The organism is Rheinheimera tilapiae (assembly GCF_042432165.1).
Taxonomy (GTDB): Bacteria; Pseudomonadota; Gammaproteobacteria; order Enterobacterales; family Alteromonadaceae; genus Pararheinheimera; species Pararheinheimera tilapiae.
Window position 1 is genome coordinate 384653 of record NZ_JBHLXP010000003.1, and the last position, 92849, is coordinate 477501.

Sequence of the window (92849 nt, forward strand, 5' to 3'; positions counted from 1 at the left end):
CACAAGCCGATGGTGATCAGCCAGCCAATACCACAAAGCAACAAACCGGCCCACAGCCAAGTGGTGTTGGCGGATCCCGGTTGTTGTGCTGCAACCGGAACCGAGGCGACAAGCAATACAGCGGCAAATCGTCTCATCTGGTGATCACCTGCAAAGACTGTTTTTTGCTGAGCTTACGCTTTTTTGACTGCTTGTAAAGTCACGCAGTAACGCGGATTTATCCGGGATTAACGACCTTGCCGCCAATCACCAGTTGCCGCAGCTGACTGACGCCAAACTGATAGCACAGCTCCGCCGGCTGGCTCACCTGATACAAGGCAAAATCAGCGCGAAGACCGGTACGCAGCATGCCACGATCAGTCAGTCCTAAGGCCTGCGCCGCGTGTCGGGTAACCCCTGCCAATGCCTCTGCCGGCGTCAAACGGAACAGCGTGCAGGCCATATTCAGCATCAAAGGCAGGTTGCACAACGGCGAAGTGCCCGGATTCAGATCTGTCGACACCGCCATCGGCACCTGATACTGACGCAATAAGTCAATCGGCGGCATTTTAGTCTCACGCAGGAAATAATAGGCGCCTGGCAACAGCACCGCGACAGTGCCGGCACTGGCCATATTGGCAACATCCGCCTCGGTCAGGTATTCAATGTGATCGGCGGAAAGACCACCGAATTCGGCCACCAGACTGGCACCACCCAGGCTCGACAGCTGCTCAGCATGTGCTTTCACTGGCAGGCCAAGCGTGCGGGCTTTGTCAAACAAACGCCGGCTTTGCGCTACTGAAAAGCCGATGCCTTCACAAAACACATCCACCGCATCGACGAGGCCAGCGCTATGCAGTTCAGGTAACATGCTGTCGACGACTAAATCCACGTAACCATCACTGTCGCCGCTATATTCCGGCGGTAACGCATGCGCGCCAAGGAAAGTGGTCTGGATCGCGATCGGATGATGCTCGCCGAGCAACCGCGCCACTTCGAGAATTTTGCGTTCACTGGCAAGGTCGAGGCCATAACCGGATTTAATCTCTACACAAGTCACGCCCTGCGCCAGCAATGCGTTCAGCCGGTTTTTCCCCAACACAAACAGCTCTTCATGCGATGCAGCGCGGGTGGCGGCCACAGTAGATTTAATCCCGCCGCCACTTTCTGCGATTTGCTGATAGGTCGCACCGTTTAAACGCAGCTCAAATTCATTGGCCCGATTGCCGGCATACACCAGATGGGTATGACAATCGATAAAACCTGGCAGCAACCAGCCGCCCTGACCATCAAAAGTCGGCGTCGCCAGTGCATCGTAAGGCGGCAGATCCGCGCGAGGACCACAAAACGCAATCAAGCCATCGCGGATGGCCAGTACTGCCTGTTCGACAGCACCATAAGATCCGGGCCGCTGCGGGTCCATACTAGCGATATTGACATTGTGCCAAATGGCATCGAAATGCTGCATATTCTAATCCTGTTGATTTTTAAAGTTTTGTGCTTGCCGGGCTCGAGCTTTGCGTTTTATTGTCTACACTGCGGGCAAGTCAGCGTTGCGCTGATTTACGCAATAATTCTACCGCACTCACTTGTATATACAATCAAGAACCGCTATTTTTTGCGGCAGATTCCGCACATTTTGTCAGGCCAGAGCGCAACCCGATGCAACGCAGTAACGACAGCGGCACCCCCAAGTTTGCCGCCATCAAAGAGTTTATCCTCAGTCAGATTGAAAGCGGTAACTGGCCGGAACATAGCCGGGTACCGTCTGAACACGAGCTGTGTGACCAGTTTGCCGTGAGCCGGATGACGGCCCGGCGCGCTTTACAGGAACTGACCGAGCAGGGAGTGTTATACCGCACCCAGGGCGTCGGTAGTTTTGTCGCATCACCAAAATCACAATCAGCGTTGTTGGAGATCCGCAATATCGCCGATGAAATTCAGGCTCGCGGCCATTTCCATAGCGCGCGGCTGGTTCAGCTGACCAGCCTGCCATGCCCTACCGTGGTCGCCACTGCTTTGGGCTTGGTTCGCAACGAGCCGGTGTTTTTCTCGCTGATTGTGCATTTTGACAACCAGACCCCGCTGCAGCTGGAAGCGCGATATGTTAATCCCAAGATGGTTCCTTTGTACCTGCAACAGGATTTCGCTTTTCAGACACCCCACGAATATCTGAGTGCCGTTGCGCCACTGACCGAAGCCGATCACATTATTGAGGCGGTGTTAGCCGACGAATTTACCTGTAAGCATCTGAAAATCAGCGCACACGAGCCGTGTTTGCGACTGACCCGCCGTACTTTCAGCCGCGAAGGGGCGGTCAGTTTTGCTTTTTTAACTTCCGCTGGCAGCCGTTACCGACTGGGCGGGCATCTCAATATCACCCCAGTGAAATAACCGGAAAAGACCGCAGTAGCCGCTGCTTCAGACTTGGCGCCGGCCTCATCTGACGATGATGTTCCGCTGCCTTTACCGACAATTCGCCGCGTGTTCAGTACCAACTCTGCCATTTTCTGTAATACATTTTTCTGATGTACTGGCTGGACCAGTAGATTTAACTCTGTTAACTTCCTGATCCTCTTTGCATAACCATGAACTTCGTCAATACTAAAATCACTCCAGACGAAGAAGACAAATGAGACAACAGGATCAGACATGAAACTCACCGTGGCTCACAAAGTCATCCTCGGCTTTGGCTTTATTGCACTACTGTTATTATTCGCCAGTTTATCTTCGCTATGGAGCTTTGCCGTAGTGTCTGATTCGGGTAGCCGGGTCAACGACATTGCCGTACCCGTGCAGCAGCAAAGTAATCAGGCCCAGATCCAGCTGTTGAAACTCGGCAAGTTATCTGCGTTAGGTTTTATGGCCGACCAGGCGAAAACCATCAGTCAGTTTCAAACGGACTTTGACAACGCCAATAGTGATTACCGGCAAAAAGTCACCGCACTACGTGCCCTGACCGCATCGGATGCAACGCTGAATAAAGCACTGACTACCGCAGATCAACAACATGACCTGTACAGCGCTGCAGTCAACAATATGTTTAAAGCAAAACTGGCAACGTTGCAGACCGGTGATGCTGCCGCTGCTGAGTTAAAACAACTGGTCCAGCTAATTGACGATGCCGGCGCCACGCTGGTGGATTTGTCTTATCTGGAAACGCCGGGTAAAAAAGCCCAGATTGAACTGTTGGCTGGTGCGGCAGCCCGAGTCGACGGCCAATTACTGTCGCTGATGCAGACTGTACGGGAAACCGCAGCCTATACCGAATTGAGCCAACTGACGGAAAGTCAGCAAAACATTGAATTTGCTTTGAGTGACATGCAGGGCAACCTGGATTACATCGGTAATCTGGTGGACGAAGTGGATGCAACTGACTTGTGGCAAACCTTTAATGAACAACTCAGCGCGGTCAAAGCCAGGGTGGCGACAGAGCAAAATCTGGTCAGCCTGAAACAACAACAGCTAACCGCTTTGCAGGAAGCCCGTACTCAGCTGGCGAATTCAGAGCAGTCGATTGGCCTTGCTATTGCGGCACTTGACCAGCTGTTAAAAGCAGCCGATCAACAATTCACCAGCCTGCAGGCCGAAGTGTCTTCAGCTTTGTCTTTTGGTAAAGCCCGCACCATCGTCATCATGGTGGTGCTGGTGGCACTGGCTGGTGGCGCGGCATTTCTGACCATTAATGCCATGTTAAAACCGCTGGCTGGTATCAACAAGGTGCTGGGGGAAGTCGCAGGTGGTGATTTAACAAGGCGCCTGCACATTGTGCAGGAAGACGAATTTGGCGCATTGTCAGCCAAGGTTAACAGCTTGATCGAAGCGCTCAGTCAGCTGATCCACCGGATTGTCGATAGTTCTGGTGAGCTGCAGCACAATGCCAGTCGCTCCAGAGATGAAGTGCAGGAAATTAACCGCGCGTTGCAAACACAACAGACCCAAATCAATGACGTCAACCAGACCACACAGCAACTGAACAACAATACTCACAACATCGCACAACAGGCAGAACAAGCGGTAGAAGAAATGCGGCATGCACTGGGGCAAAGCCAGCAAATCGATAAAATATCAGGCGAAAACAATACACTGATCAGCGGACTGGCCGGTCAGCTGGCCAGTACCGCGGAAATCATGCTGAAGGTCAACACTCATTCCAATAACATTGGCGGTATCCTTGCCACGATCCGTGGCATTGCGGAACAAACCAATCTGCTGGCACTGAATGCCGCGATTGAAGCAGCCCGTGCCGGTGAGCAGGGCCGTGGTTTTGCCGTGGTTGCCGATGAAGTCCGCTCGCTTGCTGTACGCAGTCAGGCCGCAGTTGATGAAATACGCCAGATGATCCAAACGCTGCAGCAGGAAAGTACGGCAGCGGTCAGCGCGATCAATCGTGGCAAGACTGATGCCGAATACTGTGTGAACCATACGGCGGATTTGGTGCAATCACTTGGTCATGTCAATCAAGCTATTAGTCAGATGCATCACATCAGTACCGCGATTGCCAGTGCAACCCAACAACAGTTGGCGCTTGGTGATTTGATTTCCGACCACATGAGTGCAATGGTCCAACTTTCCGACCAAAGTTCTGAAAAAGCTGACCGTACGCTGGAACATAGCGCAGCAGTCAGTGACAACGCCGGTCAGCTGACGGCCGCCATCAGTACTTTCAAAATTTGAACCCTGCCGGCCCTGTCAGCAGATAGGGCCGCAATACCCACTCTCCCCGCTTGAACCATGCCTGCCGGCACAAGTAGTGCTGGCCGCAGTATTGGGTTTTATCTGACGGCTTTGACGACAGTTGCCATAGCAAATTGCCCGCAGCCGGTAATGCCCTATGTCTCTTTGACTGCAATACAGTGGATCGCGGCATAATGACCCGCGACGCGGGCTGACTGCGTCAAGCCAAGTACAGCCTGGGTTGGTAGCATCAAGTGCATGCGTCAAGCCAGTCTATCGAGTACTGCCGTCACGGATATTTTAACTTTGGTCTGGCGCCGGCTTTGAGCTGCCACCGGGAGCAAAAAATAAAAAAAGGCTGGAGCAAGTCCAGCCAGGCAGGCGGTGTTTCTACCCAATCCCGGGTATTTGTATCGGTCCTTCAGCGTTACACGCCCGATTAATTTGCCAAAACAGAGACAAAAAAACCTTACCAAACTTTGATATTGTGCCTAAAAAGTGATTTTTTTTAAGACTTTATCCAGTTCCGCAGCTGCTGCTTGTCCAGAATGCGAATATTGGCTTCCAATGCAAAAATCTGTGCCGGGCTCTTGATGTTGTGAGGGACCAGCGCCAGAGCACTGTGACACTGATGACGCAACATCAGCTGAAAAATATGACGTAATTGCATAATGTCCAGCGGAAAGTCAGCACTGGTCTGTACGTAATACAGCACACCGTATTCGCGTTGCAGGTAGTAATTGGGTTCGCCTGTTAACGGGCTTGCCGTCTGCTGCTGCAAAAATTGCTGTGCTAAAACAGTAAAATGACTGAGTTCATCGTTGTCGCGTGGTAGCACAAATAAAGGCGCCCGATGAAAATCGACGCCAAAAATCGCCAGCACATTTAATAACAGCGCCAACAGCAGCATCCCGGAGAAAAACAGTAACAAAGGTTGTTGATACCACTGCTGGCTAATCAGCATGGGTTCTGCCGGGCTATCAAACAAATATATGAAGCCGGCAACCACCCCTAACGCTGTGCAACAACCCGACCCGAGCAGCCATTTATTGAGATCCAACCGCAGTATCCTGAATCATGTTCCTATTCTGACCATGCTGCCGTTTTACTGCTGGAAAAAGACGATTAAGCTTTGATAAAAATTTGATATTGCTGCAAATCAATCTGGAGCACTGATTTAGAAACTGCTGAGATCCAGCTGTTGGTAGGTAAATCCGGGCAATTGCAAACTTAGCGCTGCGTTGACCCGACGCGACGGTTCAGTCGCTGCGATAAATTGCGGGACCGTCAGCCCCTGTTGCTGGCAGGCCGCGGTGTAAAACTCGGCTTTACTGCGCATGATCGGCGCACAGAGATTCACCACAGCGCCGGGAAAAGCATCGGTATTAAGCAACAGCAAAGACAACCAACGACAGATATCTGCACTGTGCACCAGATTCACCGGTTGCTCTGGCCCAGCCATCACGCCGCGTCGGGTGAAATTCGCCGGATGCCGGCCAGGTCCAATCAGGCCTGCCAGACGCAGAACATAACGCTGTGGAACACTGTGTGCTGCTTGCAGTATCAGTTGTTCCGCCTGCCAGAGCAGCTGCGCCCGTGGCTCTGGTCCCGGTGCATCGGCTTCGCTGACCTCGCCGCCCAGACCGGCGTACACACCACTGGATGAACAGAGCACCAGTGCCTGCGCAGCTTCGGCTTGAGCCAGCACGATTTGCAGCGACCGCAAATAAGCAGCACCGCCATCCTGGGCGGCTGACGGCGGCATAGCCAGGATCAGCCAGCTATCAGGTAACAGCTGACAAATCTCCGGACTTAGCGGACTGGATCCATCCCACACCAGGGGGAGAATTGCGGCAGGTAAAGTAGCAAGCCGCTCACTGCTACGCCGGCTGCCCCAAACCTGATGGCCTTGTGTACTGAGCTGCAGACCAAGCTGAGTGCCCAGCCAGCCGCAGCCTAGAATAACGACCGCCGCCATTAACCAGCACTCACTGCAACAGTCGCCGGCTTCACGACAAAACGACCATGAAATTCGGCCAGCAGCCGATCTCCCTCAGTTAAGCGCACTGTAAGCAGCTGGCGCACGTGCCGGCCTCGAGTCAGTGCTGTCAGGTCACCGACAGCATCAAGTAATTGCACCTGCGCACGGGCATCTTGCTGTACCGGCGCCAGATAACGAATATCAGCATCGGCCAACACAATGTCGCCCTGTAGACCAAGCGCCTGCAACTGCAGCCAGATCAGACCCCAGCCGGTTAACGTTAGCAAGCTGTAGATGCTGCCGGCAAACATGGTGTGATGCAGATTCTTGTTCGGCGCCAGTGGCGCCTGACAAGCCAATAAGTTGCCATCAAACTGTGTGATCTGTAGCTGCATAAAAGCCGACAACGGGATTGTTTGATGCCAGGTTTGTTGCAAATTGGCACACCAGCGGGTGAATTGTGCGGTATCGCCGCCTAGACGCAGTCGTTTGGTCATTTGCTGATGTGCAATACCGTATAACGGCGCCAGCGGTTTGCCAGCCTTGTAGCCAAGTTTCTGATAAAAGCTGAAGGCGTTTTCGCGGGCATTGAGTGTCAGCTGATCACAGCCCCAGGCCAGACCTTGCTGCTCCAGCGCTCGCAATACCAGCGCGCCCAGACCTTGACCGCGGGCAGACTCTGCCACCGCCATGTAACGCACCTGGCACCAGCCATCGGCTAGTTGATGCAGGCGGCCGACAGCCAACAACTGACCGTCAGCAGCCCGCACCATGCGATGGGCGCTGCTGGCTTCCAATTCATCCTGCTCTGAACCCGGCGGTTGCCCCCAAGGTTCGCGCAACACCTGATAGCGCAGTTGATAATAATCCAGCCAATCCTGCGCACTGTGCGGACTCGTCACCTGATACTGCATCAAACACCTCGTAAAGGATTCAGGCGACCGGAGGCACCTGCAACCAGAATGTGACCGGACCATCATTGACCAGACTCACCTGCATATCCGCACCAAACTGCCCGGTCGCTACCGTCAGCCCCTGCGCGCGGCAATAAGCCACGAACTGCAGATACATCGGCTCCGCCACCTCAGGCCGTGCCGCCGGAGTAAAGCTTGGTCGCAAACCGGAATTGGTGTCCGCAGCCAGCGTAAATTGCGACACCACCAACAGCTGACCGCCGGCTTGCTGCACATTCAGATTCATTTTGCCGGCTTCATCACTGAATAAACGATATTTCAGCACTTTGTCGGCCAGCTTGTGCAGCTCTGCCGGCGTATCACCCGCTTCCACACCGAGCAATACCAACATACCACTGCCAATAGCCCCGACTACATCAGTGCCAACTGTGACATCAGCGCGGCGCACGCGCTGGATCAACGCAATCATGGCGCCTCCCGCAAGCGGATTGCCAGCTGCAATGACGCATCGTACAGCGCACGGCTGATGCCGGTTTCACTGGCGGAATGCCCGGCGTTAGCAACGATAGTAAGCACCGAATCGGGCCAGGCCTGATGTAAAGTCCAGGCATTTTCCAGCTTACAAACAATGTCGTAACGGCCATGCACAATGTAGCAAGGCAAATGCTGTACTCTGCCAAGCTCAGCCATCAGCTGATCCGGACGTAAAAAGCAATGATGCAGGAAATAGTGGTTTTCAATCCGTGCCAATGGCAACGCAGAATCCGGCTCTGTCGCGCCGTCGCGCATGGCGGTATTGGGTAATAAGGTCGCTACACGTGCTTCCCATAAACTCCAGGCCTGTGCGGCATGCAGACAGATACTGGCATCGGCATGCTGCAACAGCAGTTGATAAGCTACCAGAATATCCAGGCCTTTTTTGCCGGCCACTGGCGCAACAAAATCGGCAAAATAATCTGGGAACAATTGACTGGCGCCGCCACCGGGCCGGTACAACCAATCGATATCTTCGGGGCGGCCAAGGAAAATGCCCCGCAGGATCAGGCCAAGGCAATGCTGCGGATATTGCTCGGCATATGCCAGCGCCAGCGTACTGCCCCAACTGCCCCCAGCAACCACCCAGCGGTTAATCCCCAGATGCTGCCGGATCGCCTCAATGTCATCGACCAGATCTTGAGTTGTATTGTGCTCAAGGCTGGCAAAAGGGGTCGACTGACCACAACCACGCTGATCAAACAACACAATCCGGTACTGCTGCGGATCAAACAGCGTGCGCTGAAACGGTGAACAGCCGCCACCAGGGCCGCCGTGGCACATCAGCACCGGGATCCCCTGCGGATTACCACTTTGCTCCAGATACAAGCGATGGCCGTGCGGCCGTGGCAGAAATTCACTGTGATAACAATCAACAGGTTCAGTGCGATACATCAGAAGACTCCGTCAGCACAGCACCAGGCGCCGCAACTACTGGCTGTGCCCGCTGTGTTTTATGCTGCAATAACTGCAGTGCCCGGCAGTGTTGTTCCTGCAAAAGTGCTGTCAGCTCGGCACCAATCAACACCACCAGCCAGGATAAATAAATCCAGACAAATAAAATCGGTACCAGCGCCAGCGCGCCATAAATCGCCTGATAGGACGGGAAATGCTGGATGTAGAGCGCAAAACCGTTTTTCAGCATCTCAAACAAAATACTGGCAAGCAGTGCGCCCCAAAAGGCATAGCCATAGCGAACTTTAATATTGGGGACCAGCTGATAAAGCATAAAAAACGCCAGCAATGACATGCCATACGGCGTAAAAGACAGCAGGAAATTCGATAAACCGGGCGTGTAATCGTCGGCCAGGTGGCTCAGCGACGCCAGATAAGAGGTCAGCGCAATCGAACTGCCGAGCAAAATAGGGCCCAGCGTCAGGATCATCCAATAGATCGACAACGAAATCATCAACCGTGGGCGTTTTTGCACGCGCCAGATCTTATTCAGTGTCTTGTCGATATTGTGAATAAGCATCAGTGCGACCAACACTAAAAACAACACGCCAACGGTGGTCATCTGACCAATGTTTTCGACAAAGCCGTTGATATAATTCTGAATTTCCTGACCACGCGATGGCACTATATTGGCGTAAACAAAGGCCTCTATTTCACTACGCAGTCCAGCAAACATCGGGAACGCATTCAGTACCGAAAATGCCACAGCAACCAGCGGCACCAGCGATAAAATCGAAATATATGCCAGATAACCACCAATCATACCGATTTGGTCGTGCTGACAACGTTGCAGATAAAGGCGGCAAAAACGCACACTGTTCATCCCAAGGGTAACAGTGCGCTGAATCATCGAATCGGGCATCATCCTGTCCTGAGCAGACACCTATCTGGGTGCCGGAACCTGCAGCCTACCACAAAGCGCCCGGGTGCAGACAAGCAGACCCGGCCAGATCGCAGCAAAATGCTGCGTGGCTATTGCAGCGATACATCCTTGCTATTGACCAATGCCTGACTTGGCTTCTCAATTAAAGTTTCGCCCTGTTGGTCAATAAACAACACTTTCAGGCCCAAGTCGTCGGCCACTTTCAGCCCGGCTTCACTGCCGAGACATAAAAACGCGGTCGACCAGGCATCACCAAAAGTGGCATTGTCGATCAGCACTGTGGTGGACACCGTATTGTGCCGCACAGGCGCACCAGCGCGGGCGTCCAGCACATGGCTGAAACGTTGGCCATCGGCATCAAAATAATGCCGGTAGGTGCCGGATGTCATAATGGCCAGAGGGGAATCCTGATTGACCGTGATGATTTTCTGCAAATGTTGCTCGCCGGGTAACGGCTTTTCAATTGCTACCTTCCAAGGTTGCCCTTCCGGTTTTTTGCCCCGGACCTGTAATTCACCACCCACTTCCACCAGATAATTGGTGACACCGGCTTGTTCCAACAAGGCTGACAACTTGCGCACGGTATAACCCTGAGCAATGGATGACACATCAACCCGCATCTGAGCGATGGCTTTACTCATCTCACCGCCCGTCGTCGTGGTGATTTTATCCATGCCGACCCACTGCATGGTCTCGCTGATTTGCGCTGGGGTCGGCTGATTAAACTTATCTGCTTTAAACCCCCAGAGTTCAAACAGCGGTTTGACAGTCAGGTCATAGCAACCATGACTAGCTTCTGTGACACGGCGGGCATCTTCTACCAGAGCAACCAATTCAGCTCCCACCGTTTGCAGATTGGTGTGCTGCGCGGCATTAAACTGTTCAATCACTGAATCTGGCCGGTAATTCGACATTGCCAAATCGATTCGTTCCAGTTCCTTTACAACCTGTTGTTGTAAATCCGCAGCCTTGACCTGCGGTTCGGACCAATAACTGATGTTGTAGGTCGAACCTTGTGCCGGACCGGAAAAGCGTTGGATCGGATCAGCTGGTGTGCAACTCAGCAAAACCAATGAGAGAAAAACAGCGGCACAACGGCCAGTGAAAGAACAGATTTTGACAGACATCAGCGCTTCTCATTGCAGGAAAACCGGCGCAGTGTAATTTATGCGCCACTGAAATGCCAGCCAGGTTCAGAGGTCCAGATGCCCCAATATCACCTGATAGCGTTTTTGTTGATCGGCTGGCAACTGCCCTGCAGTGATCAGGCTGACACAGTGCTGCGCCAGCGCTTTCAGGTCGCCATTCAGTGTCTGACGCATACTCAGCGCTTGCAGCAAATTCAATGCAATATTGACATTCGCCGGCATCGATTCGAGCGCTGTACGAAAATAATCGATGGCCATCGAAAAATCGCCGCTGCCATAGGCCTGCATGCCAGCCGCATTGCTTTCCATTAATTGCTGACGCAATTGCTGATGTTTCTTCTGCTCATGCTGCATCATCAGGTTGATGGCGCTGCAATACAGATTATCGTCTTGTGTTAATGCCGACAGCGCGCCCATATAGTGATCGCACATCGCCAGATTGCCGGCTTCAAAATAGGCACGGGCCCGGTCCAGCATCGACGCCGGTGATAAGTGTTTTTCCAAACTGAGCTGTTCACTGTATTCCAGCAATTGCAGCGCCTCTTTGGTTTTCCCTTCCAACATCGCAATTCGCGCATCGACAACCAGCCGGTCATGTTCATAACTGGCCGGATGAAAGCGTTTTTTGATGGTCGTCAGGAATGTATCCAGCCGGCGCATAGTCTCTGCCCGGCCTTTGGGCTCTTGATCTTTTGCCTGCTCCAGCAAAGCGCGGGCAAAATTGAGCATATTGTCCGCGGTGTCATACATTGAATAACGGGCCGCCGTCAGTAAGCGCTGGTGCACCTGCACCGCCAAATCTTTGCGGTTGTCGATCACTGCCAGCGTGGCCAGCACATGTTGGCGTAAATAGTTGCGCGGAGAAGTTTTAGCGACTTGTTCAACCGCCGCCAGTGCGGCAGCTGGTTTTTGCTGGCTGATGTATAGGCGGGTCAGCCAGTCCAGCGCTTCGATTCTCGTTTCCGCTTGTCCGGACAACAACTGTAACGCGGCTTCCGCCTCGTCACTGCGCCCCTGATAACCATAGATCACCGCTAAACCCAGCCGCGCCCAGGCAAAGTCACGAACGGTCAATGCCCAGTGATATAAATGTTCGGCCTCTGCAAAGCGTTCTAACCGCACCAGCAATTCCGCTTTGAGTCGGGACGCATGCAGCGCATATTTGCTGCGATGAGCGACAACATGATCACAAGCCTGCACAGCATCATTGTATTCACGTTGTTGGATCGCCTGATAAGCCAGTTTCAGCGCTTGTTTAATGTGATAAGCACGGGTAATGCGACGTTCCAGTTCGGCATAACTGAACGGTTTTAGCAGATAATCATCCGGCTGATATTCGACGATGCCGTACACCGCCTGGCGCTGGCGTTCGGCACTGACCACCAGAAAACAGCATTCAGCTTTTAATAGCTGTTCGGTGCGCAGCACTTCGAATAACTGGTAGCCATCCCGCCCGACACCTAAATGGAAGTCGCACAGAATAAAATCAAAAGGAATACGCCGGCAATTGGACAGCGCCATCTCGGCATCTCGCGCCAGCGTCACATCATCAAAACCAATCAGCAGCAACATACTTTTGAAATAGCTGCGGATTTGGTCAGAATCATCCACCACCAGCACAGTTTTGTTTTTATAAAACGACCGGCGCGAGGTCATTGTGGCAAAGCTCCATGCAACAAATAAATGACATTCTCTCTGCGTTGCAAGATACACAGCATTGGCTGGCATCGCCAGCGCTTTGTCCCAAAAACAAAACCCGCGACTAAGCGCGGGTTTTATCATTCACAACCTGAATTAAGCGCGGCTGGCGCGTTTACGGTCGTTTTCAGTCAGGTGACGTTTACGGATCCGAATAGACTGTGGTGTTACTTCAACCAGTTCGTCATCATCGATAAACTCCAGCGCCTGTTCCAGTGTGTAACGGATTGGCGGTACCAGGTTAATCGCTTCGTCAGTACCGGAAGCACGAACGTTAGTCAGCTGTTTGCCTTTTAAGCAGTTAACTGTTAAGTCGTTGCTACGGCTGTGAATACCGATGATTTGGCCTTCGTATACTTCATCAGCATGACCGATAAACATCCGGCCACGTTCCTGCAGAGAGAAAATCGCGTAACCAGCGGCTTTACCCATCGCATTAGAAATCAGCACGCCGTTCATGCGCAGACCGATTGAACCGCCTTTGAATGGACCGTAGTGATCAAAGCTGTTGTACATCAGACCTGTGCCTGACGTCAGCGTCATAAACTCAGTACGGAAACCGATCAGACCACGGCTTGGCATCTGGAAATCCATCCGGATACGGCCTTTGCCATCTGGCTGCATGTTGGTCATTTCAGCTTTACGCTCACCCATTTTTTCCATGATAGAGCCCTGGTGCTGCTCTTCCACGTCAATGGTGACGTTTTCAATTGGTTCCATTTTCGCGCCATCAACCACTTTCATGATTACTTCAGGGCGAGATACGGCCAGTTCAAAACCTTCACGACGCATGTTTTCGATCAGAACACCTAAGTGCAGTTCACCACGGCCTGATACTTTGAACTTATCACCGTCTTCGGTTTCTTCAACACGCAGCGCAACGTTATGTTTCAGTTCATGGGTTAACCGCTCCAGGATCTGACGCGACGTGACGAACTTACCTTCTTTACCAGCAAATGGCGACGTATTGACCTGGAAAGTCATGGTCACTGTTGGCTCATCCACTTGTAACGGTGGTAATGCTTCAAGGCTGGTTGGCGCACAAATAGTGTCAGAAATTTTCAGGTCACCCAAACCGGTGAATGCAATGATGTCACCTGCGTTTGCTTCCTGGGTGTCAATCCGTTCCAAACCTAAGTAAGTGAACACCTGACCAACTTTACCGTTACGCTTAGAACCGTCAGCACCTAATACTGTGACCTGTTGGTTGACTTTTAATGTACCGCGTTTGATCCGGCCAATACCAATAATGCCGAGGTAGCTAGAGTAATCTAACTGAGAAACCTGGATCTGGGTGTCACCATTCAGTTCTACCTGTGGTGGAGCTACGTGCTCAACAATGGCAGCAAACAGATCGTTGATGTCTGTTTTTGGTTCGTTGTAATCCAGAGTTGCCCAGCCATTGATGGCAGATGCATAGACGATTGGGAAATCTAATTGCTCGTCAGTAGCGCCTAAGTTGTCGAACAGGTCGAATACCTGGTCGATAACCCAATCCGGACGTGCACCCGGACGGTCAATTTTGTTCACAACAACAATTGGTTTTAAACCGTGGGCGAAGGCTTTTTGTGTAACGAAGCGGGTTTGTGGCATTGGGCCTTCAACCGCATCGACTAATAATAAAACTGAGTCAGCCATCGACAGAACGCGCTCAACTTCACCACCGAAGTCAGCGTGGCCTGGTGTGTCCAGGATGTTGATCTGATAGCCGTTCCAGCGTACTGAAGTGTTTTTAGCCAGGATGGTAATACCGCGCTCGGATTCCTGCGCGTTTGAATCCATCATCCGTTCCTGCAATTTAGCGCGAGCATCGAAAGTGCCGGACTGTTGCAGTAATTTGTCAACAAGTGTAGTTTTACCGTGGTCAACGTGCGCGATAATGGCGATATTACGCAACTTGCTGATATCATAAGACATTTATTTGGTACTCGCTTAGTGAAGTGTAAATGTGTACCCGCCTGTAGTATCCCACCGCAAGTACCCGAAAAATTTGTGCGCGCATTTTACCTGCTTTAGCACTGGCTGGGAAATTTATCTGGCAGCAACCTGCTGATTTTTTCACCAACACCAGCACGAATGCAGGTTTGCGGGCAGCGCCACAATATGCAAATCAAGCAAAACTCCTGCCAGTATGACAGTCATCTGACTACTCTGCGGTAAAAGCCGGCACATTCAGGATGCCGCGGGATATCTCCCAACCGGGTCGCAGATTATTTTTTGTTGTGACGCAGATCTGTGCTGAATTCTTGCTATCGTTAGCGCTGCCGTCACCACTGCACAGAAGCGGGGCATTTTCGGCGGCAATGCACCAATTAAGTGCATTAGCGCATTATTTTGGTGCGTTTTATAACGATTCCGTCAGGGTTGTGCCATGTATGTTTTTAAAAATCATACACTTAATAATCTGGCATAGCTTTGGCATTACAAGCGCAACCCGGCGGCAAGCCGCACCTGAACCTTAGTTTGAGTTGAATCCGGAGGAATGCATGTCTGCATCGAACGTTCTGAGTTTTATGAAAGAAAACGACGTGAAGTTTGTTGATTTACGTTTTACTGACACCAAAGGTAAAGAGCAGCACGTCACAATCCCTGCCAGCCAAATTGACGAAGATTTCTTCGAAAACGGCAAAATGTTTGACGGCTCTTCAATCGCCGGCTGGAAAGGCATCAACGATTCAGACATGATCCTGATGCCAGATGCCAGCACCATGTTGCTGGATCCATTCTTCGAAGAAACCACAATTCTGATCAGCTGTGACGTCATCGAACCAAGCACAATGCAAGGTTACGATCGTTGCCCACGTTCTATCGCTAAACGCGCTGAAGAATATTTAAAATCGACTGGCATCGCCGACACCGTGCTGTTTGGCCCAGAGCCAGAGTGGTTCATGTTTGATGATGTGCGTTTCAAAAACGACATGTCAGGTTCTTTCTTCAAAGTGGACTCTTCAGAAGCAGCCTGGAACTCAGACGCTGAATATGAAGATGGTAACAAAGCCCACCGTCCAGGTGTTAAAGGCGGTTACTTCCCGGTTCCACCAGTAGATCAACATCACGACATCCGTAGCGCTATGTGTATGGTGCTGGAAGAGATGGGTCAGGTTGTTGAAGCGCATCACCATGAAGTGGCGACTGCCGGCCAGAACGAAATTGCGACCCGTTTCAACACGCTGACGAAAAAAGCCGACGAAATTCAGCAGCTGAAATACGTTGTTCATAACGTTGCTCATATGTATGGCAAAACTGTGACTTTCATGCCAAAACCAATCGTTGGTGACAACGGTTCAGGCATGCACTGCCACCAGTCACTGGCAAAAGACGGTGTGAACCTGTTTGCCGGTGATAAATATGCCGGTCTGTCAGAAACTGCGCTGTATTACATTGGCGGTATCATCAAGCACGCGAAGGCAATCAACGCCTTCACCAACCCGTCTACCAACTCGTATAAGCGTCTGGTTCCACACTATGAAGCGCCGGTAATGCTGGCTTATTCTGCCCGTAACCGTTCTGCTTCTGTGCGTATCCCACTGGTACCAAGCGCGAAAGCACGTCGCATTGAAGTTCGTTTCCCGGATCCGGCTGCAAACCCGTACCTGGCATTCGTTGCTCAATTGATGGCTGGTCTGGATGGTATCCAGAACAAGATCCACCCAGGCGATGCAATGGACAAAGACCTGTATGACCTGCCACCAGAAGAAGAAGCACTGATCCCACAAGTTTGTGGTTCACTGGACGAAGCGCTGGATGCACTGGAAGCAAACCGTGCAATCTTCACCAAAGGCGGCGTCATGTCAGACGAAATGATCGATGCTTATATCTCTCTGAAACGTGCAGAAGCCAAACGCGTCTCTATGGCTGTGCACCCACTGGAATACGAACTGTATTACAGCGTGTAATTTCACGAGCTAACACACTGATTTATAAAGTGTGAACTGCATAATCTCAAAGCCCGCTTTTGCGGGCTTTTTGTACTGGTCAAAGCCAGAAAAGCCAGTTAGAGTAATTCTATCAGCCACTTGATCAGATTGGACTCTGTGATGAATATTACCGGTTGGCCGCTATTTATACTGATCGTGCTGACAATGTTGGCGCAGCCTGTGCTGGCACAAGCAAAAAAGGACGACAAACCGGTGTTTGTCACGGTAGACAAAAATAACGTTCCGGTGTTTTCTGACAATCCGGTACCGGGCGCATCTCAGCTACAGCTGAAAGAAGGTAACCGGATGCCCGCGGTCACCCCAACCGAAATCAGCCAGCGCAGTATTGATCACACACCAAAGTTCGATGTAGTCATCACCAAACCAGAACCTGAAGGAACGGTGCGTGAAAACAACGGCACTGTCTACGTATCCGGCCAGGTAAAGCCGCTGTTCGCTCAGGGCCTGCGGGTTCGCCTATATCTGGACGGCCAAGCGGTTGCAGGCCCCAGCAGCAATGCCAATTTTATCCTGCATAACATTGACCGGGGCGAACATCAGCTGATGCTGGAGTTAAGCGACCAAAACGGCAAGGTTATTGCTACCAGTTCCGTAACGACGTTTTTTCTGCACCGAGCATCATCAATTACCCCAAAATAGTGCAACAAGGCACAGCTTAGTCGCTAGACTAAGCGCCATGAGCACCATTTTGGTGCAATAAGGGATTTGCCGTGACACACGCACATATCGCTCTTGAATTGCCGGGTATTAATCTGGCCGAACAACTGACCACAGCCGTGCTGGTGTTGGATGCACAGTTACAGGTGTCCTGCTTTAACACCGCCTGTTGCGCTTTGCTTGGTATTGGTGAAAAACGGCTGCAACATCAATATTTTCCCGGACTGTTTCAATACAGCGATCTCAGTGCTGCGCAGCTGGTCAGCACCTTAAATACCAAACAGGGTTTTGGCATTAGTGATGTGCACTGCGTCATGCCCGATGGCCGGCATCTATTGCTGGATATGACGGCGACCTGGCTGGAGACAGAACAGCCCAGTCTGGTGATGGAATTGCGCCAGGTCGATCAGCAGCGCAAGATCAGCATGGAAAGTTTGCAACAACACCAGCATCTGGCAGCGCGCGAACTGATCCGGGGTCTGGCCCATGAAATCAAAAACCCGCTTGGCGGATTGCGCGGTGCGGCGCAGTTGTTGGAAGAGTCGCTCAATGAAGAACAAAAAGAATATACCCAGCTGATCATTGCCCAGGCCGACCGGCTGCGAAACCTGGTGGATCGTTTACTTGGTCCCTACAAGCCGCCACATAAAGTTGTGTCTAATCTGCACGAAATTATTGAACGCGTCAGCCAGCTGGCTCAAATGGATAATCCCAATGCCGTACAGTTTATCCGCGATTATGATCCGAGCATTCCAGACTTTTCGTTAGATCCGGAGTTACTGGAACAGGCCCTGCTGAATATTGTCCGCAATGCGCAGCAAGTGCTGATCCAAGGCGGCCAGATTGTGATGCAAAGCCGGATTTTACATCAACATACTATTCATGGCCGCCGGCATAAGCTGGTCGCCGTGATCCGCGTCATCGATAACGGCCCCGGTATTCCGCCGGCGATTAAAGATACGCTGTTTTATCCAATGGTCAGCGGCAAACCAGGCGGCACCGGCCTTGGTTTGTCGATTTCACAAACGCTGATCCATCAGCATGGCGGCTGGATTGATTGTGACAGCTGGCCAGGACGCACCGAATTTACCCTGTATTTACCGATAAGCGCAGAAGGAGCTTAACCCATGACGCAGAATGTCTGGATCATTGACGACGACAATTCCATCCGTTGGGTGTTGGAAAAAGCCCTGTCACGCGCTGGTATCGTCTGCGAGAGTTATGCCTCGGCAGATTTGATGCTGCAACGGCTGGAATTTGATCAACCTGCAGTTGTGGTGTCCGATATCCGGATGCCTGGCACCGATGGCATGCAATTGCTGAGCAAGCTGCAGGAGCTGGCGCCGGAACTGCCGGTGATTATCATGACGGCACACTCCGATCTCGACAGCGCCGTCAACGCGTTTAAACGCGGCGCTTTTGAATATCTGCCCAAACCATTTGATGTGAATGAAGCGGTGGCCCTGATCAGCCGCGCGCTGGAACATGCCCACGCGAAAAAACCTCGTGCCAGCACCAGCACACCTTCACACGTACCCGAAATCATCGGTGAAGCGCCGGCGATGCAGGAAGTGTTTCGGGCGATTGGCCGCTTGTCCCGCTCCAGCATCAGTGTGCTGATCAATGGCCAAAGTGGTACCGGTAAAGAACTGGTGGCGCACGCGCTACACAAACACAGCCCTAGAGCCGAATCGCCGTTTATCGCGCTGAATATGGCGGCTATTCCAAAAGATCTGATTGAATCCGAATTATTTGGCCACGAAAAAGGCGCCTTTACCGGCGCGGCAACTTTACGCAAAGGCCGGTTCGAACAAGCCGACGGAGGCACTTTATTTCTTGATGAAATCGGCGATATGCCACTCGACGTGCAAACCCGTCTGCTACGCGTGCTGGCAGATGGGCAATTTTATCGCGTTGGTGGTCATCAGGAAGTCAGTGTGGACGTACGGATCATCGCAGCAACCCACCAAAATCTGGAGCAACTGGTTGCTGAAGGGAAGTTCCGCGAAGACTTGTTCCACCGGCTCAATGTGATCCGGATCCATATTCCGTCGCTGCGAGACCGCAAACAAGATATTCCAAAGCTGACCCGGCATTTCCTGGCACAAGCCGCACGCGAAATGAATGTGGAAGCAAAAGATCTGGCGTTGGAAACCGAAAAGTTTCTGGCGCAGCTGGATTGGCCGGGCAATGTGCGGCAACTGGAAAACACCTGCCGCTGGCTGACCGTGATGGCTTCCGGCAAACAAATCCTGTTATCTGATTTACCGCCGGAGCTGACCAGCGCGCCAAAACCGGTGACCACCAGCAGCGATGGCCAACACAGCTGGCAGGATTTACTGGCGCAATGGGTCACACAGAAACTGGCAACCGGCGCAGAAGACATTCTGGCTGAAGCCGGCCCGGAGTTTGAACGAATTGTGTTGAAGCAAGCTTTACAGTTTACCCATGGCCACAAACAAGATGCCGCCAAACGGCTCGGCTGGGGCCGCAATACGTTGACACGCAAGCTCAAAGAACTTGATATGGAATAGCGACACCGCTGCGCCTTCACATGTAAAAAACCGGGCTCAGGCCCGGTTCTTTTCATCATTGCGCAGACAACTCAGGCGCGCCGGCACCTGAACTGCGACATGACCTCGGGCTTAGTCGTCTTTCCCTGTATGCTCGGCCATCCGTTCACGCATTTTCGCCATCCGCTCGTCCAGCTTCGTTTTCTGCTCTTCAGTTAACAAAGCGCGGATCTGGTGCTGCAATTTTAGCCGTTCCAATTGATGCTCCAACATACTGGCCTGCTGCTTCTCCAGCAGTATACGCGCAGCCGCTTCATCAAATTGATCTGCTTTAACCAGCGCCTGCATGGCTTCATGTTGTTTCATCGCTGCCGTATCTGGCTTTTCGGCTTTGCTGGCAGCGACCAAGGTCCGGATTTGCTCCCGTTGTGCATCCGTCAGGTCAAGGCCTTTGAGCATCCGCACCGCCGGGTCACCACCATGCTGACCGTGACCGGCGAAAGCAGGTTGAGACAGCAACAAGGCGGCGCCGAATAACGCAGGAATTAATTTTGATACTATTTTCAATGTGTTCATTTTTATCTCTCCAGTAGGTTCGGGCATTACAAACAGCGGTCTGTTTTGTATGATGCAAGCATAAGCGACTGGCTGCAAAGCAACGCAAAGCCGCCGTAAAGGTTTGGTAAAGACACTTGTCCGGGCATGTCTGCTGCTTACACTAAGCGCACCACCCACAGTGATGGCCCTATAGCAGTAGCTAAGAAGGTTTCCGATGCAACACCCGAATATCCTGCTGATTGATGATGATGCGGAGTTAAGCCAGCTGGTCACCGACTATTTGACGCTGGATGGTTTTAGTCTCGATCATGCCGCAGATGGCATCAAAGGCTTGCAGAAGGCGCAGACCGGCGCCTATCAGCTGATCTTGCTGGATGTGATGCTGCCTGGCCTTGATGGACTGTCTTTACTGCGGCAACTGCGTCAGACCAGTTATTGCCCGGTACTGATGCTGACTGCCCGCGGCGATGACATCGACCGCATTCTCGGTCTGGAACTGGGTGCCGACGATTATCTGGCTAAGCCGTTTAACCCACGCGAACTCAGTGCCCGGGTAAGGGCTATTCTGCGCCGCGTCGAACTGGCGCAGCAACCGCAACAACATCAGGCCCCATTGTTAGAACTGAATCAGGTCACGCTGAACCGGCAAAATCGCCAGGTTCACTGTCAGGGCTTGGCCATTGTCCTGACCGCGACAGAGTTTCAGCTGCTGGAATATCTGATGCACCATGCGGGTCGTGTGGTTAGCAAAGAAGAGCTCAGCAAAGAAGTGATGGGCCGGGTGCTGCAACAATATGACCGCAGTCTGGATATGCATGTCAGTAATATCCGGAAAAAACTGGCACAGGGCAGCGACCATGAAAAAATCCAGACGCTGCGCGGCAGCGGCTATTTGTTTCTGGAGTCCTGATGCAACTGAAATGGGTCAATCCATGGCGTTTTCTGGCGTTCCGGCTATTCAGCTGGTTCTGGCTGGTGCTGCTGCTGACAATTGCTGCCGCCTGGCTTTTGGCCAAAGCTTTTCTCGATGACACGGTGATCCGTCGCCTGCCACCCGGTGTGCATGAACATGCTGATCGGATGCTACACAGTTTGCAACATTTTGACAGCGTTGAAGATTTATTGAAGCGGCTGAACCGGCGCGAGAACAATCGCTGGTTACTGGTCGACCCGGTCAGCCAACAAATTCTGAACGCACACATTCTGCCGCGCGGTTTTGACCAAAGCTGGTTAACCGAATTATCGCAGTTTGAAAAACCACGTTTGTTTTTGCATCGTCATATCAGTCTGGCCGGCCCGTTTTTTGTCCGTCTGAATGGCCAGCCGCTGGTGTTATATCAACAACAACCCCGCCCTGACCGGCCCGGCATGTTGGGCCTTGCTCAGTTACCGGAATTGACGATACCGCTGCTGTTTTTATTGGTGTCAGCCCTTGCCAGTATTGGCCTGGCCCTGACGATCACCCGACCGCTGCGTCAGTTACAACAGCAGAGTCTGCAATTCGCCAGCGGTGACTTAACCAGCCGGGTGCAACAAGCTGCGGCGCGCAATGACGAGATCGGTGAGTTGGCGCGAGGCTTTAACACCATGGCCAGTCAAATCGGCGCTTTATTGCAAAATCAGCAGCGCCTGCTGCGTGATATTTCGCATGAGCTGCGCTCACCGCTGACCCGTGCGCAGCTGGCTATCGCACTGGAACAACGGCAAGGCGGTGGTAGTCAGCTGCCACGTCTATCGCAAGAGCTGGATAAAATTGACAGTATGCTCGATGAGCTGCTGACATTCAGCCGGCTCGATGCCGGACAATATCAACTGCAATTGCAGGACCTTGATTTGACCGAGCTGCTGGAAGAAATTATCCAGGTCAATCAACTGGAAGCCAGTCAGAAACAGCAACAAATACAGCTAGAAGCACCGCCACAGTGCTGGTTACAGGCCGACAGCCGGCTGCTGGCGCGAGCCGTCGAGAACGTACTGCGCAATGCGATTAAATACAGCCCCACCGGTTCAGTGATCAGGCTGCAGTTGCAGATTGATGCCGGGCAACTCCAGCTCTGTGTCTGGGATCAAGGCCCAGGTATCCCAGAAAGTGCCCTACAGGCGATTTTTGAGCCATTTTACCGGGTATCCGATGCGCGCACAGCTGGCGCGGGAGGTACCGGGCTGGGTCTGGCGATCGCGGCGCAGGCGATGAAACAGCATCAGGGTCAGATCACCGCACAAAATATCTATCAGGCGGAGCAGGTGCATGGTTTGCAAATTTGTCTGCAAATGCCGGCACAGCAGGAGCTGAATCTTTGAAGTATTTTCCGCCGCTTCAGGCGCAGCTGCAGGCTGACGCGCTGAATGACAACAACGTCAGGCAGCAACTGCAGCAATGCTGGCAGCAATTTGTTAAAACCGAGCTTTATAGTCGCGACGGTACCCGATTTTGTCTGTACAGCCGTACCAGTTTGCCTGGCTGGCGTAAACCGCATGCGGCCTTGCTGATAGTGCCGGGGCGCATCGAAGCCGCGCATAAATATGCCGAACTGGCGCAGGATGCACTTTGTAGTGGTTATCAGGTATTTGTCATCGACCACCGCGGCCAAGGTCTGGCACAGCGGCCTGAACCCGACCCGCAACTGGGTGATGTGACAGATTTTCGCCGCTACAGTGACGATCTGATGCAGGCGGTCAGCACTGTCCGCAGTCAAACCGACTTACCGCTACTGGCGTTGGCGCATTCGATGGGCAGCGCCATCTTGTATCGCTATCTACAAATGACGGCTCTGCCGCTGTTGGATGCAGCCATTTTCTGTGCACCGATGTTTGGTATTCCGACAGGCCCGCTGCCACGCTTGAGCCGCTTTGTGGCCATGCTGATGCAGCAGCTGAACCAGCGCTTCAGTCGGGCTGGCTGGTATGTGCCGGGACAGGGCCCCTATCAAAACCTACCATTTGCCGACAATGCGCTGACACTCAGTGAAGAGCGTTATCAGTGGTTTCGGGATTTATATCAGCAATATCCGGCCTATCAGCTCGGTGGTGTCAGCTGGCGTTGGCTGCATCATGCACTAGAGGCCTGTACGCAGATCCAGCAAGGCGTGGTACCGGCTGTGCCGATGCTGATCCTGCAAGCGGGTGCCGATACGGTGGTGGACAATCAGGCGCAAAACAAGCTGGCCGCGCGTTGCGCCATCGAACTACATCAGATCGCCGACGCCCGGCATGAATTACTCGCAGGCACCGATGCGCAGCGCCAACAGGTGTTTAGTCTGATCAATCTTTGGTTGCAGCGTGTGGCAACGGGTCCGGGTGAATAATCACTTCCGCATCGCGGTAAAACGCCGCGATTTGCTGCTCCGCCAAATCGGTCACCTGATGCGCTTTTTGTAGACTCCAGTCCTGCGGCAACAACAGCCGCAGCTGGATAAAAATACGCGGCCCGGCCCGACGGGTGCGCAGCTGCTCAACGCCGAGGACTCCGGGCATTTGCAGCAGATGCTGCAAAATTTGCTGCCGTTCGGCTTCCGGCAATTCTTCATCCAGCAGATGCACCATACTTTCCCGCAACAACTGCGCGGCATTAAACAACAAATAAAGGGCGATCAGAATGGCGATGGCTGCGTCAGCCCAGAGCAGACTGTTTTGTACCAAATACAACGCCAATAACACTGCGGCATTCATCAGCAGGTCACTGCGGTAGTGAGCTTGATCTGCTGCTACAGCCAACGAGCCGGTTTTTTTGATAATCCAACGCTGCAGCAATACCAGCGTCAGCGTCAGGGCACTGCACAGCAGCATGGCCCAGATGCCATTATTGATAGCGCCAATTGGCGCCGGCAGATAAATCCGGTTTACGCCCTGATATAACAGTACAAATGCGGCGCCGGCCAGAAAAGCTGCCTGAAATAACGCCATCACCGCTTCAGCTTTGCCATGACCAAACCGGTGATCGTCATCCGCTGGTTTTAATGCATAACGCAACGCGACAAAGTTCAGCAACGACACAGCGACATCCATCGTCGCATCCATCAACGACGCCAATATCGAAGCGGCATTGGTATCGATAGCGGCAAACAACTTGATGATGACGATGATCAGCGCAATGCCAATCGTCAGTTTGCCCGAACGGCGTACCCAAAGATTGTATTCATGGCTGGTCATCGCTGGTCCTTGTCAGTTCACAGAGTTACAACGCGCCGGCAAACTGCTGCTGACGCCAGGCTTCATAACAAACGATCGCCACAGAGTTGGCTAAATTCAGACTACGCGCATCAGGCATCATCGGGATCCGCAAGCGCAGCTCTGGCGGAATAGCATTGCGGATCTCATCCGGTAACCCTGAGGTCTCGGAGCCGAATAACAACAAATCACCGGCCTGATACTGTAATTCAGTGTGAGGCCGGCTGCCCTTGGTGGTCAACGCCAGTACCCGCACCGGCTTCACCGCATCCAACATCGCCTGATAACTGGCGTGCCGGCAGACATTCGCCAAATCATGATAATCCAGTCCGGCACGGCGCAGCTTTTTTTCTTCAAAATCAAACCCTAATGGTTCAATCAAATGTAAATGACAGCCGGTATTGGCAGCAAGCCGAATAATATTGCCGCAATTCGGTGCGATTTTGGGTTCAAATAAAGCGATATGAAACACAACAACTCCTGCGCCAAGACAAAGCGCGAGTATACCGCAGTCTGACAACGTAGCGTGACAGCAGAGGTCAGACTGTTACCAATTTTCCCTGCATTTAGTGGCGATTTTTTAGACAGGCATTTATAGTAAACCAGTGTTGCTGTGCAAGGAATGCCAAAATGACTACACCATTATGGATCCAATACCTGCTGGCCATCGTCAGCGGTTTTCTGCTTTGTCTGGTGCTGATGCAGTTACAACGCGCGCGCCGCACGCCATTACATAACACGCCGCTGTTGCAGTTCCTGCAACAACAATCCAATGCCTATTGGCTCACCGACCCACAAGCGATACCGCTGTGGCACAATCACGCTACCCGTCATCCTGCGGCCAATACCCGGCTGGCACAGCAGCTGTTTTTCTCTGCCGAAGGACTGGATCCTGGTCTGCCGGACATCCTGGCGATGCTGCAAATCAGTCCGCATTGGCAAGGCCAGGTCTGGATTGGCAGCAGTGATCGCCAAGCTTATCAGCTGAATGTACGGGTGCTTAGCGGCTATCGTCAGCGCTTTTTGCTTTGGCACTGGAAGCCACTGCAGGCGGCGCTGGAGCAGGCACAGGCACAGATCAGCGCCTATGCTGACCCGGTGACCAAATTGCCATCAGCAACGCTGTGGCACTATTGGTTACAGTCTCAACTGCACCGCCATCAGGCGAAATATCATAGTCTTGCCGTGTTGTTACTGGAAATGAATGACTATCCCGCTATTGTGCGGAACTTCGGTCAGACTGCTGCAGATGGTCTGTTGCAACAATTGGTGAACAACGTGCAGGCAGAGATCCCGGCCAGCGCTTTTATGGCCCGGCTGGCGCCACATCAGCTGGCGTTGCTACTCAGTCTGGACGGACATGCTGAGCAGGCCGAACAACAAGCGATCCAACTCAGCCGCGAAATACTGCAGTTTTGTCAGGGACCATTTTTTATCCCGCAGGCAGAGTTGCGGTTGGACTGTCGGGCCGGGATCGCGATTTTCCCCGAAGCTGGCCATGATGCCGACGAATTGCAGGCGCACGCTGCACACGCGCTGCACATCGCGGCCACGCTGCCGGAACGAATGCATCTGTGGCAGATGCAGGGGAAAAATCCGGCACCGGGCCTGCAATTGCAATATGAGTTGCAACAAGCATTGACGCAATATCAATGTGAGATTTGGTCACAACCAGTGATTGAACTGGCGACCGGCATCGCTACCGCATTCCGGTTGGAACTGTATTGGCGTTCACCACAACGGGGTTTATTAAGTTATGCCGAGTTAAAACCTCTGGCAGAACAGAGCGGTCAGTTGCTGGCGCTGGAGCGCTGGGCGTTTTGTCAGATCTGTCAGTTGGCGGAGTTATGGCAACGTCTGGGCCCGCTGCCACCGCTGCAGGTCGAATTGTCTGCGGCGAACTTTCGTCACTGTGGACTGCTGAATTTTTTGCAAAGTCAGCTGGAGGACCACCAACTTCAGGCCAATCAGTTTGTGTTGTGCTTGCGGGAAGATGGCTGGTTACAGGATCCAGCAGGCTTCAGCAAACAGGCTGAGGAACTGAAAGCGGCCGGATTTGGCTTGATGATTGTCGAGGTTGGCGATGGCTTAAGTTCGCTGCAATTATTGCAGCAACCCTTCTGGCAGGCTGCAGAACTTTCAGCAGCAATGATCAAGCAGCTGGAAGAATCTGAAACACAACGGAATGCCTGTGCCAGTCTGATCCGACTGCTGGTCCATCTGGGACTGAAAGTCTGTACCCAAGGCACTGACAGGGAAATGCAGGCGTATTTACTGCATGTCATGGGCGGTTATGGTTGTCGTGGCGCGCACTTCAGTACGATGCGATTAGTCGATGGCCGGCAACAACCCTATGGCGGGCAACAACAATGGCGGATGGCCGGATAACCTCTGTTGCGGTACTACTCGTCGCGTTTTTCGCGGCCCAACAGATCAAGCGCAGCAGCTCGGGCATCTTTGCCCTGATACAACACCTGATAAATTTGTTCAGTGATCGGCATTTCGACACCGACGCGGGTCGCCAGATTGTAAACTTCGCGGGCATTACGATAGCCTTCGACGACTTGTCCGATCTGCGTGATCGCATCTTCAACGCCAACGCCCTGCCCTAACAGCAAGCCAAAACGGCGGTTGCGGGACTGGTTATCAGTACAGGTCAGGACTAAATCACCTAAACCTGCCATCCCCATAAACGTTTCTTTTTTCGCGCCTAAAGCACAACCTAAACGGCACATTTCGGTCAGGCCGCGCGTAATTAAAGCCGTGCGGGCATTCGCGCCAAAACCAATGCCATCTGCCATGCCGGCACCAATCGCAATGACGTTTTTCACCGCCCCACCGAGCTGCACGCCAATAAAATCAGGGTTGGTATAAACACGGAAGGTTTTGCCGCAATGCAGCAAGTCTGACAACACCGTAATAAACTCGGCGTCGGTCGATGACAATGAAATCGCTGTAGGCAAGCCTTTTGCCAATTCTTTGGCAAAAGTCGGACCGGATAACACAGCCAGCGACACCTCATCACCGAGGATATCGCGCGCGACGTCCTGCAATAACCGACCACTGTCCGGTTCCAGACCTTTCGTGGCCCAGGCTACACGGGCGTGAGGTAATAAAAATGGTTTAATTTGCCGCAAGGTATCGGCAAAAGCATGACTAGGCACCACCACCAGCACATTCTGGCTGGCTTTCACGGCGCCTTCCAGATCAGCGGTCACTTCCAGCTGTTCTGGTAACACAATCTCCGGCAGATAACGGTGATTGATCCGATCCCGCGTCATCGCCGCGATATCATCCGCATTGCGGCCCCATAACAAGGTGTGATGCCCGTTACGTGCCAGACAAATCGCCAGCGCCGTACCATAAGAGCCGGCGCCCAATACCGTAATTGCCGAAGTCATGTTCATGCGGCGGCTGCTTAGTTTGGCAGCTGTGCCTGAGCTTCCGCCTGACGTTGTTGCACATATTGAGCAAACAGCGCGTCAAAGTTAACCGGAGCCAGGTTCAGTTGTGGGAAAGTGCCACGGTTCACCAGATTTGCCACAGTTTCACGGGCATACGGGAACAGAATATTCGGGCAGAAAGATGCCAGCATATGGGCCATTTGTGCGTCCTGCAGTTCAGGCACTGCAAAGATACCGGCTTGTTGCACTTCACACAGGAAAGCTGTTTCGCCGCCAACAGTCGTGGTGACAGTCAGAGACAGGATGACTTCAAACATATTGTCTTCCAGCTTCTCGCTGCGAGTGTCCAGATCCAGCTTTACTTCTGGTTGCCATTCTTTGCGGAAAATTGCTGGTGCATTCGGTGATTCAAACGAAATGTCTTTGACATAGATGCGCTGGATTGCGAATGGGACTTGCTGCTCATCCGCAGCTGGGTTCAGTTGTTCGTCGGCCATGATGGTTCCCTGGAAATACGGTTAAAGTTGCAGCAGTGTGTCTAACCGACCCTGCGCGTCAAGCGCATGCAGGTCGTCACAGCCACCGATATGTTGATCGTTGATGAAGATTTGCGGCACAGTGCTACGCCCGCCTGATCTTGCAATCATTTCTGGTCTGAGCTCAGGTTGTGCGTCGATTTTAATTTCGTTAAACACAACACCTTTGTGGCTGAGCAGAGCCTTTGCGCGCACACAATACGGACAATATTCTTTGGTGTAAATAGTGACGCTGGGACTGCTCATGGACCTGCTCCGGTTATTTTTTTACCACAGGTAAACTGGCTTCAGCCCATTTACCCATACCACCGCCCAGCACAGATACGCGACTGAAACCAGCGGCTGACAGTTGTTTGGCCGCACCTTGCGCGGACATGCCTGCCTGACAGACCACTATAATGGGTGCGTCTTTGGACTTTTCAAGGCCACTGATTTGGCTGGATAACTGCGCCAGAGGAATATTGCGGGCGCCAGTGATGTGACCCCGTTTAAAGTCATCGTTGCTGCGGATGTCCAACACCAGCGCATCTTCACGGTTGACTTGTAAAGTCAGCTCGGTCGGGCTGACAAATTTGATTTTGGAAAAAAATGACTGCACATAACTGACGATAATCGCCAGCAGCAGACCTACCCAGATCACCACGACAATCGGGTGATTTCCGGCAAATTCGACGTATTGTTGCATAACATTCCGTTCAGTTGGTCAAAGCTCAGGCGCCGGAGTATAACGGGTTTCAATGGCAAAAACAGCCCTTCGCCTCCGGCCGAAACACCCATGTAGCAAAGGCTGCGGCTGATTGCGCAGTTTCTGCACAGCATTGATTGGAGTCACCGCTGAATTTCGGTAAGATAAACAGTGAATCGAGATTAAAAAGAATGTTGATCAAGCAACGAGAAAGCGGAGCATGTTATGGCGAAGTCTGGCAAACCCCTGGTACTTTTGATTCTGGATGGATGGGGCTATCGCGAAGACCCGGCTGATAATGCCATCGCGCAGGCCAATACCCCGGTGATGGACCGGTTGTGGCGTGATTGTCCGCATAGCCTGATTTCAGGCTCAGGTCTGGACGTGGGTCTGCCTGATGGTCAGATGGGCAATTCTGAAGTTGGCCATGTAAATTTAGGCTCAGGCCGTGTGGTGTATCAGGAACTGACCCGCATCACCAAAGCCATCAGTGATGGCGATTTCTTCGAAAACCCAGTGTTAACCGGTGCCGTGCAACAAGCAGTGCAAGCAGGTAAAGCTGTGCATTTAATGGGGTTACTATCCCCGGGTGGTGTGCACAGCCACGAAGATCACCTGATAGCGATGATAGAGCTGGCCGCACGCCAGGGCGCTGACAAAATTTATCTGCATGCGTTCCTCGATGGCCGCGACACACCGCCACGCAGTGCAGAAGCATCATTATTACGCGTCGAGCAACGCTGCCGCGAACTGGGCAAAGGCCAGATCGCCAGTGTGATCGGCCGCTATTTTGCGATGGACCGCGACAAACGCTGGGACCGCGTCGAACAAGCCTATGATTTAATTGTTGATGGCGTCGCCGCATACACAGCAACCGACGCAGTATCTGCACTGCAGGCTGCGTATGAGCGTGGTGAAAATGACGAATTCGTCAAAGCCACGGCGATTGTCGGCGACGATGGCAAGCCGGCACAGTTACAGGATGGCGATGCACTTATCTTTATGAATTTCCGTGCCGATCGCGCCCGCCAGTTCAGCCGCACCTTCACTGAACCTGCCTTTGATGATTTTGCCCGCAAACGGGCGGTGCAGCTTGGTGCTTTTGTCCAACTGACCGAATACGCCGCCGATATCAAAGCACCGGTAGCCTATCCGCCAGAAAGCCTGAACAATGTGCTTGGCGAATGGCTGGCAAAACACCAGAAAACCCAGTTGCGCATTTCCGAAACGGAAAAATATGCCCATGTCACTTTCTTTTTCAGTGGCGGCCGTGAAGACGTATTCCCAGGCGAAGAACGGATTTTAGTGCCATCACCGAATGTCGCTACTTATGACCTGCAGCCGGAGATGAACTCCACGCTGCTGACCGACAAACTGGTGGATGCCATTCACTCTGGCAAATTTGACGTCATTATCTGTAATTACCCGAACGGCGATATGGTCGGTCATACCGGTATTCTGTCTGCCGCTATCAAAGCAGTAGAAGCCGTAGATCACTGTATTGGCCGGGTAGTGGCCGCGCTGGAAAGCGTCGGTGGTGAATGTATTATCACCGCAGATCATGGCAATGCTGAGCAGATGGTCGACCACGAATCCGGTCAGGCCCACACCGCTCACACCTCAGATCCGGTGCCACTGATTTATGTCGGCCGGCCGGCGGACGTGGTGGATGGTGGTATTCTCAGTGATATTGCGCCCACAATGCTGACTTTGCTTGGCATGCCGGTACCAGCTGAAATGACCGGTAAAGTGTTGTTCCACGTCCGGTGATGCGACTTCATCGCCTGCGGGCGCGGTCGGTACAATTCAGCATTAGCCTGCTACTGAGCCTGTTGCTGAGCCTATCAGCACAGGCCCAGCAATCCGACACGGCCAAAGTCCGGCAGGAGCTCAAATCGGTGCAGCAGGATATCGCTCACACCGAACAACAGCGCCGGCAACAACAACAAAAGCTGCAGGATACAGAACAGCAGCTGAAACAGGCAGACCTTCGTTTAGCTGAAGCGGCTGCTGCGGTTGCAGTGCAACAACAGCAGTTGCAGGCGCTGGACGAGAAAATGGCGGAACTGGCGAGCCGGCAACAACAGCTCGAGCAACAACGGCAAACCCAGCAGCAGCTGTTGGCCGCGCAAGTCAAAGCAGCTTACCAAGTCGGCGGGCACGACTACACCCAGTTACTGCTGAATCAGCAGGACGCGTTAAAACTAGAGCGTCTGCTGACTTATTATCAGTACTTCAATAACGCCCGCATCAAACAACTCCAGGCCGTGAAACAAACGGTTAGCGAGCTGGAGCAGTTGACGACAGTGCAGCAACAAACCCGGCATGAACAAAGTTTGCGACTGGATGAACTGACGTCACAGCAACAGGATTTAGTCACAGCGAAAAATCAGCAACAACAAAGTGTGCTGAAACTTCGCCAGTTGTTAGATGAACAAAAACAGCAGCTGGCTTACCTCAAGGATAATGAAAAAAGTCTGCAGAGCACTATCACCAAGCTAAAGGCTGAAGCGGCCAATCGCAGACTGGCTTATAAAGGCAAAAAACAAGGACAGCTGCCATGGCCGGTGCAGGGGGCGTTAACGCAGAAGTTTGGCGCGGCACAAGGCGGTCAAACCACGGCCAGCGGTATTTTGATTCAGGCCAGCAATGGCCAGCCGGTGCGCGCAGTCGCAGATGGCCAGGTGATTTATGCTGATTGGTTGCGGGGTTATGGATGGGTCATTGTGCTCGATCACGGCAACGGCTTGATGAGTTTATACGGCCATAACCAGAGTTTGCTGAAATCCCCGGGCGATGTAGTGCGAAGTGGCGACCATGTCGCGCTGGTCGGCCAGAGTGGTGGTCGCGATCGCAGTGGGCTTTATTTCGAAATCAGGCAAAAAGGTGCAGCGGTTGACCCGCTGCGCTGGTTGCGAAATCCGTAACAACAGGCATAATGCCGGCCTGAAATTCAGCCGGCGCTTTGCCAAGATCAGTGAATCAATCCAGCGTGCGTATTTTCCAGTCGTTATGTGTTCTCAGTTGTTTCTGGTTGTCGGTACAGGCGCAATCGCTGCCACCGCAAGTGGCCATTATTATTGATGATATTGGCTACCAGAAAGTCGATCCGGACATTATCCAACTGCCCTATCCGCTGACCGTCGCGGTAATGCCATTCACGCCAAATGGCATTGAAATGACGGCATTGGCCGGTCAGCATGGCAAAGAAATCATGTTACATATGCCAATGGAAGCTGTGGCACAAAACCATTTACTCGGTAAAGGTGCGCTGCGCCGTCCGATGAACAAGCAACAGGTGCAGCAAGCGCTGCGCAAAGCGCTTGATAGCGTGCCACAGGCCATTGGTATTAATAACCATATGGGCAGCCTCTATACGTCACTGCCGGAACAAATGGATTGGGTGATCGAGGTGGTTGCCGAGCGCCGGCTGTACTTTATCGATAGCAAAACCACCGGCAAAAGTGTTGTTCCCGCCATCACGCAAAAACATGGGGTCAAAAGCCGCAGCCGTGACGTGTTCCTCGACAATGATAAGTCTTACAAAGCGCTGGATCGCCAGTTTAATCAACTGATCCAGCTGGCAAAACAACATGGTCATGCCGTCGCAATCGGCCATCCTTATCCGGAAACTTACCGCTATCTGAAGAAAAATTTACCGCGGTTGGCCCAGCAAGGGATTAAAGTGGTGCCGGCATCGGCCTTGCTTGATTTGCCGTCTGCCCCAGCTCAACTGATTGCCAGCACGGCCAAAATTACAGCGCCTGAGCCAGCAAAGCGACAACCGCAGCCAGCTCCTCAACCGGTTGAAACGGCCAATATGCCGGCTGCAACAATAGTGCAGGAGCAGGTCGCAACAGCAGCGCCGACGGTGCTGAGCGACATTAACGAGCCTGTGCCTGAATTGATCCCATGGCACCCACCCTATCTGCCGCAACTACCGGGCTTTGACACACCAGCTGCATTACCAGTACCGGAACCGGTGTGGCGACGCTTCTACCCGCAACCGGCAGAACTGCCGGTTCCAGTGTCGCCAGTGCCATTATTACTGCGCTAAGGCGTTTCATCGCGAAAAAAAAATGCCAGAGCAAGCTCTGGCATTTTTTTGTGATGATGGAAAACTCAGGCAACCATCGCTGCGTGTAATTTCTTCATCGCATTCTTTTCCAGCTGACGTACCCGCTCAGCCGACACCTGATAACGGTCTGCCAGTTCCTGCAGCGTCAGTTTTTCATTATCCAGCCAACGGGCGCGGATAATGTCCTGGCTGCGTTCATCCAGCGTGCGTACCGCAGCCTGTAAGCGTTCCAGTGCAGCACCTTCGCTTTGATCTTCTTCAAAGTTGTTCGCCAGATCGGAGTTTTTATCATCGAGGAAAAACACCGGCGCACTGAAATTGTTGTCATCATCATCGTCCTGCGCATCAAACGCCAGGTCATGGTTGCTCATACGTGCTTCCATTTCCCGCACTTCATATTCAGGCACACCTAAGGATGCAGCGACGTTTTTCACTTCATCGTGGCTGAACCAACCCAGATTTTTCTTTGATTTACGCAGATTAAAAAACAGTTTACGCTGTGCTTTGGTCGTTGCAACTTTGACGATACGCCAGTTTTTCAGCACAAACTCATGAATTTCGGCTTTGATCCAGTGTACGGCAAAAGACACCAGCCGCACACCAACAGAAGGGTCAAACCGCTTCACTGCTTTCATCAGGCCGATATTGCCTTCCTGCACCAGGTCGCCAATCGGCAAACCGTAACCTGAATAGCTGCGGGCGATGTGCACGACAAACCGTAAGTGCGACATAATCAGCTGGCGGGCGGCATCAAGGTCACCGTGCTGCTGCAGACGTTCAGCCAGAGCGCGTTCCTCTTCAGCAGATAGCATCGATATAGTGCTGACAGCGTGAGTATAAGCTTCGAGGCTACCGCTACCGGCGACTGACAATGTCATCAATTGATTCGCTTTGGTCATGAACAAACTCCTGTGGAGACTTGAAAGTGGACTCATGTTAGCACTCTTTGACAGAGAGTGCTAACGGCAGTTCCCGCGTTTTTAAGAACCGAATTGTATTAAAATGTGAATTTGAGAATATAACTTCATAAGACAAACGCCGATTTTCCGATATGCTCAAAGTATCTCATCAGCTGTCTGGTCCACTTTATTACATCGGACGTTGGCCTACGCCAGACCTGAATACCGCTTTGCTTACGGCCGGTTGCGGCCTTTGGTTCAGGAGTTGTAGATGTATTGTTACCTGGCACGCCAGCCGATCTTAGATCAGCACAAAAATTTGTTTGGTTATGAACTGTTGTTCCGCGACGGCGTGCAAAACAGTTTTCCCAATATCAATGCGGATGAAGCCACGTCAAAACTGATCACCGAACATCACTTGTTGATGGGCGTGGAAAAAATTACCGGCGGCCATCAGGCCTTTATCAATTTCTCTGCCGACACCTTAATTCACCATTTCCCGACATCGATCGACCCTAAAAGCATGGTGATTGAAGTACTGGAAACCGTGCCAATCAGTATGGAACTACTGACTGCCTGTCGCGAATTACACCGGATGGGCTATCAGCTGGCGCTGGATGATCACGATTTTGACCCGAAATGGGATATTTTCCTGCCTTATATCAGCTTTATCAAAGTCGACGTGCAACAGTTTAATATCCTGCAGATCAGTAAATATGTGTCGCGGGTGAAACATCATCCGGTCACCTTACTGGCTGAAAAAGTCGAAACTCAGGCTGAATTCGAAAAACTGCTGCAACTTGGTTTTACCCTATTTCAAGGTTACTTCTTTGCCCGGCCAGAAATGCTCAAACATAAGAAAATCGCCAGCAGTAAGTTGAATCTGCTGTTACTGATCGCAGAATCCAGCGCTATCCGGCTAGATTTTGAAAAGTTGACGGCGATTGTTGAGCGCGATCTGGGCTTGTCTTACAAGCTGCTGCGTTTTGTTAACAGCGCTAGCTTTGCCAGAGAACAGCCTATCGGCTCTCTGAAACATGCCATGGTCTACATGGGTGAAGGGGAACTGAAGAAATTTATCGCGCTATTGGCATTGGCCAACCTGAAAGAAGATGGCCCGGATGAACTGTTACATATGTCGATTGTACGGGCGCGGTTTTGCGACCAGTTGGCAGCGATGATGGGCGACGCCGACAACCCGCCGGCCGCATTTTTAACCGGCTTGTTTTCGCTGGTTGATGCCTTGTTAGAACAACCACTGCAACTACTGCTGGATGATTTACCGATCCTGCCTGAGATTAAAGCCGCGCTGCTGGAACATCAAGGGCGGTTGGGCTTATACCTGCTGCTAACCAAAGCTTTTGAGAATGGCGAATGGGAGCAACAGCAGCAACTTACCATGCAGCTGTTTGGTAAAACCGGCGATTTAAGCATGGCTTATCTGGATGCGGTCAGTTGGGCACATGGCCTGATGCAGGAAGCTGCAGGTGGCTGATGCGTCGATCTGGCCTAACAGGGCTCAATCGCTTTAATATGACTCCGGACGGCCAGGTATGAACCAACCAAACCCAGGCCAATGGCGATCAACATCAGGATGCCAAACTCTTGCAGTGTCAGCACATTTAAACTGAAGCCGCTTTGATACAGCTGAGTGACATTCGCAATAGCGCCACGTAACCAGAACAACATCAGTTCAATCACCAGAAACGCCAGAAAACCACCAAATACCCCCAGCCAGATCCCGGTATACAAAAACGGCCGCTGGATAAAACTATCGGTGGCCCCCACCAGTTTCATCACTTCGATTTCGGCTTTTTTATCCATGATGAGCAAACGGATGGTATTGCCAATCACCAGTAAAGCACCGCAGAGCAGCAGCGCAGCTATGGTATAGACCACTTGCTGCACCAGCGACATAATAGCGGCGAGCCGCTCCAGCCAGCTGATATCCAGTTTGGCCAGCTCAACAAAACGCTCTTGTTGCAGTTTATTCAGTAGTGCTTCGGCTGCGGCCGGTTTGCTCTGGCTAGGAGTCACCAGTAACACATCCGGCAACGGATTTTGGTCTAAAAAGGTGATCGCTTCGCCAAAGCCGGACTCCTGCTTAAATTCAGCCATCGCCGCAGTTTTGTCGATCAACCGTACTTTGCCGACATCGCGGTCGCCCTGCAGTAATGTGACCAGGGTCGCGATATCAGTTTCGGTGACATCATTTTTCAGAAACAGGCTAATCTCAAAAGATTGGTCGTAATTGCTGCTGACTTGCTGCAGGTTTTTCACCAATACATGCAATGTCGCCGGCAGCGTCATACTGACGCCGAGTACCGCGATAGTGACCATAGTCCAGACCGGACTGCGCCACAATTCACCGAGGCTCGATACAGCCTGACGCAGATGCGTCACAATCCCCATCATAAACTTCTGCAGTAGACCAGGCGCGCTGTCACTGGCGCCGCTGGCGCGGCCGTTAAATAGGATACTCATAAAGTTTCCTCGTCATGCATCAGGCCATCGTTGATCATTTTGCCGGATTTCAGCGTCATAGTGCGATAGCGCATTCGGGCAATCAGGCTTAAGTCATGACTGGCGACCAGCACTGATACACCGGCCTGATTAAAGGCTTCAAACACCCGCATGATATCTTTGGAGAGATCCGGATCGAGGTTACCGGTCGGTTCATCCGCCAGCAATAATGGTGGTTTATTCACCACAGCACGGGCAATACCAACCCGTTGCGCTTCGCCACCGGATAAAGTCGCCGGTAAACAACGTGCTTTGTCGAGCAAACCGACCTGATCGAGCGCCGCGTGTACCCGACGCGCCATATCCCGACCGGTAAATCCTTCAATCACCAGCGGCAATGCCACATTATCAAACACTGTGTGATTCATCAGCAGGCGGTGGTCCTGGAAAATCATCCCGATATCGCGCCGTACATAAGGAATTTGGCTGGGTTTGATGCCGGACAGGTCGATGCCATTGATGACAACCCGCCCCGTCGATGGCCGTTCGATCAGGCTGATGAGCTTGAGCATAGTACTTTTGCCGGCCCCGGAGTGACCGGTTAAAAAGGCCATTTCGCCTTTTTGCAGTTCAAAACTGACCCGATCCAAAGCGACAAAACCACCCGGATAGCTTTTGCTCACCTGCTCAAATCGAAGCATGCTCAGAATTCCCTGTTAAACAGCGCGCGGATAAAGTCTCTACTCTGGAACACCCGTAAATCGTCAATGCCTTCACCAACGCCGATATAACGGATTGGTAAACTGAACTGGTCTGCAATCGCGAAGATCACGCCACCTTTGGCCGTGCCATCGAGTTTGGTCAGCGTAATACCGGTCAGCTGTACTGCTTCGTGGAATAATTTAGCCTGACTGAGTGCATTTTGACCGGTGCCGGCGTCCAGCGTCAACATCACTTCATGCGGTGCGGCACCGTCGATTTTTTTCATCACCCGGACGATCTTTTTCAGCTCTTCCATCAGATGCGCTTTGTTCTGCAGACGGCCGGCAGTGTCGGCAATCAACACGTCCACTTTGCGCGCTTTGGCGGCCTGATAGGCATCAAAAATCACCGATGCACTGTCGGCGCCACTATGCTGGGCAATCACCGGGATCTCATTGCGTTCGCCCCAGACCTGCAGCTGTTCGACTGCAGCAGCACGGAAAGTGTCGCCCGCCGCCAGCATCACAGATTTACCCTGTTGCTTAAATTGTTGCGCCAGTTTGCCGATGGTGGTGGTTTTACCGACACCGTTCACACCAACCATCAGAATGACATAAGGCCCGGTGCTGCTGTCGATTTGCAGTGGTTGCTCCACTTTATCCAGTAACAAGGCCATCTCGTCCTGCAGTTTTTCGTACAGCACTTCGGCGTCTTTCAGCTGACGACGATTCGCATCCGCGACCAACTGTTTAATCAGTTTTTGTGTGGTTTCTACGCCGACGTCAGCGAGTAACAGCTGAGTTTCCAGCTCTTCGTACAGCTCGTCGTCGATTTTTTTGCCGAGAAATAAACTAGCAAGGCCAGCGCCTAAATTCTGGCTGGTTTTCGCCAGACCTTGTTTCAGCCTTGCAAAAAAGCCAGGTTTTTTCGGGTTGTCAGTGCTGGCTGGTGCAACGGTCGCTGCAGCAATCACTGGCACTGGCTCTGGCTCTGGCTCTGGCTCTGCAATCGCCTGTGGCGTCACTTCGATTTCAATCGCTACCGCAGATTCAGTGGCGGCAACGACCTCAGGCGCAGCGACAGGCGTCAGCAAGATCTCAGCGGGCACAGCATCAGCCTGCGTGGCTTCCACAGCTGGTGTTGCCGGATTGTCTGTCGAAACTGTGGGCTCTGCCGCTACTGCAATCGCCGATTCAGCAGTGGCCGTTTTGGTCTGAATCTCTTCAGAGGCCGGGGTGGCCGGGAAAGTCTCGGGCTTGGTGTCCGCCACAGTCTCAGGCGCGACCGGGGTAGAGTCTTTTTTGCCAAAACCCAGCCAGGAAAATAGTTTATTCGGTTTAGTCATAAGGTTCGCTGTCAGATTGTCGAAACTGCGGTAAAATCGACGCTTATAGTATCACCTTTATTCTAAGTGCATAAACCCTGATGAAAAGCCGTTCCCCCGCCCCGCAGTCCCGTCCGAAGACAACCCCCACCGTATCAGCACAACCGGGGGAAGTCCGTATCATCAGCGGGCAGTGGCGCGGCCGCAAACTGCCGGTGCTGGATGTAATGGGTTTAAGGCCAACCACAGACCGGGTCAAAGAAACCTTGTTTAACTGGCTGATGCAGGATACGCATGGACGGGTGGTCCTGGACTGTTTCAGCGGCAGTGGTAGCCTCGCCTTTGAGGCTTTGTCTCGCCACGCACAAAGTGCGTTATTGCTCGAACGCGACAGTAGAGCCGCCGCCCAGCTGAAACAAAATCTGGCGCGAATACAGTGCAATAATGCAGAAGTCCGGCAGACCGATACGATGCAGTTCCTCGCGGGGCCCGCCTTGCAGCAATTTGATTTGGTATTTATCGACCCGCCATTTCGCCAAGGGCTGGCACTGCCTTGTGCGGCGCTGTTGCAGCAAGGCTGGCTGAAACCCGATGCGCTGATTTATCTGGAAACAGAAAAAGAATTGGATATCAGTGGCTTGCCAGAGAGTTGGCGTTTAATCAAAGATAAAATTGCCGGTCAGCTGGCCTACCGGCTGTTTGTCTATCAACCGGTAGCAGCTTAAGCGGCCTACAGGCTGAACTCAGTTCAGCTCCATGCCCAGATTAGTCACGCCCTGCTCTTTGACCCAGGCTTTGAGTTGCTGGATCTGTTCGCGGTCAAATGATTGAATAGCCCCACAGATCTCAATCAGTTCCGCCAGACAATCCATTTCATAAGCCATTAATTCATGGTCACGCACTACTTTTTTCAGTTCAGCTTCAGTGGTGATATCCAGATCGGCGGATTCGTGTTCAATCAAGCGGGCAACGGACGCCTGCGAAATTTTCGCGACGTTAATAAATTCCATGCTGTCCTGCTCGCGGATACCGTTCAGCATGCTGTCGAGCGCAATCATCGCATCCACGGCCGGATACACACCAAACATGTCAAAGTGCGTCACTTCCGGGGTGATCAGCTCCAGTTCGTCCTGCAACCGCTCAAAGTTAATTTTGGCGCGGCGCACCTGCAACCATTCCCACACCAAATCCAGCGTATGCCGCGGCAATGCCGCATCGCCAAAACTACTGACTTCAGCAAATAACTGATAATTAGGCAGCATCCGCTCTAACAAGACAATGGCAACGGCGGCTTGCTGATAAAAGGTCAGCTCGCGCATCTTCTGGAAATTATTGGCTTTTGACATGAATGTGGTGTCCGTAACAGGCTATGCAGCAATGCCGGTCATCATACACAAAGCACAGCGGCACAGCCAGTTTGACGGGTTTGTCCGGCTAACTGTTTGACTGCTGCACCAGCTGTTTTTGCGCGTAATCAAATTTCAGACGGAATTCGGTCGCCTGCTGTTGTAACAATTGGATCTGTTCCTGCGCTTCCACCTGTTGTGCTTGTAATTGTTGCCGCAGCTGGCGAATCGTCTCGCGCGACTGCTCCGCTTCGGCCTGCTGGCGTTCTTCAATACTTTCAACGCGGGCCTGGGCGCGGAATAACTGACTTTCCAGTTTATGCTGCTGTTGCAGCCACGCCTGTTGTTGCTGTTGTAGTGTGGTTAGTTCACTGACGAGCAGCTGTTGTGCCTGATACTCCGCCTGCTGCGCACTATGCAGCGCAACGGTCTCTTCCTGTTGCTGCTGCAGCGTCGCGTATGCGGTCTGCAGAGCCAGAAACTGCGCCTGCAGTTCACTGGTCTCCTGCTGCTGTTGCTGCAGCTGATGATGTTGCTGTTGCAATTGAGCCAGTTGCTGCTCCAGCGCCGTATGCTCAGTACTGAGTTGTTGCTGACGTTGTTGCAGACCAGCCAATGCTTGCTGATCTTGCCGCGCAGTCGTTAACTCCTGCTGCAGCGCCATAATGTCAGTCTGTTGCTGCGTGGTCAGCACCAGTTGTTGTGCCAGCTGCTGTTCCAGTTTCTGCCGTTGCAAGGCGGCCTGTTCAAGTTGCTGCAGTTGCTGTTCCAACTGCAGCTGTACTTGCTGATCTGCCGACGTCAGCTGTTGCAACTGTTCACGCAATTGGGCGAGTTGCCGCTGGGCCTGCTCTGACTGCTGTATCGACGATTGCCGATCTTCAACCAGCTGTAGCTGAGCATCTTGCAGTTCGGCCTGCATTGTCGCCAGCACGCCACTCTCCTGGCGCTGTTGAGCAAGTTCTGCCCTGAGCTGTTCCAGCTGCTGCTGCAACGCCAGTCCCTGCTGTTTTTCCTGACGAAACTCATCCTGACTCAGCCGCAATTGATCGGCCAACCGGCGCATGGCATCCAATGCTTCGTCGCGTTCTTCCTGCGCTGACTGACTTTGCGCTGTCGCTGCAGTCAACGCCTGTTGCTCGGCCAGCGCTTGTTTCTGTAAGTCGCTCAGTTGTTGCCGGGTTTGCTGCAGGTCGTGTTGTAATGCTGCCAGTTCAGGCGCGGCTGATGTCGCCTCAGTCCGCCGCAGCTCTTCCTGCCACAGCTGTTGTTGCTGCTGTAGCTGCTGCGCCAGTCCCTGCACCTGCGCACGCAGTTGCAGTTCCGTTTGCTCCAGCCATTGCTGGATCACAGGATCCTGTTGCATCACTCAATCCCACTTAAAATAATGACCGATGCCATTTAACAGCATTTGCACCGAAATGATAACCAGAATCATGCCCATCAGCCGTTCCATTGCGGTAAGACCCCGCTCTCCCAGGATCCGGTGCAAGGCCGGCGCAAATAACAAGATGGCCGAACTAATCAGCCAGGCACCTAATAACGCCAAGGTCCAGTCCAGCATTTGGCCAGGTTGCTGGTTCGCCAACAGAATTAATGCTGCGAGAATCGAAGGTCCGGCGATCATCGGCACCGCCAACGGAAACAAAAATGGTTCCTCACCTTCTTTTAAGCCAATGACGCCGCCTTCCTGCGGAAATATCATCCGCAACGCAATCAGGAATAAAATAATACCGCCAGCAATACTAACCGCTTCTTCTTTCACCCCCAAAACGCTGAGGAATGCCTGGCCGCCATACAAAAACAGCAACAAGATCACCAGCGACAGCAGCAATTCGCGCACCAGCACCTTCATCCGGCGCTCCGCTTTGATGTTTTTCAGAATAGCGACCACTATCGGTAAATTGCCGAGGGGGTCCATGATCAGAAATAACGTGAGCATCGCGCTCCACAAATCAACCGCCATGCCGGATTCTCCTGTGCATTTGCTATGAAGATCTGAGTATGATCAAAAACTTGCACTGCTGCAGCAGTTTTCGCACTATGGCAGTTGCCCCCGGTAAAACGCCGTTTAGAGGAAAATGACTATGATGACCATCACCACCCCGGCATTGCTGTTCCCCGCCATCTCATTGTTATTACTGGCGTATACCAATCGTTTTTTGGTGTTGGCGCAACTGATTCGCCAGCTGAATAACCGTGAAGGGAATCAGGTGCGCGACCTGGCCAAACGGCAAATTGAAAATCTGCGCCAGCGCATTGTGTTGATCCGCTCAATGCAGCGTTGGGGGGTGATCAGTTTTATTTTGTGCACTTTGTCGATGTTTACGTTATTTATGCAATGGGATCTGGCAGGTCAGTGGTTTTTTGGCGCCAGTCTGGCCAGTCTGGTGCTGAGTTTGACGGTATCTTTGTACGAAATTCAGATCTCCTGCAATGCCATTAACATTGAACTGGAATCACTGGAAGCTGCTGACCGACAATCATGATGTGGTTCATCACAGAGGATTTTTTTGACAGGCCTGCTACATTCAAAGCAGTAGTTGTATTAACCGGACACTCAGGCCGCCTCTATGTCGAATCAGGATTTTTTGTTTAGTGCTGATCAAGAGTTTCAGTCCCTCCCGGACACTCCATCCGCCGCACCGGCTGCAGAACCATGGCTGGTGCTGATTGTTGATGACGATGAGAGCATTCATCAAATTACCAATCTGGTACTCAAAGGCTTCCAGTTTGAAGGGCGTCCGCTGCACTTACTGCACGCCTACAGCGCCAAAGCCGCCTTGCTGGTATTAGAACAGCACCGGGATATCGCAGTCGCTATTGTCGACGTGGTGATGGAATCCAACCACGCTGGCCTCGATTTAGTCAAAACCATCCGCAGCGATTTAAAAAACCACCAAATCCGCTTAATTCTGCGTACCGGCCAACCGGGCGAGGCGCCGGAAGAGCATGTGATCCGCGATTACGACATTAACGACTACAAAAACAAAACCGAAGTCACGGCGATTAAATTAAAAACGCTGCTGTATTCTGCACTGCGTGCTTATCGCGATATCTGCATTATTGAAAACAACAAAAAGGGCCTGGAGCGGGTAATCGCCTCCACCGTCAGTTTCCTCGAATGTGACAGCCTGCAGGAATTCGCTTCGATCATTCTCGGCCAGGCCGCGAGCTTACTTGGGCTTGAACATTCACAGATTTTTTGTTGTGCAGCGACCGGCGATCCGAAACAACAACAACTGTCGTTGGATATCATCGCTGCCAGTGGCTGTGCGACCGGACCAGAGTTTCAGCTGCCGGCAGAAGTGGAACAAAAACTGGCGCAGGTCCATCAATTAAAACGATCATTTCATGGCGACGATTATTTTGTCGGATACTTCACGACGAATCGCGGGCTGGAAAATTTCCTCTATGTCAGCAAAGACAGTAAATTTGACCAGATTGACCACCACCTGCTGAGTTATTTCGCCAGTAATATCGCCGTGGCTTATGAAAATGTGCGGCTGCGCGAGCTGATTAAAGAAAGCCAGCGTGAACTGTCGTATATCCTTGGCGAAGCCGTCGAAAAACGGTCGAAAGAAACCGGCAGTCATGTTAAACGGGTGGCCAATTTCAGTTATCTGCTGGCGATCAAATACGGTTTGTCAGGTTACGACGCGGAAAAAATCAAACTGGCGTCGCCACTGCACGATGTCGGGAAAATCGCTATCCCGGATTATATTCTGAACAAACCCGGTAAGCACGACGCCGACGAATGGGCCATCATGCGTACGCATGCCGAAGTCGGTCGGCAAATCTTACAAAAATCGCAGAATGAAATTCTGCAATATGGCGCGGTCATCGCGCATGAACATCATGAGCGCTGGGACGGCATGGGCTACCCGCGTGGGCTGAAAGGTGAGGAAATTCATATTGCCGGCCGGATCACGGCGCTGGCCGACGTGTTTGATGCGCTGGCCAGTGAACGCTGTTACAAGCCTGCCTGGCCGATGCCCAAAGTTATGCAATATATGCATGAACAAAAAGGCGCACAGTTTGACCCGGTGCTAACAGACATCCTGCTTAGCCATATCGATGAGTTTCTGGCGATCCGCGACGCGTTCCCGGACGACAGTACTCAAGCCTGAACGCGGGCTCAGGCCTGAACCGATCTCAGGCTTGAGGCGCCGAGCGTTCTGTCTGCTGATACCGCTGAATAAAATCTTTACACGACGCGTTGGCGTCCTGCTGCTGAATCGACAACGTCAGCTCTCCGACCGTCAGCCCGTATTTATGTAACGTCGAGCGATTCACCAGTTGCTGCGGCGTGACCAGATATAACCAGTCTTTGACCGCCACATCGATACTGCCATCGACCTGCGGAATTCGCAGCACATATTCCCAATACAGCGTGTTGCCGGCGATCCGCCCGCTGGCGGTGCCCACCACATCTTCAGCACTGCCACTGATTTGACCATCCGCGCCGACCTGCAACTGCCAGTGTCGTTTATCGGTGCGGCCATCGCTGTATAAAAATATCTCATACAAATCGCCGCGGTTGCCTTGCCACTGGCCACAGAGCTCGGCAGAAAAATGCAAAGTCTGCTGACCACGCCAATTCTGCAGCACGCCAAAGGCCTGACTGCTACCGCTAAAAAATCCGGGTAATGTCAATTTGGGTTGCATCTGCTGGTAGTCATCCAGCGATTGACTACAACCGCTGAGCAAGAGCAGGATAATGGGCGCAGTGACAAATTTCATTTACAGGTCCGGAATTGATTGCAGATACGGTAGCTACGCTGTACATCTCCTGTTGGATCTACCGGAGCCACCGATGCAGCCTGATGTTGAGCGCTTTGCCCGGCATGCCACCCCATTTGCCCGCCCCATGCTGTGGCATGTGTTTAAGCTAGGGCGTGCTGGCGGAGCACAAAACGAGAAACTGGCAGCGCATGAAATAAAATGCTTTTTGGGCATAGTTGAAAAATAATCGAATTTTTTTCGATTTTGCCAAACTATATCCATTCATGGCCCGACCAAGGCATATCAACAACACAACAACAGACAAGACAGTGTTTAAACGCAGCGACGAAACCCTAATAGAAAAAGCCATCCATGGCGACGAGCGGGCCTGGCACCAGCTGGTCGGTCGCTATCAGTCGGCTTTGTACTATTACAGCCTGCGATTGATGGGCAATCCGGATGACGCCCGCGACTTGTTGCAGGACGTATTGTTAGTGTTGTGCCGGAATTTGGCGCAGTTTCGTGGTGACAGCAGTTTTAAAACCTGGTTATTCGGCATTGCAAACTATCGCGCCATGGATATGTTACGAAAACGCAAGCCGACACAGGACCTGGATGATCTACCGGAACTGGAACATGAAGATCAACCCAGCCACGAACAGCAGTTATCAGAACAACAAACACAGCTGCTAGTGCAGCAAAAACTAAAAAACCTGCCGCCGGAGCAAAAACTGGTGGTCGAGCTGCGGTTTTATCAACACTTTACTTTTGACGAAATTGCCGACCAACTGGCGATTTCAAGCAATACAGTGAAATCAAGATTTTACAGCGCCCTGGATAAACTCCGGGTGCAATTGGAGGACCACGATGTCGAACAGTCAGCAAGTTTTTGACGCCTGGCTCGCCGGTGATCTGACCACCGATGCCTGCCGCAACGCCCTCTCGCACGACCCGGTTTGGCGGGCGCGTTTTGAGACGGCCGCCCAGCTGCAACAACTGGCGCGGCAACCGGATTATGCGCCGGTGCCACAAGTAGACACCAGCAGCATGTTCCGCCAGCAGTGGGGCCATAAAACCACCCACACTGCATCCTGGTGGCCGCGCCTCAGTGTCGGGATGTCGGCGCTGGCGCTGGTGATTAGCATGTCGCCGCTCAGTCTGCAGGTGCAAAACGGTGGTATTGCGCTGCGCTGGAGCGAAGTCGACCCACTGGAAATGCAGCAACAGGTGCAGCAACAAGTGGCAGCACAGCTGGCCAGCTATAAAACTGAACAACAACAGTATCTGCAGACCCAAATGCAGACACAACAACAACAACAGGCTTCGCAGTTGATCCTGCTGAAGGATTATCTGACTGAAGCTGAACAGAAAAATCGGCGCGGTGACATGCTGGAACTGGTGGAATACCTGAACCAGCAACGACAGGCCGACTGGCAATACTGGCAGGACAATGTCCAGCCAACCCAGGCGCGACTGAATTACAGCCCGGACAACCGCAGCAATCGCCAAAATTAACACCCCAACTAACGGAGTTGTGTGATGAAACTTATCTCTTCTGTGGCAGCCGCCGTGCTGCTGACTTTATCGACGGGTGGCCATGCGGCGACGCAGGTCAGTGACAAACTGAAGCAAAATCTGGAAATTATGCGGGATATTCTGCAGAAATCGATGGAACACTCAGGCCATTCGTCTGGCGTCGGCCGGATTGAGCTGAGTTATCTGGCCGGTCAGGGCGTGTTATTCCAAACCCGCACATCCGGTGGTTTTGGTCACTTTTTTGCGGTAGCGCCGGTCGCACCGATCCCGCCGGTTGCGCCAATTTCCGCACCGGACCTGCAAGCCATCACTGATCAGGCCAACGCAGTAGCGCAAGCCGCTATCGCTGGCCATGCCGTTGATGAAGACCAGCTACAGGAATTGCAGGAGCAGGCCGAACTCGCCGCTGAACAAATGATGGAACAGCACGAACGGATGCGCGACCAAAGCCGCGAGCTGCGTGAACAAAAACGCGATTTGGAGCGCGATTTACGTGATGTGCAGCGGGAAAAACGTGATGTCGAGTTCTCCGGCAAAGTCGGCAAACTGGATGCAGAGCAGCAAAAACAGTTAACCCAACTGACGGCAAAAGAAGCTGCGCTAGCAAAACAAGTCAAAGAGATGCAGCAAAAATATGATGCGGCCGAACAGGAAATGCTGAAAAAACGGCAGGAACAGGCCAAAATTGCCCAGCAAAAACAAACTGAGCTGATTGCACAGGTCGGTAGCAAATTTGCCGCTACATTATGTGATTACGGAGCCAGTCTGCGTGAATTAAAAGATAGTGAGTTTGTCTCATTGCAACTGTCCACAGATGGTGGCCGCGACAGCAGAGATATCTATTGGGTATTTAAAAAATCTGATATTAATCAATGCATCAGCGGCAAGTTAGGCGCAGAATCTTTACTGAAAAAAGCTGACTATTATCAGTATTAAGCCCAGCAGAGCTAACTAACGCCACGATACCGGGTCTGCCATGCAGACCCGGTTTTTGCCTGTACCAGAGATTGTTCCTCAAATTAATCCACCAGCAGACTTGACAGCTTCGCCGCCGCTGCGTAAAAAGCCCCTCCAGTAAGCGCCATCACTGTGGAGATCTGAGATGACTGTTAGCCAATTGCCTGAGCCTGTCTGGTTAGCCGATGCTGTTGAACAGTTTTATCTGCATGGACTGGTCGTGATCCCCGAAGCATTACCAGCCAGCCTGTGTCAGCAATTGTGCGATGAAGCTCAGCAAGCGCAGTTAAAACCCGCCGGTATCGGCCGCGGTCAGGACTTGCAACTGGACCCAGACATTCGCCGTGATCAAACCTTATGGCTCGATGGCAGCTCTGCTGCGCAACAGCAATATCTGGCGTTGATGTCGTTAATACAGCAGGCTGCCAACCGCCAGTGTTTTCTTGGCCTGACCCATCACGAAGCGCATTTTGCCCGCTATCAGCGCGGTGATTTTTATCAGAAACATCTGGACGCCTTTACCGGCCGTTCCAGTCGGGTGCTGACCACTGTGTGTTATCTCAATGACGTCGCCAGCGGCGGCGCCTTACAGATTTACAGTGAAAACGACACTCCATTGCTGCAAGTCCAGCCACAAGCCAGCACACTGGTGTTGTTTGAAAGTGCGCGCTTTCCGCATGAGGTACTACCGGCGGACTCGACCCGTTTCAGCATCGCGGGCTGGTTTCGCGTAGATTAGAAATAACTGATTTTTACCTGACAAAACATCTGGCTGAGCTATGCTCAGCGATGATTCCCCCTGATTTTCATACATTTACCAAAAGGATTTAACCGGATGCGCCAGAATTTGCCAATAACCACGCGCGAGCGGACCTTTCCTGTCGGTCAGAAATTGATTTCGACCACAGACTTAAAGGGCACTATCACTTACGCCAACGATGCATTTGTCGCCATTAGCGGCTTCTCCCGCAGTGAACTCGTTGGCCAGCATCACAACATTGTCCGCCATCCCGAGATGCCGGCAGCTGCTTTTAAAACCATGTGGCAACATTTACAACAAGGCAAGGCTTGGATGGGTCTGGTGAAAAACCGCTGTAAAAACGGTGATTTTTATTGGGTGCACGCCTATGTCACCCCCATCAGCGAGATGGGCAAAGTGGTTGGTTACGAATCGGTACGGGTGGTGCCGGACCGTCAGTTGATCCAACATGCCAATGAGATGTACGCGCAGATCAATGCCGGCAAAACGCCAAAAGGCCGCAGTTCTGCGCTGGCTTACCAACTCGGTTGGTATGCGTTGCCGGGTTTGTCGCTGGCAGGTGCAGCGGTTTGCTTCGCGGTGGGCAGTGTCGGCTGGACCGCAGGACTCGCTGCAGTCGCGGCAATCGCCGCGATGGCCACCATGCAGCTGCGCAGCAACAGCGAACTCGCCGTATTGCGTCAGGCGATGCAACATCCGTTTACCGATAACCTGGCGGTATTGACCTATGCCCGGCATGGTGGTGCTTTAGGTGAACTGGAAGTCGCGTTGACCGCCAGTAATTCGCATCTGGATACGATGCTGACGCGGATTGAAGATTCCGCCACAGTCGTCGCACAGCGTTCAGTGTCTGCTTATGAATTGTCTAATCAGTCAGTCCAGCATCTGCAACAACAGCAGCAACAGACAGAGCTGGTTGCCACTGCAATGCATCAGATGACCACGACCATCGCCGAAGTCGCCAGTCATGTGCAGGAAACCGCCACCAAAGCCAATGACGCTGATCTGCTGGCACGGCAAGGTTCAGCCATTGCCCGGCAAACCCGCGAAGCTATTTTGCAGTTGCAGCAAACCGTAAACGGGGTGAGCCAGGCAGTCACCACCCTCGCCGGTCAAACCAGCATGATTAATCAGGCGGCACAAATCATTGAACAAATCGCTGATCAAACCAACCTGCTCGCATTAAACGCGGCGATTGAAGCAGCGCGCGCCGGAGAACAAGGCCGTGGTTTTGCTGTAGTTGCTGATGAAGTACGCCATCTGGCCTCCCGCACCACCGAATCCACCCGGCAGATCTATCAGATCATCCGACAGCTGTCTGAGCAGGCGAAAAGCTCAGTCACTGTGGCTGAAAATGGTGTGCAGGATGCAGCCGTCGGGGTGTCCAAAGTGCAGGAAGCCGAGCAAATGCTGAGTGGCATCAGCGATGTGGTGATTGGCATTGCCAGTATGGCCACACAAATGGCCGCGGCGGTAGAACAACAATCTCACGTTGCTGAGGACATTAATCAGCAAGTGGTATCAATCTCCACGCTGGCCAATGACAGTATGCAAAGCGGTAAAGAGGTGTGCCACAGCAGTGAGCAGTTAAACAACACGGCCGAAGAACTGCACGAGCTGGTGCTGCGTTTTCGCCGGGATGTCTGACAGACTTTAAGGCATGACGTTGGCGCCAGCAAAGACGGTTTATCGGCTTTGCTGGCGTAGTTGTTTTTGCTGATACATTTGTTCATCCGCGATGCGGATCAGTTGGTCGGCATCTGATCCGTCATCCGGAAACAGCGCCTGACCAATACTACAGCCAATCTGCACTGTGGCCATGCTCAGCGCAAAAGGTTGAGATAAAGCAGCCGTGATTTTCTCAGCGACCCGGCCCACTTCCAGCGGCGACTCCAGTTGTGGCAGTAAGACGACAAATTCGTCGCCACCAAGCCGGGCCACAGTGTCCGATGCCCGCAATAACTTGCGTAAAGATTCCCCGGTAGCTTTGAGTAACTCATCTCCGGCCGCATGACCGTATTCATCATTGACCGGCTTAAATTTATTCAAATCGAGCAGCAAAACCGCCAGCTGGCGCTGATGCCTGCTGCAATAAGTCAGCGCTTGATGCAATCGATCCATGAACAGTGCCCGGTTAGGTAAACCAGTTAAGCTGTCGTGTTGCGCCATATAACGCATTTGTTGCTCAGTTTTGCGGCGTTCTGTCAGATCCCGTGCGACTCCGACGACACCGATAAATTCGCCGGCTTCATTGTAGATCCCAGCAGTTTTCACTTCGCTCCAGACAGTGCCGCCGTTTTTATGCGGCTGCTCCAGATCAGCGACAAATTCCGGATACGGCTTACCGGCCGCGACCAGTGCAGTAGCCTGTAACATTTGATTCCAAACCAGTTGTGCTGAATCCGCTGTCAGTGCTTCGGAAACGTGTTGCTGCATCACTTCTTCAGCAGTAAAACCGCGCTGGCGTTGTACTGACGGACTGATATAAGTGATATTGCCGACCAGATCCATCGTCCAAATCACGTCACTGGCATGATCCGTCAGCAGCCGGTGGCGGGCTTCACTTTGTTTTAACGCCTCACGGTTACGCTGACGCTCAAGCCCGATGGCCACCATGGAACCGACATCGCTCAGCACGTCATAGTCCTGCGTCTGAAAAGACTGCGCCTGCCAGACCAATAACACGCCGGGAATTTGCCCACAGTCGCCTTGTAATGGAAAAGCGCAAAACTGTAGCTGCCCGACCGCTGCATCGCTAAAAGCCGGGCTAGGGTTACCAAGCTGTGGGATGCGCAACACATTCAGGCCCGGTGTATCACAATCATCGCCAAACACCGCGATGCGGTGCTGCATGTCGGCCCAGCCTGCCGCCGTTAAATCGACATGCACGATCTGCGGCAGCTCTTTATGGCGATCGAGCAATAAAATCGGGTGGTAAGAAGGACGGAACTGCTGCAACAACTGCAGCACTGTGGTCATTAATTCATTGGGGGCGGTTTCGTCCCGCAACAGCTGCTGCAGGATTTGACTGCGCACATGCTGCCAGCTTTGTTGTTGGCGTTTTTGTGCCAACAGTTGATGCAGGCGGCGGTTAACCTGAGTGATATAAGCCAGCAGTGCCAGCGCCAACAGCAACCCCAGCAGCACGAGCAATGCAATCAGCACCCAGGTTAAATCGATAGGCATCGACGCCTGATATAAAAAGCCAGCCAGATCAGGTACTGCGCTGAGTAATCCCTGCTGCTGATAGACCGAAGCAATGTGCTGCCAACGCTCTTGATTGATGTAACCCGGTTCAATCAAATCTGTTTGCAACAGCGACTGCATTGCTGCCGCCTCAGCCAGCAACATGGCGCGGCTGGTATCAGTCGGATAGCGTTGCTGCATATATTCAATCACTTCTGCCGGATGCTGCATCGCATAGGACCAGCCACGCAGACTAGCCGCCCGGAATTTTTCCACCAGCTCCGGTTTTTTTTGCCACAATTTGTTGCTGGTAAATAGATTGTCACCATAAAAATCAATGCCGGCGCTGCGTGGCGTAAACTGATAAAAAGCCACGCCGGCCTGCTGTAAAATCAACGGTTCATTGCTGCTATAGGCAGAGATCGCGGCGACCTGACCGTTAATCAGATCAGGCAATGACGTGCGGTGTGCTATGAGCTGATAGTCCTGTGCGGTCAGGCCTTCGCGACTCAGGTAGGCCTGCAGTTCCTCTGCGCCGCTTTCCAGCATCACTTTCTGACCACGCAGCGCCTGAATATCTGGTTCCGCAGCCGTTGGCCGCGCCAACAGCACCAACGCCGAGTGCTGAAATACATTGGCCAGCAAGCGCACATCCTGGCCTTTGGCATAATCCAGCAACAAGCTGCTGGTGCCGACGCCAAACTGCGCCCGGCCTGCTATCACCTCGTCGAGGACTTTCAGACCCGGAGTTGCGGCAACCAGCTCGACTTTTAACCCGGCCTGCTCGTAATAACCCTGTTGTTCCGCCGCGTAATAACCAGCGAACTGAAAGCCGTGTTGCCACTTTAGCTGCAGGCGGACTTTTTCCGCAGCGAACAACAGCTCGGCCGGCCAACACAGCAACAACAGAGTCCAGAACCAACGGCTATTCACCGATATCCTCGAACCACAAAGCAGGACGTGCCGCAATAAACTGCTGCATCAGAGACTTACAACGTTCATCCTGCAAGTTCACCAGTTCAACACCCCGGCTTTGCAGATAAGCCTCCGGCCCCTGAAATGTCTGGTTCTCGCCGATCACCACTTTCGGGATGCCATACAGCAGTACAGTGCCACTGCACATATCACAGGGCGATAAAGTCGAATACAACACGGCGCGGCGATAATCGGCGGCCTGCAAACGGCCAGCATTTTCCAGACAATCCATTTCGGCATGCAAAGTACAGCTACCTTTTTGCACCCGCTGATTATGGCCCCGTCCGACGATTTTGCCATCAATGACCAACACAGATCCAATCGGAATACCGCCTTCGGCCAGCCCCAGTTCAGCTTGTTCTATCGCCGCCTGCATAAATGGATCAGACATCTCGCGCTCCGCTGCTAAGTTCTGCTTAAGCCTGTGCCGTCAATGGCATGCCGTCAAGGTTGCGGCAACAAAGGCGTGATTAAATTCCTATATCACCAGGCCGGATTGCTCCAGTGTTCGTTCAGGACGACACTGTGTTGCCATCTGACAGCATTCCGGGCCCCCCGGTTGGCTTTGATGAGATAGCCTGAACAATGCACTGCGCTCTTTGTTGATTAATCAGCAACAACAATTCGGCCGTTGCGGCAGCATCGGCGAAAGCACGGTGGTGCTGTGTCAGTTCAATACCAAAATGCGCTGTCAGATTGCCGAGGCTATAGGAGGCTAAACCTGGGAAATAGCGCCGGCTCTCCACCACTGTACAAAGCTGTGGTACAAGCAATGTATAACCACAGCGGGCCAACTCGGCGCGGATAAAACCATAATCAAACCGCACATTGTGCGCGACAAAAATACAGCCCTGTAGCAGCTGCCACAGTTCAGCGGCGATGTCACTGAATGGAGGCGCTGTTGCCACCATGCTATCGGTGATGCCGGTGAGCTTACTGATAAAAGGCGGAATGCGCCGCTGTGGGTTAATCAGCGTCGAATAGCGCGCAATTTCGCGGCCATATTGCAGTTTGACCAGACCAATCTCAGTCACACGGTCGGTCCCGGCGGTGCCGCCGGTGGTTTCGACGTCGATCACCGCATAGATCCGCGCCGGGTCCAGTACCCACTGCACCCGATCTAACCGCAGCTCAAAGCCAAGGTCGCGCAGGCCATAAAGCCGGCTTAACTGATTGCGCCGCACACTGTCGCCCGGTGCTTTGATCTCAATAAACTGCAGCTCCTGCACCGGAGCGCCGCCGTTGCCATCAGCATCGCGCCACAGCATTAGATCCGGATAGCCACTGCTATGCCGGCGAAAATCCATCGCCATTTTGCGCAATACCGCGGCCAGTGCGCCGGGTGGCGCGCCCTGCACCAGCGCCAACAGTGGCCTGGTTAATTCCGGATACCAGCTAAAAATTGCGTTCTGTTTGCCATAGTGGCGGGTACTTTGCGCCAGCAGATAACGGCAAGCCGCTGCTTTGTCATCCAGCAGCGTCAGCTGCGCCTCAATCGCGGCGCCATGACGCTGATAAAACAGCGGTGTGGTTAAATCACGCGGCCGGCGTTCAAATTCGTTGTAAATACTGCTGTCGGGCGCTCCAAACAACTGTGGCCATAACAACAAGCCAAACAAAGCCAGCCACAGGTTGTTTTCCAGGTGTTCAGCCTGATAACCCTGCTGCCGGTAGTAGTGCAGAGCGCCCTGCTCGGGCGCATTGGCCCAGAGTTCGTCCAGCGCTAATACGGCCGCTTGCTGCAGCAGATGCGTGGTTGCGGTGAGGCGGCTTTGTTTAAATATCCGGCGGCTGAAATCCTGCGCCAGATAAAATTCTTCGTCGCAACAAGGTTCGGTTTGCATTTGCGCCAGCAACGCCTCGAGCTCGTCGCGCCGGCCCAGCTTGTGATACAGCCGCATCAGGCGTTCCGACGCCGGATAGCCGCCACCGGCCAGATACCAGTGGATGGCGGTGTCGACCTGGCCCAGCCGCTCCGCCTGACGGCCTAAAGCTTCACAAAGTTTCTCCCGCGCCAGTTCAGTGCGATCATCCAGCGGTTCCGGCCATTGTGCTGACTGCGCCTGCCATTGCTGTAATTGCTCAGGGCTCAGCACACTGTTTTTCCGTGGCAGCGCCTCGCGCAAAGCTGCTTTTAACCGGGCATAGGCATATGCTGCCTGCGCGGTCGGCACATCCAGAAAGCGCGCCTGATACTGTGGTGCGCTGCGATCCGTTGCTCCAGCAGTTGCAGTACGGACCTCTGCTTCAGCGCGCAGGCCGCCGGTCGCCACCACGCCTAAATCCCGCAGCGTAAAGGCGGATAAATCCGTTTCAATCCGGCCAAAAAACAAAAACAACAAATACTGCAACGCATCGGTCCGGCGCAGCACCAGCCAGTCGCCACTTTGTGCCAGTAACGCGGGTTGCAGTAACGCGGCATCTGTCACCGCTTGTTGTAAAGTTGCTTTATCAGCGGATTTTTTCGGCAATTGTTCTAGTTGGCCTTGCAGCAGCCCCAGCTGCAACAAATCCCACAGCTGCTGTTTATTGGCTTTGAGTAACCAGTTGGCAAGATCGGCATCTTGTTCGGGCCGCGCAGCAAAACCACTTTGCATTAACAGCGTGGCGGCCGCCGGCTGGTCGCTGATTTCGGTATACTGCAGGTCCGCCAGCGCAAAAACAGTGCCTTTGCGGCTGAGCATGCGCAGCCATAAGCGCCGGGCGTCCGGCGACAAAGCGCGATAATCGCCAATAAACTGTTGTTCCACCGGCTCCAACAGCCCGGCATATTGCGCTTCAACGCGCGTCAGAAACTCAGCGAAATGCTGCAGATAATAATCCGGGGGTAATACAACTGGCGCAGGCATCAGCAAGTCCGGTCAGAAAAAACTTGTCTTAATGTAGCAAAATAAATACTGGATAAACAAACAGCATTTAGCGGTCATAACCGCCAATCTGACGAGCTGCCAACAAAAGTCAGCGCAACATTTACCCAATCCTGACAATTATCCTCGTTGATTTTTTCACCGGCCTTATTTAGAATGAACGTTCACTCTAATTTGGAGATCATTCTGATGCAGCCTATTCGTCGTCACCAACCTCTGCTGCAAAGCACTTTCACTCTGCTTGCCAGCGCCTTGTTTTTAACAGCCTGTGGCCAGCCAGCCCCAGCCGCACAAGGCGCAGCGCCTGCCGCCCCACAAGTGGGGGTCGTGACCCTGCAACCGCAGGATGTCACCTTAAGCCGTGAATTACCTGGCCGGGTGCAGGCCGCACGGATCGCCGAGATCCGGCCCCAAGTCAGCGGTATTGTGCAGGCGCGCCACTTTACAGAAGGCAGCACCGTGAGTGCCGGCACCGCGTTATATCAAATTGACCCGGCGCCTTTTCAGGCCACGTTACTGAGCGCACAAGCGGCGGAAGCCAGGGCCAAAGCCAATATCGCCAGCACGCAGGCCAAAGCCGAACGTTATCGCGAACTGCTGAAAATCAAAGCGGTCAGCCGGCAGGATTTTGATGAAGCCGAAGCGGCTTTTTTGCAGGCCAAAGCCGATTTGCAAAGCGCCAAGGCGCAAATCAGCACGGCACAAATCAATCTGAATTACAGCAAAGTGCTGGCGCCTATTAGCGGTCAGATCGGTAAATCCTCGGTAACCACCGGCGCTTTGGTCAGCACCGGCCAAAGTCAGGCCTTAGCGACAGTGACGCAATTAGATCCGATTTACATCGACCTGACGCAATCCAGCAGTGAATTGCTGGCACTGAAACAAGCATTGGCGAAAGGCGCTATCGGCACCGCAGCCAGCCAGACAGAAGTTAGCCTGAAACTGGAAGATGGGTCCGTCTATCCCCACAAAGGCACTTTGCAATTCACTGAAGTGACGGTCAATCCGGATACCGGCTCTGTCACGTTGCGCGCCAGTTTCCCGAATCCGGACCAGCTGCTGCTGCCGGGCATGTATGTCCGCGCCACGGTGCAGGAAGGTCAGCAAGCGAACGCAATGCTGGTGCCGCAACGCGGCGTCAGCCGCAATGCCAAAGGTGAAGCCACGGCGCTGGTCGTAAGCAAAGACGGCAAAGTGGAGCCGCGTCTGCTGCAAACCAACCGCACCGTTGGCAGCAATTGGTTAGTCACCGCCGGTTTACAGGCTGGTGACCAACTGATTGTTGAAGGTCTGCAAAAAATCCGGCCCGGCGCTGTGGTACAGGCGGTGCCGGCGACCTCCACTGAAGTCTCTTCTTCTGCAGTCTCGTCTTCTGCAGTCACTGCCAGCAAAGGTTCTGCCCCGGCAGCACCGGCTGCGGCCCGTTAAGCGAGGTTCCCGATGTCGCATTTTTTCATCAACAGACCGATTTTTGCCTGGGCATTGGCGATCATGGTGATGCTGGCCGGTGTGCTGGCGATCCGTGCCCTGCCGGTCGCTCAGTATCCATCGATTGCGCCGCCGGCCATTAGTGTCAGCGCCAGTTATCCCGGAGCTTCCGCCCGCACGCTGGAAGATACTGTCACGCAAGTGATTGAACAGAAAATGAAAGGACTGGACGGCCTGATGTATATGTCGTCTACCTCGGAGTCCAGCGGCCAGGTCACACTGACGCTGACGTTTAACGCCGAAACTGATCCGGATATCGCGCAAGTACAAGTGCAGAACAAACTGGCACTGGCGACGCCATTGTTGCCGCAGGAAGTGCAGCGTCAGGGCGTCACTGTGGCCAAATCAGCCCGTAACTTTCTGATGGTGGTCGGTTTTGTTTCCGAAGACGGCAGCATGACCAACATCGACATCGGCGATTATGTTGCATCGAATGTGCAGGACATTATTTCGCGCGTCGAGGGTGTCGGCGAAGTCCAGCTATTTGGTTCACAATATGCAATGCGCATTTGGCTTGACCCGGCCAAGCTGCAGAATTTCAACCTGACGCCAGCCGATGTTAGCGCAGCTATCGTGGCACAAAACGCTCAGGTGTCGGCAGGCCAGATTGGCGGTTTACCTGCGATGCAGGGCCAGCAACTGAATGCAACCGTGACGGCACAAAGCCGGCTGCAAACGCCGGAACAGTTCCGCAATATTCTGCTGAAAAGCGCCGCGGATGGCAGCGTAGTGCAGCTCAGTGATGTCGCGACAGTCGAGCTTGGCGGTGAAACCTACAACGTCGTCGCCCGCTACAATGGCAAACCAGCCTCAGGCATCGGCATTAAACTGGCGAGCGGTGCCAACGCGCTGAATACCGCCGACGGCGTCAAGCAGGCACTGGCCGATTTAACACCATTTTTCCCGGCCGGCCTCAAAGCGGTGGTGCCCTACGACACCACGCCTTTTGTGTCCTTATCCATCGAAAAAGTCGTACACACGCTGATTGAAGCCATAGTGCTGGTGTTCTTAGTGATGTATCTGTTTTTACAGAACTTCCGCGCCACGCTGATCCCGACTATCGCCGTGCCGGTGGTGTTGCTCGGTACTTTTGCCATCCTGTACGCCTTTGGCTATTCGATTAACACACTGACGATGTTTGCGATGGTGTTGGCGATTGGTTTGCTGGTCGACGATGCCATCGTCGTGGTGGAAAACGTCGAGCGCGTGATGACCGAAGAGAAACTGTCGGCGCTGGAAGCAACCCGCAAGTCGATGGATGAAATCAAAGGCGCGCTGGTCGGCATCGCGATGGTGCTGTCGGCAGTCTTTGTACCAATGGCGTTTTTTGGCGGTTCAACCGGGGTGATTTACCGGCAGTTTTCCATCACGCTGGTGTCCGCCATGGCCTTGTCGGTGCTGGTCGCCCTGGTGTTAACGCCAGCGCTGTGTGCGACGTTGTTAAAACCCAGCCATGTACATCAGCCGGGGTCGCTGGCCGGACGGTTCTTTGGCGGCTTTAACCGTGGTTTTGATAAAACCAATCAGGGCACGCAAAGTTTTGTCGCCAAAATGATTGCGCAAAGCAAAAGATACCTGCTGCTGTATGGCCTGATTTTTGGTGGTCTGATCTACATCTTCAGTCAGTTACCGTCGGCGTTTTTACCGGACGAAGACCAGGGCATTTTGTTTAATCAGGTCGTGTTGCCCGCTGGCAGCACCACAGAGCAAACGCTGGGTGTGGTAGAAAAAATGGAACAACACTTTCTGGTCGATCAACAGGAAGCGGTCAAATCCATTTTCACTGTGGCAGGCTTTAGTTTTGCCGGCTCCGGTCAAAATGCGGCGATTGGCTTTGTGAACCTGAAGCACTGGGATGAGCGGCAGCGGCCGGATCTGAGTGTCGGCGCCGTCGCCGGGAAGGCGATGGGCTATTTCTCCACCATTAAAGAAGCATTTGTGTTTGCCTTCCCGCCGCCAGCGGTGGTGGAACTCGGCACAGCCAATGGCTTTAACATCTATCTGCAGGACCGCGCAGGCCTCGGTCACGACCAGCTGCTGCAGGCACGCAATATGTTGCTTGGCATGGCCGCCAAAAGTCCGGTGCTGGCTGGCGTACGGCCCAATGGCCAGGAAGATACCCCAGAGCTGAAACTCGATATTGATTTAGCCAAAGCAGAAGCCTTGGGGATCAGTCAGGCGGATATCAACAGCACGCTAGCCACCGCTTGGGGCAGCAGCTACGTCAATGATTTTATTGACCGCGGCCGGGTGAAAAAAGTCTTCCTGCAAGGCGCATCGGACAGCCGGATGGCACCGGAAGATCTGAATAAATGGTACGTCCGCAATGCCAAGGGCGACATGGTGCCATTCGCCGCCTTTGCCAGCAGTCACTGGAGCTACGGCTCGCCACGGCTGGAACGCTACAACGGCTTCTCTGCGATGGAAATTCAGGGCGCTGCAGCACCGGGTTACAGCACAGGTCAGGCAATGGAAGAAATGGAACAGCTGGTGAAACAACTGCCACCGGGTGTTGGTTTTGAATGGACCGGCATTTCTTATCAGGAACGGTTAAGTGGTGGCCAGGCGCCGCTGCTGTATGCGCTGTCGTTGCTGGTGGTATTCCTCTGTCTGGCGGCGCTGTATGAGAGCTGGTCAGTCCCTGCAGCCGTGATGATGATTGTGCCGCTTGGCGTATTTGGTGCGGCATTGGCTGCGCTGGTCGGCCAGCTGTCCAACGACATCTATCTGCAGGTCGGGCTATTGACCACTATTGGTCTGGCGTCGAAAAACGCCATCCTGATCGTCGAATTTGCCATCGCCCGGATGGAACAAGGGCTGGGGCTGATCGACGCGGCGATTGAAGCGGTGCGGTTACGACTGCGACCGATCCTGATGACGTCGATGGCCTTTATCTGTGGTGTATTGCCGCTGGCGATTGCATCGAGCGCAGGCTCTGGCGCGCAAAACGCGCTCGGCATCTCGGTAATTGGCGGCACTTTAGCCTCCAGTATTCTGGCTGTGGTGTTTGTTCCGCTGTTTTTTGTGCTGGTGCGCCGGGTATTCCCGGCCAAACCTGCCGCTGATACCCAGGGTTAAGGAGTTTTAGATGTTGATGCAATCAAAACCAACAGGCAGTACCCGCAGGTTCCGCCTGCAGCTACTCAGCGTGCTGACCGCCAGTGCGCTGACCGGCTGTTCTTTAGCACCGGATTTACCGGCAACTCCTGCCGCAGTGCCGACCCAGTATGCTGCAGTGCCACTCGGAACTCAGCACACAGCAGTGCCAACCTGGCAGACATTTTTTCAGGATCCGCGGCTGCAGCAGCTGCTCACGCAGGCGCTGGCGCAAAACCAGGATCTGCGTCTGGCCGTGCTGAATGTCGACCGCGTGCGGTCGTTGTACCAAATCACCGACAGCAACCGGTATCCGGCGCTGGATTTATCCGCCAGTCAAAGCCGGCAACGGCTGCCGGCAGATCTAAGCCAAAACGGGGGCCAAAACGGCAGTGCATCTATTCAGCAGCAAGCCAGTGTCACGGTTGGCAGCAGCTGGGAGCTGGACCTGTTCGGCAAGGTGCGGAATCAATCCGAACAGGCGCAGCAACAACTGTTTGCCAGTGAAGCTGCGCAGCGGGCTGCAACCGTTAGTCTGCTGTCTGAAGTGGCCGGCAGTTGGTACAGCTATGCCAGCAATCTGCAATTGCTGACTCTGGCCCAGCATAGTGCTGCCAGTTATCAGCAGAGCCTGCAGCTGACCGAGCGTAAAGTCGCGCTGGGCGCGGCGTCAGAGCTGACGCTGAGCCAGCAGCAAAGCCTGCTGGCAACCAGCCAGGCCGATATAGCGCGGTATCAGCGTTTGCTGCAGCGCGATCTGAATGCCCTGCAGTTGTTGCTGGGCCAGCCGCAGGCCGATCTCAGCGCTTTATTGCCAACAGCGCAAGACCATCTGACGCTGCCGGAACTCGCGGCAGGCAGCCCGTCGCTGCTGCTGACACAAAGGCCGGATATTCAGCAGGCTGAACATCAGCTCAAAGCGGCCAACGCCAATATCGGTGTGGCGCGGGCGGCGTTTTTCCCGTCGATCAGCCTGACCGCAAATGCCGGGACCGCATCCAATGAACTCAGTGGGTTGTTTGCCGGTGGTAGTGGCAGCTGGAGCTTCGTGCCAAATATCAGCCTGCCGATTTTTAATATGGGCCGCACCCAGGCTAACTTGCAGCTGGCCGAAACAGACCGTACTATCGCGCTCGAAACTTATCAGCAGAAGATCCTGCAGGCATTTCGCGATGTGTCTGACCAGCTGGCCGACAAAGCCGGGTATCAGGCGCAGTTAAGCGCGCTGCAAACGCTGGAACAGAGCAGTTTTCGCAGTAAACAGCTCAGTCAGGCCCGTTTTGATGCCGGTGCCGACAGCTATCTGCAGCTGCTGGATGCCGAGCGCAGCTGGTATAGTGCACGGCAACAGCTGACCAGCGCCCGTCTGAGTTATCAACAAGCCCAACTCGGCTTGTATAAAGCACTCGGCGGTGGCTGGCAAAGCACCACTGCAGCGGCTGTCACGCAGTAAACCTATAAGCGGAGGAAGCAAAATGAATACAAAAACCAGACGGCAAGACCCAATGCTGGCACAAAGCCGGCGTTTGCAGGTGCTGGACGCTGCTTCAGATTGCTTCCGCCGCCGCGGTTATCATGGCGCCGGCATGGCCGAGATCTCCAAAACCGCCGGTATGAGCCCGGGCCATATCTACAACTATTTCGACAGCAAAGACGCCATCATCGACGCCATTATTGAGCGTGATATGGAAGAGATGTTTTCGGTGTTTAACGGCTTTTTACAGGCCGAAGGGCCGCTGCTGGACGTCATGCTCGATGGCTGTGAAGACGGTGTCGACAAACATCTGGACATAGAAAAAGCCGCATTAAAACTAGAAATGATTTCAGAAGCGGCACGTAACGACAAAGTAGCGCTGTCGTTGCAGGCTACAGACGTTGAAGCCCGCCGGCTGATGAAACAACTGCTGCGCCGGGACGGCAGCCTGGTGTGTGACCTGCCGGACGTTGAGCTCGACAGCAGGGTCAGCGTGATGTTTGCACTGTTTGGCGGCCTGATGATCCGCCGGGTGCTGAATCCGCAACTGGACCGCGACACGGTTTTGATTGCGTTAAAACCGGTGATCCGTACTTTATTGACACCGTTTTAAATGAGCGCCGTTTTAAGCGCTAGCCGTTGGCTGATGTGCGGTGAAGTACCAAGTTCCGCCCCAGACTTTTATTGTTCCGCCAGCAACACTTCCTGCTCTAAAAAACGTTTGCGCTGCAAAAACGCCTGCGCCAGACCATACAGTTGATGCTGATCGGCCAGCTCGACCGCGCGCTGTAATTGGGCCTGGTTTTTCGGTTCAGCACGAAATCCATCCAGCCAGGATGTCAAATCCGGCGCGACGACAAATTGCACTTTGCTGCCATAGCGTTTGCGCAAATGGTCAAATACTTCGAGGCCAGCACTGTCAAAATCAAAAGCGCAATAAATCTGCTGATATTGCTCCAGCAAAGGGCTTAACAACGCTGAACCGATACGGGAACCAGCAGCGAGCGCAACATCACAGTTGGTCAGCGCAAAAGACTGCGCCAGCATCCGGCTACACAGCGCCAGCACTTGCGGATAACGGAAGAAGTTTTCTTCGTTTTCAATCAGCAACAAGGTTGGTTTTGGCGCGAAGCCAAGGCTCAGCTGTGCCAACCCATCGCCTGCCGCGCTGCCGGCCGCCAGCACCAGATCCGGCCTTGGACTGGCACAAGCTTCGTGGTACAGCAGCAAATAACAATGTGAGGTTTGCACCCGGTGTGAATCGCCCTGCAAGCTCGCCGTGACCCGATCAGCGGGCGCTCCGGCACTTTGTAGCAGGGCCTGAAACAATGCCGTATCGGCAATACTGACCTGCCATTTGCCGGCGCCGCTGGCTTTAACTTTAAACAGCTCAGTGCGGCGCTGATAATACGCTGGTGGCAATAATGCCAGTAATTTTTGATAATTGACCGCTTTACCCTGCTGCACATTTTGCAGATATTTCAATAACATCAGGGATTCTCCGTTGCCAGCAATTGCGCCACCGCGCGCTGCCAGCCAGCCAGTAGTTCTGCGCGTTGACCGGCGCTTAAATTCGGATAAAACCAGGATTCAGCTCTGACCAAATCCGGCAGTGCGTCCAAATCGGCATACCAGCCAAGCTGGATCCCAGCCAGCAAGGCGACACCAAAGGCTGTCGTTTCGGTCTGCAACGGGCGCATCACATTGATATCTAACACGTTTGCGAGAAACTGACAGAACCAGCTGTTATTCACCATGCCACCATCCACTTGCAGGCTTAACAAAGCAGCACCGTCGGCACGCATTGCCTGTAATAAATCAGCAGTCTGATAGGCAACCGCTTCCAACACCGCACGGGCCAGCTGGGCTTTGCCGGTACCGAGTGTTAAGCCGGACCACTGCGCCTTCAACTCTGGCCGCCAGTACGGCGCGCCAAGGCCAGTAAAAGCCGGCACCAGATAAACACCGCCATTGTCGGTCAGGCTAGCCGCCAGCGTTTCCGTTTCTGCCGCATCCTTGATCAGACCAAGCTGGTCACGCAGCCATTTCACCGCGGCGCCGGCGACAAAAATCGAGCCTTCTAAGGCATATTGCGTCTGCCCCTGCACAGTGCAGGCCACAGTACTGAGCAGCTGATGGTTGGACTGCAGTAAATGTTCACCGGTGTTCAACAGCGCAAAACAGCCCGTGCCATAAGTACTTTTTAGGCCGCCGGCCCGTACACAACCCTGACCGATCGCCGCAGCCTGTTGATCACCAGCCAAGGCCACAATCGGCAATTCACGACCAAACCAGTGTGGGTCAGTGCGGCCATAGTCATCGGCGCTCTGGCGCACCTGTGGCAGAATTTGCGCTGGAATATCAAATAGCTCGAGTAATTCAGCGTCCCATTGCAACTGCTGAATGCCAAACAGCAAGGTACGACTGGCATTGGTGGTATCAGTGGCATGCACAAGGCCACGCGTTAGCCGCCACAGGATAAAACTATCCACGGTGCCAAACGCCAGCTCACCCTGCTCTGCCGCCAGACGCAGCGCCGGATCCTGCAACAGCCAGTTCAGCTTGGAAGCGGAGAAATAAGGGTCCAGGCACAAACCGGTGCGCCGACTCACCCAAGCCTGATGACCGCGTTGCTGCAGCTGCTGACAATAAGCCAGCGTGCGCCGGTCTTGCCAGACGATAGCCGGAGCCACCACATCACCGCTGTCACGGCGCCACAACAAAGTTGTTTCGCGCTGATTGGTGATGCCTATGCCACAGACTTTCAACTGCAAGCTGTCGGCCTGAGCCAGTACTTCGCGACAAACCGTCAATACCGATAGCCACAGCGCCTCGGCATCCTGTTCAACCCAGCCGGTTTGCGGATAAGTGCAGGCCAGTTCTTGCTGGGCTTGCGCCAGCACCACGCCATTGCGGTCAAATAACATGGCGCGACTTGATGAGGTGCCCTGATCTATTGCCAGGATCACGTCCTGCGTTGATGTGCCGTCTGTCACTCTTTTCACTCCTTGGATCAAAAGGTTTGCCCTAATGACAGATAAAACCGATATGGTTGATCTGCTGCTGTAGAGTCAGCCTGACCATAACCCAGATACAGCGGCCCAAATGGGCTGTCCCAGCCGGCAAAAATACTGCCGGCCCAAATCCAGTCATCCACCTGTACATCGCGTACAGCGCTGAACCGCGACTGCCGCACCAGCCCCCGCTCCAGCGACGTGCCCAGATAAAATGGCGCTTTAAACAGACTGAGCCGCGACTCCGGCCACTGGTACTGATACACCAGGCTGGCAAACTGTATCTCGGAACCGAACAAAAAGTTCTTCGGGTAACCCGACAGGTTCAGTAAACCGCCCAGCGAAAACTGATCCAGCTCAACCAGATTATTCGGGCCATCAACGCGGTCAAACCTCAGCCGGCCGCGCAAAATATGCGACTGCCACTGCCGTGCCGCCTGCGCCTGTAAGCCATACGACTGGCTTTGACTACGCACCGACAGGTAATCATCATTCAGCTGCTGCCAGTTGGCGTCAACCCGTACACCACGACTGGGGAAACTACGGCTATCTAGCGTGTCATAACTCATTTGCATATTGGTGCCGCGGCGTAAATACGGCAGGCGGTCGAACGGTAGTTGTTGCGCCAGGATGGCGGGCAGGCGGAAACGCCCGTCCCGACGCTGTAATCCAAATGAGATCTGCAGTGGGTCGACCGGCTCCCAGCCCAAAGCGGCGCGTAAAGCCAGCTCGCGCTGGTTTAATTCGCCGCCGGAGCGCCCGGCATCATCTTCCAGACTAAATACAGTGCGGCTCTGATCTACCTTCAACTCGCCATAAAAACCGGACAATCCAAGCGGCCAATACAAAGTACTGGCCAACTGCTTGTCAGTACCCAGCGCCACAACATTTTCCAGTTCAGCGCCATAGGCCGACAAACCGGTCCACAGATGGGACGCCGCCAGCTGATAGTTGTGGGTATTTTCAAAATCATCTTCCAGCGCAAACCGAAAGTTCAGATAAGCCGGCCCCCAGCTTTTGGCTTCTGCTTTCAAAAGCAGCCGCTGTTTGCCTTCAGCGTCCTGTTGCAAAGTGCTACTGACGCGCTCCAGCATATCCAGACCATAAATACGCCGGACGCCTTGCTGCACCGTCAGTAACGATACCGGTTGCTGCAACGGCAAATTTAAGCGCTGCAACAGCAACTGGTCATCCAGCGACGTGTGGTTTTCCAGCGCGACACCGGTCAGTTCAATTTGCTGTGGCTTGGTCACACGCTGCTGTTGCCAGGCTGCATACAATGCCGGCTGGCTGAGGCGGCCAAGTGCGGTGCGGGCCGCCGTGACCGCAACCTGCCCGGCGGCGATGGCCTGCGGCATTTTATCAAAATCCAGCGTGCCAACAGTTTTCAGCTGCGGCTGGATCAGCACATCAGCGGGCCCCAGTAATGCCAGCTGCCGGCTGACCGCTTCTGCGACCAGAAAGTTGGTCAGTTGCTCAGTGATTGCCATCGCACTGTTTAACTCGTTGCCTGCCAGCAATGGGGAGTCAATCGACACCGCAATGACATGCTCGGCGCCCAATGCTTTAGCCACACTGATCGGTAAATTGTTAGCCACGCCGCCATCGACCAACAGATGGTTTTGCCACATCATCGGCCGCACAACGCCGGGAATGGACATCGATGCCTGGACCGCATGCAACAGATTGCCATGACTCAGCACCACAGCTTCGCGATTGGTTAAATCAGTGGCAACGGCACGAAACGGCACTGCCAACTGATCAAAACTGCTGAGCTCAGGTACCAGGCCGTATGCACGCTGCAACAATCCCGCCATGGCCTGACCATGCAGCACGCCTTTGGGCACACGCAGGCCTTCCGGGCCAACGCCTAAATCTAGGTTGATCGGAAATTGATCGCGTTGGTCTTTGCGCCGAGCGGGCACTTCATCCCGCTCCACCCGATCACGAAAACCATCACTCCACGGCAGTTCTAACAACAGTTTTTCAATCTCGGCCGGTGTTTTACCCTGCGCATACAGACCACCGACAAAAGCGCCGATGCTGGTGCCGACAATTAAATCCACTGGGATTTGCTGCGCTTCCAGCTGGCGTAATACCGCCAAATGGGCGCCGCCCCTTGCACCGCCACCGCCAAGCACCAGGGCCACACAGGGGCGGTGTTGCACCCGGGCACAGGGACTGTCAGCCGGTTGTTTAGCCGCTTGTTCAGCCGAATGTTTAGCCGATTGTTCAGCCACAGCAACCTGGTGCGTCAGCAACATCATCCCTAACATCACCCAGCGGGCTACAATCATCTGTCCTTTCTCCTGTCGCAGTGGCACCAGTACAAGCTCTTGATAAAAACTAAGATTTAAGATAACTGCGTTAAAAAACTGCTCAGCAGTGTAAATAAATTTTCCGCAATTTTCCTGTTCTCAGATCAATAGCTTAGCTGAAATAAGTGTCAGGTTTTTTTACACGCACTGTATTATTTTCTGAAAAACTTAATAAGCCTTTATTGAAATTGTCACAAAGGTCATTTAACGTACAAGCCCCTGGTCGGAGCACATGCAGAAGAATAGCCGTCCAGCCACTCAGACCCTGCGTCAGGGTCCGGGACATTCAACCAAAGCTCTTACAAACGGACGTCATCATGAAACTGAATATGTTGTTGCTGGCAATGCTGCTGGCCCCGGCTGTGCACGCAGAACCCTTTATCTCTGAGTATGTCGAAGGCTCATCTAACAATAAAGCGCTGGAAATTTACAACCCAGCCGATGTCGCACTGGATTTGACTGGTTACTCCATCAAAGTGTTTTCTAACGGCGCCATCACTGCCGGCAAAACTGTCCCGCTGAGCGGCACCCTGGCAGCCAAAAGCACGCTGGTACTGACTGATACCGGGTCTGCTGCTGCGCTGGCGGCCAAAAGCAACATGACGTTCGGCACCAGCAACTTTAACGGGGATGATGCAATTGCCTTATATAAAGGCGCTGATTTAATCGATGTGTTTGGCCAGATTGGTGTAGATCCGGGCACTTCATGGGGTAGTAACAACAATTTCACCCACGACCGTACTTTAGTGCGTAAAAGCAGTGTAGTGCAGGGCGACGTCAATGGCAGTGATGCTTTTGATCCAAGTGTAGAATGGGATTTTTACGCCAAAGACGAATTCGCTAATCTGGGTAGCCATAGCGGCTCAGGCACTGGCGGTGGCGGCGGCGTGGTGGTGCCACCAGTCGGCCCGGTCATTGGTAACTGTGGTGACAGCGCGACGTTAATCAGTGCCGTACAAGGTGCAGGTGCTGCATCACCGGAAGCTGGTAAAACTGTAGTTGTCGAAGCGGTTGTCAGCCGGGTCACAGCATTTGCCACCGGTTTCTATATTCAGGAAGAAGCCAGTGATTCAGACAATAACCCTGCCACTTCTGAAGGTATTTTCGTATACAACGACGCCGCGGTCGATTATCCGTCGGTCGGTGATAAAGTTCGTGTCATCGGTAAAGTCGAAGAGTATTTCACCAAAACCCAAATTCGCCGTACCGGCCTGGCTGCCTGTGGCACTGCCACTCCTGTGCAACCGGTCAGCGTAACACTGCCTATTGGCAACCTGAACGACTGGGAAAGCCTGGAAAGTATGCAGGTGACCTTCCCGCAACAACTGGTCGTTGCCGATCACTATAACCTTGGCACATATGGCGAGCTGACACTGGCACCGCAACGTCTGTTCACACCAACCAACCAGTTCCGTCCGGGCACCCCTGAAGCTGTGGCATTGGCATCGCAAAACAGCCGCAGCAAAATTGTGCTGGATGACCTCGTCAACGGGAAAAACCCGGCCAATATCATCTATCCGGCCCCAGGTCTGAATATGAACAACCCGGTCCGTGTTGGTGATGCCGTCAATACCAACTTAAGCGGGATCCTGGACTATAGCTTCAGCGCCTGGCGTTTACTGCCAGCGGGTACTGTGCAATTCACCGCCAACAATCTGCGCGAAGAACAACCAGTCATGCGTAACCTTGGCAACCTGAAGGTAACCAGCGCTAACGTGTTGAACTACTTCAACGGTGATGGCCTGGGCGGTGGTTTCCCAACTTCACGTGGCGCATCTACAGCGGTTGAATTTGAACGTCAGGCCGACAAAATTGTCGCGGCGTTAAGCGCAATCAACGCCGATGTCGTTGGTTTGATGGAAATTGAAAACGACGGCTACGGCAGCACCAGCGCCATCGTCGATTTAGTCAGCCGGTTGAATCAGCGCCTCGGTGCTGGAACCTATCAATTCGTGCAAGTTCCTGGCAGCACAGCACTTGGCACTGATGCAATCAGCGTTGGTATGCTGTACAAACCAGCCAAAGTGACGCCGCTTGGTAATGCAGTGACCACCAGCGCTGGAGTGTTTGGTTTTGGCAACCGCCAGCCACTGGTCCAAAGTTTCACACAGAAATCCAATAACGAAGTGTTCACTTTTGCCGTCAACCACTTCAAGTCAAAAGGTAGCTGCCCAAGCGGTTCAAGCAACCCAGATCGTGACCTGAAAGACGGCCAGAGCTGCTGGAATGCCACCCGTGTGCAGGCTGCGAATGAACTGACTGCGTGGCTTGCCACTAATCCAACCGGTTCTGCTGATAAAGATGTGCTGATCATGGGCGACTTAAACGCCTATGCGAAAGAAGATCCAATCCATACACTGGTCGGCAAAGGTTTTGTCAATCTGGTGGAGAAATTCCAAGGCAACCGCGGTTACTCGTACCTGTTTGGTGGTGAAAGCGGTTATCTGGACCATGCATTGGCCAGCTCTACATTGTCTTCACAGGTCACTTATGCGATGGAATGGCATATCAATGCCGACGAGACCACGCTGTTTGATTACAACATGGAAGATAAAACGGCACAGCAACAAGCAGACTTCTATCAACCAACTGCGTTCCGTGGCTCTGACCATGATCCGGTTGTGGTTGAACTGGCGCTGAAAGCAGTGAACCCAGCCGACCTGGATAAAGATGGTGACGTCGACAACAACGACATCGCGCTGTTCAACGCACTGTTGAAATCAGGGGTGAAATTGGGTCTGGAATACGACTTTAACAAAGACCGCGTGGTTTCAAGCAGCGACGCCCGCGCCATGGCAACGCTGTGTACTTACGCCCGTTGCGCTATCAAATAATTACGAATAATCCGTAGTAAGGAATTTTATATGAAGAAGTTAATTGCATTATTCGCGCTGTGCCTGACGTTCAGCAGCCAGGCCACCGTGATCAAAGTTGAGCTGGATAAAGCGCAATATCAGAAAAACGATCTGGTGCAAGCGCAAGTCCGGGTACAAGGCTATGAAGATGGTCTGGCCGGTTTTAAACTGGATCTGAGTTACTGGTCAGCCGCTTTGGGTTTTGAGTCTGTGACCTTTGGACCGCACTTTTCACCGGTCGAACCGAACTTTGGTGAATATAGCAAGAATGGCAGCAAACTGACGATCAGCGAAATGAATCTGTTTGACTTAGCTTGGGATCTGGCTGACGTGCAAGGCCCGGATTTCACCTTAGCGACCATCACCTTCAAAGCGTTAAACAGCGGTGTGCATAAACTGTTGCTGAGCAAGATTGAACTGACTGATGGCTTTGGTGACAAAGTGACAGACTTCAGCAGCCAAAACGGCATGGTGAATGTGGCTGGTCCAGCAATTCCAGCGCCTGCGACAGCCCTGCTGCTGTTACCGGCACTGCTGATGTTGGCGCGCCGCCGCGCTTAAGCCAGTCTCTGTTGAAAAAAACCGCTGATCTCAGCGGTTTTTTTTATCCTGGTAAGTCTCACCGCCACTCGTCTGTTTACAGCGCCAATCCATCACAGATCTTTGAGTCAGACTTAATTAACTGCTATGGTTGTTGCTTTCGCCCTTCTGGGTAAAATCAGGTTAATCTGTTGTATCAATTGAATAATCAGTAGACGCACTCCGAGTGCTTACTGCTGAACACCGGCTAGAGGTGGCATGTTAGATTCATTGCGTAGTCGTCTGATCCTGTTATTACTGGGCATGCTGACCTTTATGACGGTTGCCATGGGCTTTGCAGCGCTTGGCGCAATGCAACGCGACAGTGCCGCACAGGCCCGCCAGGCGCTGGATGTTGCCAGCCGGGTATTTCAGGAGGCTCTCAGCAACAGAGCCACGCAGTTGGGCAATTCAGTGCGGCTGGTCGCCAGCGATTTTGGCTTTCGCCAAGCCGTCGCGTTACGTGAACAGGACACTATTTCGTCGGTACTGGAAAATCATGGCAGCCGCATCGACGCCACACTGACCGTGTTACTGACCCCTCAGGGCGAGCTGATCGCCAGCAGCGGCCAAGACGTCAGTGCCGACCAAATCACGCAGTTATTTAAAGATATGCGCTTATCCGGTCAGGATTCTGTGTCGGATATCGTGCATATTGGCAACAACGCTTATCAAATGGTGATGGTCCCCGTTAAAGCGCCGCAGCTGATCGCCTGGGTCGCAATGGGATTTGCGCTGGATACCGCACTCGCCGGCCAGATTAAAGCGCTGACCGACCTGGATATCAGTTTTGTGTTTGGCCGTGGCACTGCTGGTGCAGAACTCTTGGCATCTACGCTGGGACCGGCACAACAGATGGACTTAACCGCAGTCCCAGCTCCAATCTCACTCAAAGTACTGGACCAGCCACTGCTGACCACCGAGCGTCCGCTGGACCGCGCCGGGACTATCAGTGCCCTGTTGCATTTGTCGACTGCGCCCTGGCAGGAAACCTATCAACAGGCACGCACCCAGTTATTAGCTATTTTTGGCCTCGGCCTGACACTCGCCGTGTTGTTTGCCGTGGCGCTTGCGCGCAGTATTACCAAGCCACTACAGCTGCTGACCCAGTTTGCCCGGGCTATCGGTCTGGGCCAGGCGTTGCAGGCACCGTCGATCAAACGCGGAGAAGTGGGTTTACTCAGTGAAACCCTGCAAAAGATGCAGCAGGATATCCGCCAGCGTGAACAACAAATTCTGTTTCAGGCGCAGCACGACACTCTGACTGGCCTTGCTAACCGTCATCTGGTCGAATTGCAGCTACCCGCCTTGCTCAGCAGTCAGCCACTGTGGTTATTGCTGATCAACATCAAAGATTTTAAACACGTCAACGACGCCTTTGGTTATAAAAATGGCGATTCCCTGTTGGTGCAGCTGTCACAACGCTTAGTGAAAGCGCGGCCAGTTGCATCGATGATCGCGAGGCTCGGTGGGGATGAATTTCTGTTGGTCAGTCCAACACCGATCCAGCAAAAAGACCTGCCCGCATTGCAACAACTCCTGTCTTACGATTTTACGCTGGATAATTCCCGGTTAAATCTGAAGCTGGCATTGGCTTTGTATCAGGCGCCGGCTCCTGCCGCTGCGTCGGTTGGAACCGCGAACGATGCACTACGCCGGGCCGAGATCGCGATGGTGCATGCCAAAACCAGCCATCAGTTGATTGCCGAATACCAGCCGGGTCAGGATGAAAGCCATCAACGGGAACTGACTTTATTACACGATCTACCGTTATCGCTGCAATCCGGTCATATGTTTGTGGTGTATCAACCTAAAGTCAGTCTGCTTGGCCGCACTGCGCACTCAGCGGAAGCGTTGATCCGCTGGCAACATCCACAACTCGGCTTTGTGCCGCCGGATGAATTTATTCGTCTTGCCGAGCATTCTGGCCTGATTTCACGGGTCACCGACTGGATGATCGCACAGGTGATCGATCAGTTGGCGGCATGGCGGCAACAAGGCATCGAACTGACGGTTGCAGTTAATTTGTCGGCCTATGATTTACTCAGCAGTGACTTACCGGGGCAAATCGCGGCGCTGTTGGCACAGCACCAGCTGCCGGCATCAGCACTGGCGCTGGAGGTTACGGAAGGCGCAGTGATGCAGGATCCGGAACAGGTGATCCAGAACCTGCAGACGTTACGCGAAATGGGCATTGAACTGGCCATTGATGACTTCGGCACCGGCCAGTCGTCGCTGGCATATCTGAAACGCCTGCCGGTCCATGAAGTGAAAATTGACCGGGCCTTTGTCAAAGATATTGAACACAATCATAATGATGCGCTGATCGTACAGACCACAACCGAGCTGGCACATGGTCTCGGTTTACTGGTGACCGCCGAAGGGCTGGAAAATCTGGCCGGTCTCGCCAAATTGCAGGCTGCCGGCATAGACAAAGTACAAGGCTATTATTTCGCCAAACCGCTGAAAGCCGCGGATCTGACCGGTTGGCTGACCGAGTTTCAGCAAAACAATGCCAGATGGTTTCCCGAGGTTTCATGAAAAAACCGCTCCTGAGTACGGCATTATTGCTGTGCAGTCTGCATGTCGCTGCCGCCGGCAGCAAAGTACTGGCCACCGGCGGTGCCACTAGCATCGAAGGTGCTGCCGGGGGTGGCATCGTGCCATGGGCCGTGATCAATGGCTATGGCAGCTCTGGCCAATGGTCAGTGACAGGCTATGCCAGTCAGGTGGGTGTTGACGATTTTACGCTGAACAGCAAAGGCATTGGCCTGTCCTATGACAACAAATACGAACTGAGTTTTGGCCGGCAGGAATTAAAACTCGATACGATGGGCGGTGAGCTGAACCAACAAATCATCGGCCTGAAATATAAAGTCGCCGGCGAGCTGCTTTATACCGCAATGCCGCAGATCAGTGTTGGTCTACAACTGAAAAAACAACTCGATTTTGCCATCCCTACAGCTGTCGGCGCCCGCCATGACAGCGGGACTGATGTTTATGTTGCAGCTAGTAAAGTCTGGTTTGATGCCTTATGGGGACGCAACATCTTACTCAACGCTACAGTGCGCGCCACCAAAGGCCAACAAACCGGATTGCTCGGTTTTGGCACTGTCAGTAATGATGATTATCAATGGGTCAGCGAATTTTCGGCGGTCATGCTGTTCAACCCACAGTGGGCCATCGGCGCTGAATTTAAGCAAAAACCCAATGAACTGGCGTTTGCCCGCGAAGATCACTGGCGTGATGTCTTTGTCGCCTGGTTCGCCAATAAACACCTGAGTCTGGTCGCGGGCCATGTTGATCTTGGCAGCATCGCGACCTTTGAGAATCAAACCGGATATTACCTGGCGCTGGAGTCCACATGGTCGTTTTAGTCCGCTCTGCCCTGTTGTTATTGCTGGTTGGCTGCAGCAGCGCACCTGAACCGAAAGACTGGTTATATCAGCAGCTGGGGGCCGAAACCGGCGTGACCCAGCTGGTTGATGGGCTGCTGGTGGAAATTGAACAAGACCCGCAGATCGTGCAGCATTTTAAAGACACAGATATCGCGCGTTTTCGTAAACTATTGATTGAACAGCTGTGTGAGCTGAGTGGTGGCCCCTGCAGATATAGCGGTGCAACGATGCAGGAAAGCCATACCGGTTTTCAAATCACTCAGGCCGATTTTGATAATCTGGTTGATCACTTAATCAAAGTGATGACCGCACAGAAGGTACCGGTTGGCGCCCAAAACCGCCTGTTGGCGAAGCTGGCTCCGATGTATAAAGACGTGGTTTACCGCTGAAGCGCAGGAAACCCCGCTTGCTGAAAATGCTCGGCATAAATTTGCGCTAAGCGACCGCTTTGATACAACCGTTGCATGCCGCGATCAAATTCTGCGGCAAGTTGGCGGCCCGCAAAGGTATTCTGGAATACCGGATATAACGGTTGTGCCGGCGCCAGTTGTAGACGTTTTAATTTGGGTCTGAGCGTTTGCGGCACATTGTTATCATAACTGATATAGGCGTCCAGCCGGCCGTACTCCAGCATGTCGAAGCCAAACTGTTCAGCAGACACTTCAACGCCATTGACTGACACTGGCAAAAACTGATCAAACTCATAGCCGAGCAGCCACCCCACCGTTTTGTCTTTCAGCTTTTCGGCCGAAACAAAAGTCTGCAAACTGAACAACACGACCGGCGGATCCATATCAAGATGCCAGAGCGGGAAAAACTGCCGGCTACCGACACTGCGATAATCAGCAAGCAACAAGTCAGCCCGGTTGGCATAAAACATCTGCTTGGCCCGCTTCCAGTTCGCCACCCGGAATTTCAGCTCAATATCAGCTCCACCAAGCGCCTCTCGCAACACTTGAAAATACAGGCCTCCGCCATTGGCAGCCGTCATATCTCCCCAGGCACCCGCAGCCACCGTGACCGTTTTAGCCTGCAGCGGGAAGCCAACGCTTATACAGACAGATAAGCAAAGCAGACAGACCTGCTTCGCCACTGTTCGGGCCCATTGTTCACAATGCCACTGCTGTGCCAAGGACCAACTCCACTGTTTTGTTTTAAAAAGTGCTTTATTTTTAGAGGTCTGGTCTGGTAAAAGCAACCTTTTGACGAAAAGGACTCAGGCTGATGCAGCAAATTGTGTTTCTGGATACGGACACTATGGCAGGCGCCGATTTATCGGTGCTGCAAATTGAAGGCACCCAACTGCGTTGTTACCCGACGACCAGCGCTGCGGAAGTGTCAAAGCGCATCCACAACGCCAGCATAGTGATTAGCAACAAAGTGGTGCTGAATGCTGCCATTTTGGCTGCTGCACCACAACTCAGACTGATTTGTATTGCCGCCACCGGCACCAATAATGTCGACCTCGCGGCTGCAACCGCACAGGGTATTCAGGTCTGCAATGTGCAGGATTATGCGCTCGGTGCGGTGCCACAACATGCCATGGCGCTGTTATTGGCGCTGAACAATCAGATCTGGCAGCAACAGCAGGCGGTCTTGAGCGGAAAATGGAGTCAGAGCCCGGTGTTTTGCCTGCATCAGCAACCGGTGCAAAGTCTGCAGGGGAAAATTTTTACGGTGGTCGGCTACGGTGGTTTAGGTCAGGCGACCGCGCAACTGGCAAAAGCTTTTGGCATGCAGATTTGTCTGTCAGAACGCCCCGATGCCAGCACTATCCGTCCGGGCCGCGTGGCCTTTCGCGAGGCATTGGCAAAAGCAGATGTCGTCAGCCTGCATTGTCCGGCACAGGCCAACATGCCACCGTTATTGGGCAGTGTACAACTGAGCTGGCTAAAACCCAACGCATTGCTGATCAACACGGCCCGTGGCGCGCTGATTGATGAAGCCGCACTGCTGCTGGCTTTACAACAAGGCCGGCTGGCCGGTGCAGCACTTGATGTGTTGACGCAAGAGCCGCCGCCGGCCGATCATCCATTTCTGACCGGCGCACTACCGAATCTGTTGCTCAGTCCACATATTGCCTGGGCTACCACCGAGTCGATGCAATTGCTGCTACAGCAGCTAGCCGAGAATATTCTGGCTTATATTGCTGGCTCCCCGGTACGCACTTGCAATATGATCGGGTCTTCTCGCTGACTATCGCCTTTTGCGGAGCTGCTATGCGTCTGTTGTGCTTTTTCATTGCCTTTTGCTGGTTCAATACCGCGGCAGCCGCTGATTTTCAGGCCGAGCGAAAAAAAGTTGAAGCCGATCCAGACAAAGCCATCAACCAGCTCAGTACCCTGGCCGCTCCCAGCGCAGAACAGTGGCTGTTGCTCAGCCACGGTTATATGAAACTGCACAACAAAGATGGGGCTTTATCCGCCGTAGATAAAGCGCTTGATCTGGGGTTAACGCCGTCTTTGCAAATAGAAGCTTTGCAACATAAAGCGCTGGTTTACGGCATCATGTTTCGCGACAGTAAAACTGCTATCAAAGTGCTGAAGCAAGCGGAAAAAGCGCTGCAGAGCTATCACGAAAACAATAAACCTGCATTACAAACCAGCATCTATGAAAGTTTTGCTCAAGGTTACAACCAGCGTGGCGACATCACTTCGGCACTGAAATATGCTGAACTCAGTGTCGCGATTGCCACTGAGCACAAGTTACCTAAGGCTGAACTACAAAGCCGGTTGATCGCCGGACGGCTGGCGCTGCAACAAAACAACTTCAGTATGGCGCAGCAGCATTTGAGCCGTGCCCTGGAATTAGCACAGCAATCTGATGATCAGGCCTCACTCGGCTCGATCCATCTTCGTCTTGGCATGGCGTACGACAAACTGGAATTATATCAGCTGGCAGCTGATCACCTGCATCAGGCTGAGCAGTTCCTACAGATGCCGGATCGACGCACTCAGCTGGTTACTGTATTGCTGACGCAAATCGATGTCTGGTTGTCAGCGGGCGATTTGGCCCGCGCCGAAGCTGTCCTACAAAAAGCTCGTGCTCTGCTACAACAGCTGAAAGATCCCTATCTCACGGCACAACTGTCATTTTCTGAAGCACAGTTATCGCTCGCCCGCCATCAACCAGAGGCTGCAGAACAGCAACTGCTCAAAGCCGCTCAGTTGTTTCAGCAACTGGGCAATCGCAGTATGCAGCATGAAACCAGCATTACCCTGACTGAAGTGGCGCTGCAACAACAGCAGCTGGAAAAGGCCCGCGCTTATCTACCGGCAGATCTGCAGGTCGATACATTGCCAGTATTTTTACAACATAAGTACTGGGATGTGTTGTCACGGATCCATGCCAACTCAGGTCAATGGCAAGCGGCCTATCAGACGGCATTGTCGGCGAATAAGGCCCGTTTTGAATTACAGGCTGATCAGCAGCAGCAACGACTGGACCAACTGGCCAAAGGGTTAAAACTGCAGCAACAAATGGCCTCACTGTCGGCACAAAATACTGTGCAGCAATATTGGCTGTGGAGTCTGCTGGCAACAGTGATTGTCAGCTGGCTGGGCGTGCTGTTTTTTGCCATTCGCCGGAGTCTTAAACCAAAGACGGCTAATACCGGGCAAGTCTGGGTCAAAAGCTGGACTGCATTCAGCCGGCAACTACGCAAGGATCAACTTCGTGACCCGTCAATATGCCTCATCGCAGTGCAATTACAGCACATCAGTGAATTTAAACTGGTGGCTGGTGAACATCTGCTGCGACAATCCATGCGGAATTTGCTGGAACAACTGGCCTGTGAAAAACTGATCGACAGCACTGTGCATACCGATGTGTTGTGGTTATCTGTCAGCCAACCTGATGCGGCCTGGCAACAGCGGCTCTGGCTGGGATTATCTAGCATCCAACAACAACTTCCCGGCCAGCCCGCGTTCCGTATCTGGCAAGGCCAACTGACTGCTTTGTTGGGTCAAGACTGGCAGGAACAGGATATCAATGGCTTACGTGAACTGGTGTGGTATAGCTGGCAGCAACAACAAGCCAATGCCGGCGAGTTGTTGCATTTTGAACTCAGTGCGAGCCAACAAGTGCCGTGTAGCTGGCAAGCGGAGAATGTGCGCCAGGACATCAACAATGCACTGGCGCTGGGTCTGCTGCAACTACGCTGCCAACCTCTGGCGCACCAACCGGTTTAAACAGTAAACAGCGCTGCAGTCGGAAAAGCGAAGTCATCTACGTATTTTCCCGGTGCTCTACCGCCGTAACTCCGGCGGTAGTTCATGTTGTCGCAAGCCTTTGCCTGGCAATTCAAAAGCAAGCCGCGTCGCCTGCAACGCCATACCTGCCGGATCCTGATTACCATTGCCGTACTGAGGATCACCCATTACCGGATGACCAATCGCCGCAAAATGACGACGGATTTGATGCTTGCGACCACTAATCAGGTCGATTTCCAACACTGCGCGACTTGGCTGTTGCAGAACTTGTACCAGGCGAAAACGGGTACAACACGCCTTACCATCTAGTGGCAACGTGATTTCGCCTTGCGCTTGCAATGCGGCGTCAGGTACACCAGAAACAGTGATGCGGTAGGTTTTTTCGATCTTATGCTGCTGGATCAGCTGACTTAACGTCGCAGCCATCGCTTTATGGTGGGCAATCAGCACCAGACCACTGGCTTCCCGGTCGAGCCGGTGCAACAAAAATACCGGCCGCAGTGGGGTAAAATGTTGTTCGGCCTGCCGCAGTAAGGCCAGATGATCACCCCATTCATTGCCTTGTGATAACAGGCCCGCCGGCTTGAACCAGACGCTGTAACCGCGTTCATCCGCCAGCAGCACCGGCGCATTGGCCTGGCGTTGCAGGATATCGTCATCGTAATGCAATTCCAGCACATTACCGGCCACGACTTCAGCCTGCGCCCGGCGTAGCCGCTTATGCTGCTTGCCCTGTACCAGTTGCACGGCACCTTTATTCATAGCGTCTTTCAGCCGGCCTTTGGACAATTCAGGGCAGCTTCTGACCAGCAAGTCGATGGCCTGCCCTGGTTCGGTCACGGTGATACGTCGGATCAATTTCATAAATTATTCAGCTTTTTAACTCAAATAAAACAAGTGCTGAGGGATTCAGCCAAGATTCAGAGCATAGAGACGAGGATCATACCAAAGCCACCGGAGAATCGCCTATGAAAACCCAACTGACCGCCTGTTTACTTTTATTAGCCAGCTACGGTCTGCACGCCGACCCTACAGAACAGACTTTGCCAACCCGTGAGATCCACGCTGACGCCAGTGTAGCGGCCGCCAACACTGATGCGAGTACCGCCCCCTCGGCTATCTTGCTGAACCAGGATTTCAGTAGCAGCAGCTGGTTTGATTCTGTTGATTTAACGCTGCGACACGATCGCGATGGCGACCGTTTTTACACACAGATCTACATTCGTTTTGACGCACATACGCAGTATACCGAACAACCGGTTTATGCCGTTTACAGCCTGATTGGCCCGGGTCTGAACCGGATCTTCCACACCAGCAGTATCTTTACTTTGTATGGCAGCAGCCGCACTGACTGGTTTGCCATCGAAGTCGATATGCGTGATTTACCACGCGATTATTACAAACTGAAAATTGAACTGCGTGACGCGCGCAGTGGCGCAAAACTTGCCGAAATCTCTGGTTATGAAGCCGCAGCACTGAATAATCTGGCGTTGGAAGATGGTCCGGCGGATACACCTGTCAGTGTGATAGTGCATGAATCTTCTGGTGGCAGTCTTGGCTTTTTCTGGCCGGTAGCATTAAGCTGGTTGTACCTGAAGCGGCGGAAGCTGATGTCTTGAAGCGAGTTCTATGTACGTTATTGCTGCTAAGCTGCAGCACAGCGTCAGCACAAATGCTGTTACAACGCGCAGCTGCAGGGCAGCAAACCGAGTTTAGCTACCAGTTGCCTCCAGAACCGGCGTTGGTATTTCGTCTCGACAATAAACTGCTCAACCAATACCGTGGTATGAAACGTTATACCCCTCACATGGCTGAGCAGGCGGTCCGGCATGCGTTAATGCGCCAAGCCGCGTCTTTGCAGCAACAAGGTGTGCGGATCCAGTTCTCACCGCCAAACCTGCCGCTGCAATTCACCGTTCAGGCCGATGACAGCACCAAAGCCAAGACAGTTGCAGCAACCCTGCGTTCGTTACAAAAATCAGCGTTAGATCAGTATCTGGCACAAGGTTATTATTTTTTGCTGGACGACCCGGTTAAAGGAAAAGGCGTGATCCCCGACCATCTGCGGTTTATGCAGGATGCGCTGGGGCAGCTGCAACCAGTGGCTGATGCATTTATCAGTAACTATGGCAAAAAAAATATTCGCCAAATCGCCGCTCGGCTGACCTTGTGGATCCAGCAAATCCCTTACCGTGATCTGGATAATCGCATCGAATCCAATGGCAAAGGCTATGCACCACCGGTGCAGTTAATTTTCGACCACAACGGTGACTGTGACAGCAAAGCAGTGTTGTGGGCGACCGTGATGCGGCTGATTTTTCCAACACTGATGATCAAAATCATTTACCTTCCCAACCATGCCATCATCGCCGCGCAAGTTCCGGCAACGGATACAGAGCAAGTTATTGATTTTGCAGATGCATCTTTATTACTGATCGATCCGACAGGACCTGCCCCATTAAAATTGGGGCAGATCAGCCCGGAATTTCAGGCCGCTTTACGCAGCAAGCAGTTCAGTCAACGAACTTTTCCGACCCTCGATCTCTGAGCTGTTCGGTCTGTTTAAACACGGACTCCCACTCCAGCGGGACATGACGAACGCCTTGTACATCGCCGCGCTCTAACCGTGCTACGTGGATCAACAGACGGGAAAACGGTCGTAACACTTTGCGTTTAAAGCGTGACAGCATATAAAAATACAACACAAGCAGTGGAATGCTATACAGCAATAATTCAGTCGCAAAGCGGATCAATTCGGCCCTGGTATCACGCACTGCATCTGGCTGAATGTGCAGTGCAAATGGTAACAACTCTAGTTGTTGCAAACTGTCATTTTGATCAGAACCATTGTAAGTTGTCGAGTCGGCTAGCTGCCCATCCTGCACCGCCAGCAACACTTTGCCGACTTTATCCATCAGCATCAGCGTGGCACCATGCTGCGGTACCTTCACCTGCTGCAACATAGCTAACAGATCGATTTCCAACAACAAGTGCCCGACCACGTTTTTATCCAGCTTGACCGCAATATGCAGCGCATACCGTTGCTTCAGTTCATCCAACACCAACATATTGGCCGAACTGCTATTGAGCTGCATGTGGGCTAACGCGGCGATTTGTTGCACCGCCACATTGGCCAGCTCGATGGAGCTGGCATCCGCGTCGGTCAGGTGAAACCATTGCAAACCCTCAGAAATGTAGGACACGTTGAGCAAATACCGAGTAGAGCGTAACTGCTGAAGAAACCAGGGCTCCATCTGCTGTAACATAGCAGTCTCGGCAGCAGTCAGCGGCCGTACCTGTTGTGATTGTTCTGCCGGGCGCAATGCGGTTAATTGCCCTGTTGGCAGTGAAGCATCGGGCTTCGGTTGCTGCAGCGCCTGGCTGGCTTCGGTTTGCATCACTTTCGCCAGATGTAACAGCGGTATTAGCTGATGATCAAAATCACTAGTCGCCGCATTTAATTGCAACTGCCGTAAATCCAGCCGATCAGATAACGCCATCAGATAATCCAGAAGCGCCATACAAACGGCCAGCAGCAGAATCAGGATCAAACCATTGCGGCGGTTTCTTTTTTGTTCGTTTAACAGCGGGTTACTAATTTTCATCCGTAATCAATCTTTCCGAAAGTTGAAATAAACGCTGACTCAGCATGGTCAGCCCCTGAGATTGGGTCCATACCAGCTGGGACTCTTCCAGCGAATCAATCGCGACTGGCTGTGCTGTGTACCAAAGCAATGGCTGCTGTGTCAGCTGGCCTTGCCACTTCATCGAATTCTCTAGCGGTAGCATCAACAGTTCATTATACGGCAATGTCTGTTCTGGCAGCAGCGTCATCGGCTGATAACCCAACTGGCTTAATACTTGTTGCAACACCCAGCCATCGACAGCATTAGCCGGTGCCAGCCAGACACGTCGTAGCAGAGGACCAAATTCCGCCTCTTCGGTTGCCACCAAAGCTTGTTGCAACGAACCACAAAGAACAGGCTTACTAATCAAACGCAGCTGAAAGCTCTGCTGCAATGCCTGCCACTGGTCAGGCTGTCTCACCAGCACCAGTAACGCAAGCTGCGGGAAATAACGCCGGACCACCTGAAAGACTTGTGTCGCAATTTGCTGATCGGCATTGATAAATGCTTCATCCAGGATAAGGTAATCGAGCCGCGCGTCATTTTGCTCGCTGCACCATTGCATGAATTGGGCTGCATCATCGAGTGGCATCAGGGCCAACCCGGTTTGTTTCAGCATGCGGCGGTACAGCTGTTGCGCATCACCGGCCGGACATAATAATAATGCTGCGCCATCAATCAGTTGCAATTCACTGCCAGGACGTGCTTCTGCCAATACCTGTAACGGTAAAGTTAGCAATAACTTGTTTCCGCTGAATTGTTGCTGCGCCGCGCTCAAATGGCCGCCAGCATGTTGCAGTCGTTGCAGCGCGGCCGGCCAAAGCGTCTGATCCTGCCCCGGATGCAACAAAGTCAGCCATTGCCCGGGCGCAATGGTATCGCCATCATCGCTGATCTCCAGCATCAACCGCTGCGGTTCCGTCAGCACAACTTTAACCATCAGGGTACTGACATCGTGCTGAGCAAGTCGAAGACGTATCACCCAATCGAGTGCCTCTCGCAGCGCAACGGCATCCAGGCTGACCCAGGCCGGCAGATCCGGAGCCAGCTCCAGCAACAATGCTTTGACTACCTGCTGCTGTAATTGAGTTAGTTGCAGGCTCAGCAATAATCCTGGCTGGCAGTAAATCGGGCCCTGCGTCTCTGTATCGCATTGCTGCAGCCAAAGCTCTGAAACCTCCCGCAAGCTATGTGCTGACGCCGGCTGAGTCAACCAAGCCTGTAATAAGGTTTGGGCTATTTTTAACTGGTTTTGTTGTTGTGATGATTCCACGGCGACGGGTTTAATCACCGTTACGGGCTCAGCCGTGGACGCCAGTTCCGGCAATGCCGTGTCAGGCACCGTTACCAGCGGCTCTGGCGAGGTCAACAAATCAGACTCGCCGAAGACCGTGACTTGCTCCTGCTGTCGAACGCCGCGTTGGATCAGCCAAAACAACAACAGCAAAATCAGGCTCAACGCCGACAACCCCATCAGCAAATACTGGCGCAAGGTTTTGCGCTGCTGTTGCAAGCTATGCAAATCGCGCTCTGCCACCAGATATGCCTGCCAACTGTCTGACCACCGCCAGCTGGCGACACTGGGACGTCCAAGATAATTCGGCACAAATAAAGGCGTCTGTCCTTGCTTACTCGCGGTCATCAGTTGCGCCAGTGGCGTTGCTGGCCAGGCCATACTGCCGTCATAGCGTTGACTGCTGCGGGTTAAGTCTTCTGGTGGCCGTTTCAGCAGGAATTTCAGACTCTGATCATCTCGCAGATCTGTCTGTCCAAAGCGCGCTAATAAAGTTTGTTGATAGCGGCTTGGCGATACCAACTGCGCCGCGGCAGACACCAACAATACTTCACCGGCGCCGCCTTGTTGGGCTTTTTGCAGATTTTGCTTCAGTGCCGATAAGTCGAACCAGAACAGCAAGTGCTGATTATTCAGTTCGAGGTGAACAGGGGCGACCCACTGTGCGGGTAAGACCATTGGCGTCAGGAACTGATGATTGCTGCTGAAATCTGTCGCGGTAATGGTAAACAACTGACCGGCAACACTATTGCTGAGGCGGACAGCGCGACCCGCTTCATCCAGCAACGCATAGCCCAGCAATGCATCCGGCCACGGCGCGTGCTGAATTTTGTCGTCCAGTTCCTGCCAGGGATCATAAATGACGTTATCAGTGGTCGCCGGTGTCATACCGACTAAATCAGCCCGCAAATAATCCAGATGTAAACGGTAGTTCCGTTGCCAGTCTTCCAATAAGACTTCGCTGCGTTCCAGTTGCAGGCTCAGTTGGCTATACAGTTGCGTTTGCTGGCTTTGATTCGTCTGCAACCAGACCCAATAGCCGCACCCCCACAAGAAGCTGAGTGACAACAGAAAAAATAAACTGGACCAGGAAAACAGTTTCACGGTGGGACGGCATCCTTGGAAGCAGACAGCAAAATGCTGACGACAGAACAGATTGACTAGCCTAACGGATTACGCCGGCAAGTCAATCTGTTAACAACTGTAAAACCGCTACAGGTTGGCCTCTGCAAAGGAAGCCAGCCGGCTGCGAACCACCCCATTGAGGTTAATCGTGGTGCTGCCTTCGAAGTTTTTAAAACGCTCCACGATATAAGTCAGACCCGAGGTCACTGCGGTCAGATAGTTACTATCAATTTGCGATAGGTTACCGGAACAAATCAGTTTGGTACCTTCACCACAGCGAGTGATGATGGTTTTCAACTGCGCTGCGGACAGGTTCTGACATTCATCGAGCAATACAATAGCGTGCTGAATGCTGCGACCGCGCATAAAATTTACCGACTTAAACTGAATGTTGGCCTTATCCATAATGTAATTGACGCTGGAATGTGGATGCTCGTCGGTTTTATGCAGTACCTCCAGCGAGTCGGTGATTGCTGCCAGCCAAGGTGCCATTTTCTCTTCTTCAGTACCTGGTAAAAAGCCTATCGATTCAGCAATTTCCGGGGTATTTCGCGTCACGATAACTTTGTCGTACATGCCACGTTCAATCACCAGCTCCAGCGCTGCGGCCAATGCCAGCAGAGTTTTGCCACAACCCGCCGGGCCGGTCAGAATCACCAGATCCATATCCGGGTCCAGCAACGCATTCAGTGCCATCGCCTGGTAAATGTTTTTCGGATGAATACCCCAGGCATGGCGATGCATCATCCGCTCAAACCCCAGATCCAACACTTTAATTTGTTGATCGTTAATCGAGACCACACGGCCAGCAAAGGTTTCATGCTCATCGACCAGATATTCATTGAGGTAAGCATTAGGCAATAAAGTGCGGGGTAAATAGTGGTAGGTGTCGCGGCCTTCATTTTCACTACGGCAATCTTTAACCTGACTCCAGAAATCGCCGGCAAATTTAAAATAACCTTTATATAAAAACCGTACGTCATCGATCAGCTGGTCAGTGCGATAGTCTTCGACCAGTTTTAAGCCGGCGCCTTTGGCTTTTAGGCGCATATTGATGTCTTTGGTTACCAGAATCACTTTGACCGGGGCTTTTTCACGCTGTAAAAACAGCGCCGTGTTGATAATCAGGTGGTCGTTTTCACCGCCCGGCAAGCCGGGGATTTGATCGCTGATGTGATGGTCATTGACGATAAATAAATGACCACTGGCTTTATCGTCGGTATGTTGCGGTAATTTCACGCCCTGCAGCATTTGCTCCGGGGTTGCATCCTTCAGCACGTCCTCCAGTGCGCGGATCGCCACACGAGCTTCGCGACTGACATCTTTGTGTTTGTCTTTGATATGGTCTAATTCTTCTAACACAGTCATCGGGATGACCACGTCATGTTCCTGAAAATTTAAGAAGGCGAAGGGTTCATGCAGCAGGATATTGGTATCGAGGACGTAGATTTTTATGTCTTTACTTCTTCTTCGCGCCATATGCAGCTCCTTAGCAGCGGATGAAAAAACCCGGCGGGTTCTTATGTAATTTAGAACAAGAATCCTTGTACCGGATGACAATCTCGTGACGATACAAAGCTTTTCATTTGTGACTCAGACGGTGTAGAAAAATTCCCGGCAAGGCGGATGCAGTTTGGCCGGATTTTCAGTACCATAGCGCCCCCTTTGCAGAGTGACCCGGATAATGATGAAATTTGCCCTTGGACAACGCTGGATCAGCGACGCGGAATCGGACTTAGGTTTAGGCACCGTAGTCGGTATTGATGGCCGGATGGTGACCATGTTGTTCCCCGCCAGTGGCGAAACCAGGCTGTATGCCATGAGCGAAGCGCCGCTGACGCGGGTGCAGTTTAATCCGGGTGATACGGTGAAAAGTGCACAAGAATTCAGTCTCGTCATTGAACGGATTGAAGAAGTGAATCAGACGCTGGTTTACCATGGCGAGCGCACCGACACTGGTGAAACGGTTAGTTTGCGCGAAACTTTTCTCGACCATTTCATCAGTTTCAGTTCACCACAGGACCGCTTGTTTACCGGTCAGATTGACCGCTTTGACTGGTTCACGCTGCGTTACCACAGCTGGCAACATCTTCATCAGCAGCAACAAAATCCGCAGCGCGGTCTGGTTGGCGGCCGTTTAAGCCTTATCCCGCATCAACTGCACATCGCCAATGAAGTATCACAGCGTCATGCGCCACGGGTGTTATTGTCAGACGAAGTGGGCCTGGGGAAAACGATCGAAGCAGGTCTCATCATCCATCAGCAACTGCTGTCTGGACTTGCCAGCCGCGTGTTAATTGTCGTACCTGAATCGCTGCAACATCAGTGGCTGGTCGAAATGCTGCGCCGCTTTAACCTGAAGTTTGCCATTTTTGACGACGAACGCCTGACCGAAGCCACCGCTGACGGTGGTAATCCATTTGAAACCGAACAGCTGGTGCTGTTGAGCCTCGACTTCCTAACGCGGAAAAAAGCCGCCTTTGAAGCAGCCGCAGAAACACACTGGGATTTGCTGGTGGTTGACGAAGCGCACCACCTGACCTGGAGTGAAGCAGCCGCGAGCACCGAATATCAGCGGATTGAAACGCTGGCACAAGACACACCGGGCGTCATTCTGCTGACGGCAACGCCGGATCAGTTGGGTCATCAGAGTCATTTTGCCAGGCTACGCCTGCTCGACCCCAACCGCTTTTATGATTACCCGGCTTTTGTCGCAGAGGAACAGCAATATAAGGCGATCGCGACACTGGCGCGTGCGCTGCAACAAGAAGTGCCATTATCGGGTGACACTGCGGCACAGCTGCAACAGTTGTTACAGGAAACCGATATCAGTGCGCACCTGTCGCTGCTGAAGTCTGCTGATACTGGCAGCGAGCGCGATGCCGCCATCGATGCACTGTTGAGCCTGTTACTGGACCACCATGGCACCGGCCGCATTCTGTTTCGCAACACTCGTGCTGCTATTGCCGGTTTCCCGCAGCGTCAGCCACAGTTCATCGGCTTACCGCTGCCGGAACAGTATCAGAACGCCATCAAAGTGCAGCTCAGTTTTATGGCCAACCAAACCGATGAATTCAAAGCGAAAACGCTATTGTTCCCCGAGCGGATTTATCAGGAATTTGAAGGCAGTAAAACCAGTTGGTGGCAGTTTGATCCGCGCGTTGAAGCAGTGATTGCACTGATTAAACAACACAAATACAAGAAATTTCTCGTCATCTGCGCCCATGCCGACACCGCTATTGCGCTGGAAGAAGCGATGCGGGTGAAAGAAGGCATCCGCGCTGCAGTATTCCACGAAGGCATGTCGATTTTTGACCGCGATAAAGCGGCTGCATATTTTGCGCAGGACGATCAAAGTGCGCAGGCGCTGATTTGCTCGGAAATCGGCTCCGAAGGCCGCAACTTCCAGTTTGCGCATCACTTAGTGTTGTTTGACCTGCCGCTGAATCCGGATTTGCTGGAACAACGCATCGGCCGGCTGGATCGGATCGGTCAGACGCAGGATATCCAAATCCATCTGCCGTATTTTATCGACCAACCACAGCAAGTGTTGCTGGACTGGTATCATCAGGGGTTACAGGCATTTGATGCAACCTGTCAGACCGGTGGCGCTGTCTATCAACAGATGCGCGAACGACTGCTACCGTTGCTGGCGCAGTCCGCGCCGGATCAGACTGCAGTCAGCGCAGTGCTCGCCGACAGCCGCGCGCTGAACAGCCAGCTGAAACAACAGCTGGAGCAAGGCCGGGATCAGCTGCTGGAACTGAATTCCAGTGGCCGTGGCCAAGCGCAACAGTTAGTGGAACAAGTCCGCTTACAGGACGACGCGACTATTTTGCCGCTGTATATGCTTAAAGCCTGGGACTTGCTCGGTGTTCAGCAAGATGACCGCAGTGACACCAGCATTGTGCTGACTCCGTCAGAACATCTGCAAGGCCATTATCCAATGCTGGACGAAGATGGCATTACCGTCACCTTTGACCGCGCCACAGCACTGGCGCAGGAAGATATTCAGTTCCTGAGCTGGGATCACCCGATGGTTCAGGGCACTTTGGATATCGTCACACAAGACACGATGGGCAACAGCGCGGCCGCATTACTGCATAACAAACAACTTCCGGCAGCGACATTTTTTGTCGAATGTATTTATCTGGTCGAAGCCTCTGCACCGGCGGAACTGCAACTGGGTCGTTATCTGCCACCCACACCAATTCGGTTGTTGCTGGAAAAAACCGGCAAGAATCTGGCGCCGAATGTGCCGTTTGACAACTTCAACCGTCAGCTCAAACCGGTCGGTCGCCAAACCGCCAGTAAACTGGTCGGCGCGCTGCAAAGCACGATTCACCCATTGTTGGCCAAAGCAGAAGCCTATGCCGATGTGCAGTTAAAACAACTACAGCAGGAAGCTTTGCGCAATATGCATAGCCAATTGCAGGCACAACAAGACCGGTTGCAGGCGCTGGCAAAAATCAACCCGCTGGTGAGGCCGGAAGAAATTGCTCACCTGGCGGATAAACAACAACAGCTGGATCAGTACATCGGTAAAGCTCGTCTGCGCTTTGATGCGATCCGTGTCATCGTCGTCAGCCACGATTAGGCCATACCGACATGTTACTGGAGTACCGGCCGCCGCAATCGCCGTATCTGGACATCCTGTATCAGGATGAAGCGCTGCTGGTACTGAATAAACCAAGCGGTTTGTTGTCTGTTCCAGGCAAAGCGTTGGAACATCAGGATAGCTTGCAATTGCGCGTGCAACGGGTATTCCCGACAGCGCGCACCGTGCATCGTCTGGATATGGCTACATCCGGCTTGTTAGTGATGGCGCTGACTCTGGATGCTCAACGCGAGCTGAACTGGCAGTTTGAGCGCCGGCAAACGCAGAAACATTACATTGCCAGACTGGAAGGCCGGTTGCAGTCGCAGGCCGGTGCTATTGACCTGCCGTTGATTTGTGACTGGCCAAACCGGCCGAAACAAATGGTTTGCTTCAGCCGGGGCAAACCAGCCCAAACTTTATTTGAAAATATCGGCTATGAAGAGAACGCCACGCGCGTGCGGTTAACGCCGGTCACTGGCCGCTCGCATCAACTGCGGGTACATATGCAGTGGCTGGGGCATCCGATTTGCGGTGACAAATTTTATGGCTCGGCGCCGGACGAAAAAACTGAACGTTTACAGCTGCATGCAGCAATGTTGGGGCTGCGGCATCCGCAGACAGGCCAATGGCTGGAGTTTCGATCACCAGCCCCATTTTGAACGAGAAGCAGCAAAGTGTTAACCGCAGATTCATCTTCAGCGGTTAGCATGACCCCCGCCAACGCGTGTTGCGCTGACAACACAGAAATGTTTTTGTTCAGCAAAACAACAGTAAATTTGTTTAATCTAAACAAATCAAATAAAATTAGCGCGTTGGAAAAACCCCTAAGGAGATATGGATGAAACTGAAAACTAGCGCAATTGCCGTTCTGGCAGCTTTACCCCTGATGACAGCTGTAGCATCAGCCGCACCAACCGCTGCTGAATTACAAGATCGGGTTTACGGTTCTGTGTTCTGGGAGCACTATGCACCGGACAACGACAAAACTAAATCATTAGACTGGAAAGGTCAGAACAACGGCAACGGCACTGGCCTGAACATCGGTTACCGTATCAGCGAAAGCTGGGGCATCCGCGCAGAATATGTTCGCCAGGATCTGGAATCAGAATTCTCTGACGCCGATATCAAAGGCAACCGCGTCGGTATGGACCTGGTTTACCACGTTGACAGCCTGCCGCTGTACTTCGTGGGTGGTATCAAAAACTACACCACTGGCCGTTCAGCGTCTGCTGCCAACATCGGTATGGGTGTGAACATGTTCGTTACTGACGAAGTTGCTTTATTCGTTGAAGCAAACCGTTATCAAGGTATCAGCAAAGCATTTGGCGATCATGGCGTGAAAGTAGGTCTGACCTACAACTTCGGTGCCGCTCCAGCTGCAGAACCGGCTCCGGCGCCAGAACCAGCTCCAGTAGCAGCACCAGTAATTGGTGATGCGGATCAGGACGGTGTAACTGACGATAAAGATCAATGTGCTAACACACCAATCACTGACAAAGTAGACACTGTTGGTTGTTCAATCTTCACTGAAAACTCAGTTAGCATTGCTCTGAACGCTCAATTTGATAACGACTCTTCTGTCGTGAAAGAACAGTATCATGCGGATATCGAAAAACTGGCAACCTTCCTGAAACGCTTCCCGAACACTGACGTAGAAATCGGTGGTCACGCGTCTAACGTTGGTACTCCAGCTTACAACCTGGCTCTGTCACAACGTCGCGCTGACGCCATTGCAGACGTTCTGGTCAGCAACTACGGTATCGAACGCAGCCGCGTGAAAGCAGTTGGTTACGGTATCACCAAACCAAAAGCTGCAGGCAGCTCTAAAGCCGCTCATGCTATCAACCGTCGTATCGAAGCGACTGTGACTGCATCTGTGAAAGAAGCCGTACAACGTTAATTCGTTTTACTTCTGACAAAGCCACCTTCGGGTGGCTTTGTTTTTTCTGCCAGGACTACAGCGCGGCGAAATGTGGCCGATACTGACATTAATCTCCAGTCTGGCGGAATTTCCGATGTTGCGATCCTTCTCCTGTTTTTCCATTAGTTCCCTGCTGTTATGCGTGCCATTTCTGCTAAAAGCAGAGGCCGCTTTATGGGACGAACAACAAACCGCCGCAGATTTACAACGTCAGGTTGCCACCGCACAAATTAATGCACTGAAATCACCCCAACAATCATTTCTAACCTTACAGCGCACAGCGATGACACCTTTTGTCAAAGGTACTGTAATTTTAGTCCCTGACTGGTCACAACATGCCGCCAGTCCAAGGGCTGTTGAGTACCTTAGAAATTATCTGATTGATTATGGCTGGAATACCCTGGCGATGATGGTACCGCCAGGCGTCACTGAATCCAGCATGGAAAATCTGCAGGCTTACCAGCTACAACTGCTGGAACGACTCAAAGTGGTGATGCAGGAGGCCGAATCTAAACCCGGCACTATCGTCGTGATCGGCCTCGGTCACAGCGGCGCCTTGTTGAACAATTTGTACAAAAATGAAGAACTCAGTCCGCCACAGGCATTAGTTTTAATCGGTGCCGCGATGCAGGACGTGGCGTTAAATGAACAAGTTGCGGAGGCGATCAGTCAGCACAAAGTGCCCACACTGGATTTGTTGCCACAAACCGACAATGGTTTTGCCCGCAACAGTGGTGCACTCCGGTTGCAGTTGGTACGCAAACACATCAAAGAAATATACCGACAAAGACTGTTACCGGGTTCAGTGGAACAAGACCACCCCTGGCTCGGCGGGGAGATCCTCGGTTGGCTGCGTTACATCGGCTATTAACAGATGTCAGCTAACTATTTTCAAAACGCTTTATTTGCTGGCAGATTCTGGCACACAGCATCCTAATTCTTGCTGATCGTTGCCTTGAATCCATACAACACAAGCATCGCCTGTCACCGAAACGGTGGTTCAGCAAATGCAAAATGCAAATTGTCCTCCCACTCGATAAACTGAGAAAAATTCAGCCACCAAAGGAATTCGAATGTCTCCGGTTCTATCTACTATCGGCTTGCTGGTTCTGAGCAATATCTTTATGACATTTGCCTGGTACGGCCATCTGAAACACCTGAAATCATCGGCATTACTGACCGCGATTCTGGTGTCTTGGGGCATCGCGTTTTTTGAGTACATGCTGATGGTGCCGGCGAACCGCATTGGTTCGCAGGTGCTGAGTCTGGCGCAGTTAAAAATTCTGCAGGAAGTGATCACACTGGCGGTATTTATCCCGTTCGCCGTGTTGTATATGAAAGAGCCGTTTAAGCTGAACTATGTTTACGCCGGAGTTTGCCTGCTGGGCGCGGTATATTTTATGTTTTATTACAAAAGCTGAGCGGGCCACGCTCAGCTGCGATGTTGTTTTAACAGTTCGTATGCTGCCTGGATTTGCTGAGTTTTCTGATTGGCCAGCTCCAGCATTTCTTTTGGCAGGCCCTGCGACATCAGTTTGTCCGGATGATGCTGTGACATCTGTTTTTTATAGGCTTTTTTCAGTTCAGTCTCACTGCAGTCCGACGCAACACCCAATAATTGATAGGCATCTGCCAGTGCATCTGCGGCAGGCGCTTGCTGAGTTGGCCGACGTGAAAAACGCGATTCGGCTTCGTACCGCCCGAGTAGATATTGCAGACGGGTATTCGAGATCGACAGTGCTGCAGCAACTTGCTGCAATAACTTCAGCTCGACATCACTGAGCCGGCCATCGACATACGCTACTGAAATCTGGATCTCCAGAAACATCTGCAGCAAATCAGGTCGCCAGCGGTATGCCTGTCGCAAAGATTGCAGCTGCTGTTGCAGTGGAAACTGGCTGTCTTTGCCTTCACGAAAAGCCCGCTGCGCTTCCTGCTGTTGTTGTGGCCCTAGCCCCAGCTGCTGCATAAACGCCACAGCTTTGTCGATGTGCGCCGTTGTGACGACACCATCGGCTTTTGCCAGATGCCCCATCACCGCGAAAGTGCTGAACATAAACAAGCCCTGCGCTTCGCTTTGATCGCGTTTGAAACCGGCGAATCCACCGGCTTGCTCAAACTGCTGTCGCATACTGCGATCAAACCAATGGCCGATAAAAACGCCAGCAATCAGGCCCGGAATTTTAAACATCGCCAGGCCAAACAATCCGCCCAGTAACTTACCCCACATAATTCGGCTCCTGTTCAGCTCTTACTGCGAAAAAGAATGTCAGCGTCTGCCAGACGTTGCGGCGTGCCAATGTCGGCCCAATACCCCTGATACAACTCGGCGGTGATCTCGCCACGCTGCATCGCAGCCCGTAAAAACGGCGCCAGTTTTTGTGCACCCGGTGGTACATCATGGAAAAACTCTGGCCGATACAGCGCAATGCCACTAAAAGTATATTTAACCGGACCGTCGACGCAGGCGTCATCTTGCTGCAGCGCAAAGTCGCCTTGCGGATGCTGTGGCGGATTGGGCACCAGCACCAGATGCGCCATTTTATCCGGCGCTAACGCATGCAGCAGTCGGCTAAATGGGAAATCAGTCAATACATCGCCATTCACCACCAGAAACGGCGAATCACCCAGCAGCGGTAACGCCAAGCGGATCCCACCTGCCGTTTCCAGACCGGTTTCCCCCTCTGGCGAATAAACTATATCAAGGCCAAACTGCCGGCCATCACCAAGCTGCGCTTCGATTTTTTCACCAAGCCAGGCATGATTAATCACTACCGATTGAACCCCTGCAAGGCTCAGCGCTAAC

The 92849-nt window shown here is 52.9% G+C and carries 80 protein-coding genes; 41 read left to right on the top strand and 39 right to left on the bottom strand.

Translation table 11 applies throughout. The features are described from left to right. Nucleotides 1–217 precede the first annotated feature (217 nt). A complete protein-coding gene (gene hutI, locus ACFFJP_RS12635) occupies nucleotides 218–1447 on the bottom strand; it encodes an imidazolonepropionase (protein ID WP_377244426.1) in 1230 nt (409 codons plus the stop codon). A 194-nt stretch (nucleotides 1448–1641) separates the two neighbouring features. On the opposite strand from hutI, the gene hutC reads away from it, so the two are divergent. Then, complete coding sequence (hutC, locus tag ACFFJP_RS12640) at nucleotides 1642–2373, top strand: histidine utilization transcriptional repressor HutC (protein ID WP_377244429.1); 732 nt, start codon at nucleotides 1642–1644, stop codon at nucleotides 2371–2373. Here hutC and ACFFJP_RS12645 read toward each other — a convergent pair. Then, the gene (locus tag ACFFJP_RS12645) at nucleotides 2331–2633 is read right to left on the bottom strand and encodes a hypothetical protein (RefSeq protein ID WP_377244431.1); all 303 of its coding nucleotides are present in this window, start codon (nucleotides 2631–2633) and stop codon (nucleotides 2331–2333) included. The two genes, hutC and ACFFJP_RS12645, sit on opposite strands and share 43 nt — an antisense overlap. Here ACFFJP_RS12645 and ACFFJP_RS12650 point away from each other — a divergent pair. Then, nucleotides 2632–4656 carry a methyl-accepting chemotaxis protein gene (locus ACFFJP_RS12650; RefSeq protein ID WP_377244434.1) on the top strand — a complete coding sequence of 675 codons (2025 nt, stop codon included), beginning with the start codon at nucleotides 2632–2634 and terminating at the stop codon, nucleotides 4654–4656. The genes ACFFJP_RS12645 and ACFFJP_RS12650 overlap by 2 nt on opposite strands. A 508-nt stretch (nucleotides 4657–5164) precedes the next feature. Here ACFFJP_RS12650 and ACFFJP_RS12655 read toward each other — a convergent pair. The 9 genes from ACFFJP_RS12655 to typA form a co-directional block, all read right to left on the bottom strand. Further along, a complete protein-coding gene (locus ACFFJP_RS12655; RefSeq protein ID WP_377244436.1) occupies nucleotides 5165–5620 on the bottom strand; it encodes a hypothetical protein in 456 nt (151 codons plus the stop codon). A 213-nt stretch (nucleotides 5621–5833) separates the two neighbouring features. Beyond that, on the bottom strand, nucleotides 5834–6634 hold the full coding sequence (locus ACFFJP_RS12660; protein ID WP_377244438.1) for a Rossmann-fold NAD(P)-binding domain-containing protein: 801 nt from the start codon (nucleotides 6632–6634) through the stop codon (nucleotides 5834–5836). Continuing rightward, nucleotides 6634–7551, bottom strand: a complete 918-nt coding sequence (locus ACFFJP_RS12665) for a bifunctional GNAT family N-acetyltransferase/hotdog fold thioesterase (RefSeq protein WP_377244440.1) — start codon at nucleotides 7549–7551, stop codon at nucleotides 6634–6636. Before ACFFJP_RS12665 ends, ACFFJP_RS12660 begins: the two co-directional genes overlap by 1 nt. Nucleotides 7552–7570: 19 nt before the next feature. After that, nucleotides 7571–8020 (bottom strand): D-aminoacyl-tRNA deacylase, encoded by a 450-nt coding sequence (dtd, locus tag ACFFJP_RS12670; RefSeq protein WP_377244443.1) that lies wholly within the window; start codon nucleotides 8018–8020, stop codon nucleotides 7571–7573. Next, nucleotides 8017–8979 (bottom strand): prolyl aminopeptidase, encoded by a 963-nt coding sequence (gene pip, locus ACFFJP_RS12675; protein WP_377244446.1) that lies wholly within the window; start codon nucleotides 8977–8979, stop codon nucleotides 8017–8019. Before pip ends, dtd begins: the two co-directional genes overlap by 4 nt. After that, nucleotides 8966–9901 (bottom strand): virulence factor BrkB family protein, encoded by a 936-nt coding sequence (locus tag ACFFJP_RS12680; protein ID WP_377244450.1) that lies wholly within the window; start codon nucleotides 9899–9901, stop codon nucleotides 8966–8968. The genes pip and ACFFJP_RS12680 overlap by 14 nt, the downstream gene beginning before the upstream one ends. A 110-nt stretch (nucleotides 9902–10011) precedes the next feature. Continuing rightward, nucleotides 10012–11049 (bottom strand): FAD:protein FMN transferase, encoded by a 1038-nt coding sequence (locus ACFFJP_RS12685; RefSeq protein ID WP_377244453.1) that lies wholly within the window; start codon nucleotides 11047–11049, stop codon nucleotides 10012–10014. Between the two features lie 66 nt (nucleotides 11050–11115). Then, complete coding sequence (locus ACFFJP_RS12690) at nucleotides 11116–12726, bottom strand: response regulator (protein WP_377244456.1); 1611 nt, start codon at nucleotides 12724–12726, stop codon at nucleotides 11116–11118. A gap of 138 nt (nucleotides 12727–12864) precedes the next feature. After that, complete coding sequence (typA, locus tag ACFFJP_RS12695; protein WP_377244459.1) at nucleotides 12865–14685, bottom strand: translational GTPase TypA; 1821 nt, start codon at nucleotides 14683–14685, stop codon at nucleotides 12865–12867. A 569-nt stretch (nucleotides 14686–15254) separates the two neighbouring features. Here typA and glnA point away from each other — a divergent pair. The 4 genes from glnA (at nucleotide 15255) to glnG (ending at nucleotide 19897) form a co-directional block, all read left to right on the top strand. Beyond that, complete coding sequence (gene glnA / locus ACFFJP_RS12700) at nucleotides 15255–16664, top strand: glutamate--ammonia ligase (RefSeq protein WP_208931993.1); 1410 nt, start codon at nucleotides 15255–15257, stop codon at nucleotides 16662–16664. A 141-nt stretch (nucleotides 16665–16805) separates the two neighbouring features. Continuing rightward, complete coding sequence (locus tag ACFFJP_RS12705) at nucleotides 16806–17345, top strand: DUF4124 domain-containing protein (protein ID WP_377244462.1); 540 nt, start codon at nucleotides 16806–16808, stop codon at nucleotides 17343–17345. A 71-nt stretch (nucleotides 17346–17416) separates the two neighbouring features. Beyond that, complete coding sequence (gene glnL / locus ACFFJP_RS12710) at nucleotides 17417–18487, top strand: nitrogen regulation protein NR(II) (protein WP_377244465.1); 1071 nt, start codon at nucleotides 17417–17419, stop codon at nucleotides 18485–18487. 3 nt (nucleotides 18488–18490) lie between these two features. Then, nucleotides 18491–19897 carry a nitrogen regulation protein NR(I) gene (glnG, locus tag ACFFJP_RS12715; protein WP_377244468.1) on the top strand — a complete coding sequence of 469 codons (1407 nt, stop codon included), beginning with the start codon at nucleotides 18491–18493 and terminating at the stop codon, nucleotides 19895–19897. A 111-nt stretch (nucleotides 19898–20008) separates the two neighbouring features. Here the strand turns inward: glnG and ACFFJP_RS12720 are convergent, their stop codons facing one another. Beyond that, nucleotides 20009–20452, bottom strand: coding sequence for a Spy/CpxP family protein refolding chaperone (locus tag ACFFJP_RS12720; protein WP_377244470.1), 444 nt, complete (start codon nucleotides 20450–20452; stop codon nucleotides 20009–20011). Nucleotides 20453–20648: 196 nt separating this feature from the next. On the opposite strand from ACFFJP_RS12720, the gene ACFFJP_RS12725 reads away from it, so the two are divergent. The 3 genes from ACFFJP_RS12725 to ACFFJP_RS12735 are packed head-to-tail and all read left to right on the top strand — an operon-like array spanning nucleotide 20649 to nucleotide 23739. Beyond that, entirely contained in the window at nucleotides 20649–21344 is a 696-nt protein-coding gene (locus tag ACFFJP_RS12725) for a response regulator transcription factor (RefSeq protein ID WP_377244473.1), read from the top strand. After that, nucleotides 21344–22735: an ATP-binding protein gene (locus tag ACFFJP_RS12730; protein ID WP_377244476.1), complete on the top strand. Its 1392-nt coding sequence runs from the start codon at nucleotides 21344–21346 to the stop codon at nucleotides 22733–22735. The genes ACFFJP_RS12725 and ACFFJP_RS12730 overlap by 1 nt, the downstream gene beginning before the upstream one ends. Next, nucleotides 22732–23739, top strand: coding sequence for an alpha/beta fold hydrolase (locus tag ACFFJP_RS12735; protein WP_377244479.1), 1008 nt, complete (start codon nucleotides 22732–22734; stop codon nucleotides 23737–23739). The genes ACFFJP_RS12730 and ACFFJP_RS12735 overlap by 4 nt, the downstream gene beginning before the upstream one ends. On the opposite strand, the gene ACFFJP_RS12740 is transcribed toward ACFFJP_RS12735, so the two are convergent. Together ACFFJP_RS12740 and ACFFJP_RS12745 are read right to left on the bottom strand one after the other, a co-directional pair. Then, nucleotides 23696–24583, bottom strand: a complete 888-nt coding sequence (locus ACFFJP_RS12740) for a cation diffusion facilitator family transporter (RefSeq protein WP_377244482.1) — start codon at nucleotides 24581–24583, stop codon at nucleotides 23696–23698. The genes ACFFJP_RS12735 and ACFFJP_RS12740 overlap by 44 nt on opposite strands. Before the next feature lie 25 nt (nucleotides 24584–24608). Continuing rightward, complete coding sequence (locus ACFFJP_RS12745) at nucleotides 24609–25073, bottom strand: tRNA (cytidine(34)-2'-O)-methyltransferase (protein ID WP_377244485.1); 465 nt, start codon at nucleotides 25071–25073, stop codon at nucleotides 24609–24611. A 158-nt stretch (nucleotides 25074–25231) separates the two neighbouring features. On the opposite strand from ACFFJP_RS12745, the gene ACFFJP_RS12750 reads away from it, so the two are divergent. Then, nucleotides 25232–26989 carry an EAL domain-containing protein gene (locus tag ACFFJP_RS12750; protein ID WP_377244488.1) on the top strand — a complete coding sequence of 586 codons (1758 nt, stop codon included), beginning with the start codon at nucleotides 25232–25234 and terminating at the stop codon, nucleotides 26987–26989. Between the two features lie 14 nt (nucleotides 26990–27003). Here the strand turns inward: ACFFJP_RS12750 and gpsA are convergent, their stop codons facing one another. From gpsA to ACFFJP_RS12770, 4 genes are read right to left on the bottom strand one after another with little or no spacing between them, the layout of a single operon-like run. Continuing rightward, nucleotides 27004–28002 (bottom strand): NAD(P)H-dependent glycerol-3-phosphate dehydrogenase, encoded by a 999-nt coding sequence (gene gpsA / locus ACFFJP_RS12755; protein ID WP_377245716.1) that lies wholly within the window; start codon nucleotides 28000–28002, stop codon nucleotides 27004–27006. A gap of 17 nt (nucleotides 28003–28019) precedes the next feature. Beyond that, nucleotides 28020–28502: a protein-export chaperone SecB gene (secB, locus tag ACFFJP_RS12760; RefSeq protein WP_208932002.1), complete on the bottom strand. Its 483-nt coding sequence runs from the start codon at nucleotides 28500–28502 to the stop codon at nucleotides 28020–28022. 21 nt (nucleotides 28503–28523) lie between these two features. Then, nucleotides 28524–28787, bottom strand: a complete 264-nt coding sequence (grxC, locus tag ACFFJP_RS12765; RefSeq protein ID WP_377244491.1) for a glutaredoxin 3 — start codon at nucleotides 28785–28787, stop codon at nucleotides 28524–28526. A 13-nt stretch (nucleotides 28788–28800) separates the two neighbouring features. Further along, nucleotides 28801–29226: a rhodanese-like domain-containing protein gene (locus ACFFJP_RS12770; protein WP_377244494.1), complete on the bottom strand. Its 426-nt coding sequence runs from the start codon at nucleotides 29224–29226 to the stop codon at nucleotides 28801–28803. 225 nt (nucleotides 29227–29451) lie between these two features. On the opposite strand from ACFFJP_RS12770, the gene gpmM reads away from it, so the two are divergent. Genes gpmM through ACFFJP_RS12785 form a run of 3 tightly spaced genes read left to right on the top strand, consistent with a single transcriptional unit; the run spans nucleotide 29452 to nucleotide 33283 of the window. Further along, complete coding sequence (gpmM, locus tag ACFFJP_RS12775; protein WP_377244497.1) at nucleotides 29452–30996, top strand: 2,3-bisphosphoglycerate-independent phosphoglycerate mutase; 1545 nt, start codon at nucleotides 29452–29454, stop codon at nucleotides 30994–30996. Further along, a complete protein-coding gene (locus tag ACFFJP_RS12780; RefSeq protein WP_377244500.1) occupies nucleotides 30996–32153 on the top strand; it encodes a murein hydrolase activator EnvC family protein in 1158 nt (385 codons plus the stop codon). Before gpmM ends, ACFFJP_RS12780 begins: the two co-directional genes overlap by 1 nt. Nucleotides 32154–32203: 50 nt before the next feature. Then, nucleotides 32204–33283 carry a divergent polysaccharide deacetylase family protein gene (locus tag ACFFJP_RS12785; protein ID WP_377244503.1) on the top strand — a complete coding sequence of 360 codons (1080 nt, stop codon included), beginning with the start codon at nucleotides 32204–32206 and terminating at the stop codon, nucleotides 33281–33283. Between the two features lie 65 nt (nucleotides 33284–33348). Here ACFFJP_RS12785 and rpoH read toward each other — a convergent pair whose 3' ends face one another. Next, complete coding sequence (gene rpoH / locus ACFFJP_RS12790; protein WP_208932008.1) at nucleotides 33349–34203, bottom strand: RNA polymerase sigma factor RpoH; 855 nt, start codon at nucleotides 34201–34203, stop codon at nucleotides 33349–33351. Nucleotides 34204–34474: 271 nt separating this feature from the next. Here rpoH and ACFFJP_RS12795 point away from each other — a divergent pair, with 271 nt between their 5' ends. Then, the gene (locus ACFFJP_RS12795; protein ID WP_377244506.1) at nucleotides 34475–35698 is read left to right on the top strand and encodes an EAL and HDOD domain-containing protein; all 1224 of its coding nucleotides are present in this window, start codon (nucleotides 34475–34477) and stop codon (nucleotides 35696–35698) included. A 14-nt stretch (nucleotides 35699–35712) separates the two neighbouring features. Here ACFFJP_RS12795 and ftsX read toward each other — a convergent pair whose 3' ends face one another. The 3 genes from ftsX to ftsY are packed head-to-tail and all read right to left on the bottom strand — an operon-like array spanning nucleotide 35713 to nucleotide 38713. Further along, the gene (ftsX, locus tag ACFFJP_RS12800; RefSeq protein ID WP_377244509.1) at nucleotides 35713–36687 is read right to left on the bottom strand and encodes a permease-like cell division protein FtsX; all 975 of its coding nucleotides are present in this window, start codon (nucleotides 36685–36687) and stop codon (nucleotides 35713–35715) included. Further along, entirely contained in the window at nucleotides 36684–37367 is a 684-nt protein-coding gene (gene ftsE, locus ACFFJP_RS12805) for a cell division ATP-binding protein FtsE (RefSeq protein WP_377244512.1), read from the bottom strand. The genes ftsX and ftsE overlap by 4 nt, the downstream gene beginning before the upstream one ends. A gap of 2 nt (nucleotides 37368–37369) precedes the next feature. Further along, nucleotides 37370–38713: a signal recognition particle-docking protein FtsY gene (gene ftsY / locus ACFFJP_RS12810; protein WP_377244515.1), complete on the bottom strand. Its 1344-nt coding sequence runs from the start codon at nucleotides 38711–38713 to the stop codon at nucleotides 37370–37372. A gap of 80 nt (nucleotides 38714–38793) precedes the next feature. Between ftsY and rsmD the strand changes: the two genes are divergently transcribed. Next, complete coding sequence (rsmD, locus tag ACFFJP_RS12815; protein ID WP_377244518.1) at nucleotides 38794–39417, top strand: 16S rRNA (guanine(966)-N(2))-methyltransferase RsmD; 624 nt, start codon at nucleotides 38794–38796, stop codon at nucleotides 39415–39417. An 18-nt stretch (nucleotides 39418–39435) separates the two neighbouring features. Here the strand turns inward: rsmD and ACFFJP_RS12820 are convergent, their stop codons facing one another. The 3 genes from ACFFJP_RS12820 to ACFFJP_RS12830 all read right to left on the bottom strand — a co-directional run bounded on the left by ACFFJP_RS12820 (nucleotide 39436) and on the right by ACFFJP_RS12830 (nucleotide 42004). Next, nucleotides 39436–40038 (bottom strand): YjaG family protein, encoded by a 603-nt coding sequence (locus ACFFJP_RS12820; protein WP_377244521.1) that lies wholly within the window; start codon nucleotides 40036–40038, stop codon nucleotides 39436–39438. Between the two features lie 88 nt (nucleotides 40039–40126). Next, on the bottom strand, nucleotides 40127–41404 hold the full coding sequence (locus ACFFJP_RS12825) for a coiled-coil domain-containing protein (protein WP_377244524.1): 1278 nt from the start codon (nucleotides 41402–41404) through the stop codon (nucleotides 40127–40129). A gap of 3 nt (nucleotides 41405–41407) precedes the next feature. Then, nucleotides 41408–42004 (bottom strand): YhgN family NAAT transporter, encoded by a 597-nt coding sequence (locus ACFFJP_RS12830; protein ID WP_377244527.1) that lies wholly within the window; start codon nucleotides 42002–42004, stop codon nucleotides 41408–41410. 121 nt (nucleotides 42005–42125) lie between these two features. On the opposite strand from ACFFJP_RS12830, the gene ACFFJP_RS12835 reads away from it, so the two are divergent. Beyond that, nucleotides 42126–42527, top strand: coding sequence for a DUF2721 domain-containing protein (locus ACFFJP_RS12835; protein WP_377244530.1), 402 nt, complete (start codon nucleotides 42126–42128; stop codon nucleotides 42525–42527). Between the two features lie 84 nt (nucleotides 42528–42611). Continuing rightward, on the top strand, nucleotides 42612–44168 hold the full coding sequence (locus ACFFJP_RS12840; protein WP_377244533.1) for a DUF3369 domain-containing protein: 1557 nt from the start codon (nucleotides 42612–42614) through the stop codon (nucleotides 44166–44168). Between the two features lie 25 nt (nucleotides 44169–44193). Here the strand turns inward: ACFFJP_RS12840 and ACFFJP_RS12845 are convergent, their stop codons facing one another. Beyond that, nucleotides 44194–44781 carry a DUF3833 family protein gene (locus ACFFJP_RS12845; protein ID WP_377244536.1) on the bottom strand — a complete coding sequence of 196 codons (588 nt, stop codon included), beginning with the start codon at nucleotides 44779–44781 and terminating at the stop codon, nucleotides 44194–44196. Nucleotides 44782–44854: 73 nt separating this feature from the next. Here ACFFJP_RS12845 and ACFFJP_RS12850 point away from each other — a divergent pair, with 73 nt between their 5' ends. The 6 genes from ACFFJP_RS12850 (at nucleotide 44855) to ACFFJP_RS12875 (ending at nucleotide 49663) form a co-directional block, all read left to right on the top strand. Then, the gene (locus ACFFJP_RS12850) at nucleotides 44855–45010 is read left to right on the top strand and encodes a hypothetical protein (RefSeq protein ID WP_377244539.1); all 156 of its coding nucleotides are present in this window, start codon (nucleotides 44855–44857) and stop codon (nucleotides 45008–45010) included. A gap of 82 nt (nucleotides 45011–45092) precedes the next feature. Then, nucleotides 45093–45656 (top strand): RNA polymerase sigma factor, encoded by a 564-nt coding sequence (locus tag ACFFJP_RS12855; protein ID WP_377244542.1) that lies wholly within the window; start codon nucleotides 45093–45095, stop codon nucleotides 45654–45656. Continuing rightward, nucleotides 45631–46278 carry a hypothetical protein gene (locus ACFFJP_RS12860; protein ID WP_377244545.1) on the top strand — a complete coding sequence of 216 codons (648 nt, stop codon included), beginning with the start codon at nucleotides 45631–45633 and terminating at the stop codon, nucleotides 46276–46278. Before ACFFJP_RS12855 ends, ACFFJP_RS12860 begins: the two co-directional genes overlap by 26 nt. Before the next feature lie 24 nt (nucleotides 46279–46302). Further along, nucleotides 46303–47235 (top strand): hypothetical protein, encoded by a 933-nt coding sequence (locus ACFFJP_RS12865; protein ID WP_377244548.1) that lies wholly within the window; start codon nucleotides 46303–46305, stop codon nucleotides 47233–47235. Between the two features lie 166 nt (nucleotides 47236–47401). After that, the gene (locus ACFFJP_RS12870; RefSeq protein WP_377244551.1) at nucleotides 47402–47995 is read left to right on the top strand and encodes a 2OG-Fe(II) oxygenase; all 594 of its coding nucleotides are present in this window, start codon (nucleotides 47402–47404) and stop codon (nucleotides 47993–47995) included. A gap of 96 nt (nucleotides 47996–48091) precedes the next feature. After that, nucleotides 48092–49663, top strand: a complete 1572-nt coding sequence (locus ACFFJP_RS12875; RefSeq protein ID WP_377244554.1) for a methyl-accepting chemotaxis protein — start codon at nucleotides 48092–48094, stop codon at nucleotides 49661–49663. A 39-nt stretch (nucleotides 49664–49702) separates the two neighbouring features. Here the strand turns inward: ACFFJP_RS12875 and ACFFJP_RS12880 are convergent, their stop codons facing one another. The 3 genes from ACFFJP_RS12880 to ACFFJP_RS12890 all read right to left on the bottom strand — a co-directional run bounded on the left by ACFFJP_RS12880 (nucleotide 49703) and on the right by ACFFJP_RS12890 (nucleotide 55026). Beyond that, a complete protein-coding gene (locus tag ACFFJP_RS12880; RefSeq protein WP_377244557.1) occupies nucleotides 49703–52135 on the bottom strand; it encodes a diguanylate cyclase domain-containing protein in 2433 nt (810 codons plus the stop codon). After that, complete coding sequence (locus tag ACFFJP_RS12885; protein ID WP_377244560.1) at nucleotides 52128–52568, bottom strand: nucleoside deaminase; 441 nt, start codon at nucleotides 52566–52568, stop codon at nucleotides 52128–52130. The genes ACFFJP_RS12880 and ACFFJP_RS12885 overlap by 8 nt, the downstream gene beginning before the upstream one ends. Nucleotides 52569–52689: 121 nt before the next feature. Further along, nucleotides 52690–55026 (bottom strand): exonuclease domain-containing protein, encoded by a 2337-nt coding sequence (locus tag ACFFJP_RS12890; RefSeq protein ID WP_377244563.1) that lies wholly within the window; start codon nucleotides 55024–55026, stop codon nucleotides 52690–52692. Between the two features lie 207 nt (nucleotides 55027–55233). Between ACFFJP_RS12890 and ACFFJP_RS12895 the strand changes: the two genes are divergently transcribed. The 4 genes from ACFFJP_RS12895 to ACFFJP_RS12910 are packed head-to-tail and all read left to right on the top strand — an operon-like array spanning nucleotide 55234 to nucleotide 61715. Further along, nucleotides 55234–56472, top strand: coding sequence for an efflux RND transporter periplasmic adaptor subunit (locus ACFFJP_RS12895; protein ID WP_377244566.1), 1239 nt, complete (start codon nucleotides 55234–55236; stop codon nucleotides 56470–56472). Between the two features lie 12 nt (nucleotides 56473–56484). Then, nucleotides 56485–59610, top strand: a complete 3126-nt coding sequence (locus tag ACFFJP_RS12900) for an efflux RND transporter permease subunit (RefSeq protein ID WP_377244569.1) — start codon at nucleotides 56485–56487, stop codon at nucleotides 59608–59610. A gap of 10 nt (nucleotides 59611–59620) precedes the next feature. Continuing rightward, a complete protein-coding gene (locus ACFFJP_RS12905; protein WP_377244572.1) occupies nucleotides 59621–61081 on the top strand; it encodes an efflux transporter outer membrane subunit in 1461 nt (486 codons plus the stop codon). Between the two features lie 22 nt (nucleotides 61082–61103). Then, entirely contained in the window at nucleotides 61104–61715 is a 612-nt protein-coding gene (locus ACFFJP_RS12910; RefSeq protein WP_377244575.1) for a TetR/AcrR family transcriptional regulator, read from the top strand. Nucleotides 61716–61783: 68 nt separating this feature from the next. Here the strand turns inward: ACFFJP_RS12910 and ACFFJP_RS12915 are convergent, their stop codons facing one another. From ACFFJP_RS12915 to ACFFJP_RS12925, 3 genes are read right to left on the bottom strand one after another with little or no spacing between them, the layout of a single operon-like run. Beyond that, nucleotides 61784–62593 (bottom strand): hypothetical protein, encoded by an 810-nt coding sequence (locus ACFFJP_RS12915; RefSeq protein ID WP_377244578.1) that lies wholly within the window; start codon nucleotides 62591–62593, stop codon nucleotides 61784–61786. Then, a complete protein-coding gene (gene glpK / locus ACFFJP_RS12920; RefSeq protein ID WP_377244581.1) occupies nucleotides 62593–64098 on the bottom strand; it encodes a glycerol kinase GlpK in 1506 nt (501 codons plus the stop codon). Before glpK ends, ACFFJP_RS12915 begins: the two co-directional genes overlap by 1 nt. Before the next feature lie 17 nt (nucleotides 64099–64115). After that, nucleotides 64116–66413 (bottom strand): patatin-like phospholipase family protein, encoded by a 2298-nt coding sequence (locus tag ACFFJP_RS12925; protein WP_377244584.1) that lies wholly within the window; start codon nucleotides 66411–66413, stop codon nucleotides 64116–64118. 338 nt (nucleotides 66414–66751) lie between these two features. Between ACFFJP_RS12925 and ACFFJP_RS12930 the strand changes: the two genes are divergently transcribed. From ACFFJP_RS12930 to ACFFJP_RS12950, 5 genes are all read left to right on the top strand, one after another. After that, nucleotides 66752–69268: an ExeM/NucH family extracellular endonuclease gene (locus ACFFJP_RS12930; protein WP_377244587.1), complete on the top strand. Its 2517-nt coding sequence runs from the start codon at nucleotides 66752–66754 to the stop codon at nucleotides 69266–69268. Between the two features lie 30 nt (nucleotides 69269–69298). After that, nucleotides 69299–69850, top strand: a complete 552-nt coding sequence (locus ACFFJP_RS12935; RefSeq protein WP_377244590.1) for a cohesin domain-containing protein — start codon at nucleotides 69299–69301, stop codon at nucleotides 69848–69850. 237 nt (nucleotides 69851–70087) lie between these two features. Then, nucleotides 70088–72409 carry a bifunctional diguanylate cyclase/phosphodiesterase gene (locus ACFFJP_RS12940; RefSeq protein WP_377244593.1) on the top strand — a complete coding sequence of 774 codons (2322 nt, stop codon included), beginning with the start codon at nucleotides 70088–70090 and terminating at the stop codon, nucleotides 72407–72409. Next, the gene (locus ACFFJP_RS12945) at nucleotides 72406–73245 is read left to right on the top strand and encodes a DUF3034 family protein (RefSeq protein ID WP_377244596.1); all 840 of its coding nucleotides are present in this window, start codon (nucleotides 72406–72408) and stop codon (nucleotides 73243–73245) included. Before ACFFJP_RS12940 ends, ACFFJP_RS12945 begins: the two co-directional genes overlap by 4 nt. Beyond that, nucleotides 73233–73655 (top strand): group I truncated hemoglobin, encoded by a 423-nt coding sequence (locus tag ACFFJP_RS12950; RefSeq protein ID WP_377244599.1) that lies wholly within the window; start codon nucleotides 73233–73235, stop codon nucleotides 73653–73655. Before ACFFJP_RS12945 ends, ACFFJP_RS12950 begins: the two co-directional genes overlap by 13 nt. Here the strand turns inward: ACFFJP_RS12950 and ACFFJP_RS12955 are convergent. After that, nucleotides 73646–74257 (bottom strand): transporter substrate-binding domain-containing protein, encoded by a 612-nt coding sequence (locus ACFFJP_RS12955; protein ID WP_377244602.1) that lies wholly within the window; start codon nucleotides 74255–74257, stop codon nucleotides 73646–73648. The genes ACFFJP_RS12950 and ACFFJP_RS12955 overlap by 10 nt on opposite strands. A 233-nt stretch (nucleotides 74258–74490) precedes the next feature. Here ACFFJP_RS12955 and ACFFJP_RS12960 point away from each other — a divergent pair, with 233 nt between their 5' ends. After that, the gene (locus ACFFJP_RS12960; protein ID WP_377244605.1) at nucleotides 74491–75462 is read left to right on the top strand and encodes a D-2-hydroxyacid dehydrogenase; all 972 of its coding nucleotides are present in this window, start codon (nucleotides 74491–74493) and stop codon (nucleotides 75460–75462) included. A gap of 23 nt (nucleotides 75463–75485) precedes the next feature. Continuing rightward, on the top strand, nucleotides 75486–77456 hold the full coding sequence (locus tag ACFFJP_RS12965) for an ATP-binding protein (RefSeq protein ID WP_377244608.1): 1971 nt from the start codon (nucleotides 75486–75488) through the stop codon (nucleotides 77454–77456). Between the two features lie 57 nt (nucleotides 77457–77513). Here the strand turns inward: ACFFJP_RS12965 and ACFFJP_RS12970 are convergent, their stop codons facing one another. Beyond that, complete coding sequence (locus tag ACFFJP_RS12970; protein ID WP_377244611.1) at nucleotides 77514–78341, bottom strand: RluA family pseudouridine synthase; 828 nt, start codon at nucleotides 78339–78341, stop codon at nucleotides 77514–77516. Nucleotides 78342–78445: 104 nt separating this feature from the next. Here ACFFJP_RS12970 and ACFFJP_RS12975 point away from each other — a divergent pair, with 104 nt between their 5' ends. Continuing rightward, on the top strand, nucleotides 78446–79096 hold the full coding sequence (locus tag ACFFJP_RS12975; protein WP_377244614.1) for a choice-of-anchor H family protein: 651 nt from the start codon (nucleotides 78446–78448) through the stop codon (nucleotides 79094–79096). Further along, nucleotides 79093–80025 carry a hypothetical protein gene (locus ACFFJP_RS12980; RefSeq protein ID WP_377244617.1) on the top strand — a complete coding sequence of 311 codons (933 nt, stop codon included), beginning with the start codon at nucleotides 79093–79095 and terminating at the stop codon, nucleotides 80023–80025. The genes ACFFJP_RS12975 and ACFFJP_RS12980 overlap by 4 nt, the downstream gene beginning before the upstream one ends. Here ACFFJP_RS12980 and ACFFJP_RS12985 read toward each other — a convergent pair. The 3 genes from ACFFJP_RS12985 to ACFFJP_RS12995 form a co-directional block, all read right to left on the bottom strand. After that, entirely contained in the window at nucleotides 79991–81082 is a 1092-nt protein-coding gene (locus ACFFJP_RS12985; protein WP_377244620.1) for a hypothetical protein, read from the bottom strand. The genes ACFFJP_RS12980 and ACFFJP_RS12985 overlap by 35 nt on opposite strands. After that, nucleotides 81072–83501, bottom strand: coding sequence for a hypothetical protein (locus ACFFJP_RS12990; protein WP_377244623.1), 2430 nt, complete (start codon nucleotides 83499–83501; stop codon nucleotides 81072–81074). Before ACFFJP_RS12990 ends, ACFFJP_RS12985 begins: the two co-directional genes overlap by 11 nt. 108 nt (nucleotides 83502–83609) lie before the next feature. Then, a complete protein-coding gene (locus ACFFJP_RS12995) occupies nucleotides 83610–85001 on the bottom strand; it encodes a PhoH family protein (RefSeq protein ID WP_377244626.1) in 1392 nt (463 codons plus the stop codon). Nucleotides 85002–85206: 205 nt separating this feature from the next. Here ACFFJP_RS12995 and rapA point away from each other — a divergent pair, with 205 nt between their 5' ends. From rapA to ACFFJP_RS13020, 5 genes are all read left to right on the top strand, one after another. Next, entirely contained in the window at nucleotides 85207–88119 is a 2913-nt protein-coding gene (gene rapA / locus ACFFJP_RS13000) for an RNA polymerase-associated protein RapA (RefSeq protein WP_377244629.1), read from the top strand. An 11-nt stretch (nucleotides 88120–88130) separates the two neighbouring features. Next, nucleotides 88131–88781 carry a bifunctional tRNA pseudouridine(32) synthase/23S rRNA pseudouridine(746) synthase RluA gene (gene rluA / locus ACFFJP_RS13005; protein WP_377244632.1) on the top strand — a complete coding sequence of 217 codons (651 nt, stop codon included), beginning with the start codon at nucleotides 88131–88133 and terminating at the stop codon, nucleotides 88779–88781. A gap of 179 nt (nucleotides 88782–88960) precedes the next feature. Next, a complete protein-coding gene (locus tag ACFFJP_RS13010; protein ID WP_377244635.1) occupies nucleotides 88961–90022 on the top strand; it encodes an OmpA family protein in 1062 nt (353 codons plus the stop codon). A 115-nt stretch (nucleotides 90023–90137) separates the two neighbouring features. Further along, on the top strand, nucleotides 90138–90914 hold the full coding sequence (locus tag ACFFJP_RS13015; RefSeq protein WP_377244638.1) for a DUF3530 family protein: 777 nt from the start codon (nucleotides 90138–90140) through the stop codon (nucleotides 90912–90914). A 202-nt stretch (nucleotides 90915–91116) separates the two neighbouring features. Beyond that, nucleotides 91117–91464, top strand: a complete 348-nt coding sequence (locus ACFFJP_RS13020; RefSeq protein ID WP_377244641.1) for a DMT family protein — start codon at nucleotides 91117–91119, stop codon at nucleotides 91462–91464. A gap of 11 nt (nucleotides 91465–91475) precedes the next feature. Here ACFFJP_RS13020 and djlA read toward each other — a convergent pair whose 3' ends face one another. Both djlA and ACFFJP_RS13030 read right to left on the bottom strand, forming a co-directional pair. Beyond that, entirely contained in the window at nucleotides 91476–92273 is a 798-nt protein-coding gene (gene djlA / locus ACFFJP_RS13025; RefSeq protein WP_377244644.1) for a co-chaperone DjlA, read from the bottom strand. A gap of 14 nt (nucleotides 92274–92287) precedes the next feature. Next, nucleotides 92288–92849: nucleotidyltransferase family protein (locus ACFFJP_RS13030; protein ID WP_377244647.1), on the bottom strand; the 562-nt coding region annotated here is incomplete at its 5' end.

Excerpts from the sequence above, each read along its gene's own strand:
- ACFFJP_RS12900 (WP_377244569.1), top strand. The coding sequence starts at position 56,485 with ATGTCGCATTTTTTCATCAACAGACCGATTTTTGCCTGGGCATTGGCG.
- ACFFJP_RS12770 (WP_377244494.1), bottom strand. The coding sequence starts at position 29,226 with ATGCAACAATACGTCGAATTTGCCGGAAATCACCCGATTGTCGTGGTG.
- ACFFJP_RS12940 (WP_377244593.1), top strand. The coding sequence starts at position 70,088 with ATGTTAGATTCATTGCGTAGTCGTCTGATCCTGTTATTACTGGGCATG.
- hutC (WP_377244429.1), top strand. The coding sequence starts at position 1,642 with ATGCAACGCAGTAACGACAGCGGCACCCCCAAGTTTGCCGCCATCAAA.
- ACFFJP_RS12750 (WP_377244488.1), top strand. The coding sequence starts at position 25,232 with ATGACTACACCATTATGGATCCAATACCTGCTGGCCATCGTCAGCGGT.
- glnG (WP_377244468.1), top strand. The coding sequence starts at position 18,491 with ATGACGCAGAATGTCTGGATCATTGACGACGACAATTCCATCCGTTGG.
- secB (WP_208932002.1), bottom strand. The coding sequence starts at position 28,502 with ATGGCCGACGAACAACTGAACCCAGCTGCGGATGAGCAGCAAGTCCCA.
- ACFFJP_RS12720 (WP_377244470.1), bottom strand. The coding sequence starts at position 20,452 with ATGAACACATTGAAAATAGTATCAAAATTAATTCCTGCGTTATTCGGC.
- ACFFJP_RS12950 (WP_377244599.1), top strand. The coding sequence starts at position 73,233 with ATGGTCGTTTTAGTCCGCTCTGCCCTGTTGTTATTGCTGGTTGGCTGC.
- ACFFJP_RS12910 (WP_377244575.1), top strand. The coding sequence starts at position 61,104 with ATGAATACAAAAACCAGACGGCAAGACCCAATGCTGGCACAAAGCCGG.
- ACFFJP_RS13015 (WP_377244638.1), top strand. The coding sequence starts at position 90,138 with ATGTTGCGATCCTTCTCCTGTTTTTCCATTAGTTCCCTGCTGTTATGC.
- ACFFJP_RS12830 (WP_377244527.1), bottom strand. The coding sequence starts at position 42,004 with ATGGCGGTTGATTTGTGGAGCGCGATGCTCACGTTATTTCTGATCATG.
- ACFFJP_RS12870 (WP_377244551.1), top strand. The coding sequence starts at position 47,402 with ATGACTGTTAGCCAATTGCCTGAGCCTGTCTGGTTAGCCGATGCTGTT.
- ACFFJP_RS12650 (WP_377244434.1), top strand. The coding sequence starts at position 2,632 with ATGAAACTCACCGTGGCTCACAAAGTCATCCTCGGCTTTGGCTTTATT.
- ACFFJP_RS12925 (WP_377244584.1), bottom strand. The coding sequence starts at position 66,413 with ATGATTGTAGCCCGCTGGGTGATGTTAGGGATGATGTTGCTGACGCAC.
- ACFFJP_RS12820 (WP_377244521.1), bottom strand. The coding sequence starts at position 40,038 with ATGTCAAAAGCCAATAATTTCCAGAAGATGCGCGAGCTGACCTTTTAT.
- ACFFJP_RS12740 (WP_377244482.1), bottom strand. The coding sequence starts at position 24,583 with ATGACCAGCCATGAATACAATCTTTGGGTACGCCGTTCGGGCAAACTG.
- ACFFJP_RS12845 (WP_377244536.1), bottom strand. The coding sequence starts at position 44,781 with ATGAAATTTGTCACTGCGCCCATTATCCTGCTCTTGCTCAGCGGTTGT.
- ACFFJP_RS12935 (WP_377244590.1), top strand. The coding sequence starts at position 69,299 with ATGAAGAAGTTAATTGCATTATTCGCGCTGTGCCTGACGTTCAGCAGC.
- dtd (WP_377244443.1), bottom strand. The coding sequence starts at position 8,020 with ATGATTGCGTTGATCCAGCGCGTGCGCCGCGCTGATGTCACAGTTGGC.
- ACFFJP_RS12875 (WP_377244554.1), top strand. The coding sequence starts at position 48,092 with ATGCGCCAGAATTTGCCAATAACCACGCGCGAGCGGACCTTTCCTGTC.
- ACFFJP_RS12945 (WP_377244596.1), top strand. The coding sequence starts at position 72,406 with ATGAAAAAACCGCTCCTGAGTACGGCATTATTGCTGTGCAGTCTGCAT.
- ACFFJP_RS12915 (WP_377244578.1), bottom strand. The coding sequence starts at position 62,593 with ATGTTATTGAAATATCTGCAAAATGTGCAGCAGGGTAAAGCGGTCAAT.
- ACFFJP_RS12885 (WP_377244560.1), bottom strand. The coding sequence starts at position 52,568 with ATGTCTGATCCATTTATGCAGGCGGCGATAGAACAAGCTGAACTGGGG.
- ACFFJP_RS12905 (WP_377244572.1), top strand. The coding sequence starts at position 59,621 with ATGTTGATGCAATCAAAACCAACAGGCAGTACCCGCAGGTTCCGCCTG.
- ACFFJP_RS12665 (WP_377244440.1), bottom strand. The coding sequence starts at position 7,551 with ATGCAGTATCAGGTGACGAGTCCGCACAGTGCGCAGGATTGGCTGGAT.
- rluA (WP_377244632.1), top strand. The coding sequence starts at position 88,131 with ATGTTACTGGAGTACCGGCCGCCGCAATCGCCGTATCTGGACATCCTG.
- gpsA (WP_377245716.1), bottom strand. The coding sequence starts at position 28,002 with ATGACTTCGGCAATTACGGTATTGGGCGCCGGCTCTTATGGTACGGCG.
- ACFFJP_RS12995 (WP_377244626.1), bottom strand. The coding sequence starts at position 85,001 with ATGGCGCGAAGAAGAAGTAAAGACATAAAAATCTACGTCCTCGATACC.
- ACFFJP_RS12690 (WP_377244456.1), bottom strand. The coding sequence starts at position 12,726 with ATGACCTCGCGCCGGTCGTTTTATAAAAACAAAACTGTGCTGGTGGTG.
- ACFFJP_RS12705 (WP_377244462.1), top strand. The coding sequence starts at position 16,806 with ATGAATATTACCGGTTGGCCGCTATTTATACTGATCGTGCTGACAATG.
- ftsY (WP_377244515.1), bottom strand. The coding sequence starts at position 38,713 with ATGACTAAACCGAATAAACTATTTTCCTGGCTGGGTTTTGGCAAAAAA.
- ACFFJP_RS12965 (WP_377244608.1), top strand. The coding sequence starts at position 75,486 with ATGCGTCTGTTGTGCTTTTTCATTGCCTTTTGCTGGTTCAATACCGCG.
- ACFFJP_RS12890 (WP_377244563.1), bottom strand. The coding sequence starts at position 55,026 with ATGCCTGCGCCAGTTGTATTACCCCCGGATTATTATCTGCAGCATTTC.
- ACFFJP_RS13010 (WP_377244635.1), top strand. The coding sequence starts at position 88,961 with ATGAAACTGAAAACTAGCGCAATTGCCGTTCTGGCAGCTTTACCCCTG.
- rapA (WP_377244629.1), top strand. The coding sequence starts at position 85,207 with ATGATGAAATTTGCCCTTGGACAACGCTGGATCAGCGACGCGGAATCG.
- ACFFJP_RS12840 (WP_377244533.1), top strand. The coding sequence starts at position 42,612 with ATGTCGAATCAGGATTTTTTGTTTAGTGCTGATCAAGAGTTTCAGTCC.
- djlA (WP_377244644.1), bottom strand. The coding sequence starts at position 92,273 with ATGTGGGGTAAGTTACTGGGCGGATTGTTTGGCCTGGCGATGTTTAAA.
- ACFFJP_RS12835 (WP_377244530.1), top strand. The coding sequence starts at position 42,126 with ATGATGACCATCACCACCCCGGCATTGCTGTTCCCCGCCATCTCATTG.
- ftsE (WP_377244512.1), bottom strand. The coding sequence starts at position 37,367 with ATGCTTCGATTTGAGCAGGTGAGCAAAAGCTATCCGGGTGGTTTTGTC.
- ACFFJP_RS12960 (WP_377244605.1), top strand. The coding sequence starts at position 74,491 with ATGCAGCAAATTGTGTTTCTGGATACGGACACTATGGCAGGCGCCGAT.
- ACFFJP_RS12930 (WP_377244587.1), top strand. The coding sequence starts at position 66,752 with ATGAAACTGAATATGTTGTTGCTGGCAATGCTGCTGGCCCCGGCTGTG.
- ACFFJP_RS12725 (WP_377244473.1), top strand. The coding sequence starts at position 20,649 with ATGCAACACCCGAATATCCTGCTGATTGATGATGATGCGGAGTTAAGC.
- rsmD (WP_377244518.1), top strand. The coding sequence starts at position 38,794 with ATGAAAAGCCGTTCCCCCGCCCCGCAGTCCCGTCCGAAGACAACCCCC.
- glnA (WP_208931993.1), top strand. The coding sequence starts at position 15,255 with ATGTCTGCATCGAACGTTCTGAGTTTTATGAAAGAAAACGACGTGAAG.
- ftsX (WP_377244509.1), bottom strand. The coding sequence starts at position 36,687 with ATGAGTATCCTATTTAACGGCCGCGCCAGCGGCGCCAGTGACAGCGCG.
- ACFFJP_RS12685 (WP_377244453.1), bottom strand. The coding sequence starts at position 11,049 with ATGTCTGTCAAAATCTGTTCTTTCACTGGCCGTTGTGCCGCTGTTTTT.
- ACFFJP_RS12680 (WP_377244450.1), bottom strand. The coding sequence starts at position 9,901 with ATGCCCGATTCGATGATTCAGCGCACTGTTACCCTTGGGATGAACAGT.
- ACFFJP_RS12975 (WP_377244614.1), top strand. The coding sequence starts at position 78,446 with ATGAAAACCCAACTGACCGCCTGTTTACTTTTATTAGCCAGCTACGGT.
- hutI (WP_377244426.1), bottom strand. The coding sequence starts at position 1,447 with ATGCAGCATTTCGATGCCATTTGGCACAATGTCAATATCGCTAGTATG.
- ACFFJP_RS12865 (WP_377244548.1), top strand. The coding sequence starts at position 46,303 with ATGAAACTTATCTCTTCTGTGGCAGCCGCCGTGCTGCTGACTTTATCG.
- ACFFJP_RS12660 (WP_377244438.1), bottom strand. The coding sequence starts at position 6,634 with ATGGCGGCGGTCGTTATTCTAGGCTGCGGCTGGCTGGGCACTCAGCTT.
- ACFFJP_RS12860 (WP_377244545.1), top strand. The coding sequence starts at position 45,631 with ATGTCGAACAGTCAGCAAGTTTTTGACGCCTGGCTCGCCGGTGATCTG.
- ACFFJP_RS12645 (WP_377244431.1), bottom strand. The coding sequence starts at position 2,633 with ATGTCTGATCCTGTTGTCTCATTTGTCTTCTTCGTCTGGAGTGATTTT.
- ACFFJP_RS12850 (WP_377244539.1), top strand. The coding sequence starts at position 44,855 with ATGCAGCCTGATGTTGAGCGCTTTGCCCGGCATGCCACCCCATTTGCC.
- typA (WP_377244459.1), bottom strand. The coding sequence starts at position 14,685 with ATGTCTTATGATATCAGCAAGTTGCGTAATATCGCCATTATCGCGCAC.
- ACFFJP_RS12780 (WP_377244500.1), top strand. The coding sequence starts at position 30,996 with ATGCGACTTCATCGCCTGCGGGCGCGGTCGGTACAATTCAGCATTAGC.
- pip (WP_377244446.1), bottom strand. The coding sequence starts at position 8,979 with ATGTATCGCACTGAACCTGTTGATTGTTATCACAGTGAATTTCTGCCA.
- ACFFJP_RS12655 (WP_377244436.1), bottom strand. The coding sequence starts at position 5,620 with ATGCTGATTAGCCAGCAGTGGTATCAACAACCTTTGTTACTGTTTTTC.
- ACFFJP_RS12795 (WP_377244506.1), top strand. The coding sequence starts at position 34,475 with ATGTATTGTTACCTGGCACGCCAGCCGATCTTAGATCAGCACAAAAAT.
- gpmM (WP_377244497.1), top strand. The coding sequence starts at position 29,452 with ATGGCGAAGTCTGGCAAACCCCTGGTACTTTTGATTCTGGATGGATGG.
- ACFFJP_RS12955 (WP_377244602.1), bottom strand. The coding sequence starts at position 74,257 with ATGACGGCTGCCAATGGCGGAGGCCTGTATTTTCAAGTGTTGCGAGAG.
- ACFFJP_RS12730 (WP_377244476.1), top strand. The coding sequence starts at position 21,344 with ATGCAACTGAAATGGGTCAATCCATGGCGTTTTCTGGCGTTCCGGCTA.
- ACFFJP_RS12970 (WP_377244611.1), bottom strand. The coding sequence starts at position 78,341 with ATGAAATTGATCCGACGTATCACCGTGACCGAACCAGGGCAGGCCATC.
- ACFFJP_RS13020 (WP_377244641.1), top strand. The coding sequence starts at position 91,117 with ATGTCTCCGGTTCTATCTACTATCGGCTTGCTGGTTCTGAGCAATATC.
- rpoH (WP_208932008.1), bottom strand. The coding sequence starts at position 34,203 with ATGACCAAAGCGAATCAATTGATGACATTGTCAGTCGCCGGTAGCGGT.
- ACFFJP_RS12985 (WP_377244620.1), bottom strand. The coding sequence starts at position 81,082 with ATGAAAATTAGTAACCCGCTGTTAAACGAACAAAAAAGAAACCGCCGC.
- grxC (WP_377244491.1), bottom strand. The coding sequence starts at position 28,787 with ATGAGCAGTCCCAGCGTCACTATTTACACCAAAGAATATTGTCCGTAT.
- ACFFJP_RS12895 (WP_377244566.1), top strand. The coding sequence starts at position 55,234 with ATGCAGCCTATTCGTCGTCACCAACCTCTGCTGCAAAGCACTTTCACT.
- ACFFJP_RS12825 (WP_377244524.1), bottom strand. The coding sequence starts at position 41,404 with ATGCAACAGGATCCTGTGATCCAGCAATGGCTGGAGCAAACGGAACTG.